The 98101-nt window shown below is 36.5% G+C and carries 103 protein-coding genes, 12 tRNA genes and 1 other annotated feature; of the genes, 34 read left to right on the top strand and 81 right to left on the bottom strand.

Features of this window, described 5'->3' with window-relative positions:
- Positions 1-217 precede the first annotated feature (217 nt).
- From BN999_RS08590 to BN999_RS08530, 14 genes are all read right to left on the bottom strand, one after another.
- Positions 218-291: transfer RNA gene (locus tag BN999_RS08590), tRNA-Ile, on the bottom strand.
- A 9-nt stretch (positions 292-300) separates the two neighbouring features.
- A tRNA-Gly gene (locus BN999_RS08585) sits at positions 301-374 on the bottom strand.
- 49 nt (positions 375-423) lie between these two features.
- Positions 424-497, bottom strand: a tRNA-Pro gene (locus BN999_RS08580).
- 7 nt (positions 498-504) lie between these two features.
- Positions 505-581: transfer RNA gene (locus tag BN999_RS08575), tRNA-Arg, on the bottom strand.
- A gap of 76 nt (positions 582-657) precedes the next feature.
- Positions 658-741, bottom strand: a tRNA-Leu gene (locus BN999_RS08570).
- Positions 742-762: 21 nt separating this feature from the next.
- Positions 763-847: transfer RNA gene (locus BN999_RS08565), tRNA-Leu, on the bottom strand.
- A gap of 10 nt (positions 848-857) precedes the next feature.
- Positions 858-933: transfer RNA gene (locus BN999_RS08560), tRNA-Lys, on the bottom strand.
- A 93-nt stretch (positions 934-1026) separates the two neighbouring features.
- A tRNA-Gln gene (locus BN999_RS08555) sits at positions 1027-1101 on the bottom strand.
- 10 nt (positions 1102-1111) lie between these two features.
- Positions 1112-1188 (bottom strand) — tRNA-Asp (locus BN999_RS08550).
- 23 nt (positions 1189-1211) lie between these two features.
- A tRNA-Glu gene (locus BN999_RS08545) sits at positions 1212-1283 on the bottom strand.
- 9 nt (positions 1284-1292) lie between these two features.
- Positions 1293-1383 (bottom strand) — tRNA-Ser (locus BN999_RS08540).
- Between the two features lie 3 nt (positions 1384-1386).
- Positions 1387-1461, bottom strand: a tRNA-Asn gene (locus BN999_RS08535).
- A gap of 29 nt (positions 1462-1490) precedes the next feature.
- The gene (locus BN999_RS20295; RefSeq protein ID WP_176481918.1) at positions 1491-1658 is read right to left on the bottom strand and encodes a hypothetical protein; all 168 of its coding nucleotides are present in this window, start codon (positions 1656-1658) and stop codon (positions 1491-1493) included.
- 185 nt (positions 1659-1843) lie between these two features.
- Positions 1844-2299 (bottom strand): SprT family protein, encoded by a 456-nt coding sequence (locus tag BN999_RS08530; protein ID WP_096270965.1) that lies wholly within the window; start codon positions 2297-2299, stop codon positions 1844-1846.
- 281 nt (positions 2300-2580) lie between these two features.
- On the opposite strand from BN999_RS08530, the gene BN999_RS08525 reads away from it, so the two are divergent.
- Complete coding sequence (locus tag BN999_RS08525; protein ID WP_096270964.1) at positions 2581-4062, top strand: catalase; 1482 nt, start codon at positions 2581-2583, stop codon at positions 4060-4062.
- Between the two features lie 98 nt (positions 4063-4160).
- On the opposite strand, the gene BN999_RS08520 is transcribed toward BN999_RS08525, so the two are convergent.
- From BN999_RS08520 to acpS, 14 genes are all read right to left on the bottom strand, one after another.
- On the bottom strand, positions 4161-6329 hold the full coding sequence (locus tag BN999_RS08520) for a Tex family protein (protein ID WP_096270963.1): 2169 nt from the start codon (positions 6327-6329) through the stop codon (positions 4161-4163).
- A gap of 118 nt (positions 6330-6447) precedes the next feature.
- Positions 6448-7038, bottom strand: a complete 591-nt coding sequence (locus tag BN999_RS08515; RefSeq protein ID WP_096270962.1) for a SpoIIE family protein phosphatase — start codon at positions 7036-7038, stop codon at positions 6448-6450.
- Between the two features lie 5 nt (positions 7039-7043).
- On the bottom strand, positions 7044-7832 hold the full coding sequence (sigB, locus tag BN999_RS08510; protein WP_096270961.1) for an RNA polymerase sigma factor SigB: 789 nt from the start codon (positions 7830-7832) through the stop codon (positions 7044-7046).
- On the bottom strand, positions 7804-8280 hold the full coding sequence (rsbW, locus tag BN999_RS08505) for an anti-sigma B factor RsbW (protein ID WP_096270960.1): 477 nt from the start codon (positions 8278-8280) through the stop codon (positions 7804-7806). The genes sigB and rsbW overlap by 29 nt, the downstream gene beginning before the upstream one ends.
- Positions 8281-8613: an anti-sigma factor antagonist gene (locus BN999_RS08500; protein WP_096270959.1), complete on the bottom strand. Its 333-nt coding sequence runs from the start codon at positions 8611-8613 to the stop codon at positions 8281-8283.
- Between the two features lie 80 nt (positions 8614-8693).
- Complete coding sequence (locus BN999_RS08495; RefSeq protein WP_096270958.1) at positions 8694-9704, bottom strand: PP2C family protein-serine/threonine phosphatase; 1011 nt, start codon at positions 9702-9704, stop codon at positions 8694-8696.
- Between the two features lie 96 nt (positions 9705-9800).
- Positions 9801-10202: an anti-sigma regulatory factor gene (locus BN999_RS08490; protein ID WP_096270957.1), complete on the bottom strand. Its 402-nt coding sequence runs from the start codon at positions 10200-10202 to the stop codon at positions 9801-9803.
- A 3-nt stretch (positions 10203-10205) separates the two neighbouring features.
- Entirely contained in the window at positions 10206-10562 is a 357-nt protein-coding gene (locus tag BN999_RS08485; protein ID WP_096270956.1) for an STAS domain-containing protein, read from the bottom strand.
- Positions 10534-11439, bottom strand: a complete 906-nt coding sequence (locus BN999_RS08480; RefSeq protein WP_096270955.1) for an RsbT co-antagonist protein RsbRA — start codon at positions 11437-11439, stop codon at positions 10534-10536. Before BN999_RS08480 ends, BN999_RS08485 begins: the two co-directional genes overlap by 29 nt.
- A 181-nt stretch (positions 11440-11620) precedes the next feature.
- On the bottom strand, positions 11621-11980 hold the full coding sequence (locus BN999_RS08475; RefSeq protein WP_096270954.1) for a type II toxin-antitoxin system PemK/MazF family toxin: 360 nt from the start codon (positions 11978-11980) through the stop codon (positions 11621-11623).
- Positions 11981-11983: 3 nt separating this feature from the next.
- The gene (locus tag BN999_RS08470; protein WP_026908574.1) at positions 11984-12268 is read right to left on the bottom strand and encodes a CopG family ribbon-helix-helix protein; all 285 of its coding nucleotides are present in this window, start codon (positions 12266-12268) and stop codon (positions 11984-11986) included.
- 131 nt (positions 12269-12399) lie between these two features.
- Positions 12400-13563 (bottom strand): alanine racemase, encoded by a 1164-nt coding sequence (gene alr / locus BN999_RS08465; protein ID WP_096270953.1) that lies wholly within the window; start codon positions 13561-13563, stop codon positions 12400-12402.
- Positions 13564-14220: 657 nt separating this feature from the next.
- Positions 14221-15246, bottom strand: coding sequence for a LolA family protein (locus BN999_RS08460; RefSeq protein ID WP_096270952.1), 1026 nt, complete (start codon positions 15244-15246; stop codon positions 14221-14223).
- Between the two features lie 344 nt (positions 15247-15590).
- A complete protein-coding gene (gene acpS / locus BN999_RS08455) occupies positions 15591-15944 on the bottom strand; it encodes a holo-ACP synthase (RefSeq protein WP_096270951.1) in 354 nt (117 codons plus the stop codon).
- A 383-nt stretch (positions 15945-16327) separates the two neighbouring features.
- Between acpS and BN999_RS08450 the strand changes: the two genes are divergently transcribed.
- On the top strand, positions 16328-17092 hold the full coding sequence (locus BN999_RS08450) for a rhomboid family intramembrane serine protease (RefSeq protein ID WP_096270950.1): 765 nt from the start codon (positions 16328-16330) through the stop codon (positions 17090-17092).
- A gap of 14 nt (positions 17093-17106) precedes the next feature.
- On the opposite strand, the gene BN999_RS08445 is transcribed toward BN999_RS08450, so the two are convergent.
- From BN999_RS08445 to BN999_RS08435, 3 genes are all read right to left on the bottom strand, one after another.
- Complete coding sequence (locus BN999_RS08445) at positions 17107-18540, bottom strand: PH domain-containing protein (RefSeq protein WP_096270949.1); 1434 nt, start codon at positions 18538-18540, stop codon at positions 17107-17109.
- Positions 18533-19012, bottom strand: a complete 480-nt coding sequence (locus BN999_RS08440) for a PH domain-containing protein (protein WP_096270948.1) — start codon at positions 19010-19012, stop codon at positions 18533-18535. Before BN999_RS08440 ends, BN999_RS08445 begins: the two co-directional genes overlap by 8 nt.
- A gap of 137 nt (positions 19013-19149) precedes the next feature.
- Complete coding sequence (locus BN999_RS08435) at positions 19150-20625, bottom strand: DEAD/DEAH box helicase (protein ID WP_096270947.1); 1476 nt, start codon at positions 20623-20625, stop codon at positions 19150-19152.
- Between the two features lie 433 nt (positions 20626-21058).
- On the opposite strand from BN999_RS08435, the gene BN999_RS08430 reads away from it, so the two are divergent.
- Positions 21059-21967 (top strand): DMT family transporter, encoded by a 909-nt coding sequence (locus tag BN999_RS08430; protein ID WP_096270946.1) that lies wholly within the window; start codon positions 21059-21061, stop codon positions 21965-21967.
- Between the two features lie 106 nt (positions 21968-22073).
- Entirely contained in the window at positions 22074-22931 is an 858-nt protein-coding gene (locus tag BN999_RS08425) for a DegV family protein (RefSeq protein WP_096270945.1), read from the top strand.
- A 64-nt stretch (positions 22932-22995) separates the two neighbouring features.
- Here the strand turns inward: BN999_RS08425 and BN999_RS08420 are convergent, their stop codons facing one another.
- The 4 genes from BN999_RS08420 to BN999_RS08405 form a co-directional block, all read right to left on the bottom strand.
- Positions 22996-23721, bottom strand: a complete 726-nt coding sequence (locus tag BN999_RS08420) for an alpha/beta hydrolase (protein WP_096270944.1) — start codon at positions 23719-23721, stop codon at positions 22996-22998.
- A gap of 131 nt (positions 23722-23852) precedes the next feature.
- Positions 23853-24230, bottom strand: a complete 378-nt coding sequence (locus BN999_RS08415; protein ID WP_096270943.1) for a YppG family protein — start codon at positions 24228-24230, stop codon at positions 23853-23855.
- A gap of 174 nt (positions 24231-24404) precedes the next feature.
- The gene (locus tag BN999_RS08410) at positions 24405-25811 is read right to left on the bottom strand and encodes a hypothetical protein (protein ID WP_096270942.1); all 1407 of its coding nucleotides are present in this window, start codon (positions 25809-25811) and stop codon (positions 24405-24407) included.
- Positions 25808-26506 carry an ABC transporter ATP-binding protein gene (locus BN999_RS08405; protein ID WP_096270941.1) on the bottom strand — a complete coding sequence of 233 codons (699 nt, stop codon included), beginning with the start codon at positions 26504-26506 and terminating at the stop codon, positions 25808-25810. The genes BN999_RS08410 and BN999_RS08405 overlap by 4 nt, the downstream gene beginning before the upstream one ends.
- A 234-nt stretch (positions 26507-26740) precedes the next feature.
- Here BN999_RS08405 and phnD point away from each other — a divergent pair, with 234 nt between their 5' ends.
- The 5 genes from phnD (at position 26741) to BN999_RS08380 (ending at position 31846) form a co-directional block, all read left to right on the top strand.
- Positions 26741-27694, top strand: a complete 954-nt coding sequence (gene phnD, locus BN999_RS08400; protein WP_096270940.1) for a phosphate/phosphite/phosphonate ABC transporter substrate-binding protein — start codon at positions 26741-26743, stop codon at positions 27692-27694.
- A gap of 126 nt (positions 27695-27820) precedes the next feature.
- Positions 27821-28594, top strand: a complete 774-nt coding sequence (phnC, locus tag BN999_RS08395; protein ID WP_096270939.1) for a phosphonate ABC transporter ATP-binding protein — start codon at positions 27821-27823, stop codon at positions 28592-28594.
- Between the two features lie 32 nt (positions 28595-28626).
- Entirely contained in the window at positions 28627-29403 is a 777-nt protein-coding gene (phnE, locus tag BN999_RS08390) for a phosphonate ABC transporter, permease protein PhnE (protein ID WP_373453627.1), read from the top strand.
- Entirely contained in the window at positions 29403-30203 is an 801-nt protein-coding gene (gene phnE, locus BN999_RS08385; protein WP_096270937.1) for a phosphonate ABC transporter, permease protein PhnE, read from the top strand. Before phnE (BN999_RS08390) ends, phnE (BN999_RS08385) begins: the two co-directional genes overlap by 1 nt.
- Before the next feature lie 68 nt (positions 30204-30271).
- Entirely contained in the window at positions 30272-31846 is a 1575-nt protein-coding gene (locus BN999_RS08380; protein WP_096270936.1) for a bifunctional metallophosphatase/5'-nucleotidase, read from the top strand.
- A gap of 53 nt (positions 31847-31899) precedes the next feature.
- Here BN999_RS08380 and BN999_RS08375 read toward each other — a convergent pair whose 3' ends face one another.
- From BN999_RS08375 to BN999_RS08365, 3 genes are all read right to left on the bottom strand, one after another.
- Entirely contained in the window at positions 31900-32700 is an 801-nt protein-coding gene (locus tag BN999_RS08375) for a PepSY domain-containing protein (RefSeq protein ID WP_096270935.1), read from the bottom strand.
- A 100-nt stretch (positions 32701-32800) separates the two neighbouring features.
- Positions 32801-34141 (bottom strand): HAMP domain-containing sensor histidine kinase, encoded by a 1341-nt coding sequence (locus tag BN999_RS08370; protein ID WP_096270934.1) that lies wholly within the window; start codon positions 34139-34141, stop codon positions 32801-32803.
- Positions 34142-34146: 5 nt separating this feature from the next.
- Complete coding sequence (locus tag BN999_RS08365) at positions 34147-34830, bottom strand: response regulator transcription factor (protein ID WP_096270933.1); 684 nt, start codon at positions 34828-34830, stop codon at positions 34147-34149.
- 137 nt (positions 34831-34967) lie between these two features.
- Here BN999_RS08365 and BN999_RS08360 point away from each other — a divergent pair, with 137 nt between their 5' ends.
- The gene (locus BN999_RS08360; RefSeq protein WP_176481917.1) at positions 34968-35615 is read left to right on the top strand and encodes a VOC family protein; all 648 of its coding nucleotides are present in this window, start codon (positions 34968-34970) and stop codon (positions 35613-35615) included.
- 38 nt (positions 35616-35653) lie between these two features.
- Here the strand turns inward: BN999_RS08360 and BN999_RS08355 are convergent, their stop codons facing one another.
- Entirely contained in the window at positions 35654-35974 is a 321-nt protein-coding gene (locus BN999_RS08355; RefSeq protein WP_096270931.1) for a thioredoxin family protein, read from the bottom strand.
- A gap of 69 nt (positions 35975-36043) precedes the next feature.
- Complete coding sequence (locus BN999_RS08350) at positions 36044-36859, bottom strand: DUF368 domain-containing protein (protein ID WP_096270930.1); 816 nt, start codon at positions 36857-36859, stop codon at positions 36044-36046.
- Between the two features lie 153 nt (positions 36860-37012).
- Here BN999_RS08350 and BN999_RS08345 point away from each other — a divergent pair, with 153 nt between their 5' ends.
- Both BN999_RS08345 and BN999_RS08340 read left to right on the top strand, forming a co-directional pair.
- The gene (locus tag BN999_RS08345; protein WP_096270929.1) at positions 37013-37348 is read left to right on the top strand and encodes a PadR family transcriptional regulator; all 336 of its coding nucleotides are present in this window, start codon (positions 37013-37015) and stop codon (positions 37346-37348) included.
- Positions 37345-38037 (top strand): DUF1129 family protein, encoded by a 693-nt coding sequence (locus tag BN999_RS08340; protein ID WP_096270928.1) that lies wholly within the window; start codon positions 37345-37347, stop codon positions 38035-38037. Before BN999_RS08345 ends, BN999_RS08340 begins: the two co-directional genes overlap by 4 nt.
- A 197-nt stretch (positions 38038-38234) precedes the next feature.
- Here the strand turns inward: BN999_RS08340 and BN999_RS08335 are convergent, their stop codons facing one another.
- Positions 38235-39413 (bottom strand): CapA family protein, encoded by a 1179-nt coding sequence (locus tag BN999_RS08335; RefSeq protein WP_096270927.1) that lies wholly within the window; start codon positions 39411-39413, stop codon positions 38235-38237.
- A 228-nt stretch (positions 39414-39641) separates the two neighbouring features.
- Positions 39642-40793: a thiolase family protein gene (locus BN999_RS08330; protein WP_096270926.1), complete on the bottom strand. Its 1152-nt coding sequence runs from the start codon at positions 40791-40793 to the stop codon at positions 39642-39644.
- A 150-nt stretch (positions 40794-40943) separates the two neighbouring features.
- On the opposite strand from BN999_RS08330, the gene BN999_RS08325 reads away from it, so the two are divergent.
- Together BN999_RS08325 and BN999_RS08320 are read left to right on the top strand one after the other, a co-directional pair.
- Positions 40944-41378, top strand: a complete 435-nt coding sequence (locus BN999_RS08325) for a DUF4064 domain-containing protein (protein ID WP_096270925.1) — start codon at positions 40944-40946, stop codon at positions 41376-41378.
- Positions 41379-41495: 117 nt separating this feature from the next.
- Positions 41496-41678 (top strand): hypothetical protein, encoded by a 183-nt coding sequence (locus BN999_RS08320; protein WP_096270924.1) that lies wholly within the window; start codon positions 41496-41498, stop codon positions 41676-41678.
- A gap of 40 nt (positions 41679-41718) precedes the next feature.
- Here the strand turns inward: BN999_RS08320 and BN999_RS08315 are convergent, their stop codons facing one another.
- From BN999_RS08315 to BN999_RS08300, 4 genes are all read right to left on the bottom strand, one after another.
- Entirely contained in the window at positions 41719-42735 is a 1017-nt protein-coding gene (locus tag BN999_RS08315) for a PQQ-dependent sugar dehydrogenase (protein ID WP_096270976.1), read from the bottom strand.
- 673 nt (positions 42736-43408) lie between these two features.
- A complete protein-coding gene (typA, locus tag BN999_RS08310; protein ID WP_096270923.1) occupies positions 43409-45238 on the bottom strand; it encodes a translational GTPase TypA in 1830 nt (609 codons plus the stop codon).
- Positions 45239-45372: 134 nt separating this feature from the next.
- Complete coding sequence (locus BN999_RS08305; protein ID WP_096270922.1) at positions 45373-46713, bottom strand: sensor histidine kinase; 1341 nt, start codon at positions 46711-46713, stop codon at positions 45373-45375.
- Positions 46714-46716: 3 nt separating this feature from the next.
- Positions 46717-47403 (bottom strand): response regulator transcription factor, encoded by a 687-nt coding sequence (locus tag BN999_RS08300; RefSeq protein WP_096270921.1) that lies wholly within the window; start codon positions 47401-47403, stop codon positions 46717-46719.
- Between the two features lie 162 nt (positions 47404-47565).
- Here BN999_RS08300 and BN999_RS08295 point away from each other — a divergent pair, with 162 nt between their 5' ends.
- The gene (locus BN999_RS08295) at positions 47566-48891 is read left to right on the top strand and encodes a S1C family serine protease (RefSeq protein WP_255247423.1); all 1326 of its coding nucleotides are present in this window, start codon (positions 47566-47568) and stop codon (positions 48889-48891) included.
- 111 nt (positions 48892-49002) lie between these two features.
- Here BN999_RS08295 and BN999_RS08290 read toward each other — a convergent pair whose 3' ends face one another.
- The 3 genes from BN999_RS08290 to BN999_RS08280 all read right to left on the bottom strand — a co-directional run bounded on the left by BN999_RS08290 (position 49003) and on the right by BN999_RS08280 (position 50515).
- Positions 49003-49209 carry a zinc ribbon domain-containing protein gene (locus BN999_RS08290; protein ID WP_096270920.1) on the bottom strand — a complete coding sequence of 69 codons (207 nt, stop codon included), beginning with the start codon at positions 49207-49209 and terminating at the stop codon, positions 49003-49005.
- Positions 49210-49302: 93 nt separating this feature from the next.
- Positions 49303-49977 carry a TraR/DksA C4-type zinc finger protein gene (locus BN999_RS08285; RefSeq protein ID WP_096270919.1) on the bottom strand — a complete coding sequence of 225 codons (675 nt, stop codon included), beginning with the start codon at positions 49975-49977 and terminating at the stop codon, positions 49303-49305.
- A 94-nt stretch (positions 49978-50071) separates the two neighbouring features.
- Complete coding sequence (locus BN999_RS08280; protein ID WP_096270918.1) at positions 50072-50515, bottom strand: GNAT family N-acetyltransferase; 444 nt, start codon at positions 50513-50515, stop codon at positions 50072-50074.
- Between the two features lie 80 nt (positions 50516-50595).
- Between BN999_RS08280 and BN999_RS08275 the strand changes: the two genes are divergently transcribed.
- On the top strand, positions 50596-51468 hold the full coding sequence (locus BN999_RS08275) for an NAD(P)-dependent oxidoreductase (protein WP_096270917.1): 873 nt from the start codon (positions 50596-50598) through the stop codon (positions 51466-51468).
- Here BN999_RS08275 and BN999_RS08270 read toward each other — a convergent pair.
- The 3 genes from BN999_RS08270 to cspD form a co-directional block, all read right to left on the bottom strand.
- Positions 51465-51764 carry a hypothetical protein gene (locus BN999_RS08270; protein ID WP_096270916.1) on the bottom strand — a complete coding sequence of 100 codons (300 nt, stop codon included), beginning with the start codon at positions 51762-51764 and terminating at the stop codon, positions 51465-51467. The genes BN999_RS08275 and BN999_RS08270 overlap by 4 nt on opposite strands.
- A gap of 1 nt (position 51765) precedes the next feature.
- Positions 51766-52446, bottom strand: coding sequence for a class I SAM-dependent methyltransferase (locus BN999_RS08265; protein ID WP_096270915.1), 681 nt, complete (start codon positions 52444-52446; stop codon positions 51766-51768).
- Between the two features lie 75 nt (positions 52447-52521).
- The gene (gene cspD, locus BN999_RS08260; RefSeq protein ID WP_026908612.1) at positions 52522-52719 is read right to left on the bottom strand and encodes a cold-shock protein CspD; all 198 of its coding nucleotides are present in this window, start codon (positions 52717-52719) and stop codon (positions 52522-52524) included.
- Between the two features lie 317 nt (positions 52720-53036).
- Between cspD and BN999_RS08255 the strand changes: the two genes are divergently transcribed.
- Together BN999_RS08255 and trhO are read left to right on the top strand one after the other, a co-directional pair.
- The gene (locus BN999_RS08255) at positions 53037-53822 is read left to right on the top strand and encodes an ABC transporter substrate-binding protein (RefSeq protein ID WP_096270914.1); all 786 of its coding nucleotides are present in this window, start codon (positions 53037-53039) and stop codon (positions 53820-53822) included.
- Positions 53823-53984: 162 nt separating this feature from the next.
- Complete coding sequence (gene trhO / locus BN999_RS08250; protein ID WP_096270913.1) at positions 53985-54959, top strand: oxygen-dependent tRNA uridine(34) hydroxylase TrhO; 975 nt, start codon at positions 53985-53987, stop codon at positions 54957-54959.
- Between the two features lie 309 nt (positions 54960-55268).
- On the opposite strand, the gene BN999_RS08245 is transcribed toward trhO, so the two are convergent.
- From BN999_RS08245 to BN999_RS08210, 8 genes are all read right to left on the bottom strand, one after another.
- Entirely contained in the window at positions 55269-55991 is a 723-nt protein-coding gene (locus tag BN999_RS08245; protein WP_096270912.1) for an amino acid ABC transporter ATP-binding protein, read from the bottom strand.
- Positions 55984-56643, bottom strand: a complete 660-nt coding sequence (locus BN999_RS08240; protein WP_096270911.1) for an amino acid ABC transporter permease — start codon at positions 56641-56643, stop codon at positions 55984-55986. Before BN999_RS08240 ends, BN999_RS08245 begins: the two co-directional genes overlap by 8 nt.
- A gap of 30 nt (positions 56644-56673) precedes the next feature.
- Positions 56674-57441, bottom strand: a complete 768-nt coding sequence (locus BN999_RS08235; RefSeq protein WP_096270910.1) for a transporter substrate-binding domain-containing protein — start codon at positions 57439-57441, stop codon at positions 56674-56676.
- A 62-nt stretch (positions 57442-57503) separates the two neighbouring features.
- Positions 57504-58661 (bottom strand): M20 family metallopeptidase, encoded by a 1158-nt coding sequence (locus tag BN999_RS08230; RefSeq protein ID WP_096270909.1) that lies wholly within the window; start codon positions 58659-58661, stop codon positions 57504-57506.
- Positions 58662-58852: 191 nt separating this feature from the next.
- A complete protein-coding gene (gene proS, locus BN999_RS08225) occupies positions 58853-60292 on the bottom strand; it encodes a proline--tRNA ligase (protein ID WP_096270908.1) in 1440 nt (479 codons plus the stop codon).
- Between the two features lie 69 nt (positions 60293-60361).
- Positions 60362-60587: a binding site (T-box leader), on the bottom strand.
- A 52-nt stretch (positions 60588-60639) separates the two neighbouring features.
- Positions 60640-61167, bottom strand: coding sequence for a GNAT family N-acetyltransferase (locus BN999_RS08220; protein WP_096270907.1), 528 nt, complete (start codon positions 61165-61167; stop codon positions 60640-60642).
- 92 nt (positions 61168-61259) lie between these two features.
- Positions 61260-61745 carry a DUF456 domain-containing protein gene (locus BN999_RS08215; protein WP_096270906.1) on the bottom strand — a complete coding sequence of 162 codons (486 nt, stop codon included), beginning with the start codon at positions 61743-61745 and terminating at the stop codon, positions 61260-61262.
- A gap of 16 nt (positions 61746-61761) precedes the next feature.
- Positions 61762-62385: a glycerol-3-phosphate acyltransferase gene (locus BN999_RS08210; protein WP_096270905.1), complete on the bottom strand. Its 624-nt coding sequence runs from the start codon at positions 62383-62385 to the stop codon at positions 61762-61764.
- Positions 62386-62555: 170 nt separating this feature from the next.
- Between BN999_RS08210 and BN999_RS08205 the strand changes: the two genes are divergently transcribed.
- On the top strand, positions 62556-63527 hold the full coding sequence (locus tag BN999_RS08205) for a ring-cleaving dioxygenase (protein WP_096270904.1): 972 nt from the start codon (positions 62556-62558) through the stop codon (positions 63525-63527).
- Positions 63528-63584: 57 nt separating this feature from the next.
- On the opposite strand, the gene ytzI is transcribed toward BN999_RS08205, so the two are convergent.
- Positions 63585-63764 carry a YtzI protein gene (ytzI, locus tag BN999_RS08200; RefSeq protein ID WP_096270903.1) on the bottom strand — a complete coding sequence of 60 codons (180 nt, stop codon included), beginning with the start codon at positions 63762-63764 and terminating at the stop codon, positions 63585-63587.
- A gap of 410 nt (positions 63765-64174) precedes the next feature.
- Here ytzI and ehuB point away from each other — a divergent pair, with 410 nt between their 5' ends.
- The 4 genes from ehuB (at position 64175) to ehuA (ending at position 68015) form a co-directional block, all read left to right on the top strand.
- The gene (ehuB, locus tag BN999_RS08195) at positions 64175-65035 is read left to right on the top strand and encodes an ectoine/hydroxyectoine ABC transporter substrate-binding protein EhuB (protein WP_096270902.1); all 861 of its coding nucleotides are present in this window, start codon (positions 64175-64177) and stop codon (positions 65033-65035) included.
- A gap of 786 nt (positions 65036-65821) precedes the next feature.
- Positions 65822-66484 carry an amino acid ABC transporter permease gene (locus tag BN999_RS08190; RefSeq protein ID WP_255247422.1) on the top strand — a complete coding sequence of 221 codons (663 nt, stop codon included), beginning with the start codon at positions 65822-65824 and terminating at the stop codon, positions 66482-66484.
- Entirely contained in the window at positions 66484-67197 is a 714-nt protein-coding gene (ehuD, locus tag BN999_RS08185) for an ectoine/hydroxyectoine ABC transporter permease subunit EhuD (RefSeq protein ID WP_096270901.1), read from the top strand. The genes BN999_RS08190 and ehuD overlap by 1 nt, the downstream gene beginning before the upstream one ends.
- The gene (gene ehuA, locus BN999_RS08180; protein WP_096270900.1) at positions 67197-68015 is read left to right on the top strand and encodes an ectoine/hydroxyectoine ABC transporter ATP-binding protein EhuA; all 819 of its coding nucleotides are present in this window, start codon (positions 67197-67199) and stop codon (positions 68013-68015) included. The genes ehuD and ehuA overlap by 1 nt, the downstream gene beginning before the upstream one ends.
- 111 nt (positions 68016-68126) lie before the next feature.
- Here the strand turns inward: ehuA and murB are convergent, their stop codons facing one another.
- The 11 genes from murB to BN999_RS08125 all read right to left on the bottom strand — a co-directional run bounded on the left by murB (position 68127) and on the right by BN999_RS08125 (position 78203).
- Positions 68127-69044 (bottom strand): UDP-N-acetylmuramate dehydrogenase, encoded by a 918-nt coding sequence (gene murB, locus BN999_RS08175; RefSeq protein ID WP_255247421.1) that lies wholly within the window; start codon positions 69042-69044, stop codon positions 68127-68129.
- 133 nt (positions 69045-69177) lie between these two features.
- The gene (locus tag BN999_RS08170) at positions 69178-69558 is read right to left on the bottom strand and encodes a YbaN family protein (protein WP_096270899.1); all 381 of its coding nucleotides are present in this window, start codon (positions 69556-69558) and stop codon (positions 69178-69180) included.
- Between the two features lie 313 nt (positions 69559-69871).
- Complete coding sequence (locus BN999_RS08165; RefSeq protein ID WP_176481916.1) at positions 69872-70567, bottom strand: SurA N-terminal domain-containing protein; 696 nt, start codon at positions 70565-70567, stop codon at positions 69872-69874.
- Positions 70568-70778: 211 nt separating this feature from the next.
- Complete coding sequence (gene tnpA, locus BN999_RS08160) at positions 70779-71249, bottom strand: IS200/IS605 family transposase (RefSeq protein WP_096270897.1); 471 nt, start codon at positions 71247-71249, stop codon at positions 70779-70781.
- A gap of 186 nt (positions 71250-71435) precedes the next feature.
- On the bottom strand, positions 71436-72377 hold the full coding sequence (locus BN999_RS08155; protein WP_096270896.1) for a siderophore ABC transporter substrate-binding protein: 942 nt from the start codon (positions 72375-72377) through the stop codon (positions 71436-71438).
- 385 nt (positions 72378-72762) lie between these two features.
- Positions 72763-73518, bottom strand: coding sequence for an iron ABC transporter ATP-binding protein (locus BN999_RS08150; RefSeq protein ID WP_096270895.1), 756 nt, complete (start codon positions 73516-73518; stop codon positions 72763-72765).
- Entirely contained in the window at positions 73512-74462 is a 951-nt protein-coding gene (locus tag BN999_RS08145) for an iron chelate uptake ABC transporter family permease subunit (protein WP_096270894.1), read from the bottom strand. The genes BN999_RS08150 and BN999_RS08145 overlap by 7 nt, the downstream gene beginning before the upstream one ends.
- Entirely contained in the window at positions 74452-75405 is a 954-nt protein-coding gene (locus BN999_RS08140) for an ABC transporter permease (RefSeq protein ID WP_096270893.1), read from the bottom strand. The genes BN999_RS08145 and BN999_RS08140 overlap by 11 nt, the downstream gene beginning before the upstream one ends.
- 226 nt (positions 75406-75631) lie before the next feature.
- Positions 75632-76351 carry a DsbA family oxidoreductase gene (locus BN999_RS08135; protein WP_096270892.1) on the bottom strand — a complete coding sequence of 240 codons (720 nt, stop codon included), beginning with the start codon at positions 76349-76351 and terminating at the stop codon, positions 75632-75634.
- Positions 76352-76525: 174 nt separating this feature from the next.
- A complete protein-coding gene (gene fni / locus BN999_RS08130) occupies positions 76526-77578 on the bottom strand; it encodes a type 2 isopentenyl-diphosphate Delta-isomerase (RefSeq protein WP_096270891.1) in 1053 nt (350 codons plus the stop codon).
- Between the two features lie 88 nt (positions 77579-77666).
- A complete protein-coding gene (locus tag BN999_RS08125; RefSeq protein ID WP_096270890.1) occupies positions 77667-78203 on the bottom strand; it encodes a hypothetical protein in 537 nt (178 codons plus the stop codon).
- Between the two features lie 82 nt (positions 78204-78285).
- Between BN999_RS08125 and BN999_RS08120 the strand changes: the two genes are divergently transcribed.
- From BN999_RS08120 to BN999_RS08110, 3 genes are all read left to right on the top strand, one after another.
- Positions 78286-78882, top strand: coding sequence for a TetR/AcrR family transcriptional regulator (locus tag BN999_RS08120; RefSeq protein WP_096270889.1), 597 nt, complete (start codon positions 78286-78288; stop codon positions 78880-78882).
- Between the two features lie 17 nt (positions 78883-78899).
- Positions 78900-79439: an HD domain-containing protein gene (locus BN999_RS08115; protein WP_096270888.1), complete on the top strand. Its 540-nt coding sequence runs from the start codon at positions 78900-78902 to the stop codon at positions 79437-79439.
- A gap of 120 nt (positions 79440-79559) precedes the next feature.
- On the top strand, positions 79560-80171 hold the full coding sequence (locus BN999_RS08110; RefSeq protein WP_141249047.1) for a hypothetical protein: 612 nt from the start codon (positions 79560-79562) through the stop codon (positions 80169-80171).
- Between the two features lie 36 nt (positions 80172-80207).
- Here BN999_RS08110 and rsgA read toward each other — a convergent pair whose 3' ends face one another.
- Positions 80208-81266 (bottom strand): ribosome small subunit-dependent GTPase A, encoded by a 1059-nt coding sequence (gene rsgA / locus BN999_RS08105; protein ID WP_096270886.1) that lies wholly within the window; start codon positions 81264-81266, stop codon positions 80208-80210.
- A 261-nt stretch (positions 81267-81527) separates the two neighbouring features.
- Between rsgA and BN999_RS08100 the strand changes: the two genes are divergently transcribed.
- Positions 81528-82013 carry a nucleoside deaminase gene (locus tag BN999_RS08100; RefSeq protein ID WP_176481915.1) on the top strand — a complete coding sequence of 162 codons (486 nt, stop codon included), beginning with the start codon at positions 81528-81530 and terminating at the stop codon, positions 82011-82013.
- Positions 82014-82570: 557 nt separating this feature from the next.
- Here the strand turns inward: BN999_RS08100 and BN999_RS08095 are convergent.
- Entirely contained in the window at positions 82571-83395 is an 825-nt protein-coding gene (locus tag BN999_RS08095; RefSeq protein ID WP_096270884.1) for an aldo/keto reductase, read from the bottom strand.
- Positions 83396-83546: 151 nt separating this feature from the next.
- On the opposite strand from BN999_RS08095, the gene BN999_RS08090 reads away from it, so the two are divergent.
- The 4 genes from BN999_RS08090 to BN999_RS08075 all read left to right on the top strand — a co-directional run bounded on the left by BN999_RS08090 (position 83547) and on the right by BN999_RS08075 (position 88443).
- A complete protein-coding gene (locus BN999_RS08090) occupies positions 83547-83903 on the top strand; it encodes a VOC family protein (RefSeq protein WP_096270883.1) in 357 nt (118 codons plus the stop codon).
- Positions 83904-83914: 11 nt separating this feature from the next.
- A complete protein-coding gene (locus BN999_RS08085; RefSeq protein ID WP_096270882.1) occupies positions 83915-84814 on the top strand; it encodes a DUF899 family protein in 900 nt (299 codons plus the stop codon).
- A 43-nt stretch (positions 84815-84857) separates the two neighbouring features.
- A complete protein-coding gene (locus BN999_RS08080; RefSeq protein ID WP_096270881.1) occupies positions 84858-86297 on the top strand; it encodes an amidase family protein in 1440 nt (479 codons plus the stop codon).
- 364 nt (positions 86298-86661) lie between these two features.
- On the top strand, positions 86662-88443 hold the full coding sequence (locus tag BN999_RS08075; protein ID WP_096270880.1) for a methyl-accepting chemotaxis protein: 1782 nt from the start codon (positions 86662-86664) through the stop codon (positions 88441-88443).
- Between the two features lie 536 nt (positions 88444-88979).
- On the opposite strand, the gene BN999_RS08070 is transcribed toward BN999_RS08075, so the two are convergent.
- The gene (locus BN999_RS08070) at positions 88980-89552 is read right to left on the bottom strand and encodes a DNA-3-methyladenine glycosylase I (RefSeq protein WP_096270879.1); all 573 of its coding nucleotides are present in this window, start codon (positions 89550-89552) and stop codon (positions 88980-88982) included.
- On the bottom strand, positions 89536-90384 hold the full coding sequence (locus tag BN999_RS08065) for a sulfurtransferase (RefSeq protein ID WP_096270878.1): 849 nt from the start codon (positions 90382-90384) through the stop codon (positions 89536-89538). The genes BN999_RS08070 and BN999_RS08065 overlap by 17 nt, the downstream gene beginning before the upstream one ends.
- Before the next feature lie 157 nt (positions 90385-90541).
- Between BN999_RS08065 and pepT the strand changes: the two genes are divergently transcribed.
- A complete protein-coding gene (pepT, locus tag BN999_RS08060; protein ID WP_096270877.1) occupies positions 90542-91771 on the top strand; it encodes a peptidase T in 1230 nt (409 codons plus the stop codon).
- A 25-nt stretch (positions 91772-91796) separates the two neighbouring features.
- Here pepT and BN999_RS08055 read toward each other — a convergent pair whose 3' ends face one another.
- Positions 91797-92993 (bottom strand): MFS transporter, encoded by a 1197-nt coding sequence (locus BN999_RS08055; RefSeq protein ID WP_096270876.1) that lies wholly within the window; start codon positions 92991-92993, stop codon positions 91797-91799.
- 66 nt (positions 92994-93059) lie between these two features.
- On the bottom strand, positions 93060-94076 hold the full coding sequence (locus BN999_RS08050) for a serine hydrolase domain-containing protein (RefSeq protein ID WP_096270875.1): 1017 nt from the start codon (positions 94074-94076) through the stop codon (positions 93060-93062).
- A 179-nt stretch (positions 94077-94255) separates the two neighbouring features.
- Here BN999_RS08050 and BN999_RS08045 point away from each other — a divergent pair, with 179 nt between their 5' ends.
- Complete coding sequence (locus BN999_RS08045; RefSeq protein ID WP_096270874.1) at positions 94256-95323, top strand: D-alanyl-D-alanine carboxypeptidase family protein; 1068 nt, start codon at positions 94256-94258, stop codon at positions 95321-95323.
- 54 nt (positions 95324-95377) lie between these two features.
- On the opposite strand, the gene BN999_RS08040 is transcribed toward BN999_RS08045, so the two are convergent.
- The 3 genes from BN999_RS08040 to BN999_RS08030 form a co-directional block, all read right to left on the bottom strand.
- On the bottom strand, positions 95378-95914 hold the full coding sequence (locus BN999_RS08040) for a histidine phosphatase family protein (protein WP_096270873.1): 537 nt from the start codon (positions 95912-95914) through the stop codon (positions 95378-95380).
- Between the two features lie 18 nt (positions 95915-95932).
- Positions 95933-96397, bottom strand: coding sequence for an SRPBCC family protein (locus tag BN999_RS08035; protein WP_096270872.1), 465 nt, complete (start codon positions 96395-96397; stop codon positions 95933-95935).
- Positions 96398-96520: 123 nt separating this feature from the next.
- On the bottom strand, positions 96521-96973 hold the full coding sequence (locus BN999_RS08030) for a DUF2269 family protein (RefSeq protein ID WP_096270871.1): 453 nt from the start codon (positions 96971-96973) through the stop codon (positions 96521-96523).
- Positions 96974-97190: 217 nt separating this feature from the next.
- Between BN999_RS08030 and BN999_RS08025 the strand changes: the two genes are divergently transcribed.
- Positions 97191-97754, top strand: a complete 564-nt coding sequence (locus BN999_RS08025) for a nitroreductase family protein (RefSeq protein ID WP_096270870.1) — start codon at positions 97191-97193, stop codon at positions 97752-97754.
- Positions 97755-98101 lie beyond the last annotated feature (347 nt).

Genomic DNA, 98101 nt, shown 5'->3' with positions numbered 1-98101 from the left:
CTCTCCAAAAAAGTTTGTGTTTCTTAGCACTAAAAGCACGCTAGCTTTTAGAATTTCTTTTTAATAGAAAAAACAGGGTTGTTTTTTCTTACATACTGGTTGTTTTGTTCAGTTTTCAAGGAGCAAATACTTTTTTGCTGTTTTTTTGTGACAGCTTTTATATATTACCACGTTGACTATCTCATGTCAACAACTTTTTCATTCTTTTTTTGAATGATGGGCCTGAGTGGACTCGAACCACCGACCTCACGCTTATCAGGCGTGCGCTCTAACCAGCTGAGCTACAGGCCCATAATGTTATGGAGCGGGTGATGGGAATCGAACCCACGACATCAGCTTGGAAGGCTGGAGTTTTACCATTAAACTACACCCGCATATTTAATATAGAGAGGATTGCTAAATTTGATAAGAAACACTCTCGGATCGGGAAGACAGGATTCGAACCTGCGACCCCATGGTCCCAAACCATGTGCTCTACCAAGCTGAGCTACTTCCCGATTAAAATGGCGCGCCCGAGAGGAGTCGAACCCCTAACCTCTTGATCCGTAGTCAAACGCTCTATCCAATTGAGCTACGGGCGCATAAAAGCAACGTATTTAAATATAACATATCAAGCATGCAATTACAAGGAGTAATTAATGCATTTACTAGAACAAGTGCGGTCGAGAAGACTCGAACTTCCACGGGATTACCTCCCACTAGGCCCTCAACCTAGCGCGTCTGCCATTCCGCCACGACCGCATACGAAACAGAGTAACAATATGGTGCGGGTGAAGGGAGTCGAACCCCCACATCCGAAGATACTAGATCCTAAGTCTAGCGCGTCTGCCAATTCCGCCACACCCGCACATAAAAAATGGTGAGCCATGTAGGATTCGAACCTACGACCCTCTGATTAAAAGTCAGATGCTCTACCGACTGAGCTAATGGCTCATTTAGTTTAAAAATTCTAATGATGATTAAGCATCCGATTAGCCAAATTACTTTCCGACTTAAAGTTTGTTAAGCATCTCACAAACACAAAATTGGCTGGGCTACCAGGATTCGAACCTGGGAATGACGGGACCAAAACCCGTTGCCTTACCGCTTGGCTATAGCCCAACAAATTATATGGCGGTCCGGACGGGACTCGAACCCGCGACCTCCTGCGTGACAGGCAGGCATTCTAACCAACTGAACTACCGGACCTTTAAAGTTTTATTTGAAAAAAATGACCCGTACGGGATTCGAACCCGTGTTACCGCCGTGAAAGGGCGGTGTCTTAACCGCTTGACCAACGGGCCATATTAGAATGGCGGAGAAGGAGGGATTTGAACCCTCGCGCCGGTTACCCGACCTACACCCTTAGCAGGGGCGCCTCTTCAGCCACTTGAGTACTTCTCCATATGGCTCCACAGGTAGGATTCGAACCTACGACCGATCGGTTAACAGCCGATTGCTCTACCACTGAGCTACTGTGGAATAATAAAATTAGAAAACCAATCTTGCTTTTAAAAGCTAGTTCCACGATGTCGGACACCTGCATCTTCTAGCACATTCATGGATGTGTATGCTTCGGTGTTACTCGTAGCTGATTCGGTAGAAGTTATGCTCGTCTCTACCACTGAGCTACTGTGGAATAATAATTCAATTAAAAAATCAGCGACGAAAAATATCATACAATATATATTTTTCATTGTCAAGAGTTTTAATCTCTTTTTTAATCTAATTAAAATCGTCTTGTGTTTCATAAGACTTAATATAATTTAACACGGCATGTCCTATTTCGTCAATCTATTTTTTGCGTCAGAATTTATAAACTTTTCATCTCCCTATATTCTTCCTATATACTAGTCAAACAAGATTATGATACTTTCACCAATTTACCTCTACACTTACCACAACGATACCGTTTCAAGTCTACCCTTCTTTGACGCTTGTACACATAATTACAATTAATACATTTATATTGGTGCTTCTGTTTATCCATATTCGAGGAGAGGGGTTTACAGTGTCTAGGTGAACCCGTTAACCGTAATAATGCTTTAAATTCCGGATCCCCATGCTTATAACCTTTACCATCTATATGTAAATGATAATGACACAGTTCATGTTTAATAATCCCAACAAACTCATCTTCATCCGCTTCAACATAATATTTAGGATTCAGTTCAATCAATCTCTTAGATGGAAGATAACGTCCTCCTGTAGTACGAAGACGACTATTAAAAATAACTTCATCTATAAAAGCTTTCCCAAAGTATTCAATAGATATCTTATTAACTAGTTGGAACAGTTCTTTCTCACTTAACAATTTCATTTGCGAAAACTTCCTTTTGTTTTTTCTATTCATGTCTATTCTATAGTATATATAATCATCACAATAAAGTTATTTAAAATGATTATAATTAAAAATTGATTTTTATCTATAATCATTTATAATGTAGTTTAGGTATTGAAATAAAGTCCATTGAAAGGAGGATAGTCTAGCATACTTTTATCCTCATGATAGGATTTTTTTCCAAACTATCTATTTAGTATTCTTATAATTACTATGATACTATATTACATGTATTTTATATTACAGGAGGGACATATTCAATGAGTGAAAACAAGAAAAAACTTACTACTGCATTTGGTGCACCAGTACCAAATGATGATGATGTAAAAACTGCTGGTCCTAGAGGTCCACTATTAATGGAAGACTTCTGGTTCCTAGAAAAATTAGCACACTTCGATCGTGAAGTAATTCCTGAGCGTCGTATGCACGCTAAAGGTTCAGGTGCTTATGGTACATTTACTGTAACTCATGACATTACTAAATATACAAAGGCTGCTATGTTCTCCGAAGTAGGTAAGAAAACAGATATGTTCTTACGTTTCTCTACTGTTGCTGGTGAGCGTGGTGCTGCTGATGCTGAGCGTGATATTCGTGGTACAGCGTTAAAATTCTATACAGAAGAAGGCAACTGGGATTTAGTTGGTAATAACACACCGGTATTCTTCTTTAGAGACCCTAAACGTTTCCCTGATTTAAACCACGTTGTTAAGCGTGATCCTAGAACAAATATGCATAGTGCACAAGCTAACTGGGATTTCTGGACAGGTTTACCTGAAGCACTTCACCAAGTAACAATTGTAATGAGTGACCGTGGAATTCCTGCAACATATAGAAATATGCATTTATTCGGAAGTCATACTTATAGCTTAATTAATGCTGATAATGAGCGTGTATGGGTCAAATTCCACTTCCGTACACAACAAGGAATTAAGAATTTAACTGAGCAAGAAGCTGAAGCATTGATCGGTAAAGACCGTGAAAGTCACCAAAAAGATTTATATGAATCAATTGAAAATGGAGACTTCCCTAAGTGGACTCTTTACATTCAAGTAATGACAGAAGATGAAGCTAAAGAAGTACCATACAACCCATTCGACTTAACAAAAGTATGGCCTAAGGGAGACTTCCCTCTTATCGAAGTTGGGGAGCTAGAACTTAACCGTAACCCTGATAACTACTTTGAAGAAGTTGAGCAAGCAGCATTTGCTCCAACAAATATTGTTCCTGGTATTGGATTCTCACCAGATAAGATGCTTCAAGGACGTCTATTCTCTTATGGAGATACACAACGTTATCGTTTAGGTGTTAACCATTGGCAAATTCCTGTTAACTACCCTAAAAATGCGAAAAACTTCAACCCTTACCATCGTGATGGTGCAATGCGCGTTATTCCACATGGTAAAAATGTAACATATAGCCCGAATAGCTATGGTGAGTGGGAAGATAGTAAAGAGCATCAAGATCCACGTCAGCAACTAGCTGCAGATGTTGATTACTTTGATTTCCGTCAAGATGATGACAATTACTTCGAACAACCAGGTAACTTGTTCCGTCTTATGACTGCAGAAGAACAACAAAGATTGTTCCAAAACACTGCTAGCAACATGCAAGGTACAACGAAAGAAGTACAACTAAGACATATCAACCATTGCTACAAAGCTGACCCTGCTTATGGTGAAGGTGTAGCAAACGCTCTTGGAATCTCCATGAGTGAAGTTGAAGCTGCTAGTGACGTTGAGTAATCTCAAAATTATAACGTAACCACCTGCTTGGCATTCAGGGCAAGATGTGGTTATTCTAAAAAAAGCGCCGCAGGAAAAATCTCCTGCGGCGCTTTTTCTTAGTTATCATTCACCATCGATAATGCAACTCTACCTTTATTCACATCAACACTTTCCACCCAAACTGTTACAACATCACCAACTGATGCAATATCCATTGGATGTTTAACAAAGGAGTTCGACATTTTTGAGATATGAACTAGTCCATCCTGTTTTACACCAACATCTACAAAAACTCCAAAATCGACAACATTACGTACAGTACCTTGTAATTCCATTCCTGGTTTTAGGTCCTCTAAAGACAACACATTCTTTTTAAGTAACGGTTGTGGGAATTCATCACGCGGATCACGTTCTGGCTTACTTAACGCTTCAATGATATCTTCTAAAGTCGGTTCCCCGATTCCGAGTTGAGTAGCCATATCTTTTTTATCCAATGTATTTAACTTCCCTCTTAATTTATCAGAACCGATGTCGTCTATTTTACAGTCAAGCATAGCTAACAATTGCTCTGTATGGCTATAACTCTCCGGATGAATTGGTGTACGGTCAAGCGGGTTATCTCCATCAATTATACGCAAGAACCCTATAGCTTGTTCGTATGTTTTAGCACCAAGTCTAGGAATCTTTTTTAATTGTTTTCGGTTAGAAAACTTACCATTCTCATTTCTTAACTTTACAATATTTCCAGCTACAGTCTTACTCAGACCTGAAACATATTGAAGTAATGATCTTGAAGCTGTGTTAACATTAACACCAACCTGGTTAACTGCTGTCTCAACTACAAAGGTTAATGATTCATTTAATGCCTTTTGTCCAACATCATGCTGGTATTGTCCAACACCAATTGATTTAGGATCAATTTTCACTAATTCAGCTAGTGGGTCTTGTACACGTCTAGCAATGGAGGCTGCACTTCTTTCCTCTACTTGCAAATCAGGGAATTCTTCTCTTGCAAGTTCAGATGCAGAATAAACACTTGCTCCGGCCTCATTTACGATAATATATGGAAGATCCAAGTCATTCTTCGTGATGACATCTGAAATAAACTGCTCTGTTTCTCTTGAAGCTGTACCATTTCCAATAGCAATTAATTCCACTGAATACTTCTTTAAAAACCCTAATACTATTTTTTCAGCACCCACTATATCGTTTCTTGGTGCAGTTGGATACATTACTCCTACATCATGCAATTTACCCGTTTCATCAATAACAGCTAATTTACATCCTGTTCGGAATGCTGGGTCTACTCCAAGTACTGTTCTTCCTTTAAGCGGAGGTTGCAATAATAAGTTCTTTAGATTGGTTGCAAAGACAGAAATAGCTTGTTCTTCTGCCTTCTCAGTTAATGATGTTCTAATTTCACGCTCAATGGAAGGTTCAATCAAACGTTTGTAAGAATCTTCTATTGCCGCCCTTAACAATTCCATTATTTCGTTAGTTGTTCGTTGTTTAATAACTTTTCTTTGCAAGTACTCCACTATCGATTCCACAGGTGGAACAACAGAAACTTTTAATACTTCTTCTTTCTCCCCACGGTTTAACGCAAGTATTCGGTGTGCAACAATGGACCTGACCGCTTCACTATAGTCATAGTACATTTCATATACACTTTTCTCATCTTTCTCTTGTTTCTTAACTTCAGATTGAATTAATCCTCGTTTAAAAGTCTGATTACGAATGTACTCTCGATATTCTGGTTCATCTGATATCTTTTCTGCGATAATATCATTTACTCCAGCTAACACTTCTTCGGTGGTGTTTAATTCATGTTCTTCGGATAAATATTTCTCTGCTTCTTTTTTGATATCTATATTTTCCTGTTTCCAGATTAACTCTGCCAAAGGTTCTAATCCCTTTTCCTTAGCAATTGTCGCCTTTGTTCTTCTTTTTTGTTTATATGGTCTGTACAAGTCTTCAACTCGTTGAAGCTGAGTTGCCTTTCTAATTTCACTTTCTAATTCCGGCACAAGCTTTCCTTGTTCATCAATTAGACGAATTACTTCCTCTTTTCTCTGAGCTAAGTTGGAAGCATACTGCCATTTATCCTGTACAGCTTTTATTTGTACCTCATCAAGTCCACCCGTTACCTCTTTACGGTAACGAGCAATAAATGGTACCGTATTTCCTTCTTCTAATAAGTTAATTACCTTATGTACAATATTCGTTTGAATGGATGTTTCTTTTGAAACCCACTGAGCCAATTCTTGATTTAATGTTTCTGACATCGAGCGTTCCTCCTTTACACAAGTTCTATTCTACCAAAAAAGCAACTTAAATCCCACATTAGTAGGAAAGGAAGCCTTTCGGGACGCAATAACACGTTCCCTCAGGCTTCCTTTCGCTTTAATTATGCTTATATTGTATGGCAATTAATGTTGTATCATCTTTCCGTTTTTCTTTACTCTTTAATGCAAAATTTTTAGTGATTCTCTCAACATCTTTTTCATAAAAATATCTCTCAGTGAGTTCTTTACTCGTTACGCCATCTGTATACATGACGAAATTCATCTCATTTTCCAGTGGCTCTTGAACCACTTTAAACTTTCTATTAAATCCAGCTAAGTAGCCAGCGTTCGGAACACTTCGCTTCCTAGTATTTCCACCAGTAATGGTCATAACACCAACATTACCAATAGATGAGATGGAGTAATTATTTGACCGATAATCAATCTTCAAAATAGCGAGGACCGTACCACGCTTACCAATTAGTTTTTCATTGCATTTCTTCACTAGTTCTTCCACAGGAGAATGATAATTTTCCTTAATGATATCAATCACAATCTTGGAAGATTCTTTAGCAAACTCTCCACTTCCCAATCCATCCGCTAATGCACAGATAAATTCATTCTCGGTCTCTCTATAGAAGTAACTATCACCACACTCATTATTACCATTTTTAGCTTCCTGAAATACTGCTACTTTAACTCGATTCATAGATTTTATAATACCTCCGCACTGTCTGAATTTATTGCTTCACGGAGTTTCTTTAACGATCTACGTTGTAAACGTGAAACATGCATCTGTGATATTCCTAATAGTTCTCCAGTTTCTTTTTGACTCATATTTTGAAAATAAGTACAGCGGATAATTTCTTGCTCTCGTTCAGTTAATAGTGGAAGAATTTTTTCTAAGAGCATTTTGAGGTCAATTTGCGAATATCCATCATCATTAGAGCCAATCATATCTAACAAAGCAATGGTACTGCCATCTGAGGTACCTTCAATACTTCGATCAACGGACAGAGCTTTATAGCTTTTATTCATTTCCATTGTTTCTAATATTTCTTCCTCAGAGACAGATAAGTATTCTGCAATTTCTGTTACAGTCGGTGACTTTTGGTTTTTGGTGGTTAATTCATCTATTGCCTTTTTAATCTTAGGTCCTAATTCTTTAATTCTTCTCGGTACGTGAACACTCCAAGTCTTATCACGAATAAATCTCTTTATTTCTCCAACGATAGTAGGGATGGCAAATGATTCGAATGTCTTACCATACGTAGGATCAAATCTCTTTATAGCCGCTAATAGACCAATCATTCCGACTTGAACTAGATCTTCATGAATCATACTATTTTTAGAATACTTTCTGGCAATGGACTCGACTAAATCTTTGTAGGTTAGGATTATTTTCTGTTGAACTTCTTCATTTAAAGGGTCCTGTTGAAGTTGTTCAATCCACTGGTAAACCTCATCTCTTCCCTTATTGTCCGGTTGAGACGTGGTCGTCATTTAACTCCACCCCTAGTTTTTCAAGGTACTTTGTCATAAGGACAATTACACCTGAATTATTATTTATTTCAACCTTATCCATTAATGTATTAATTAAAAATAATCCAAAACCTCCCTCACGAAGGTTTTCCACTGATTCATTACTATCGTATGGTCCAATTTTCGCCTTTACTTCATTTAAATTAAAACTACCACCATGGTCTGCTACCATTATCTCTAATCGTTCCTCATACACTCCAAAACCTATGGTAACAACCCCATTTTCCTTTTCACTGTATGCATGATTAACAACATTAGTAACTGCTTCAGAAATAGAAATCTTCAAATCTTCAATTTCTTCATAAGAAAAACCCATGCGGTTAGCTATACCTGAAACACTTAATCTAATGACCCCAACATATTCAGGCTTTGCAGGAAAACTCATCTCAATAAAATCAAACGATTCCATTTATTCATTCACACCTCGAATCGTAGTGTTTAGATCAATAATCTTGTGTAATCCGGTTATTTGAAACAAACGAAGGACTCTTTCATGCAGATTAACGAGCAATAATTTACTTTCATGCTCTTTGGATAATTTCAAGGCATTTACAAATACTCCCAGGCCTGTAGAATCCATATAATTTACATGTTCTAAATCAACTTCAATTATTCTTCCCTTTATTTCTGTAATTGGGAGCAAAGCATCCTTTAACTTTGGCGCTGTATAAACATCAATTTCTCCTGATAAATGAACAATAGACTTATTGGTCTTCTCATCTATTTGGATTTGTAGATTCATAGTTATCCCCCCAAAACACCCATTATAAAGAATCACAGATTTTTAATGCGTATTTGTCTTGTTCCCGATATCAGTAAACATTAAACCACTTTTTTTAAAATTACTAATGTAAAATCATCTCGTAATTGAAAGTTTTGGATTCGTTCAAAATATCGATAAACATGATTAACAATATCTTGGGCAGGTAAATGCATATACGTCTTAATAACTTCTAGTAACTCATCTCGTTCGATGAATGTATCACCCTTACGGCATTCTGTTACACCGTCTGTTAACAAAATAACCATATCGTCTTTTTCAATATCTATTTCAGACTGTACATAGGTTGTATCTGGGTCAACTCCTAGCACTAATCCTTTTGCTTCAAATTCATGAAAACTTTTCGTCTTATTACTATAGTAGAATCCTGGTTCATGTCCTGCGGAAGAGTAGTATAATTTACCAGTATCGGGTTTATATTGTGCATAGAACATAGTAATGAACATACTCGGATCGACATTTCTTTCTACGACTCTATTAAGACTCGCTAAAATAGCATTCGTAGACATTTCGCTCTCAGGAAAACTATCCATTGCATATTTAATCATTGACATAGATAGCGCCGCTGGGATTCCCTTTCCAATAATATCAGCAATTGCAATACTAATAGCCCCATCTTTTCCTTTAACAAAATGATGGTAGTCACCATTCATTTGATTCGCAGGGACACTAATTACACCAATATCTAATTCATCCGTATTTGGTACTTCGGATTGCATAAGCATACTTTGCATTCCGGCAGCGACATCAATCTCTGACTTAATCCTAAGTTGCTTTTCTCGAAGTAGTTGATACTCTTGGTGTGCCAAACCATACGCAATCATTGCCTCTAATAGAAAGTTCATAGAAAGCTGAATTTGGTCCTGTATTTCAGGATATATTTCTAACAGAGATTGAATATGCAAGTGAACGATCTCTTCTGGTGAAATTTGATTCTTAATAAAAGATTTAGAAACTTGTTCTGCACCATAAAGAGCTTGCTCATCCCTTGTTTCTATATATCTCTTTAAGAAGTCAGTATAGCTTTTAGCATCTAAATCCTTCGTATCCATAGTGGCCTCTCCTATTCTTTTATAAGGAACTTCATGTAAAGTTTTTATACGTTGTTAAACAATGATGAATCAAGAAGCATATTAATTCAGATGATTTTATCTAACCCATTTGGTTGTGACAATCCTGGTTCCGTGGCCCACCTCAGATTCCATATCGAAGTCATCCATTAATCTTCTAACACCAGGAAGACCTGCACCAAGACCTCCAGATGTCGTATATCCGTCTTGCATAACCAAACTTAAATCTTCAATTCCTGGTCCGGAATCTGTTGCGACTATAGTCATCCCTTTTTGTTCTAATGTTTCAACTATTTCAAAACATATCTGGCCTTCACCAGCATAGAGATATATATTTCTAGCAAGTTCAGATATAGCTGTTGTAATACGTGCTTGGTCAACAGTTCCAAAGCCTAACTGTTTTGCAATTTCACGTCCCATTTGGCGGGCAGCAACAATATCCCACTCTTTTTGAATCGATACACAGGATTGGGAGTTCATCGACTATTCCCCCAATTCCTGATGTAGTTTAATCAAGCCTTGTTCGAGATCCAAAGCAGTTGGAACATTTCGCATATGAATTCCTAGTTCAATTAAGGTCATGGCAACTGCTGGCTGAATTCCAGTCAATACAACTTTAGCCCCCATAAGGTCTGACATCGAAACTACGTCACCTAACACCTTTGCTATAAAAGAGTCTATTACTTCAACTGAGGTTAAATCGATTACTACACCGGTAGCTTCAGTCCGATGGATTTGCTTTAATAAATCCTCTTGAAATTGTATCGCTGTTTGGTCATCTAACTCAGTTTGAATGGATATCAATAAATAGTTATGTAGTTTTAGGATTGGTATTCTCAAGACCCTCGTTCACCCCTTTATCTATGCCTAACAAATCCTCAATACTCTCAGATTTGTTATCTGTTTCTATAATGGACTTATTCGTTATTTCAAGTGCTAGCATAAATCCTTTTTTTAGTGTACTTTTGGTTGGTAAGTTGGAGAAATTTATTCCTAAATTAACAATTGTTTGTGCTATCTCAGGACGGATTCCAACGAGTATACATTTTGCTCCCAATAAACGTACGGCTTCAGTTGCTTGAAATAAGTGATGTGCTACCATCGTATCTACAACTGGTACACCCGTAATATCAATTAATACAACTTCTGCATTATGACGCATGACACCTTCAAGCAGATTTTCCATGATGAATTTAGCACGCTCTGTGTCAATCGTTCCAATCAATGGCATAATGGTGATATTATCCATCACCGGTATTAGTGGCGCAGATAATTCCTGCAAAGCAATTCGTTGCAGGGAAACAACTTGCTCCCAACTTACGGAGTATTCATTAACTAATTGTCTAATGATTGGTTCCACCCAAGAATCAACATTACTAATTATTTCTGTCGCAATGTCTCCATCTACATCTTCTAGTTTCGCAAGGATGGTATTAACGCTAACTTTACGGAACACTAATAAGCCATCAATAATATAGCTTAATGGCCATCCTAATTGAATGATTCGATCTGAAAAGTCTTTAATTACTTTCGTAGAGCCATTCCCTCTGATACTTTGAATAATAACATTAACAAATTCATGGTTATTACTATCATACAACTCAGTTGAAATCTCTTCTGTATAGTTTACACTTTTTAGCAGATTTATCTCTTTCAACCATTCTTGAATTATTTCATCACTATTTTCAATAGCGATGTCTCGTAAATCCCTTTTCATGAGAAACCTCCGATTAAAAATATTATAAATATTGTCACATGATATGTATATTATTGCAAACAAATTCTAATACAAAAGTTTGATTGTTATGAATATATAAGATTACTTAAATACTTGAATCGTTACTCACGCATTTATTAGACATCAAAAAACTCATAGCTTATTTATAAACTATGAGTTCTTAATGTCCATACATATCCTTAAGCCCGAGACTTATTTCTAATGCATGATTTATTTTTTGCATCATGACGTCATCTAACTTTGTAATTTTATCTGTTAGTCGCTGTTTATCTAATGTTCGAATCTGCTCTAAAAGTATCACAGAATCTCTATCGAACCCATATCGCTTTGCATTTATCTCCACGTGAGTAGGTAATTTTGCTTTTTGGATTTGGGCGGTGATTGCAGCAACAATTACAGTTGGGCTGAATCGATTTCCAATATCATTTTGGAGGATCAATACTGGACGAACGCCCCCTTGTTCTGAACCGACCACAGGGGATAAGTCAGCGAAATACACTTCGCCTCTTTGAACAATCAAATTCTACACCCCGATCACAGAGCGCTCTAGAGTAATTTCAGCCTCCTCTTCAGCCTGAAATGCTTCTGAAGCAATAGAGAGATTGATTCGTGCCATTTCTTGATAGCCTTTTTGCATGGATTTATAAAAGTTTTGGATATACTCTTCTTTTTTAGATTCTAGATAAGTCCTAGTAGCCTGACAAATGATATCACTTAGATCCTTGTTTTCTTTTTTCACTAATCCATCCACCTCATTTAGTAGGTTTTTCGGTAGCCGTACCATAACTTCTTGTAAGCTCTCTGACAAAACCAAGCACCTCCGCCAACTGCTGAACGATCGTTACTTTTCTGCATTTAATCAAATTTAATAATATCATTGTCTACCTCTAATTGCAAAGGCTTATCAGCAATTTCCCTGAAAAAAATTAGGTTATCAGCCTATAATTTTGGATTCTTGATTTCGCCCCTGCTATTTTTTCCATTTTCTACATATATTCTTGGCACTCTTTCATTAATCATACAAGGTACTTCATAATTGATGGTATCCAAGTAATCTGCTACTTCGTCCATTTCTATTATCTCGTTTCCTTGTTCACCGATTAACGTTACTTTTGTGCCAATCACTATTTCTTCATCCAATCTAATCATCAATTGATCCATGCATATCCGGCCAACAATTGGCATTCTCCTACCATTTACCAGAACACTCATACCCTGTAAATGTCTACTCCAACCATCTCCATATCCAATTGGAACTGTCCCTATCCATTCATCCTTTTCAGCGATGTAGGTTCTTCCGTAGCTAATAGAATCACCTTTTGCAATTTTTTTCACATGAACCAACCGGCTGTGTAAAGAAAATGCAGGTAGTAATTCTACTCGGTTTTCAGCCCTAACATCGTTTGAAGGATACAACCCATACATGGATATGCCAAATCTAATGGAATTATGCATGCTTTCTGGAAAGCGTAAGGATGCAGCACTATTGCCGATATGAACCGTTACGTCTTTCGTATAATGTTGTTTAAAGATAGATAACAATTCTTCCAGTCTTTTGATTTGCTCTTCATAAAATACTAATTCCTTTTCGTCAGCTGTTGCAAAATGGGTAAAAATACCGGTTAACTGGATATTCTTATTGTTATCTATTTCCTTTATAAGGTTTATTAATTCATCTGTGGAACGTATTCCTATTCTCCCCATGCCTGTATCTAACTTAATATGAGTATTAAGGGGATGTTCAAACTGATATTGGTTTAGTTCTTCTAGCCATTTTTTTTGGAAAATGGGTAAAGTAATGTTATGTCGAGCGGCTAATGGTGCATGCTTTGCTGGGACATAGCCTAAAACTAGGATTGGTGCATTAATGGACGCTTCTCTAAGAATCATAGCTTCTTCTAAAATAGCTACTGCTAATGCAGTTGCTCCTGATTCTAGTGCTTTTTTTGCTACTGAAACCATTCCGTGTCCATAAGCGTTTGCTTTTACGACGGCAATGATATTTGTCTCTTGCGGTAGTATTTCCTTTATTTGCGTAATATTATGTTTGATAGCGTCTAGATTTATTTCTACCCAAGTTTCTCGGTACATTTCACCTACCACAAGCTATTACTCCCTTCAAATTTCCCTATAATTTTATATAGATTCTCTAACCATACTCGTAGTACGAATAACAATGCATTTAGATAGCGCACCATACCCGCTACGGAAACACACTCCGCTTTTACTGCCAGCACAGGGGCGACATCTGTTCGAAAGTACCTCACAGTGTCTACCTTGCCGCGGGCGGCTGGTGAGCCTCGGGCCAACAGGATGTTGGTCACAAAGGCGTTGCCTCAGGATGAGGCGTTCCTAGCCTTTGAACCCCTATTTCTCCCGCAGGACAATGGTTTTCGGTGGGGCGAGTAATCGCAGTCCCAAGGAACGCTACGAAAGCGATACATCGCACGCAGAAAAAGTGATTTTCTTTTTCAAGGAGTCTCCGTGTATTTCCTTCGCTGGGATAGAGTTTGAAAAATAAAAGCACAATTTAAAACCAAAACATCATTTAAATGCCAACTGAAGCTAAAAAAATAAACTGGCGCTGACAGTGAAAGCAGAGTATTCTCCCGGAGCGGTGTTTTACCGCTAAACTAATTGATTATCGGATAACATACAGTAGTTACTGCATAGTTTTTATCAATAGCAACAAATTATATTGATATCAATATTATAAAACAAAAAGCAGACTCTATCTATGAGCCTGCCCAATTTTGGGTTTTATTTTACTTCTTGTCCTTGTACGGATTGTGCTACTTCGATTAATTCTTCTCTTGTTAATTCATCACTTGCTAAGTAGAAGTTCATGCCGTTGTAGTCCCACTCTACCGAGTTATCCGATAATGCTCCGACAGCTCCAAATCCTAGGTTGACAATATCACCATTTACTTCCACAGGGGAAGATAATGTTTCTACTACATTCATTTTCTCCTGAACAAGAGTGAAGTTCTTTTCACCTGTAAACGTAGAAATAATACGTTTACCATTTTCTAAGTCAACTTCCATACGATCTGTTAATTCAGCACCTATTGTTTCAATTGGTACCATTACTTGCAGTTCATCAGTCACACCATCACCGGAAGTTGGTACATCTTCTGGTGTTGTTGAGCTTGCCATATTTTGATCAATCTCAAAATCTTTATCTTTGAAGCTTGGATCTAACTCAAAGCTATTAAATTTCACTTCAACAACGGTATTTCCATCTGTATCTAAAATCTTAACTAAGGTAGGGGTGTACTTTTCCTTATCAAAATATATTTCCTGATAAGGCAAACTGTTGTTACTTTGATAATTTGTTCTCGCCTTAAAGATGTAGTGATTATCATCTGTAGTGAATTCTGCTTCTTCATCTCCAGAGATATCTTCTACTAGAGATTGATATAAGTACGGTTGACTGCTATTTTCTGGCCATTCTGATTGGAATTTAAAGCTCTTTTTTAATTCTGGTGTTAAAACAAATACACCATCTTTGTTTTTAAGAATGATTTGTCCACCTTTATCATCCTTGTTACTAGAGAGTGACACTCGATAGAAGTCTTCTTTCTTATGCCATACATCAATTTTAAACAATTGTTCTTCTTGTCCAGTATTCATTTTCATTTCTACATTTGCTTTATAGCCTGTTAAATCTTCTACGTTTTCGCCTAGCTTTTTAACAACATCTTCCTGTGACTTTTCACCACAAGCTGCTAATACTAACACGATACCAAATACAAATATCATCCATAAACGTGATTTTTTTATCATGGACATATCTCCCTTGTCTAAAATTACAAACCTAACTGATTAGGTTTTTTACGATTTATACAAAGGGAACTTCACCGAAAGAATTTACGTTAGACCATTTTTCCCAATAGCTAAGACAATAATATCATCCTTTATATATTCCACCCTCTCCTTTGTTTTCTGCTTTTTTGGTAATAATCGTTCCTTAATCCTCTTGATTAATCAGTATTGTCTAATTGGTTCATGGTCTAAATTTTGATTCTTATTTTGCGGTGAAATAACTATAGCTTGTTCCCTCCTGCCCGCAATAAAATATATGAGACAACCTTGTTATTTATGCAGAAGATAAGCTATTAACTATTAAATTAGATTTCCAGTATTACTTGTGCGACTGCATATTCTCTACTATGGGTAATGGAGACAAAAATATTCATGTCCTCTGTTATATTGGCTTCGATAAATGGAGCACCGTGTTCATCGTTAAGAATCGTAATGTCTTGAAAGCTTAAGCTCCCTATTCCTGTTCCCATAGCTTTTGAAAAAGCTTCCTTGGCAGCGAATCTCCCTGCAACAAATTCTACTTTTCTAGTATCATGCTGTAAATTAGCATAGTTCTTTTTTTCCTTATCTGTTAATATTCGATTGATAAAGCGATCGTTTTCCATGCTTTTCTTTATTCTTTCTAGCTCGATAATATCGATACCAATTCCTTTAATCATGATGCATTTCCCCTTACAATTAAATTTAACGCGAATATATTTTCAGTAATATAACTATTATAGTAATCTGATAGTGAACATACTATTTATCATAACCTAATTACTTTTTACAATAAGTTATTTTCTAAAAGATTGTTGTTATTCCATAAGTTTTATCTAACAAATAGTAGATAGAAACTGCGCGGTAACTTAGGATTTTGAGTGAGCATCATACCGCTACGGAAAGCGGAGTATTCTGCCGGAACGGTATCGTTCCACTATCCCCCTTTAATTATGAGGGTTAATAGTATATTACCGCGCAGTTTCTAATCTAAATAACAACAAACTATACAAAACAACCTTACAATACTTTGATAATACCCTATTAGAAAGTGGGAATAAAAATGTTTATTCGTAATGAAAGAAGTGTTAAGGAGTTTATTCAATATTATCCCGTCGTTTCAACTATTGTCATCATTCATATTGCTATTTGGTTTCTATATGATGTTTTGCCAATTGGAATAATGGACCGTTTATATAGTCTAGGTGTGGGATACCATTATGAAATTCATAATGGGGAATACTGGCGATTTATCACTCCAATTATCCTACACGGCGGAACCATGCATATGTTGTTTAATTCATTTTCACTGGTCCTTTTCGGTCCTGCTCTAGAGAAAATGTTAGGTAAATTTAAATTTATCTTGGCTTACCTTGGTGCTGGGACATTAGCAAACATCGCAACGTTTTTCATTAATCCATCAAATGCATTCGCTCACGTTGGAGCCTCTGGGGCGATATTTGGGTTGTTTGGAATATATGTGTTTATGGTAGTTTTTCGGAAGCAATTAATTGATGCGGGGAGCGCTCATATAATCAAGGTTATTTTAATTATCGGTCTTATCATGACCTTCATCCGACCAGGGATTAACATCTATGCTCATGTACTCGGATTTGCTGCAGGTTTTTTGATAGCCCCTCTTGTTCTTGGTAATGCTCGTCCTTATTATCCAGGGCAATACCAGCGGAGATATGAAGACGATGGAGAAATACACTTTGATCCTAACCGTTGGAAGAAAAGAAGGTCTTTTAGAAGAGGAAAGATAAATCCACTGTGGGTCATTATAGTGGTACTTGTAGTAATTGGGCTTTTAAACTATCTTTTGTAAAACACGAGGGGGGGTTAACCCCCTCGATAAGAATACCAACTTTCCAATTCTTCGACAGTTTGTTCATCTAGCTCTTTGATATGATAATGCTTACCTGTTCCCATCTTCCCAATAATTGATAACTGTACTGTTGCTAGATGTTCTTTTCGATGAAGGAAATGTTGTTTTTTGTTAAATGCTTGTATTCGTTTATGATTTATAATCATGGTCACTTTACTAAAAATTCTGTAGGAAAGAGATATTCTTTTCCCATCAATAAAAATACCTGAATCCTTATATTGTAGATAGCCTAACAAAATACTTAAGACCACTAATACAACCGGAATCCAAGCGAACTGCGGAATAATTATCATTACAGCAATTAACAGCAATAAGGTTGGTAAAGTAGAACGAACAAGATAATACTTCATAGATCGTTTTGGCAATCGGGTTATCTCACTTTGATTCGTTACGTACTCTGGTAGAAACTTCTCTAAGAAAGCATCCACTTCTCCTATTTCCATTAAAGGAAACAATACAGTTGAAAACTGTTCTCCTTTTTCATTGGATCCTCCGGCAATTTCTGCAATAACCGTTGTAAATCCAAGTGGTTGCCTGACTATGTTTTCAACATGCCCAACTGCTTGGATACGTTTTAAAGGTATTGTGATATGTTTCTTTTCTAGCAGTCCACAGGTAATCACAATATCCTCATTGACCTTTGAAATGTTGAAGTTCCAGTATTTAATCATGGTTCCTGCAATACCAATTATCCATAGTAAGAATAAGATAGCTACAATCATTACCGCTAAAATTATTAACCCTAGCCCAACAACCCAACTGTATGCCTGATTATAAAAATCCGTTGGTATAAATCGCTCTAATTCCGAGAACGCAGCACCACCTAATGCAAGAAGTACTCCAATTCTCCCTGATGTTGCACCTGCGATTAATAATCGCTTCCTGGAAATAGATTCTGATGGTGTTCTTACTTCAATTTCTTCTTCATTTTCCGCAAGTTCTACTTTTACTACTGTTTTAAGTTCTTTCCGTAACGCTTCTCCCTGAACTAGTGTAACAGCATTTAATGATGCTTCCGCTTCTGCACCAGTTCCAGCTGTTTCAATTTCTACTTTAACCAATTTGAAGATACGGTGTAGAATATTTTGGGTTAAGTCAATTGATTGGATTCTATTCTTGGAAATGTATCTTTTTTTTCGAACTAATATTCCATACTCGAGTCGTAACTCATCCTCTTCAATTCGATAGGTATAGGTAAATCTACGCCAAGAAAGAAAACTTGCAATAAACAGGATGGTAAATAGAGCAATTTCACCTAGAATAGCGTATATAAGATGAATATCGTTTAACGTAACAAAAATTATTACAATGAAAAACACGGAATACCTTATTCCATTTAGTAAATTAAAAATCACTGTGGCAGGATGTAGTCTTTTCGGTTCAGACATCGTCTTCATCCACCCTTGCTAATGCAGAAATCTTATCCCTTAAATCAGATGCCACCTCATTAGAGAGCGCTGGTATTTGATGTGTTGTTGCAGCTGTTGAAATGGAGACACTGGCCAAATCAAACTTTTTCAAAATGGGACCTTGCTCTGTTTCTACATGTTGTACACGGATCATTGGAATTAACGTACGTGATACGATTAGAATGCCATGTTGAATATAAATTTCTTGTTCAAACACCTCATAACGCCATCTCTTCCAACGAAGCTTTGGGAATAAGAATACAAAAAAGTATGTACTAACAACACTTATTGCAAGTAGAATCCAAACGATCCATATGGGAAAATCAATAACGAAATGCAATACTAGTCCCACAATCGTAATAATCCATAGAATTGCCTCGTAAAGTACAGCTGTAATACGCCATGCCTTTATAGCATCATGTGATATGGTATGTATTGGTGGCTTTCTCACTTTTCTTCCCCCTAAAATTTGCTAAAGAAAAAGCTCCTTTATGATGAGGAGCTTTTCTTAATTGTTTAATAAAATTATAAGGCTTTTCGAAACTTACGTAAATTATCTTACCAAAGACTAGTATAGCTTAGTTTGAGTTAGTCTCTGTTTCTTCTTTTTTGGAAGTTCCCTTTACGGTTACGACCACCTTGGCCTCTTCCTCCACCTTGTGGCTTGCCACTACCTTGATTACGTTTGCCGCCATAATAACGTTTGTTATTGGAACGGCCTTTGTCGGCATGTGCTTTTTTAACACTAATTGGTGCAACTCCAGAGATTTGAACTGGAACATCTCTTCTCTCTTTTGTTAGCATTTTTAATGCTGCAGCAACAACTGTAACAGAGTCATGTTCTTCTAATAACTCATTCGCTGTTTGATGATAAGCATCAAGTTCATTCTTTTCAATTGTTTTTACAATTTTTTCAACCGTTAGTTGCTGTTGTCCAAGACGAGCTTCTTTATTAGTTGGTGGAACCATCCGCTTCATTTTGCTCTTTGTTACTTTTTCGATTAAACGTAGGTGGGCAATTTCTCTAGGCGTTATAAATGAGATAGCTTCACCTGTACGTCCTGCACGACCAGTACGACCAATACGGTGTACATAGCTTTCAGGATCTTGTGGAATGTCGAAGTTGTATACATGTGTTACGCCAGAGATATCTAGACCACGTGCCGCTACGTCTGTAGCAACAAGTATATCTACACGTCCGTTTTTAAACTTATTTAGAACAGACATACGTTTTCCTTGTGTTAAATCACCATGTATTCCTTCAGAACGAAAACCTCTAGCTTGCAGACCTTCAGCAACCTCGTCAACACGTTTCTTCGTTCTACTGAATATAATAGCTAGTTCAGGATTTTGCATATCCAAGAGATTGGTTAACGTATCAAATTTATACTTTTCAGGGATTTCCACGAACTGTTGGGAGATATTCTCAACAGTCATTTCCTTCGCTTTAACCTTAACCTCTTTTGGACTATTCATCAGGTTCGTCGCAATATCACGAATTTCCTTTGGCATCGTTGCTGAGAATAGCAATGTTTGTCTTTCACTTGGAACTTGTTTTAGGATTTCACGGATATCATCAATAAAACCCATGTTTAACATTTCATCAGCTTCATCTAGAACAACGGTGTTCACAATATTAGCACGAATAGTTTTTCTTCTGAAGTGATCAAGTAGTCTTCCTGGTGTCGCTACTACAATTTGTGGACCGTCCTTTAACGAACGAATTTGTCTGTCCATTGGAGCTCCACCATAAACAGATAGAACACGAACACCTTTAAATTTACCTAGTCGGTTTAACTCTTCTGCAACTTGAATTGCAAGCTCTCTAGTGGGAGCAACAACTAGCCCCTGTACTTTTCTTTCTGTTGTATCAATTTTCTCTAGCATTGGGATTCCAAAAGCCGCAGTCTTTCCCGTCCCTGTCTGTGCTTGCCCGATTACGTCATTCCCTGCTAATGCTAGTGGAATAGTTTCTGCTTGTATTGGTGTTGCTTCTTCAAAACCCATTTTTTCTAAAGATTTCATTATTGGGTTTGAAATACCTAATTCATTAAATGTTGTCACGCTATTTTCTCCTTTGTGAAAATTTATCTATTGTTTTTGCGCTTGACTTGCCGTGATGCTTGTTCCGAGTATCACATCACTCATTTATCTTATTTTATCCATTTTAATAGAAATTTACATGTTCTTCGTGAGAAAGGAACACCTATATAGATAATGTACAGAGTAGCATGAATTTTTCCACCGCAAATATTCATGTGGAAAAAGCTTAACCTATGAGGAAGAACCTAAGAATTTTCCTTTAGGGGGGCATTCCCCTCTTATGAAACGTCTGATTTCCTTCAGACGATAAGCACCGTGGCAAATTAACCGTCATATTATGATAACATATGAGGAATAGTACAAGCTAGCCTGCAAATGATATTTCCTATAGAACATGCTAAAATAGTTATTTAAATAAAAATAAAAATACTAACTAACAGTAGGAGGAATTAAAATGAGAGTACCTCCATTTAATCCATACATAGCAATCGTTATTGGGGTTTTATCCGTTTCGACATCGGCAGTTTTAGTTAAATTAGCTGGTAATGCACCAGCAGCAATTATTGCAAATTATCGATTACTACTTGCAGTATTACTGATGACACCGATCATGTTATGGAAATATCGCCATGAGTTTAAACTAATAACAAAAAAAGATTGGTTTCTATCTTCATTAGCTGGGATATTCCTAGCCTTTCATTTTATTCTCTGGTTCGAATCACTAAATTATACATCTGTAGCAAGCTCTGTGGTGTTGGTCACACTTCAACCGATCTTCGCCTTTCTCGGTACATATCTATTCTTCAAAGAAAGATTTTCTGCCGGGGCTATAATTAGTATGGTGATTGCTCTTTTCGGGAGTGTCATTATAAGTTGGGGCGATTTCCAAGTTAGTGGTATGGCATTATTTGGAGATATCTTGGCTTTTATTGCAGCTATTGCAGTGACAGCCTATTTTCTGTTAGGACAAAATGCACGAAAACGATTATCCTTGATGACATATACTTATGTAGTTTATGGAGTAAGTTCTATTACGCTAATACTTTATAATTTATTATTACAAAACCCGTTTTTCGGGTATTCAACCGATTATTGGCTTGTTTTCTTAGCACTTGCTGTCATCCCAACTTTCTTTGGTCATACACTATTTAATTGGGCATTAAAATGGTTAAGTACTTCAACCATCAGCATGGCCATTGTATTTGAACCTATTGGCGCATCAGTACTAGCATATTTTATTCTAGGAGAGAAGATTACTTGGTCCCAGTGGTTAGGGGGTACTATCGTCATATTTGGTTTGTTTTTGTTTATCATGAGTACTACAAGAAAAGCAAATGTAACCTTGCATAAAAGGACACGTTGACTATTTAAGTTGGTTTTATGTACTTGATTTCGGTATGTTGTAACTATATTTATTTACATAAAAACGGTATAATAAATCTAACAAATCTAGAAAAATAGGTGATTCTATGTCTATTCAGTTAATGACTGATGGCGGCGCCGATATCCCAAAGGAATTAATGGACGCTATCAATATAAAGGTCATTCCATTATATTTAAATTTTAAAGATGAGCAATTTAAAAGTGGTGTTGAACTCGACCTTCAAAGTTTTTATAAAAAAATAGAGGAAACTAAAGAATTACCTCGTTCCGCTGCTCCAAGCCCGAATGACTTTTATGAAGGTTATAAGCAGGTTGATCCAACGAAATCAATATTGATGATTAGCTTATCTGGCGGATTAAGTAGTACTTACGAAAATGCTATCGCAGGTAAAGAATTACTATTAGAAGAAGATCCAACTCGCAAAATTGAAGTCATTAATGCTAAAACAGCTTCTGGCGGACAGGCTTTGTTACTAGCTGAGGCACATGAAAAAATCCAAGAGAATTATTCTTTAGAACAATTAGTTGCTCATTTGAATGAAAAAGTGAAGCATACTGCCACATTGTTTGTACTCAAAACATTAGAAAATTTGGTTCTAGGTGGTAGAATCGATAAGGTAAAAGGAACATTTGCTAAAACATTAAATATCAAACTGTTAATGAAAGCTAGCGACGAAGGAACAATTGAAGTTGTTGAGAAAGTACGCGGAGACAAAAAGTCTATTCGACGATTTGTTGACCAAATTGGTGAGTATGTAAAAACAGTCGAAGACAAGGTGTTAATTATGACACATTGTAATGCAGCAGAAAGAGCAAAATCAGTACTTGCTGAAATAAAAGAAAAATACAACTTTAAAGAAACATATTTAACCGAAATGGGACCGTTAATCTCTACGTATGGTGGGGAAGGTGCTTTGGTTATTTCTTTCTTCAAAGATAGATAAGATAGTAAAAAACACGGAGGTCTGTTTCTATCACCTAACATAAATTGTGATAGAACAGACCTTTTTAGTTTACTAAATCTGCCGGAACCTCTTTCGTTTCTACCTGCCTCTCTAGAAACTCATGGACCATTCTATTTAACGTATCCTTGTCATTACCAAGACAAATTAAATGTCTAGATCGTTCAAAAAATACTACTTCCTTACGCTTTGAAGGTATTTCCTTATCCAGATAGTATGCAGTCTTATATGGTACCATGTTATCCATTTGACCTTGGGCAATTAAAACCGGAGCTTTCACTTCTCTTAGTGATTTTCTCGTTAGCCGAACCAGCTTTAAAAATTCAAGATTTGCTTTCAAAGGAACACTTCCGAGTTTTCGCTTGTAATGGAGATAGAGTTTGTTTTGTGGTAACTTCCCTGTTACGCCATCTCTTACAATTTCTCCAATATCGAAACTTATTTGCTTGAATGATAAGTATTTTCCAGCAGTAGCTAGTAGCACTAGCTTATCAACCTTATATTTCGCTGCCAGATAAGCGGCAATCATCCCACCCATAGAAAATCCTATCACGTATATCTCGTCATACTTTTCCTTTAATTGCTTTAAGGATGCTTCCGCTGTTTCTATCCAACTCTTATAGTTCACATTTTCTAGAGCAAGTTTTCTTCCGTGACCTGGTAAAGTAGGAACCACTATATGCCAATCTGTACGTTCTTTAAGATATTCTGTTAGAGGTTCCAATTCATGTGGACCACCTGTAAACCCATGGATGATTAAGCAACCAATCATGATTAATTCTCCTTTATGAAGATCTCAGTTAAGAGAGTTAAATATTAACGTTCTTTTTACTTTTACCCTAATTCATTTAAAATAATGCAGTTCTTTCTTGTTAATGTTTTCTAACTCCCCTTTAGTATGTGTTACCGAAATGTTTTCATAAAGTCGCCAAATTGTTTAATAATAGGGGAAACTTGATGGTATGTGTTTGCCATTTGACTGACTGTGGATAACACTTTATCCAGATTTAACTGACTTTGTTGATTTTGAAATTGTGATGCCATTCCGCTTTGTTGTTGTTGTTGGGCTTGTTGATAATTTCCTTGTAGTTGTTGATTAGTAGTGTACCAATCCTGTGGTTGCTTTGGTTTTGCAAATTGTTCAAATGGTGTTTGGGGTTGTTGATAAATGTTTTGATGATACTGCATATATTGTGATGGATGGAAAGGTTGATGGATTGGCTGGTTATAAGGTTGTTGGTAGCTATTTCGCATATGTGGAGTTTGCCAGTAATTCATCATTTGATACACCCTTCCTCATTAGCTTTTACTATAAGTTATGCAGGAGTGGGGTTGGGTGTGTTTGTGCACTGTCCAAGAACAGATTGTTTAAGCCTCCGGTTAGAGAAGTATCTCTAGTCCTCAGTCAATGGAGACGGGCATGGCTATTTACTACCAAAAGAAAGAAACGCGTCATTAACCAACGTGTTTCTTTCTTTTAGAATTATAATTTTGAAATACTATGTAGGCTAATAATAAAATGGAGACAAGTGAAATATACGGTTGAAATTCACATAGCACTATAAGAAATAGACTTAAAAAGGCTACTACCCCTTTTAAAGAGAAATCGGTAATTTTTTTGTCTAATAAGGCTTCTGCATTATCCATTTTTGCAGTTAAATTCATTATAAATAGCGTAATGATTAATAATAGAAAACTTATGCTCCACCACGAAAATTGGATGATGGCATAAATAATAATAGGAATCATGATTGGGATAAACCCCAATACTGACCAGTGTTTCATGGTGTTACGAAAACTTTTTACATCCCAAGGCAGTACTTGGACAATTCCTGAATGAAATCGGTCCCTGAACATACTAGCCGCAAATAATGTGTACACATGAATACTTATGGCAATGCCAAAAAGTGCAATCAGATCTTTAACAAATGGTAATATAACAATAGCAAGAAATAACCCACCAATCACCTGGATAATGAACTCAATGTTTTCTCTAAAATGCTGTAACCATAATCTTTTATGAATAGCTATATTAGTATAGGCGAATGGTCTTTTTCTCGAGGCCATATTCTGAAAGATATTATACTTTCTTTCTCTTCTAAACTTTATTTTCGTAGCTCTTGAGATTAGAGGCATATTCCAAACCAAGTAGTTATTTACCTCGGTTACCCTCCCCCAATGTATTTGGGAAAATAGTTTCTTACGTAATAGAAAATTAGAGACTAGAACAGTAAGTAATATTGCAATACTAATTAATTTTGATTGATGTATGATGGTTCCAACTATATCGACCAAAAGTAGTGAAAGGAATATAACAAGTTTCACCATGAAATGAGCTTGAAACAACTTCCATTGTGGAATAGTCATGAGTACTTCAATTGTCCAGAATAATAAGAAGTAAATCCAAATTAAAAAGGCATCTATCGGAGTTATCAGAATAATGAAGGTACCTATAATCACATACCTTACTAATTGCATGATCCACTTCTCTATCGCAACATAGTACGCAATTTTTTTAATTGAATGTGGGAGCACCCCTAATTGATATTCTGAACTCGTAATTAATACACCTGGATTGCGAAAAGATTGAAATACATATCTAATAGGAACTAAGGTTAAGATTAGCCAAAAACGTTCTCCCATTTGTTGTTCTATAATTAAGAAATAATCATCAAACTGTTGCATGAAATCATTAAAAATAAATATGCTAGCAAATACATAACCACCGACAATTAGCGAATAAAAGGCAGTGGTCTTATCCAAAGAAAGCATAACAAGTTGTTTTTTTATTGCTCTCTTCTTTCGGAATCGGTTACTGCGTATTAACCAATATGATTGCCATGAAGAAAGTTGATTCATCATTCTTCCCTTCTCCTTTTAATCGTTTCAAATTCAGCAATCTTTCCTTTATGTATTATTTCTCCTTCTTGCAGAAGAATAAAATGATCCGCTAAATCTTTTACACGCTTTATCTGGTGTGTTGTTAATAGAATACTCGTGCCGCAAGCTACTTTTTCTCTTAATATTTCTTCGAAGTAATCAACAGCATAGATATCCAGACCCATAAATGGTTCATCTATTAGCAGTAAGGGTACATCTGGCAGCATTGCACAGATTGTCTGTACTTTCTGCCTCATTCCTTTTGATAATGATTCTGGGTATTCGTTTAGTTTCCCCTGTAGCTCAAATCCCTCTACATACCGTTCAATGCGTCTCTTTAATTCATCTTCTTCCATCTGATAGCTTTTTCCGTACAACTGAAAATGTTGCATTGCTGTCAATTCAGACATTAGGAGTGGTTCTTCCGGGATAAAAGCAATCTTCTTTTTATAATCGAGATAATTAGTATCTTGGTTATACTTTTCATCTATAATTATTTCTCCATCATTCTTTTCTTGAATTCCCATAATGGTTTTCATTAGAGTCGACTTGCCTGCACCATTATGGCCTACTAATGCTACTACTGAACCTTCGGATAATGTAAATGATATATTATCCAGCAGCTTATTCTCCTTAATTGCAACTTCTAGATTCTTAACAATTAATAAATTATTCACGTTGACCACCACCTGTCTATTTTACGTGATTTAAGTTAAAAAGGTTTCATTATTGTAAAAATAACACACTAATAATAGCAAAATCCGAATGTTACATATCGAATCTTGGTGATTTTTCGTTAATTTTATGTAAAAAAGGTGTAAATTCATGAAAAAAATGCTAGCTTTTTTCGGAGATTTAGTATTTAATAAAATAGTAAGATAAATACATATATATTTCTTAGGAGGGTCACAATGAAGAAACTTTATGGTCTAGTGCTTATTTTAGGTTTAGCACTTGTACTAGCAGCATGTGGAGGTTCTGATGATGATAAAAACGCATCAGACAAGTCAAACGAAGACAAGAACGGTGAAGCAACTGAAGGAATGATTCCTGAAACACTAGTTATCGGGTTCGTACCATCACAAGATTCAGATACAATTGCAGATACTGTTAAACCTTTAGCTGACCGTTTAGGTGAAGAGCTAGGAATCCCTGTAGAAGGTAAAGTTATGACTGACTATAACGCATTAGTTGAAGCAATGGGTGCTAACCAAGTTCAAGTTGGTTTCATTCCTGCATTCGGATATGTACTTGCTAATGAGCAATATGGTGTTGAAGTTATTCTTAAATCTATCCGTTACGGATCTGGTACTTACAAAGCACAATACCTTGTTCGTGCTGACTCTGGTATTGAAAGCTTTGAAGACTTAAGAGATAAAGTTTGGGCATATGGTGACCAAGGTTCTACTTCAGGATACTTATTCCCTGCAAACCAATTGATGACAGAGTTCGATATTGCTACTGCAGCTGAATTAGAAACTGAATTCTTCAGTGATACTATTGCATCTGGTGGTCACGATAACTCTGCGATCCTTGTTTACGAAGGTGACGCTGACGTTGCAACTACTTTTGATGATGTTCGTACAGAACTTGAAGAAGAATATCCAGATGTAATGGATAAACTAAAAGTTCTAGATTACACAGAAGATATTCCTAACGATACAATTTCTGTAACAAAAGAACTAGACAAAGAATTCGTTCAAAAAATTAAAGACATCTTCTTATCATTCAATGATGATGAAGATATGATTAAGATCATGAATGAAGTATACAACTGGGATGCTATTGATGAAGCAACTGACGAAGAATACCAAGTAGTTAAAGATACTTACGCTAAATTCAAAGATACAGTTGGTCTAGATTAATAGAAAAAATAGTTAAATAATATACAAGAGGGAAGGGTAATTAACTTCCCTTTTGTTATGTTAAATTTTGTAGAACAATGGTACAATAAGTGAGAAAAACTAACCTTTATTGGGGGATTTAAAATAATGATAGAATTTAAAAACGTTGGTCTTGTCTATCCAAACGGAACAGAGGGTTTAAAAAACATCAATGTAACAATCAATGAGGGTGAATTCGTTGTTATTGTTGGATTGTCAGGTGCCGGAAAGTCTACATTTATCCGTAGTATTAATCGTTTGGTTACTCCTACATCTGGATCTCTTCTAGTAGATAATGAAGATATATTGAAGTATAAAGGTAAAAATCTTCGTAAACTCCGCACGAAAGTCGGTATGATTTTCCAAAACTATAATCTAGTAAAACGTACCAATGTATTTAAGAATGTACTAGCTGGTAGATTAGGACATACAGGTACATTGCGTTCTATCTTTAATCTATATTCTAAAGAAGATAAAGCATTAGCTTATAACAACCTAAATCGCGTGAATATTGCTGAAAAACTATACAATCGTGCTGATGAATTAAGTGGTGGTCAACAACAACGCGTTAGTATTGCTCGTGTGTTAACACAAAAACCGAAATACATATTAGCCGATGAGCCTGTTGCATCACTTGATCCGCCAACCTCTCATCAGGTTATGACATATTTAAAGAAGATAAATAAAGAAGACAACATCACAACAATCGTTAACTTACACTTTATTGATATGGCCATGGAATATGCAGATCGTATTATCGGAATGCGAGCAGGTGAAGTAGTATTTGACGGACCAGTATCAGAAGTAACAGAGAAGACATTCGAAGAAATTTATGGCCGTTCTATTCGCGAGGATGACTTGCGTGGGGGTGCACAAGAATAGTGACTACTAAAAACTCTTTAACGCAAAAATCCATGCCGCTTTATCCAGCTAAAACCAAAATTCAAGTAACCATTATCTTTTTTGTTGTATTAGGCATTTATACCTTTAGTATGATAAAGACTCAAGAAGATATGGTTGGAGGATTTGGTGGAGCTCTTGGTAATATGTATACCGTAATAGAAAAGTTCTTCCCACCAAACTTTGCAATATTATCTGCCATATGGGATTCGATGATGCAGACGATTCAAATGGCTATTATCGCAACAACCATTGCAGCCATTTTAACGGTTCCATTAGCGGTATTGTCTGCTCAAAACATTACGACATTTAAACCATTGTATTATGTTACTAGAACGTTCTTAAACCTATTACGTACGATTCCAGATTTAGTTCTAGCTGTTATTTTTGTAGGATTATTTGGTGTAGGTGTATTCCCTGGTATCCTAGCATTAACCGTTTTCTCTCTCGGTATTCTAGCAAAATTAATTAGTGAAACCATAGAATCTGTTGATATGAACCCTTTAGAAGCAATGCGAGCTTCTGGCGGTAATGTATTTCAAGTAATCTGGTATTCTTTAGTACCACAGGTGGCACCACAATTTACGTCACTTGTATTATATGTATTTGAAATCAATATTCGTGCTTCAGTAGTTCTAGGTATGGTAGGTGCTGGTGGTATTGGTTTAGTATTGAATCAGCAATTGAAATTCTATAATTATCCAAACGCTATGACGATTATTATTGTTATTTTTGCAACAGTACTTATTATTGAGTTTATTAGTAATAAGCTAAGGGAGGCATTGTTATAATGGAAAATCTTCAATTACCTCCAAAGCCGGAAAGATCGTTATTTAAGAAAATTCGTACCATCATCATATTATTATTAGTGGTAGCTTTATATGTTTGGACATTCACGACAATTGATATTGATTGGGGTCGTGCAATTGAACGAGCAATAAGTAACTTCCATCGTGTTATTCCAAAACTATTTAGCCCTGATTGGGCGGCAGCTGGTGAAGTTGGCGCTGCAATGTTAGAAACAGTATTTATTGCATTTGCCGGTTCCCTAATGGCTGCGGTTCTAGCAGTACCATTATCATTCATGGCTGCGCAAAACATGATGGGTGGTAAAATTGTATCAACTATTGGAAAATGGATCCTATCTGCTGTCCGTGCTTTCCCAGATTTGATCTTAGCTATTCTTTTCGTAGTAGCAGTTGGACCAAATGCTTTTGCTGGGGTACTGGCAATCGCCATTGGATCAACAGGTATGTTAGGAAAAATGTTCTCCGAAATCATTGAATCTATTGATATGGAAGTCGTCCAAGCAATGGAAGCAAACGGAGCAAACAAAATCCAAATCTTATTCTATGGTGTTATTCCACAAATCACACCTGAATTCCTATCTTATGCGATTTATCGCTTCGAAGTAGACATTCGTGCTTCTTCTATCTTAGGTATTGTTGGTGCAGGTGGTATCGGTACGATGATTATCTTTGCATCAAGTAACCGTAACTGGAATGAAATGGGAATGATTCTATTCTCCATCATTATAGTTGTAACCGTGATTGACTTTGCATCAGCAAGGATTAGACGTAAAATAGTATAAGATGATTAGTAGAAACGGAATTGGAGAATATCTTCTTCATTTCGTTTCTTTTATTAGAAAGGATGTAAATGTTGTCAGAGATAACGAATATAAAGATATTGTATACAAGTGATGTGCACGGAAATGCAATGCCCATTTTATATGGAACTAACGAACCAGCAAATCTTGGTTTGGCAAAATACGCCTCTATTGTAAAGAAGGCTCGTAGAGAAAATGAAAATGTACTTGTACTCGATAATGGAGACTTAATTCAAGGTACACCGTTAATGACTCATTATGTAAAAGAACATTCCGATAAAGAAAATCCAATGATAGGAATTATGAACCGAATCGGAATAGATGCAGGTGTTATTGGGAATCATGAGTTTAATTTCGGTAAGGATGTGCTTCATGATGCTATTCATCAGTCAAACTTCCCATGGCTTTCTGCAAATCTTGTAAACGAAAAAGGTGAACCTTATTTCGGAAAGCCTTATATCATCAAGTCATTAAGCAATGGAGTTAAGATTGCAATTGTAGGTGTCACGACTCATTATATTCCAAACTGGGAGTCTCCTAACCATATAGAGGGTATACGATTTAGAGATGCAGCCAATACTTTAAAACATTGGGTAGATTACATTCGTGAAACGGAAAAACCAGACTTAGTTATTGCATCATACCATGGTGGCTTTGAACGTGATCTTGAAACTGGGGAACCAACGGAAGCACAAACTGGAGAAAATCAAGGTTATGCCATGTGTCAAGAAATCGAAGGAATTGATATTCTGTTAACCGGACATCAGCATCGAATATTATCTGGCGAGGTCAACGGAGTACTGATTGCCCAACCTGGTAATAACGGGAAAATGTACGGTTCCATCGATATTGAAATGAAACAAGTAGAGAAAAAATGGCAGGTCATTCGAAAAGAAGCTGAAGTTATACCAGTAGGCACTATTGAGCCAGATAAGGATATTCTCAACTTTATGGAAGAAATAGAAACCTCAAATCAACAATGGCTGGATATGCCAACAGGATATATCAATGGAGATATGACGATTGAGGATCCTTTTAATGCCCGAGTAAGTAAACATCCCTTTATTCAATTTATTCAGAACGTACAACTAGAGGCAAGTGGAGTTGATATTTCCGTTACTGCTTTATTAACGAATGAATCAAAGGGATTCCAGAGCACTGTCACCATGAGGGATATCGTTTCAAATTATATGTATCCAAATACCCTCGTTGTTCTAGAATTAACAGGTAAGGATATTAAACTGGCATTAGAGAAAACTGCCGAGTACTTTGCCCTGGATTCTAATCAAACCATTACAGTGAATCCTACTTATATTACTCCAAAGCCACAACATTACAATTACGATATGTGGGAAGGTATTGACTATACTATCCGCGTTGCTAACCCAATCGGTTCTCGAGTAGAAGACATTCACTATAAAGGTGAACCTCTACAAGAAGATAAACGTTATCATGTTGTGATGAATAATTACCGTGCTACCGGTGGCGGTAATTATGATATGTTTAAAGATAAACCTGTTGTTAAGGAAATTCAAAAAGACATGGTTGAATTGATACATGAATACTTTGAGAAGTATAGATCTGTAGTGGCTGAGATAAATTCGAATTTTACTGTATTACCATAGAAAAAGCAAATGGAGCCACTATATAAGTAGCTCCATTTTGTTATATGTTGTGATTAATCGTCATCGCCATCATCGTCGTCATCATCATCATTGTCGTCATCATCATCGTCATCATCGTCGTCATAACGATCATCATCGTCATTGCTTTTAGCAGGCTTACTTGTAGCTGGTTTTTTGTCTGCTGGCTTTTTAGTAGCTGGCTGTTCAGTAGTTGTATTCTTCTCTATTGTTTTAGTAATCACTCGATCAATTGATATAGAAATTATTTCACCAGTATAAGCATCTATTTCCATTTCTGCTTCACCATTTTTACTTTTAACTTCTACTTCATAAATTAAACGGTCATCATCTTCATCAAGTTCAAGTTCTTTAATCGTACCATCAAACTCTGCTAAGGCAATTTTCTTCGCCTCTTCGTAGCTAATCGCTACTTTTTTCTTGTCTTTAGACTTATCTGCTTTTACATCTTCTTTTTTCTTGTCATCGGCATTATCGTCTTTTGTTTTGTCATCTTGCTTCTCTTTTTCTTTAATCGTTAGTTCAGATGAATTGTTTTTATTACGAACTTCTTTTTCTTCTAATTTAAGCACTTCGCCAGTATTACCATCTAGTTTGATTTCGAATTCCTTACCATCGCTTTCCACTTCAACTTCGTATACAACTTTGTTAAATCCTTTGTCTATGTCGACTTCTGTAATCGTCCCAGGATATTGTTCAGAGACAAGTGCTCTTATATCCTCTTCTGATAACTCTGGATGTGCTTGAGCTGCGTTTGAATGGTAAATTCCAAAACCTAATACAGATGCAATTGCTACACTGGAAAGGGTGATCATTAATTTTTTATTCATTTTCATTTTTTTGTTTCCTCCTCGTTCTTGTTGTCTTAATCATAAACCCCAAGAATGAAATAGCTCTGAGAGAAAGATTAGAATTTGATGAGAAAATAAATAGACTTTATTCATTTACTTGCAGTATCACTTTAAAGGTTGTTCCTACTCCAATTTCACTATCTACTTCAATCGTACCACCATGTGAATTGATAATTGTTTTGGCAATAGCAAGGCCCAATCCTGTTCCACCGGTATTCCGACTTCTCGCTTTGTCTACACGGTAAAACCTTTCAAAAAGCCGACTTATTTCTTCTTTAGGTATACCGGCGCCATAATCAGTCACAGAAATGATAACTTGGTTATCTTGTTTTTCTATTGAGACATTTACAGTGCTGTCGCTATACTTAAGCGCATTATCAACCAAGATATAGAATACTTGTTTTAGTTGATCACGATTTCCTTGGACAAAGATTGGTGTTTCATCTAATTCAAGTTTAATTTCTCTTCCATATGCCCCAATGAACGTTTCCATTGTCTCTTCTAGAACTTGTTGTAAGTTTACACTCTCAACACCTTGAACTTCTTTATTTTTAGCTAGGGCTAGCATTTGTTCAACTAGTTTTTGCATCCGGTTTGCCTCTGAGTGAATTGCTTCAAGCGATTCTTTCACAAGCTCGGGATTATCTTTCCCTCTTCTCTCTAATAATTGAGCATAGCTTTTTACAATTGAGATAGGTGTTTTCAATTCATGCGAGGCATCGGATACAAAGATTTCCTGCATGTCATAGTTTTCTTTAAGTGAGTCAATCATTTCATTAAACGTTTTTTCCATCTCATACAACTCATCTTTGGATCGATTATTAAGCTCAATTTTTTTCCACTTCATATTTTTCATATTTTCTCTCATTGTACTAATAAGGGCCTTTATTGGTTGAAGTAAAAACCGTGCTAACAAGTTCCCTGCAATAATAATTGGGACAATTATTAAGAAAGAGGCTAATATTAGTACATATAGGAGGTTTTTCATATTCTCTTTAAGGTTAATTAACTTCTTCACTATTTGTAGTGTTACAATTTCACCAGTACTCCAAATAATTGGTCTTGATACTGTAGCATACCGATTTCCTTCATAGACTACTACTTCTCTGATTTCCTGATTAGAATACTCCCCTGGAAACTTCTCATAATCAATTAGTGGCTTTGAACGCACAAGAGGTTTTCCTGTTTCTGGATAAACTCGTATCATCCCATCCGCAGGTATGAAAGCTTTTAAAAGATCTCCAGGAGGTATTTCTTGGTTTTCTTTCATACTAGATATAATGGTAGTAGTTTGATCAGTTAATTCATCTAGCTCACTTTCAACCGAGTTTTGATAAAACAAAAAATAAATCGAAGCATTGACAATAAGTATTAACACGAGCATAAAAATACTGGTAAACAGTTGTATATTAGTTCGTAATTTCATATCGTTTAATCCTTTATCGTATATCCGACACCACGTACGGTTTGAATGTAAGCGACCGGGTATTCTTTATCAATTTTTTGTCGTAAATATCGAACATACACATCTACAACATTTGTCTCACCAAAATAGTCGTAACCCCAAACCTGCTCAATCAATTGATCACGGGTCAGTACTAAATTCTTATTTTTTAATAAACAAACTAGTAAGTCGTACTCTCTAGGTGTTAGGTCTATATTATTTCCATCACGTGATACTTCGTGAGCACCAATATCCACTATCAAATCACCAACAGAAAGTACATCCTTCTTAACCTTCTTCTCAATTGGTTTTCGTAAATGCACTCGAATTCGTGCAAGCAATTCCTCAATTTGAAAAGGTTTTGTGACATAATCATTTGCACCTATATCTAGTCCGCTAACTTTATCATGTACAGCATCTCTAGCTGTTAATAGAATGATCGGCGTGTCTTCATCGGTACGTCTTATTCTTCTAAGAACTTCCAAGCCACTCAGTTCAGGAATCATGATATCCAATAACACCAGATCCCACTCACGCTCCTGCATTAGACGAAGCGCATCTTTCCCATTTTCCGCTATTTGGGTTCGGTAATTCTCATATTCTAATTCAAGCTGTAGTACTCTACTTAATTTTGCTTCATCTTCTACTATCAATATAATTGGTTGTTCCACTAGATCACCTACTTATTTGGTTCTTTTTGTTTACTATACCAAATAAAGATTAGAAAGTGATGAGAAAACAGATTTTAGATTTGATTTTTAAGGAAAATAAATAAATAATGGAAGCAAGAAAACGGGGAGGAATCGAAATGCTTGCACTTGATCATATTGTTATAGCTGGTCGAAATGCTGAAGATGATAGTATTGCTTATAATAGACAATTCGCAGTTAAAGCCGTCAAAGGTGGGGAACATGACAATTGGGGAACTTATAATTATCTCGCGTATTTCTCCAATCAAGCTTATATTGAGTGGCTTGGGGTAAAGGATTTTGATAAAGCATCCAAGAGTGATAATCCATTAATAAAACATCTAGTATATATGCTAAACCAAAATGAAACTGGTCCCTTTCAGTTTGCTCTGCGTACGGATAGAATGGATGATTATGTTCAACATTTTAAAGACAATGACATTCCATTTGATGGTCCCTATTCCGGTAATCGAGAGCGACCAGACGGAACACACTTATCTTGGAGAATGCTTTTTCCAAAATATGAAATATCTGAAGGGATGCTACCCTTCCTAATAGAATGGAATAATCCAACAGGAGGGCCATATGGACAAAGCATCGCCAATCCTCAAGTGATTACCAAAGTTAATTACAGTGGTGTTGACAAAGACACATTTTCTGCTATTTATCAATTAAAAAATAAACTAAGCATCAAAAATCAATTCACATTACAAAACTCAAAAATATCGTTTAATAAAAGCGGGAAATTAAGCTTCTCATTAATATGATAAAAGAGAATGTGCATATGCACATTCTCTTTATTAAGTTACCCTAATTGTTGATGTAGAAATTCTGTAACTTCCTCAGGTGTTTTTGTATAAGCACTATGTTGGTGTGCTAATTTTTCACCATTTTGGAAGATAAGAATACTTGGAATACCCATTACTTCATATTTACCAGCAATTCCTTCTATCTCGTCTGTATTGACCTCATACCATTCATAATTATTAAATTCCTCTAGAATTCCATCAATAAACATGTCCATTCTTTTACAATCCGGACACCAATCGGCAAAGAACTTTATAATCACTGGTTTATCGTTTTGAATAACTTCATTGAATCTATCCATTGTTTGAATGTGTTCCATTAATCATCTCTCCTTTAGGAATCTTATCCCCATTGTATCGATTAAACAAACGTTTGTCTCACAGTTTGCCTACTCTTTATATTCCACTTTTCCTAAGATGTATGCGACAAATAAACCAGCGGCAAAGGTAACGACACTTAATAATAATGAATTAGTAGATTCTGGCCATCCTGGAAATACAACAAAGATTGATCCGATAACTAAACCGATGATTAAGGCAAACGTGGCATTTCGGTAGTTAACTAAGAAGAAATTGATTATTTTACTCATCGTAATGATACCGAGAAGAATCCCGAAACCAACAACAGCGATAATATCCAATTGAATATTACTTATCGCACTAATAACCGTTGAATATACTCCAATAACTAGCAAGATGAATGAACCACTTATACCTGGCAATATCATAGCAGCACTAGCAATAAATCCAGAGAAAAACAGCAAGATATATGTTGAAAGAGTAAGATTCTCTATCACCATCCCATCGCTTTCATGAAGAAACATCATGGAACCTACAGCCAAGGCACCAAAAATCAAGAACAGATAATGGTTTACTTTAAAATTCACTTTGACTTCTGCTTGATTAAATAGATAAGGCAAAATACCAATAATAAGTCCCAAAAAGAAGAACTGGGTTGGACCTGGATGGCGTTCAAACAACCACTCAATTAAGTGGCTTAATAAAAGAATTGCAGATACAACTCCTATTCCTAACGGTATAAGGAAGCCTAATTGTTTTTTCCAATCCTTGCTTACTAAACCATTTATAGCAGCTATCAAGCGGTCATAAATTCCAAGCAAAACAGCAATAGTTCCACCACTAACACCCGGAATCACATCACTCGCTCCCATAATTAAACCACGGTAAATATTCTTCCATTCCATTAAATAATCCCCTTTATTTAAAATCTATTTATTATCATACCAAATAATGGTTGCTTTTTATAGAATTTGCCGTATACTATAATTAAGCTACTTTGTTATGCAAGGTAGCATCTTTTAAAAAGGGTATCTTGTTATACAAGGTAGGTGAAGTACATGTCATTAAGAAGCCAATTATTAAAAGGTGTATTGGAAGGATGTATTTTATCCATCATTAACAGGCAATCCACTTATGGTTACGAGCTATCGGTGCGTTTGCAAGAGTTTGGTTTATCAGATGTTAGTGAAGGTTCCATTTATCCAATCTTGTTACGACTTCAAAAAGAAAAGCTAATCGAAGGTACCATGCAAAAATCTGATTTAGGTCCTAAGCGAAAATACTATCATCTAACAGAAGATGGCCAGCATGCATTACGTGAGTTTATGGAGCAATGGGAAAATATTAAGCTTCCTGTTGATAACATTTTAAATAAAGGAGGAGAAACGGATTGAATTCTAAAGATTTCATTAAACTAAACAATGATATGCGTGAAAAGTTATCCGAGGAGAACAAAGAGATCTATGAAGACATGCTCGTTTATATCCGGTTAAGTGGTAACAAATCAGAGCAGCAGACAGAAGAAGTATTATTTGAACTGTTGGAACACTTACTCGAAGCACAAAAAGAGGGTAAAAGTGCTCGCGATGTATTTGGTAATGATTTCAAAAAATACTGTGATGATTTGATTGCGGAGATTCCTGGTGAGGAACGCTCATTTGCTCTTGTTTTTGGAGGCTATATCGTATTGTACTTTCTTGGAATCCTTAGCACATTTTATGGACTAGGAAATTTCCTAATACATCAATTCTTTGATGTTGGATCTAGTGATTATACTTTTTCAATTGGTAGTGGAATTACGGTTGTCATATTAGACTTACTTATCTTATCTGGATTTATCATATTCGTTTTGAGATGGCTTAAAAACTCCACTTTTAAAGTGAAGAAGCCTAATAAGTGGGTCGAGTTTTTACGACTATGGTTAATTAGTATGATTTTTATTGGAGCTACTGTTGGTAGTCCAATCATCATGCCAAGCTTCGGTTCGGAGATAACAATTCCTGTTCTATCATTTGCCATAGTTGGCATTATCTTCTTCATTATTTCGTTTATCTTAAATAAGAAGTTTAGAATAACTAAATAAGGGAGGGTTTTGTGAATGCATTTTTCACTTATATTAACTACTACTTTTTTCATCATTACTTTACTATGTTTCCTGTTTGTCAGAATAACGATGCTTTACTTTAACAGGAAAGAGAAGCGAAATGCTAAAGGTTAACCGACTAATACAAAAAAGCCTAGCTCACTTTCGTAGCTAGGCTTTAATTCTGTCATCTATCATTATTCTTCCATAAACTTTAAATCCGGTACCCAGGTTGACATATGTTCCTTTATTTCTTCATAGTGTTTTTGTGCATTTGGCAATTCTTGATTGGTCAATTGATACATTGGAATAACCTCGTAATCTCGCCAATTTGAATATTTCACATACGTCGGTAGAAACTCTGGTGAGTGAACCTTCACTTCTTGTTCTCCACCCTTACTGGTTTTTGAAATATAGAATTTAAAAACGCCACCTATTTGTCTATAAAATTCATCTTGACCAGATAGAAAATTCCCTAAGGAGTATACAACTAATGTACGATTGCCATTCTCACCTGTCACCCAGTCAATTGGCTGCAAGACATGTGGATGGTGTCCAAGAACAACATCTGCTCCCTGGTCGGCAACAAACTGAACAAGGTCCTTTTGTAGTTGATTCGGCATCCGCTCGTATTCATTTCCAAAGTGGAGGCTTAAAATAACTACATCGGCTTTTTCCTTTGCATTTTGTATATCTTGTGCCATGAGCTCTTGGTCAATTAAATTAACTAAGTAATCCCTTCCAACTGGTACTGGGATTCCATTAGTACCATATGTATAAGATAAAAAGGCAACAGATATTCCTTCTTCCGTCTCATATATCCTTAATTGGTCACGATCTTGGCTATCCTTATATGATCCTGTATACATCATATCGATAGTTTCCCAATGTTTTATAGCACGCTGTATTGCTTCTTCACCACGATCTAATGTGTGATTATTAGCTAATGAAACAACGTCAATTCCCGCCCATTTTAGGGCGTCACCAACTTCTGTCGGACTGTTGAATGTAGGATAAGATGATAATCCTAATTCTACTCCACCAATCATGGTTTCTTGATTTGCAATGGAAATAGTAGCGTCACTCAAAAAAGGTTTAACTCTTTCTAGCATCGGTTTAAAATCATAGCCTTGATTAACTTTGGCATCATTATAAACACTATTATGGATGAGCATATCCCCAATTGCAGATATCGATATTTCTTTTGTTACTTCAATCGGTTCTTTTAGCTCTCTTGAATCCGTTGTTTTACCACTATGTGAACCAGCTGTTCGATCTTGGTTAAGAGTTCCTTCAGAAATATCTTTTCCACAAGAAACTAATAATACTAACATAAGCAATAATAATACTGCCTTGATAAATTTCCCCCTAATCATAGACCATTACTCCTCATACCTTTTTACTAATTATACCATGAAAGCAGGAAAAAAATTCCTTATTGTAAAAATATTCTACAAATAACGATAGTTTGTCCAACATGGTTGTTCTTAATATGACAAAAAGTAGGTCGGAACATACAGGATTAATGAATATGGTCTATAAATAGGGTGATTTTCTCAAATAAAAAAACAACTGCCTATCTAAAGCAGTTGTTCTACAAATGTCTATTCAACTCGTTCGATTATGGTTGCATTAGCCATTCCCATACCTTCGCAAATAGCAAGTAACCCGTAGCGCCCATTAATTCGTTCTAATTCATATAATAATGATGTCATTAGCTTCGTTCCTGTTGCCCCCAATGGGTGCCCAAGTGCAATTGCCCCTCCATTTACATTTAACTTAGAAGGGTCCGCACCTGTATCTGCTAACCATGCAAGTGGTACTGGTGCAAAGGCTTCGTTTACCTCATAGCGATCCATATCCTCAATGGAAAGCCCCGACTTCTCCAGTACTCGTTTAGTTGCTTCAATAGGTCCTGTTAGCATTAAAGTTGGATCTGAACCTACTACTACTCGAGCTACTATTTTCGCCCTTGGTTTCAAGCCTAGTTCTAACGCTTTTTCTTTAGACATTAGCAATACAGCACTCGCACCATCACTCATTTGACTAGCGTTTCCGGCTGTTATCTTACCATCTGCTTGAAAGACCGATTTTAGTGAAGATAGTGCTTCTATAGATGTATCTTTTCTTGGGCCCTCATCACGATTAATAATTTGTTTTTTTCCTTCATGATTTTCAACCTCAACTGGGAGGATTTCCGCTTCAAATTTTCCCTTTTCTATTGCATGCAATGCCTTTTTATGACTTTCAAGTGAATATGTATCTAATTGTTCTCTTGTGAATCCCCATTGGTCTGCAATCTTTTCAGATGAAACTCCTTGATTTACAATCTCGTATCTCTCTTGAAGTTTTTTACTAGGTCTGGTTTTCCCTATGTTCGAAAACATTGGTGCACGAGACATGCTTTCTACTCCACCCGCAATCACAATATCCATATCTCCTGAAGCAATTGCTTGTGCAGCAAAATGAATTGCTTGTTGGCTTGAACCACACTGACGATCAATGGTTACCCCAGGTACTTGTATCGGAAATCCTGCAATAAGTGCTGCAGTTCGTGCAATATTTCCACCTTGCTCGTTAACCTGTGTCACACAACCCAAAATAACATCTTCCACACTACTCTTATCCACAGATGATCGTTCTACCAAATCATCCAATACTAGAGCAGCCAATTCATCTGGACGATAATTTGTAAATGCTCCACCTTTTCTGCCGACTGCTGTACGAACCCCATCAATAATTACTACTTCCCGCACATTTTTCCCCTCCTATACTTACCTTTTATGATATTTGATTTTTTAAAATAATTCTACATTTCTTTTTTTAAACTTTTTTAGTAATAAATGAAACAATTATCAGGTAAAATCGTATAAGATAGCAATATACATATTAAGGGAGGAAATATTGTGAAACGTACAGCAGAAATAACACTGGGAATTATTGGTGCAGTTTTCTATGTATTCTCAGTAGCATTTGGAATACTTAGACTTTGGATGGAAAATAACAAGGGATATCTAGAAGAGTATATGACGGAAAACCAATCCGAATTTGATTTAACTTCATCAGACATCTCTACAATTGAAGAAATGTTTAGTATGAACCTTGCACAAGGTGGAATATTAATTGTAATCTTACCAATCGTTGCAATCATTTTAGGTATTGTCGCTATGGTTCTTCTAAAAGGAAATAAACGTCCCGTTGCTGCAGGGATAATCTTCCTTGTAACTGGAGTTGGTTATGCTATTATAACCCTTGGTGGAGGTATCCTAAGTGGAATACTGTACTTAATAGCAGGAATTCTTTGTTTAGCTCGTAAACCTAAGACAATTATTGAAGAATAGTAAGTCAAGTTGTAAAAACTATGTAAAATAGGAGAAAAGACTTACATTCTTCTTATACTGTGTTATATAATTAACTATAAATGTTAAAAGTAATCACCATATTAGAGGTGTTCTAAAATGAAACGCTATTTAACCGCAATATTTCTTGCATTAAGTGCGTTGATATTGGTATTCGGTTTGCGAATTGATCTACAATGGACTGGAATAGTTACATGGGGATTGACCCTTATTTGTTTAATTTTTGCAGCATATTATACAAAGTATATTCCAGATGAAAAAAGCAAGAAAAAAAGGGAGTAAACAAACATTTGTTTACTCCCTTTTTCCTGTTCAAAAAGACCTATTGTAACATATGAATTGGAATAAATATTAATTGGTCATCATTTTCACGCGGGTTTCCTCTTCCATCTGTATTATTCGTAACCACATATAGTCCTTGACTTGTCGCTAATACATCACGCACTCGCCCTAACTCGGGTAAGATTTCATCCAATTCATTTGTTTGAGGGTCATATTCTCGAATACCCTCTCCTCTTAAGGAAGCAAAGTATAATTTACCATCTAAATAAGCCAATCCAGATGGTGCCCATGTATTCTCATGTGAATGAATAATAGGTTTTACCATTCCTTCTCTTTCCTCATCCCCTTGTATAACCGGCCATCCATAGTTCTTTCCTTTTTGGATATAATTTAGTTCATCGTATGCATTTGAGCCATGTTCTGATGCATATAGATTACCTGCACTATCCCAGGCTAGCCCTTGTGGATTCCGATGTCCGTAGGAATAAACATAACTGTTTGGAAAAGGATTATCAGATGGTATTGTACCATCAACATTCATACGGAGAATCTTTCCAGCTAAACTCTCTAAATTCTGTGCTAATTCAGGTACTGTTGCATCACCAGTAGTAATATATAACTTTTGATCTGGTCCAATTTCAATTCTCCCACCCTGATGGTATTTTCCTCCAGGTATCTTATCTAATAAAACATCCGTTTCCTGCCAGTGATTAACAGCTAGCTCTATCTTAACAACGCGTTGATAATAGTTATTGCCTTCAACATACGAATAATATGCAAAAGCTTCACCAGTAGACCCTCGTGGAAAAGCAATTCCCAATAATCCTGCTTCTGGTTGGTTAGACAATTCCTGAGTGAAATTGACAGGTTGACGAATATAGTCTTTACCCTCTACTTTAACGATAGATCCCGTTCTTTCACTTATATAAATGGTATTATCCAACTTAACAATTTCCCAAGGTATATCTAAGTTTGAAGCAATTACTTCATATTCATTTTGATTTATTGTTGGCTCAGTCTGACTAGGGGAAGGATTTTCTTTAGAACAGCCTATCATGAATACCAATAGAAATACTGGCAAAAGTGTACGAATGGTGGTTCACTCCTTTAGCATTGATAGCTACATTTTAGATTAATTTACAGAAATTTATAAGTAGAATATAAAATATATTAAAAAGGCTTTTCGTACAGTTTGGTTGCTATAGTTTGAATTTGTGCGGTAAAAAATATTAGATCTGGTGAAGCTTAATTCTGCCGCTCCGGCAGAACACTCCGCTTTCCGCGGGCCCGGCCTCAGCCTCCTCGAGGAAAGTTCGCCTCTGCGGGGTCTTCGGACACGTGCTATTCCCGCAGGAGTCTACGTATTCTGCCTGCGCTAATTTAAGTATTCTAATTTTAGATAGTAAATGATTTTGATTTTTGTGTGTGTTTTAAGTCCTTTTAATTTCCAATCAATACTAGCGTAGGAAATACACGGAGACTCCTGCGGGAGGATAGGCATCGGTGAGACCCCGCAGTGCGATAGCACGAGGAGGCTCACCAGCCGCCCGCGGAAAGCGGAGTGTATTTCCGAAGCGGGTATGTTGCGCTATCAAAAACTATTAGTTACCGCACAGTTTCTATCCACTATTTGTTAAAGAAAACACAGCAAATGGAATATTTTTATAAAGTGCACATTTAAAAAGAGGATATCTTTAGGGGTGTATTCCCTATAGATATCCTCTTATGCATTATACTAATTTTGCACGTTTTGCAGCTTTTTCACGTTCGTTTTTATTTAGAATTTTCTTACGTAGACGAATAGATTCTGGAGTTACTTCACAGTACTCATCATCATTTAAATATTCTAATGCTTCTTCCAGTGACATGTTTCTAGTTTTACGAATTACCGAAGTTTGATCCTTTGTTGCAGAACGAACGTTTGTTAGATGTTTTTCTTTCGTGATATTAACGGTTAAGTCGTTTTCACGGTTATGCTCCCCAACAATCATTCCTGCATATACTTCTGTACCTGGATCAACAAAGATAATACCACGGTCTTCTAGTCCCATGATTCCATAAGTTGAAGCTTTACCATTTTCTAATGCAACAAGAACACCTTGGCGTCTTCCACCTACTTGACCTTTAATTACTGGTTCATAAGCTTCAAACGTATGATTTAAGATCCCGTAACCACGTGTTTGGGACATAAACTCAGTTGAGTACCCGATTAGTCCACGAGATGGCACCTTAAACTCAAGACGAACTTGACCATTACCAAAGTTCACCATGTCGAGCATTTCACCTTTACGTGCACCAAGAGACTCCATAATGGCTCCGGTATGTTCTTCTGGAACATCTACTTGTACTCGCTCAACAGGTTCTGATAGTACACCATCAATTTCTTTCATGATTACTTTTGGCTTCGATAGTTGTAGCTCAAAACCTTCACGACGTAAATTCTCAATTAGAATAGATAAGTGTAGTTCCCCACGGCCTGATACAATCCAAGCATCTGGAGATTCGGTTGGATCTACACGTAAACTTACATCTGTTTCTAGCTGTTTCAATAAACGTTCTTCAATCTTACGAGAAGTTATATACTTCCCTTCACGCCCTGCAAATGGACTGTTGTTAGTAACAAATGTCATTTGAAGAGTAGGCTCATCAATGTGTAGTACTGGAAGTGCATCTGGATGATCTTGTGGACAAATTGTTTCCCCAACGTTTAAATCATCTAGACCTGAGATTGCTACAATCTCACCAGCACCAGCTTCCTCAATCTCTAATCGCTTTAGACCAAAGAAACCGAATAGCTTACTAATACGGAAAGACTTTTGTGTGCCATCCTTTTTCATCACGACAACCTGTTGGCCAACATGAATTTTACCACGAGCAATACGCCCAATACCAATACGTCCAACATAATCGTTATAATCTAATAAAGTTACTTGGAATTGTAATGGATCTTCACGATTATCAATTGGTGCTGGAATATGTTCCAGAATCGTTTGATAAATTGGTTCCATTGTTTCTTGTTGGTCTTCCGGTTCAAGACCTGAAGTTCCATTTAAAGCAGAGGCATATACAACCGGGAATTCTAATTGGTCATCGTCTGCACCTAGTTCAATGAATAAATCTAATACTTCATCCACTACTTCTGCTGGTCTTGCGTTAGGACGGTCAATCTTATTTAATACAACGATTGGCGTTAATTTTTGTTCAAGTGCCTTTTTTAACACAAATCGTGTTTGCGGCATTGTACCTTCATAGGCGTCTACTACTAAAGCAACACCATCAACCATTTTCAAGATACGTTCAACTTCACCACCGAAGTCTGCGTGTCCTGGTGTATCTAAGATGTTAATTCTTGTATCGTTATAGCTAATTGCTGTATTTTTCGCTAAAATTGTGATTCCACGTTCCCGTTCAATATCATTGGAATCCATCATGCGCTCATCAACTTGCTCATTTTCACGAAAAGTACCAGAATATTTTAGTAACTGGTCTACCAATGTTGTTTTACCATGGTCAACGTGAGCAATAATTGCGATATTACGAATATCTTGTCTTAATTGCATAAAGTACGCTCCTCTTATTTCCGAGTAGAATGAAACTAGACAATTATATCATATATGTCGATTGTTGTCTTTATTTTTTTCATTGCACTAGCCATCCACGTGGAGTTCACTCAATATTCTAGGAGAATAGGCTCTTAATTCAGCACATTTGGGAAGGTGAGGGTAAATTTAGCTCCACCTAGTTGGGATTTACCTGCTTGGATTTTCCCGCCCGATTGTTCGATGATGGCTCTCGAGATGGCGAGACCTAGGCCAGTCTCTCCATTCTTACCTTTAACAAATCGGTGAAAAATATGTGGCATTAATTCCTCAGAAATACCTTCTCCGTCATCTTCAATAGTTATCTGTATTTCACCATTTTGCATTGATGAAGAAATAAGGAGCGTACTATTACCATGTCGGATTCCATTAACTGTCAAGTTAAGTAAGGCACGTAATAATCGTTCTTCATCACCTAAAAGATACAGATTGTCTGCCTCTTGTTTCCGAAGCTCTACATTCTGTTCTGTTGCTAAAGGCAAAGCTCGCTCTACCACCTTATCCAATAAAACAGATAATGGAAACTTCTCATTCTGATAGGAAAGTTCTTCACTTTCCAATTTTGCGAGTAGAATCATTTCGTTAATAATTTTCTTAAGTCGATTAACCTCTGAAACGATTACTTCCAGACCTTTTTCTTCTTCTTGTTCATCAAACACTTTTTCTTTTATTCCCTCCGCATAGCCCTGAGTTGTCATTAGTGGCGTTTTCAGTTCATGACTAGCATTTTGGAAGAATGTCTGCTGAGTATTTATATATCGTTGCAACTCGCTTGCCATATCATAAACACTTTGTGCTACCTCTTTTATTTCTCCAGATGCACTAATTGGTTTAATCTCATCAAACTCACGCTTTTCCACTTTTTTAAGCTGGTGCTTAAGCCGTGTTAACGGTGTAACGAGTTTCCTAGTAAGAAAGTAACTTAGTCCAATGGCTGCTATTGCTCCGAAGATAAACACGAGTAACATTCGCATAATAAAATCTTGCTGGACTATTCGAAGGTCTTGTAAAGGTGTGAGTAAAATTAGTTCTAATCCAAGACTTTTCGGAACAAACAAGATTCGCGATGTAACGTATTTTTCATTACCAAATGCCCAAAGCTCTTCTTCTGAGTTCTTAAAGTCATTATTCATAAATAATCCGGTCACTATTGGTGTCGGCAAAGTGGAATATAGGACAGAATTTTGTTCCCTGTCATACAAGAATAGCTGTAAATCCTGTTCTTTTAGAAATTCATTAAACCCAATGAGATTCTCCCTTGAGATAAAGGCCTCATCTAATACGTTTACTAAAATCTCACCTTTTTGCTCTAACTGTCTTTGTTCATCTTGAATTAGTAAATTCAGTATCAAAGAGTAGATAACATATCCCGTTATAGCCATGATTATTAGAAGTAAAGCAGTAAATGCAGCATTTAATTGATATTGCAATTTCATCTTTTAGTCCTCATTATCCCGGAGTCTATAGCCAAAGCCCCAAACAGTCTCAAGTGGTATGTCCTTAATCTTCTTGCGGAGCCTTTTCACCAAATCATCTACTGCTCTGTCACTTCCAAAGTAATCGTCTCCCCACACGCGCAAAAGAAGCTCTTCACGCGAGAATGCCCGATTGACATTTTCCGCAAACAAAAGCAACATATCAAATTCCTTTGTAGTAACTTCCTGTTCCTCGCCATCCCAAAACACACGGCGATCACTTTTATTTATTACTAACCCTTCCACTTCTATTCGGTCATTGTCCTCACTCTGATTCTTTTCCACTGGTCGATATCGTTTAAAAAGACGCTTAACTCTAGCCATTAATTCTCTTGGGCTAAATGGTTTAGTTAAGTAGTCATCCCCACCAAGCTCAAGGCCTAGGATTTTATCAATTTCCTCATCTTTAGCAGAAACTATAATGATTGGGACATCACTTTCATTACGAATGGTCTTACAAAATTCGTACCCATCCATTCCCGGCAACATAATATCAACAATCCACATATCTGGAGGATTAGACTTCCAGAGCCCTAAGCCCTTTTCAGCAGAATCCATCACAGAAACCTGATATCCTTCTTTTTTTAAGAAGGCTGAGACGATATTTTGTATATTGGGATCATCTTCTATAACAGCAATATGATAATTCATTTTTCCTCACCACTTTTAACTGTTTTTCTTTTATTTTTACATTATTAATTAGAGGAAACAATATATTTTGCTTATTTCCACATTTATTCCACAATTATCCCAAAGCTATTCCATTGCTTCTGGATATGCTATATCTATAGTCTTTAAGGAGGATGAATGGTCATGGAACATAATGAAAGTGAAAGACAATCCATAGATTCAACTAATGAAGGTCAACCGCATCATCATTCTGAGGAATCCACTCCTGCTACCTATCAAACAGACCAGATAAAAATTGATAATTCGGGAATGACCAAACCGAAATCAGGGTCTGAGAAGGAAAAAGGAAAGTCAAAAGGACCTACTACGATTAAATCTTTCTTTTCTGGTATGATTGGTGGATTCATTCCAGTTATCGTGTTACTTTTACTTTTCTCAAACAATGTTATCTCTTTTGAAAATACAAACAGCACGGAAATAGCTGCACAAAGTACATCAAAGTCAAATCCTGAAATTATTACCACTATGGCAACAGAGGACGCAAAAAGTTCGACAAACCTTGCAGAAGTCGCTGAGGCTGTAGTTGGTGTTACAAATCTGCAACAACAAAGTATTTGGACTAATAGCCAAGAAGCCGGTACAGGGTCTGGTATTATTTATAAAAAAGAAGATGGAAAAGCATATGTAGTCACAAACCACCATGTAGTGGATGGGGCACAACAAGTTGAAGTTGTATTATCCAATGACGAAAGAGTTCCCGCTAAAGTTCTTGGAACAGATGAATTAACAGACTTAGCCGTTCTAGAAATTGATGGAAAAAGTGTTAACCGGGTAGCCAAACTAGGGACAGCTGATGGTAAACAAGTTGGTGAAACCGTATATGCAATTGGAAACCCACTTGGAATAGAATTCGCCAATTCGTTAACGAAAGGAATAATTAGTGGACTTGAACGGTCTGTCTCAGTTGATACAAATGGAGATCAAGTAGCAGATTGGATTACAGAAGTTATTCAAACAGATGCTGCCATTAACCCTGGTAATAGTGGTGGTGCACTAGTTGATTCAAATGGTGAAGTTATTGGTATCAACTCTATGAAGATTGCCAGTACACAAGTTGAGGGTATCGGTTTCGCAATTCCAATAGAATCCGCCCTACCAATTATGGAGCAATTAGAGACAACCGGTAAGGTACAACGGCCATTTATCGGCATTAGCATGGCCCCATTAAATCAAGTACCTATGCAATATCGCCATAATGTTGTTCTTCCAGAAGATGTGGAAGAAGGTATGGTTATTGCAAGTGTAGAGCCAGGTTCTCCTGCAGCTGATGCAGGCTTACAACAATTCGATGTTATCACAAAGATTAATGGTCATGAAACACCAACTGCTTTAGAGCTTAGAAAATATATGTATACCGAAACACAGGTTGGTGACTCTGTTGAGCTTGAGATTTATCGAAACGGCAAAAAACAGGTTGTTGAGTTAAAACTAACAGAACGATATGAATAAGTTGCCAAAGAAGGGTACCTCCCCCCTTCTTTTTTTATTGGCTTTTTACCTATCCATTAAATAAAAAAGGGTCTATCACCAAATTCTCATTTAGTGTTAGACCTTTTTATCTTAACCAAAGAACAAATCGATGATATTCGACCCAGTTGAACTTCGTTTATTGTAGAATTCAGAGTAACCACAATCTTTACAGTAAACCACGATAAATTGATTGTGTTGCATATCAAACATCTTTGATAAACCTGTACCTGTCATCGCCACTTCCTTCTTATCCGCATCCATACTGCCACATTTAATACAACCTTTATTATCACTCATTAACCATCACTCCTTTTACCTTTATTACGGCTTTATACGGGAAAAAGTTTCAAGAAAAAGCACAGCACATCCATTCGGACTGCTGCGCATTTCCTAATCCATATCTAATTCATCTTTGTATTTATTATGATTTGGGGTTACACCTGTAAAATTCCCATGTTGATCAGCTGCAACAAACCCCTCTATATCCTCAACACTACCAACATTTTCATCACTATTGGGATACATTTCATCAAAATTTTCTCTGTCACCGTAAAAATCAGAAGCTGTTTCAGAGGTTCCATAACGACTTACATCTTGCCAAGTATCTTCTGCATCATAGCCAACTTGTTCTTCATCTGTAACCTCGTCAGGGTTTATATTCGGGCTAAACACTTCTTCTTCTACAGGCCTATTCCGTTCAAACGTATCACTACTTGCATGGTTAACACAACGGTCCGCAGTTGGTACTGCCTGTAAGCGTTCAAATGGGATGTCCGCACCGCATTCTGTACATAATCCATATGTCCCCTCTTCAATTGCATGTAGCGCCTCGTTAATCTCTTCTAGTTCTTTCTCCGCATGCTCATTTAATGCAATATCCTTTTGTCTTTCAAATAATTCCGTTCCATGATCTGCTGGATGGTTATCATAATTAGAGAGCTCACTCATGGACTCCTTTAGTAATTCTAATGATAAACCATAATGGTCTTGAACATGATTAATCAATTCATTCTGCCGAGCTAATAATGCTTCTTTACATTGACCTAACTGTTCACCTGAAATCATGTAATAGCCTCCTTATAAAGCAATAATCCGTGATTATTTGAAAAAGGTTGCTAATCATACTATATGTAAAAGCAATAGATTGATTCTTTATTACCTATCCAATCTTCATGTCAATATGTGGTATCCCATCCTCTAAATAATCTTCTGAGATTTGTATAAAACCAAGAGATCGATAAAAGTTTTTTAAATAAGACTGTGCCTGTATTTTTATAGAACTTACTTCCCACTCATTCCTGATAATATCTATTGCCTTTTTCATAATTTCTTCAGCATAACCATTTGACCTGAATTTTTTAACAACCAGGACTCTTCCAATGGCTGCCGAATCTTCATACTTCAGTCCTTTCGGTAATATCCTAACATAAGATACAATTTCATTATTTAATGTTGCAAAGTAGTGAATTGATTCCTGATCAAGATCATCTAATTCTGGATAGACACAATTCTGTTCCACGACAAAAACATCCGTTCTTGCTTTTAAAATTGCATATAATTCATGATTGGTTAATTCATCAAATTTTTTACAATACCACTTCATCTACATCATCCCTTAATTAATTTTCCTTTTACAATATTGAAAATAATTATATAGTAAAAGTATGGAAGGAGTGGTATATCATGCTTAAAAATATCGGATTTATTGGAACTGGTGTGATGGGAAGTAGTATGGCCGAAAACCTTTTAAAGGCTGGTTATAACGTATCCCTGTATACTCGTACAAAAACAAAAGCCCAACCACTACTAAATCAAGGCGCTACTTGGAAAGAATCTGTTTCAGAATTGGCATCTACAGTGGATGTTGTTATAACGATTGTAGGATATCCACAAGATGTAGAGGAAGTATATTTTGGTGAAAACGGCATTATTGAGAACGCAAATAAAGGTACATACGTCATTGATATGACGACATCTAAACCATCATTAGCTATTGATATTTATCGAAGAGCTCAAGAAAAAGGAATCTTTGCTCTAGATGCACCAGTTTCTGGTGGAGATATTGGCGCTAAAAATGGAACACTCGCTATCATGGTTGGTGGGGATCAGGAGGCATTTGATTCCGTACTACCGGTACTTAGTGTGATGGGAGAAAATATTATCTTGCAAGGACAAGCTGGTTCTGGCCAGCATACTAAATTGAGCAATCAAATCGCCATCGCAACCAATATGATCGGGGTTTGTGAGGCAATTGTGTATGCCAAAAAGGCAGGACTCAATCCTGCTCGGGTTCTGGATAGTATTTCAACTGGTGCAGCTGGAAGTTTTTCTTTATCAAAGCTTGCCCCACGGATGATTGAAGGAGACTTTGCCCCTGGTTTCTATGTGAAGCATTTTATAAAAGATATGACCATTGCCATTGAGTCCGCAGAAGAATTAGGACTATCCACTCCAGGTTTGGCATTATCTCTAGAGTTATATAAAGAGTTAGCAGAAAAAGGTGAAGCTGATAGCGGCACACAAAGCTTAATTAAGTTATTCAGTTCATCCTTCTAGATCTTTTTCTGGTCAACATTGAACTGAACAACACTTGCTAAATCATCGTTCCCAAAAAGTTGTAAGACATGTATGACAGTTTGCACTGAAATTTCGTCGGATTCTTCTTTGGGAACGGTTAATTCTATTGCTTCTTTTAGTGCCTCGTTTTTAACTTGGTACGGATATGCTGTTTTATATAGTTCTTCCGGATCCAAATCGTTGTTTACACACCACTGAGCAAAAATTAACACCATCATCTTTTCGTCATTTTGATATTTTTTTATAATATGTTCTTCAATTTGCTTGTTATCCAATTTATTCACCTACTTTTCGGAGCAAAAATACCCACATAAAACTCAATGCTTGCTTTAAATCTACTGGTAAATTTTGATGATGTTCTACTTTTACGCCATCTTTATAAACGCCTAACTCATCCAATAATGTAAATCCCAATTCTTTCGCCAGTTTAAAAAACTCCCAAGGCATCATCGTATTATTGATTGTCTTTTCCCCAAAAACCTTTGGGTAGCTACTGGATCTTGGACCTGCAGTTGGGCCCAAAATACCCACACAAAGAATTCCATCTGGTCGCAAAACCCTATGTAATTCTTCCACAGCTTTGGCAGGAACTTCAACCCACTCTAGAACATTTACACATAAAATAGCATCCACAGATTCATTTGTGAGTGGTAATTGGTTCACATCCGCAACTTGAAAGGCAAGATCAGGAAGACGTGTTTTCGCTTTTTTAATCATCTCTTCTGAAATATCAAGACCCATGACCTCATGACCCAATAGCTTCAGTTTATAGGTACCGTAACCATCACCACAACCTACATCGACAATTGATGCCCGATGGTTTAGATGTTTAGATAGAAGCGGGATGATATCTCTTCGACTGCCATGGTCCCACATATGTTGACTGCGTGCATTCCAAAAGTTAGCGCGATCATTCCATTCTTTCTTTGACCTTTCTTCCCAATTAAAAGAATCCATTTAAGTCACCACTCCCATTCCAATATATAAAAAGGCTTATCTCAAACAGAGATAAGCCTTGTGGGTTTGTGTTAATTATAGTTTAGTTACGTTAGCTGCTTGTGGGCCACGGTTACCTTCAACGATTTCAAATTCAACATCTTGACCTTCTTCAAGAGTTTTGAAACCATCAGTTTGGATAGCTGAGAAGTGTACGAATACATCGTCACCGTCTTCGCGTTCGATGAAACCGAAACCTTTTTCTGCGTTAAACCATTTTACTTTACCAGTCATTTGTATGACCTCCTTATCGAATAGCTTGCAAAGTACAATTGAACCTTTAATACTTTTACACCTACTCTGATAAAGAGAACGTAAAGTATTACCAATTTCAATTTCCTTTTGCTACTAATAACTTTACCCTTTTGAGTAGAAAAATGCAAGTAAATCCGGATTTTTTAAGAAAAAAAATTCTAATTTAGTCTTTACTACCTAATTATCTTATGATAAAATCTGTCGGTTTTTGTAGAACGCACCAAATACTCAGTGACTTTACGTTTATTCTGTTCTAGACTAAGAATAGAAACTATTGTTTTTAGGGAGGTTTTCTTATGCTCACCATAACGGACCACCTCGGGAGAACAGTTACATTCTCACACCCACCCCAACGAATTATTTCTCTTGTACCAGCAATAACAGAAACAATGTATCACCTTGATTTAGAAAATACTATTGTTGGCCGAACTAGGTTTTGCAAATTTCCACAGGAAAAAGTTCAGAAGGCTAAAAATATTGGTGGAACAAAAGAGATAAAGTTAGACCGCATAAACCAATTAAAACCAGACCTCATTATTGTCGAAAAAGAAGAAAACACAAAAGAGATCGTGGAAACACTGGAGAAATATTATCCTGTGTTCGTCTTCGAAGTACAAAAGGAACAAGATGTATATCGTATGATTCACGATCTTGGGCGTTTAACTGATCGTAAAAATGAATCCAATCAATTGGTAAGGGAAATTCAACATAGATTCGATTCTCTCCCCAAAGTTAATGGTAAAAGTGCAGCATATGTTATCTGGAAAAACCCCTACATGGTTGTTGGTAAAGACACCTATATTCAATCCATTTTAACAAAGTTGGGATACATTAATCCGTTTCTTTCATTGAGTGGTCGATACCCTGTTATATCAGAAGAGGACTTTCAACATGCTAACCTAGACTATATATTCCTAGCGACAGAGCCCTATCCATTCAGGGAAAAACACAAAAAAGAATTTCAAGCAATCGTACCACAGGCAAAAACGATTATAATGGATGGTGAAATGTTCTGGTATGGAGCTAAGATGTTACAAGCAGCGGATTATTTTAAGAAGACTATAGAGTCATTAAATAGTTAATCAGAACAAATTATTTTAACATCCTGGCAATACATTCCTTAGAAACCTTACTTGAAATTTTTGGTGAAAGTTGTTAAACTATAGTCTTGCAAGATAATAAAAAGTAAATAAACACTACCAACATTTATATCTTGCAAATATGAATGATAGGTGGTAAATAAAATGGAAAACTATCGAGTATTATTGTACTACAAGTATGTAGACATCGAAGACCCTGAAACTTTTGCAAAAGAGCATCTAGCCTTTTGTAAGGAGAATGATTTAAAGGGTAGAATTTTAGTAGCAAGCGAGGGAATAAACGGGACTGTATCTGGTACTGTTGAAGCAACAAACAACTATATGGAAATGATGCACAATGACCCTCGATTTAGTGATTTGACCTTTAAGGTTGATGAGCATGATGGTCATGCATTCAAAAAAATGCATGTTCGTCCACGTAAAGAGTTAGTTACACTACGACTGGATGAAGAAGAAAATCCTGATCCAAAAGAATTAACAGGTGAATTCCTTTCACCAAAAGAGTGGCGTGAAGCAATGGAACGTGATGACGTTGTTATTTTTGACACTCGTAATGACTATGAGTATGAATTAGGTCACTTCCGCGGTGCATTAAATCCAGATATTGATAATTTCCGTGAATTACCGGAATGGGTACGTAAAAACAAACATTTGATTGAAGGTAAAAAGATTCTTATGTATTGTACTGGTGGTATCCGTTGTGAGAAGTTCACTGGTTGGATGATTAAAGAAGGATTTGAAGATGTAGCTCAACTTCACGGTGGAATCGTAACGTACGGGAAAGACCCTGAAGTACAAGGCGAACTATGGGATGGACAATGCTATGTATTCGATGAGCGTATATCTGTTCCAATCAACCGTAAAGAACATGTAGTTGTAGCAAAAGATTACTTTGACAACGAACCATGTGAGCGTTATGTAAATTGTGCAAACCCTGAATGTAATAAACAAATTATCTGCTCAGAAGAAAATGAGCATAAATATATGCGAGGATGTACACATGAATGTCGCGTACACCCACGAAGCCTTTATGTTAAAGAGCATAACCTTTCTCAAGAAGAAATTCAGAATAGATTAGACATTATTGCTGCAGAAGAGAAGGTAACACAAGAAGCTTAAGCCGAAGACGACCATTAGGTCGTCTTCTTTTGTTTGTATTTATTTCTTACATTATTTTTTGCTAGGTATAGTGGTCAAATGATGTATGAGAGGGGATCGTACTTCATTCCATCTAAGTCTTGGGTAGCAAATGATGTGCGAAGAAACGCTATTCTTCTTTTCACACTTAATCCAAGAGCAATATGATGTGCGATAGTAACCCATTCTTCTTTTCACACTTAACCCAAGAGCAATATGATGTGCGATAGTAACCCATTCTTCTTTTCACACTTAACCCAAGAGAAAAATGATGTAATGGAAGATTTCATATTAAAGTACTTTTGCTAAAAAGTCACTTGCTCGTTTTGTTTTTGGATGAGTGAAAAATTCCTGCGGTTCCCCCTCCTCCATTATCTTCCCATCATCCATAAAGATAATTCTGTCCGCTACCTCTTTTGCAAAGTTCATCTCATGTGTAACAACCACCATTGTCATTCCGGTTGTTGCTAGATACTTCATTACATCCAGAACTTCTTTAACCATTTCTGGATCCAGTGCTGATGTTGGTTCATCAAATAACATGATTTCAGGATCCATTGCCAATGCTCTAGCGATAGCAACACGTTGCTTTTGTCCACCTGATAATCGACTTGGATAGGCATCCACTTTATCGTTTAACCCAACTCTTTGTAGTAATTCTTTTGCGATTTTTTCAGCTAGCTCCTTTTTTATATGTTTTACTTTCATTGGTGCATACGTAACATTTTCCAGTACCGTCATATGGGGAAACAAATGAAAATGTTGAAATACCATTCCAATGTTTTTTCTCACCTGAAGTTTATTTACTTTAGGACCTGTAATCTCCTTATCATTAATCCAAATATGTCCACTAGAAGGGTTTTCTAATAAGTTTATGCAGCGTAGAAACGTTGATTTACCTGAACCAGATGGACCAATAACCGCTACTACTTCCCCTTGTTCAATTGTTGTTGATATATTTTTCAAAACATTAAGTTCTCCAAAGCTTTTTGAAAGATTCATGGTCTTAATCACTCTGTCTCATCCTCCGTTCCACCCAACTACCGATATTGGTAAGAATAAAAATCATCACCCAATAAATAATTCCAGCAAATAATAACGGCTCAAAATTCCGGTATAATTGGGCACCAACAATTTCTGCTCTTCGCATTAAATCCATATATCCAATTGTTGACACCAGTGCTGATTCCTTTGTTAAAGTAATAAACTCATTCATCATGGCAGGTAAGATATTTTTCAATGCTTGCGGTAATATGATATTCACCATCATGGACGGATATGGTACACCTAGAGCTTCCGCCGCTTCTACTTGTCCTTTATCCACAGCCATAATACCAGCCCGAATAATTTCTGATACATATGCAGCTGAATTTAGTCCGAATGCAAGAACAGCACTTAAAAATACTGGTATATCATACAGAAATAATTGCGGTATAGCGTAATGAATAATCATCAATTGCAAGATTAGGGGGGTACCACGGAATATTGATGTATAAATATCCGCAGGCCATTTGAACCACTTTTTATTACTTATTTTGCATAGTGCTAAGATCGTTCCTAATAGTAAGCCGAAAAGAATCGATACACTGACAAATTTTAACGTTGCTCCAATTCCTTCTAATATAAAAGGAATTGAAGGCACGATTTGGCTAAAGTCCAAATTCATGCCTTCACACCTCACTTTCTTGCTGTATTATTACTCATATTCTGATAACCATTTTTCTTTTAGCTTATCAAGAGTTCCATCTTCTTTTAATTTCTTTAAAGCCTCATTTACTTCTTCTGTTTTGTCACTTCCCTTAGGTAAAGCAATTGCCATCCCAGGTGAACTTGTCGTCGGATCATCGAAACCTACAAATCCTTGTGAATTGATATAACCAGCAGCCACTGTCTTATCCATATAAGCGACATCAATACGATTAGAGTTTAATTCTTGAATTAAAATACTTGCATCATCTACTTTTTTCACCTCAAAACCATACTCATCTGCTAAGTTCTGTGCCCCTTCTTCTTGAATAGTTCCTAACTGCACACCAACAACTTTTCCTTTTAATTCTTCGAGATTTTTAAAATCATCTTCAACTTTTGAGATAAACATTTCTCCAGAGCGATGATATTCATTTGAGAAGTCTACATTTTCACTTCTTTCTTCTGTCGCGCTCATTCCAGCAAGAACTATGTCAACACGCTTTGCTTGCAGAGAGCCAATAAGACCATCAAAGTCCATATCTTCTATTTTTAATTCATACCCCAACTCATCTGCTATTGCCTGTGCTAATTCCACGTCAAACCCAATAAAGTTTCCCTCTTCATCATAAGATTCAAATGGTGGAAAATCAGCGGATGTAGCCATCTTTAAGACGTTTTCCCCTTTCTTCCCAGCTGTACTCGCTTCACCTGAACCACATGCAGCCAACAAACTAACTAATATCAAAATCAAAATCCCAAGTATTGCTTTTTTCATCATTAACTCTCCCTTTTAATTATTAATAAATTTGTTTATTTATTCATTTTGTTGCATGGAAATCACTTGTTGTTGAACTCTGTTGTAATGGATGTCATTAACTTGGTATCTGTAATTACATCTAATCCAGTGTAAGCTAATGCCAATGCACCAGATTGGAGTGCGGTAAATCCATCTTTCGTAATCGTTTGATTAGCAAATTCCTCCGTATGAGCAACCAAGCCTGGCTTATTCAACCCAATGTATGGATGTATAGCTGGAACTACTTGACTAACATTGCCCATATCAATCGAACCATATGAAGATTTCGCTGGATAGATTGGTAGTTCACTAGTTTTTTTCAAGTTTTCAGTAAAGGCATCTGATAATGTTTGATTCGTATTCATATCATCATAGCTAAGCTCGTAGTTGGATATTTCTAAGGTTGCCCCCGTCATTAGCGCAGCACCATTTGCTATATTTTTCACCTTACCAACTACTTCGTTTAGATAAGATCGCTCTTTTGCTCTAATATAAAATTGAGCAACTGCATAATCTGGAACAACATTCGCTGCTACTCCACCATCCGAAATAATTCCGTGAATTCTCACATCGGTGGGGAGATGCTCTCTTAACGCATTAATTCCATTAAATAGTTGAATGACACTATCAAGGGCATTGATTCCTTTTTCCGGTGAAGCTGCAGCATGAGAGGCTTTCCCTTTATAAGCAAATTGAATGGCATCCATTGCCAAGGATTCTCCACTAATAAAGGATTCATCACTCGGATGTAAAATCATTGCCACATCGATATCATCGAAAATCCCCTGTGCACTCATCGGGACCTTGGCACCATTGGTTTCCTCAGCTGGCGTTCCAAGAACAACGACACTTCCACCTATTTCTTGAATCACTTTACTCAAAGTTATACCAGCTCCAACACTCATCGTTCCTATTAAGTTATGACCACATCCATGTCCAACTCCCGGTAATGCATCATACTCCGCTAGATATGCAATTTTCGGTCCTGTTTTTCCACTATTAAATTCTGCTTTAAATGCTGTTGGACGGTTCACGATACCTGTTTCTATTTCAAATCCATGGGCCTCTAGCATGTTCGTTAGGAGCTTCATAGATTCAAATTCTTGATCTCCTAATTCAGGATTTTCGTAAAGCTTGCAACAAATATCCCATAGTTCTTGCTCGACATTATGTAGTTCATTAATCAATTTGTTTTTCATAGTTACAATCACCTTTTTGTATATTTATTAAGTGTACTGTATATTTATACCACTATTATTATAAAAATACAATACTTTTTTAGTTAGGATTACCAAAAAAGATAAATGGTGCAGAATTATAGGTAATCTGTAATAACGAATTTTATTTCATAAAAATAAAATGGAGCCTGCAATCCAGGCTCCATTTCCTATTAATATGCTTTTGCCCAATAAACTAATTCCTTCGCTTCTTTACCACAGCATACACATGTATCGGCAACTTTTTCTTGTTCAAATGGGATACAACGGGAAGTTGCTGTTGTATCTTCTTTAATTTTTTCCTCACAAGCCGCATCGCCACACCACATTGCTTTTATGAATCCACCTTTTTCATCAAGCGTTTGTTTGAATTCATCCATGTTTGTAGCAACAAAAGTCTTTTCATTACGATGTGCTAGTGCTTTATCATAAAGATTCTGTTGAACTTCTTCAAGTAGTACAGGTAAACGATCATTCAACTCACTTAATGCAACAAATTCTTTTTCTCCTGTATCACGACGAACTAGTACAACCTGCTCTTTCTCAATATCCTTAGGTCCCATTTCAATTCGAACTGGAATACCCTTCATTTCGTATTCATTGAACTTCCAACCAGGCATTTTATCACTAGCATCTATATCGACACGGACTAATGATTTCAATTGGTCACGAAGCTCATATGCCTTATCCAGTACGCCCTCTTTATGTTGCGCAATTGGAACAATCATCGCTTGAGTTGGAGCAATTCTTGGTGGTACTACTAATCCACGGTTATCTCCATGAACCATGATTAATGCACCCATGATTCGAGTTGATAGTCCCCAAGAAGTTTGATGTACAAATTGACTTTTACCATTTTCATCTAAATACGTAATATTGAAAGCTTCAGCAAATCCAGAGCCAAAGTGGTGAGAAGTTCCAGATTGCAGTGCCTTCCCATCATGCATGAGCGCTTCTATAGTTAATGTATATTTTGCGCCAGCGAATTTTTCTTTCTCCGTTTTACGACCACGATAAACTGGTACTGCCAAATAATTTTCCACTAAATCTGCGTAAACTTCTAGCATACGATCTGTCTCATTTGCTGCATCTTCATCTGTCGCATGAGCAGTATGACCTTCTTGCCAATGGAATTCTGATGAACGCAGGAATGGACGTGTTGTCTTTTCCCAACGTACAACATTCCCCCATTGATTATAAAGCTTTGGTAAATCACGGTATGAATGAATGTTTTTAGAATAGTAATCACAGAATAATACTTCTGATGTAGGGCGAACTGCAATCCTCTCTACTAGTTCTTCATCTCCCCCATGTGTTACCCAGGCAACTTCAGGTGCAAAGCCCTCCACATGATCCGCTTCCTTTTGTAACAAGCTCTCAGGGATAAAAATTGGAAATTGTACATTGGAATGCCCTGTTTCTTTAATCATTCGATCTAATTCGTCTTTAATATTCTCCCAAATAGCATAGCCATATGGCTTGATGATCATGGTTCCACGAACTTGACCATATTCAACTAATTCAGCTTGTTTGACAACATCTGTATACCACTGTGCGAAGTCGTCTTCCATGGCTGTGATTTTTTCTACAAAATCTTTGTTTTTCTTACCCATCATTAGCACCTCTTTTATATTTTTTATACTTTATAAAACTTTGTTGAACACAAAAAAGCCTCCATCCGCATAAGGGACCGAGGATTGGTGGTACCACCCTTGTTTACTGCTGTAAGTATCAAGCAGTACACTTCATTTGATAACGGTCAGGGACCGCGCGCAAGTTCATGGGTATGACCCAATCCAATGGCGAACTCCAAGGCAGGTTCCAATGAATGTCTATGGAAATTCTCACCAACCATTTCCTCTCTGAATAGACAAATCAAATTGTACTAATCCTTTTCAATGTTTCATTATAGTTATTATGTTTAATATAATAATCTACCGAGTGAAAGTCAAGCTTAGCACTAGAAAGCTTTTTCATAAAGAGAAAATTTATCATTTCCTTCCCCAATGTGACCGATAAATCGAAATCCCGCTTCCAAGTAAAATTGATTTAATGCTTGATTGTTTCCTACACAATCAAGTCGAATAAAGCCATCTTTAATCAAGTGATTTTCATCAATCCATGCTAGCAATCTCTTCCCTATTTGTTGATTGTGATACTGCTGACTTACTGCAAGTCGATGAATGTAGTATGCATTATCATTCCGCTTCCCCCACATATCCACATCCCATTCGTTTTGTTCATTAGAAAAATTAAAAGTTGCTACTATCTCTTTATTTTCATTTTCCATAATATATGTATTTCCAGCTAAAATGTCCGCTTCAATCTCTTGATCCTCTCCACCTTCTAGTAAATAGCCCCATTGGTCAATACCTTTATCCTGTACCCATCTTGCAGCAGATTTAAGTACATCTAAGATTGACTCTAAATCTGTTCGATCTGCTTTTCTAACTATAAACCCCTCTAAATTATTTGTCTTAAAAACCATATCAATCATCCCCTATTAATTTAGTTATTAGATTTTAAAGAAAATACAGCAGCCCTTGTTGTATCCCATTTACCAAAGCTGCTGTATCAGAATTAGAATATTACATTAAGCACAAACAGTATAATCATCACAATTTGAATAAATACCTTTGCAAAGGTTCCACTTAGAAAGCCTAATAATGAACCAATAGACGCCTTAAACGCTTCTTGGATGGTCCTTTTCTGTACCATTTCGATGATAAGTACTGTAATAAATGGAATTATGATAATACCAAATGGCGGAATAATAAAGGAACCAATGATTACAGCGATTGCAGCACCTCGTTCTCCCCATTTACTTCCACCAAACTTTTTAACGAAGAAACTATTAGCGATTATGTCCGCTGCAAATAATATGACAGTAAATACAACCATTATGATCCAGAATATGATTCCTAATTCATCACCATTAATACCAAACTGGAACAATAAGAAGCCGATCCATATTAAGAGCACAGAAGGTATTATCGGATAGATAACCCCGATAAAACTTAGTATAAAAAGTGCAACAATAATAATCCAAATAATAATATCGACCATTTGTTACCCCCAACTATTATTTTGTCTTTTTCTGAAACATGCTAGATAACTTTTTCTCTTCCTTACTGATAATACGTTTATAATTCTCCAAATGTTTCACAACACTTAGTAAGGACAGAAAGACCACTATCATTGTTGGCTCAATTCCATAGAAATAATACGTGGTAACTAAAAATGAGATATACATCATAAGTACACCGATAACCAAATAGTCTGTTGCGAATGTGAAGATTAATAGTATTCCTATACCTAACAATGCAATCTTCCAGTCAATAGCGAGTAATATCCCCACAAGTGATGCTGTACCTTTTCCACCACTAAATTTCATGGTTACTGGAAAGTTATGCCCTACAATAACAGCCAAGGCTGCAATATAAACTAAAAGGATTTGAGCGTCTCCTGATATGCCCTGTTCATTTAAGATATAGAGCATTAACAAAACAGCAAGTGTACCTTTAAATATATCTATTAGTGCGACTAGAATGCCATATTTCCAACCTAACAGAATAGTAGTATTAGATGCGCCAGCGTTCTTAACTCCAGATTTTTTTATATCAATCTTTTTATATTTTCCAACCAATTGAGAGCCATGAATACAACCGAAAACATAACCAATTAGAATACTCATTAAGACATACATCATGTTTTCCCCCTTTGTTTTGTTAACCATGTGCTAGTATTATTTTAATATACTTGATCAGAAATGGATACAATCTTTTTAAGGGATAGGTATGTAGACATTCGGTTATTACTTGAGGTAAAATATAGTTATCTCGAATTAGAGATATTTTAATTAAGGGAGTGGCTAAATTGTATCTAAAAGGTATTCATCACGTCTCTGCTATAACCGCAAATGCAAAAAATAACTATGAATTTTATACCAAAGTACTGGGTATGCGCTTAGTAAAGAAATCGATAAATCAAGACGACCCCTCTGTCTATCATTTATTTTACGCTGATGAAATCGGGAATCCAGGAACGGACCTTACATTCTTTGAAATTCCAAACGCTGGAAGGACACACACTGGGAATAATAGCATCTCAGGAACCTCCTTGCGTGTACCAAATGATAAAGCATTAGAATATTGGATTGAGCGTTTTGATAAATTCAATGTGAAACATGAGGGAATAACGGAACAAGGTACAAGAAAAGTAATACATTTTCGTGATCCAGAAAATCAACGTTTAACATTAATTTCCGATGAGCATAATCAAGGGGTCGCTGGTGGGAAACCTTGGGAACATAGTAGTGCATCCATCGAAAATGGTATTATCGGGTTAGGTCCTGTAAAACTTACGGTTCCGGATGCTAAACCAACGATTTCTGTATTAACAGAGGTCCTATCTTTTAAGCAAGTTGATAGTTATCCATCCAACATCCAAGGGGAAAAAGATATCCTTGTCTTTTCTACTGGTGAGGGTGGAACGGGAGCTGAAGTTCATGTGGAAGAACAGAGAGATTTACCAAGAGAAAGACCCGGCAGAGGAAGTGTTCACCACGTTGCTTTTCGTGTAGAGAATGATGAAGAACTAGAAAAGTGGAGACAACGCTTATTAGAAGCACGCCTACCAAACTCTGGTATCGTAGACCGATATTATTTTAAGGCACTATATTTTAGAGAGTGGAACCGAATTCTTTTTGAATTATCTACAGATGGACCTGGATTTGCAACAGACGAAGAAGTCGAACATCTGGGAGAAAAATTAGCATTACCGCCATTCTTCGAGGATAGAAGAGAAGAAATTGAATCAAAGTTAGAGCCGTTAGATACAAGTAATTAGTTTAAAGCTCAGAGTAATCCATACTCTGAGCTTTATCATGTTAAGTTACGTCTTTATTCATTTATTTGTAGGACCTGATGGCGAGTCCTCATTACTGTTCTTCTTGTCTTCTTCCACATCCGTTGGTAGTGGATCAACGGTATGTTTATATCCATACCCTTTATCTAAGGTTAGTATAGATAAATAGACCACAATTACTGTAATCACGATACAAATGACTGCAACTACCCAAATCATGACTATTTCCCCCTTTTTGACTAAATTCTTTATGTACTATTCTAACACGATTCCGAAATATTACGATTAAATTATCTTGACCTTACTGTCGAATCTTGAGGATTTAAGAGCATAGATAACAATAAACTAGTATCTTTAAGAACAATAGAGCTCTTCCGGTTACATCCTTGTCTATCCAAAATAATTTAAAATTATCTAAAAATAACGAGTTTGAATACTCTTTTGGAACCCGATACCATTATATTTGTAGCTGTTTACAACTAAACATACTATTTACCTACTCCTTAATTTGGGTTTCTCGTACATACTACCCCATTCAGTTACTTTCCTTTAACAATTTTCATCAAGTTAACAATACATCTAACTTAGGAGTTAGAGTATTTAAATATTTTAGGAGGTCTTTATACTTTATGAAGAAATTATTATTAGCTCTGATCTTGAGTTTAACAGTTGCTTTTGTTGCAGCATGTGGATCAGGGGACGAAAGCAAATTGTCCAAACTTCAAGAAGAAGGTAAGGTCACCATTGGGTTTGCCAATGAAAAGCCTTATGCATATGAGGAAAACGGAGAATTGAAAGGTGCTGCAGTAGATATTGCGAAAGCAGTCTTTGCAGAACTCGGCGTAGAGGAAGTAGAATCAGAATTACTAGAATTTGGTCAGCTTATTTCCGGACTAAATGCTGGGCAATTCGATGTTATAACTGCTGGCATGGCAATTAAGCCTGATCGTTGTGAGAACGCAGCATTTGGTGAACCAGAAATGATGTACGGAGAAGGATTAGTTGTACAAAGTGGTAACCCTCTTAATCTAGAAAGCTATGAAGATATTGCTAACAACCCGGAAGTAACTGTAGCTGTCATGCAAGGGGCTACAGAAAATGATTTCTTAAAAGATGCTGGTGTAGATCCAGATCAAATTCTTTCAGTTCCAGATATACCAGCTTCTATTGCGGCAGTTCAATCTGGTCGTGCAGATGCAACAACAGCAACACAATTTACTCTTCAAGATGCATTTGAATCTGCAGGCACAGATGAATTAGAGTTCGTAGAGTCTTTCCAACAACCAGATGTAGATGGCGTACCTAGTTACGGTGCAGCAGCATTTAATTTAGACGATACAGAATTACTAGATGCATATAACGAAGCGCTTGCTGATTTAAAAGCCGATGGTACAGTAGCAGAGTTATTAGAACAGAATGGTTTCAGTGCACAAATGAATGTTGTTCCTGATGAAATTACAACTGAAAAAATCTGCAACGGTGAGATTTAATTCATGATTCAACAAGACTCCATAGGGTTCCTCCCCAACCGGGGGTCAGTCCCTGTGGAGTTTTTTAATGTCTGTTTTTCCGGTTAGTTTAATCTAACAAATAGTAGATAGAAACTGCGCGGTTACGACTGTCATTAATGGGCGTATTGGTAACATACCGCTCCGGCAGAATACTCCGCTTTTACTGCCAGCACAGGGGCGACATCTGCTCGAAAAGACCATCGCAGTGTCTACCTTGCCGCGGGCACGGCCTCAGCCTCCTCGCGGAAAGTTCACCGCTGCGGGGTCTTCGGACACGTGCTTTTCCCGCAGGACAATGGTTTTCGGTGGGGCGAGTAATCGCAGTCCCAAGGAAGGCTTCGGCAGCATAATCATCGCACGAAGAAAATTGCTCTTTATTTTCGAGAAGTCTTCGTATTCTGCCTGCGCTGGTTTAGTTTTCTAATTATTGTTAGTTATTGATCATGTTTTGGATTTAAGTGATTCTATTGCCCTTAATCACTTATTACTAGCGAAGGAAATACACGGAGACTCCTGCGGGAGGATAGGCATCGGTGAGACCCCGCAGTGCGTAAGCGCGAGGAGGCTCACCAGCCGCCCGCGGAAAGCGGAGTGTATTTCCGTAGCGGGTATGGTGCTCCCAAAAAGAATACTAGCCGCACAGTTTCTAATAAAATAGTTTCAAACTGTATGATTACAATCAAATAGATGCTTATTAGTGATCTCAAGTTTTCTAGCTCATGCTCTTCATTGCAAGAGCAGCAGAGCTTTTCAAAAGGAGTGATTATGATTAATGCAATAATAGAAGTTTTCCCCGTGTTAATGAGGGGGATTAATATTACGATAACCGTGTTTATATTTTCTGCTATATTTAGCTATCTGTTCGCTTTCATTGCAGGTCTTTGTCGAGTATCCAATAACAAATTCGTTAGAGGGGGAACCGGTGTTTATGTTGAAATATTTAGGGGTACCTCTCTAATTGTTCAATTATTTTGGCTCTACTATGCCATTCCGATGCTATTTGATGTTGGTATTGATAATCGACTCATGGCAGGTGTATTAGCCATTTCACTAAATTACGGAGCATATATGTCTGAGATTGTTCGTGGATCCATTCTGGCAGTAGAAAAAGGACAAACAGAGGCATCCATTGCATTAAACCTTTCACGAGCACAACGCATGAGAATTGTTATCTTCCCGCAAGCTCTTCGCATGATGTTACCTGAGTTTGGAAATTATCTCATTCAAATACTTAAAGCAACATCACTCGTTTCATTGATTGGAATGACAGATATTTTATATCATGGAAACATTTTAAGAAGTACTAATTTATCGGCTGCGCCTACTGTGTATTTACTATTACTAATCTTCTACTTTATTATGGCATTGCCACTAATCTTCCTTACTCGTAAAGGGGAGCAGATTTCGAAGAGAGGAGTGGCTAGTTAATGAATATAAACTGGAAATGGGATATGTTCTTTGAAGCCTTTCCCTATATATTACAAGGTATTTGGGTTACAGTCGGACTAACATTTGCATGTTTTTTATTTGCTTTGCTATTTGGATTTGTTTGGGTCTTTTTGAGAAGAATTAAGTTTAAACCCGTCAACTGGCTAGTAACATGGGTAATGGAATTTATTCGCTCCACACCGCCATTAATTCAATTATTCTTTATTTATTATGCTTGGCCAATGATACCAGGAATCGGTGTGTCCCTCACTTCTTTTGAAAGTGCTATTCTAGGACTTGGTATACACTTTAGTACGTATATTGGTGAAGTGTATCGTTCGGGGATAGAGGGTGTTGATAAGGGACAGTGGGAAGCTTCTACTGCATTAAACTTTTCAACTAGACAAAAGTGGACTAAAATCATATTACCACAAGCAATTCCACCAACAATTCCAATGCTTGGGAATTACTTAATCATTATGTTTAAAGAAGTGCCTCTTGCATCCACAATTGGGGTCGTAGGTATCTTAGCTCTAGCACAAACATATGGAACGGATAACTTCCGCATGCTAGAATCCTATACGATCGTGGCGCTAATCTTCTTACTGTTAAGTTATCCTTCAGCAATCTTAATTAATAAATTGGAAAAGAAATTGAACCGCCGCTTTGATAAAAAAGCAGCGATTCAGGAGAATAAAGGAGCGGTAGTATAATGGTTGACTCAGTGAAAGAAAAAAATAGTTCAGGTTCTTACTCATCCAATACGGGTCCTATTGTAGAATACAAGAATGTCCACAAATCATTTGGGGATGTGGAAGTTCTAAAAGGGCTTGATTTAGATATTTACCCAGGTGAGAAAGTGGCGTTGATTGGTCCAAGTGGATCTGGTAAAACAACCATCATTCGAATGCTGATGACCTTAGAACAACCCACTTCAGGTGAAATTATTGTGGATGGTAAAAATCTTTGTCATATGGAAAAAAATGGGAAACTTGTTCCCGCAAATGAGAAACATCTACGTGAAGTTCGTGGCGAGATAGGAATGGTGTTCCAGCACTTTAACCTTTTTCCACATATGACTATTCTACAAAATTGTATGACCGCACCCATACAAGTGCAAAAAGAAGATAAAGAAAGTGCCAAGCGCCGTTCAATTGAGATGCTTGAAAAGGTTGGACTAGGGGATAAGCTAGATAATTATCCAAGCCAATTATCAGGAGGACAAAAGCAACGTGTTGCAATGGCTCGTGCCTTAGTAATGAGACCCAAAATCATGCTATTTGACGAAGTTACCTCAGCACTTGATCCAGAGTTAGTTGGTGAAGTTCTAGAGGTTATTCGTGACATTGCTGAAGAAGGTGAAATGGCAATGGTACTGGTTACACATGAAATGGATTTTGCATTGGAAGTAGCAGATCGAGTTATTTTCTTAGATGATGGTGTAATTGCAGAAGAAGGAACGCCAAGCGAGGTTCTTGAGGAATCGGATAATGAGCGATTACAGCAGTTCTTATATCGTTTTAGAAGTTAATCTAGTATTTTTTAGGTTTAATATAAACCATTTTTGGTAATAGTAATAAAGTAAATATCTTCCCCTTGATATTAAAAGAAGCTGTGCGTCTATCGCACAGCTTCACTTTTTTTATTCTAAATCTTCACCGATAATTCGAACTTCACGTTCAAGCGTAACCCCAAATTTATCTTTTACAGTAGATTGAACATGACGAATCAATCGAATATATTCATCTGCTGTTGCATTATCCTTATTTACAATAAATCCTGCATGTTTTAATGATACTTGTGCTCCACCGATCTGTTTGCCTTGAAGTCCACTATCTTGAATTAACTTACCGGCAAAATAGCCTGGAGGACGTTTAAACACACTTCCACAGGAAGGATATTCAAGTGGCTGTTTTGACTCACGTTTGAAAGTTAAATCATCCATAATCGCCTTTATTTCCTCATAATTACCTTCTTCTAGAGCGAATGTACCTTCTAACACAATATATCCTTTGTCAGGTATATTACTTCGACGATACTCCAAATCTAACTCATCCGCATTCAGTGATAGTAAATCACCATTTCTATCGATCACAATTGCGCTTTCTAAACAATCCTTTACCTCTCCACCATAGGCGCCAGCATTCATATACAGGGCCCCGCCAACAGAACCAGGTATACCACAAGCAAATTCTAAACCAGTTAGATGTTGCTTTAATGCCTCGCGAGATGTGTCAATTATTCTTGCACCACTTTGGGCAATCACTTTAGTCCCATCGGTTTTAATTTCGTTTAATTTATTTAAATTCATTACAATACCACGAATACCACCATCTTTAACAATCAAGTTCGAGCCATTTCCAAGTAATGTAAATGGTACTCCCTCTTCGTTAGCAAGCTTTACTATCTCTCTAACTTGCTCATATGTTTCTGGTGTTACCAGTAAATCGGCTCTTCCGCCAAGTCGTGTATACGTATGATTCTTTAAAGGCTCATTAACCATCACATTTTGCTCTGATGTAATGTTAATCAGTTTTTCATAGACATGATGATTGTTCACTAAAAATCATTCCTTTGTAAAATTGCTTATATTAACCATCTGTACTATTGTAGGTTATTTTTTGTTTTCATGCCACCTTTTAATTACACACTACCGTATTTATATGCCAGTATTACGAATGCATACCTAGTAATTAATGATGGACTTTTATTAAGGTTTTTTGTTTTAAAATAAACCATGTGAAATAGCCAGCAATTCCAGCGAGTAGTAGTTTTACAGCAACTAACGGAACTACAAAAAAGATGGTAAAGAGCATAGATATCCATAATAAGGATACACCGACAATTTTTGCGCTTAATGGAATCCCTTTACCTTCTCGATAATTTTTAATATATGGGCCTAGGTACTTATTTGTGATTAACCACTGGTATAATCTATCTGAGCTTCTTATGAAGCAGGCAGCTGAGAGTAATAATAATGGCGTTGTTGGTATTAATGGTAAGAAGATTCCTATGACGGCAAGTCCCAAGGATAGTAGCCCTGAGATTACTAATAATAGTCTTTTTATATACATATCAACACCAGCTTTTTATGATTTTGTTACATCCTTATTATATCACTCGGGATTTTTTACTCTGGCTGAAAAAAGTAACTTTTTATGAAAACTTCTTGGTAAGTCCACTTCTATCATTTAGATTGAACTCGAACCCGGTTGAAATGAGTTTAGAAGTCTTCCATTCCTTATTTCAGTGGTAATCTCATCTCATTGCTAAATGGATGTATAGCGGCCTTCTTTTCTTCATCTTAATCCCAGTACCCTGTCAAAAAGATATATGTCACTTCAAAAAATAAAGAACACATGACATATGCATGTGTCCCCAATTTAATTAGATATGTTTTTCGATTTCTGATTGTTTCATTAGATCTTCTACTTTTTGTTGAAGTGCATCTGCTTTTCTTTGGGATGTTAACTGATTTTTGATAATCGGTTCTGCTTCTTCAAAAGTCATGATATCATCCATATCTTTCTTTAATTGCTCGTATGTTTCTTTAATGTCTTCATCTGTCACTTCTTCTACTTTTATTTCTTGATCCATGTAATTACTTAATGTTTGCGAAAAACGAATTTGATCTTTTAACGATTCCTCTGTTAGCTTAAATTTCTCCAGATACTCATTAAAGTTATCCTCGTTTTGAGATTTTAATTCTTCAAATTCTTTTTGAACATCTTCATCAGAGACTTCAATTCCACTCTTTGTTGCTTCCTGTTTAATTAACTCCTGAGCAATTAGCTCATTCATTGTTACTTCTTTAATATTTTCTTTATCTCCTGTATCTTGTCCAAATTGCGCTACTCGCATTTTTGTTTGTAAATAGACTGCATTATAGCGGTCTCCTTTTACTTCTGTATCATTTATCTCAATTACAACTTTGTCATCAGCAACTATCTCGTCTTTTTCCATTTTGACTTCCTGTGGATTTGTATTAGCTTCTTTACTAGCGTTATCTTCCTTTTCATCGTCACCACAAGCGGCTAATAAAAATATTAACCCAATTACAAGTATGCTAAGAATCTTTTTCATGATATACCTCATTTCCTAAAGTTGTATTTCTATTCAAACATAGTTGGTATGTAAAATGCAAGGAAGGGCTTTATTCCATAATCAAAACCACCAGTGTGAACTGGTGGTTTGCTCTGCGGCTTGAAGCCTCTGTTACCGGCCTTGGCCTTAAAGGCCCACTGAACGGCTTCCCCTTACGCACCACATCCACGCACTGATTCTAAAGAATCTCTTATATCTTTCTATTTTTTTCTCCCGTGAATGGATCAAAATCTTCGAATAACGTTAATTGATCTGCCATATAATCTTCTCGGAGCTGATTCCTAATATATTCTTCTATTTGCTTCTTATTTCGGCCCACTGTATCGACGTAGAATCCTCGACACCAGAATTTTCGATTGCCATATTTATATTTTAAATTTGCATGTCGGTCGAATATCATTAAACTGCTTTTCCCTTTTAAATATCCCATAAACTGAGATACACTCAACTTTGGTGGGATACTTACTAACATATGGATATGATCTCGACATGCATTTGCCTCGTGAATGGTTACACCTTTTCTCTCGCATAATTCTCTTATTATTTTTCCTATACTTTGTTTGTATTTTCCATATATAATTTGTCTTCTGTATTTCGGTGCAAACACTATGTGATACTTACAATTCCATGTGGTATGTGCTAAACTATTCTTGTCCTTCATTGGGACATGCCTCCTTCGTTTATTTGATATAGTGGTCGGGAAACCAACTATATCTTATCACGAAGAGAGGCCTTTTTTAATTTTAATACCACGCTATAAGCTCTCCGGAACCCCCGGCATAGCCAGGGGTTTTCAAATGACATAATAAAAAAGAGCATCCCACATGTGTGGAACGCTCCTTGGATGCTATTTTAAGCTTGCATCAATTTCATTAACCATTTCTTGAACAGAGACTAATCCGCCACCTGATAAATACCAATAATCAGGGTTTAGATATACGATATTATCATTCTGGTATGCTTTCGTATTTTCAACAAGTTTATTTTCGACTAACTGTTTCGCCGAAGAACTTCCACCCTCGACTACTGCACTACGATCAATAACATATAACATATCAGGATCATTCTCTACAACATATTCAAATGTTACATTCATACCATGTGTAGAAGCCTCAATCCCCTTGTCTACTGGTTCAACACCAAACACATCATGGATTAATCCAAACCTCGAATTTGGACCATAAGCACTAATCTTGTCATCATTTGCTAAGATAATAAGGGAGTTCATCCCGCTACCCTCAGCTTTTTCCTTTAAGCCAGCAATAGACTCCTCTATTGCTGCTAACTCCGTTTGGACCTCATCATCTTTATTGAAAATCTTTCCAATTGCATCTAAGTTTTCCTTAAATGAGTCCATGTAACGAGTAGTATCTACACCAAGGTGAACGGTTGGTGCTAATTCTGATAGTTGATCATAAAGTGAAGCCTGTCTACCAGAAATAATAATTAAATCTGGATCTATTTCAGCAAGTTTATCGAAGTCAGGTTCTTTTAAAGATCCTACATTTTCATATTCATCACTTTCAAATTTTTCCAGATAACTTGGGATATTCCCTTGTGGTACAGCTGTAACATTAACACCAAGTTTGTCTAATGTATCTAATGTACCAAAATCAAATACAACCACTTTCTCTGGATTAGCCGGAACAACTGTAGTCCCTAGTTCATGCTCAATTGATATTTTTTCCGAAGAATCGGATGAATTATTATTATTATCTTCTGTATTCCCGCATGCTGCAAGAATAAGAAGTAATAGGCTAATGCTGATAAGTAGAAGATTTTTCTTCATAAGTAGAACTCCTTTTGTTATATATATTTTTAAGCTAATGTTGTACTACTCTAAATAAAAGGGAATTTTCAAATCCGAAAAGGGAATATTTTATCTATGTATTCCCGCTTCAATATGGTAATCGCATCTATCCAGCGAACAGCAAATGGGCTAAAACCTTGAGAAATCCTGAGCGCTCAAAAGGATTTCCAGATTTCAATTCGCCTGAAACCAGATACGAAATATGGGCATAAGCATTTACCAAACCAACAATATAGGGTATGATAATGGTGTGAGGTCCCTTTGTAATGGTCCGGTAATGTTTATTGCCCCCATTATGAAGGGCTTTTTTTCATGGAGTAACAATCTCCATTTATTTTTTTATACAACATTAGATCTTAAACAATTAATAATAGACACAGATACGCTTATCTCCAACTTGTTGGATTTCAATATCCATGTCATAAAGCTCTTTCAAGACACATGCATCGATAACATCACATGCACGACCCTGTTTCACAATCTTCCCATCCTTAAGTGCTACAATATTATCAGAGTAACAAGATGCGAAGTTGATATCATGAATAACAATTAGGATCGTTTTTCCTAATTCATCCACTAATCTTCTTAATATCTTCATAATTTGCGTAGAATGACGCATATCTAAGTTATTAAGCGGTTCATCTAGAAAAATATATTCAGTATCTTGAGCAATAACCATAGCAATATGTGCTCGCTGTCTTTGCCCACCACTAAGCTCATCAAGGAACTTATTCTCCATATCTGTTAATTCCATATATTCAAGAGCTTCATCAATTTGCTTTTCATCTTCCTTCGTTAGCTTTCCTTTAGAATATGGAAATCTCCCGAATGAAACCAGCTCTCGAACAGTTAACTTAAGGTTAATGGAATTCGATTGTTTCAGAACAGATATCTTCTTAGCTAGTTCATTACTATCTGTTTTCAGAACATCTTTTCCATCAATTTGGATATCACCAGAATCTTTTGCTATTAATCGAGTGATTATGGAGATTAGCGTACTTTTCCCAGCACCATTAGGTCCAATAAATGATGTCATGGTACCTTTTTCTATTTTCAAGGTAACATCATCAACGACCGTTTTATGGTTGTAAGTCTTCAATAGGTTTTTTACCTCTACCATGATCGATTCTCCTTTAACAAAAGATAGATAAAGTACACGCCACCAATAAAGTTAATGATTACACTTATGGTCGTTTGGAAAGTAAAGATGTTTTCTACAATAAACTGTCCACCAACAAGTGCAATTATTCCAATAAACACAGAGGCTAGAATAATATAAAAGTGACGATATGTCTTTAGGAATTCATACGTAATATTTACTACCAATAACCCCAAAAATGTTATCGGACCTACTAATGCTGTTGCAACAGCTGTTAACACTGCAACAATGATAAGAAGTCGCTTGACCACATAATCATAACTTACTCCTAAATTAACAGCATCATCTTTTCCCAAAGCTAGAACATCCAAATATTTGTAGAAACGCCAGAAATAAAGTAAGGCAAGAATGATAATTCCTATAGAAAGATAGACTAAATCTTTATGGACATTATTGATACTAGCAAATCCTCTATCCTGCGCAACCATAAATTCATTTGGATCGATAAGTACTTCCATAAATGAAGTGAAGCTATTGAAAAATGTTCCTAAAATCATACCTATGAGGAGCAGGAAGTAAATATTATTTTTCTCTCCTTTGAAGAGAAATCGATATAGCACCAATGAAAATAAAATCATGATGAGAATCGACATTAGATAGTTAATACTACTATTCATCATTACAATGGAGTTAGATCCAAAAACAAAGATAATAAAGGTTTGAATTAACATATATAATGAATCAAGTCCTAGTACACTAGGTGTTAGAATCCGGTTGTTTGTTATCGTCATAAACACAGTAGTTGCAAATGCAATAGCTCCTCCGGTTAACACTATTGCCAAGACCTTAATAATTCTCCTCGGCAATATATAACCTATGTTACCTTTTAAATCGAAAAGAATATACAACAAGGTAAGTGCTAATGCAATACCTGCTAAAATGACTGTTTTTTTCTTATAATCCATATTTCTTTCTCCTTAACAATAGGTAGATAAAAATTGCACTACCTATTACACCAACCGTTAGGCTAATTGGAATTTCATATGGGTAGATAATTGTTCTTCCAATGATATCACATAACAGAACAAAATTTGCGCCTAGTAAGGCTGTGTGTAGGAGTGTTTTTCGTAAATGATCTCCTTGATAGATCGTAACAATGTTCGGTATGATTAATCCCAAAAATGGTATTATTCCAACTGTTAAGACGACGGAAGCTGTGACAAGCGCAACAATTACTAGCCCGATATTTACTACTTGTCGGTAGTTAAGACCAAGGTTCTTGGAGAAGTCCTCTCCCATACCTGCAATTGTAAACTTGTTAGCATAAAAGAATGCTATAGCCATGATTGGTAGACTGATATAAATCACTTCATAATTTCCACCCATAATCATGGAGAAATCGCCCTGCATAAAGGAGGACATATTTTGAATTAAATCATTCTTATACGCAATAAAAGTTGCCATGGAACTAATAATATTACCAAACATTAGACCAACGAGTGGAATAAAGATAGCATCTTTAAACTTAATTCGGTCTAGTACTTTCATAAAAATAAAGGTTCCAACTAATGCAAATGCAAAGGAAATCGTTATTCTCTGTAATGGACTTGCTGCCGTGAAGATCATTAGTGATACTAGAACACCTAATCTAGCAGAGTCTAAAGTCCCTGCAGTTGTAGGGGAAACAAATTTGTTTCTACTAAGTTGTTGCATAATTAAACCTGCAACAGCCATACTCATACCTGCAATTAGAATACTTACAAGTCTTGGTATTCTACTAATCAATAAGATTTGTATTTGTTCCTCAGTTAAATGAAATAAATCCAAAGGTGATACATTTGATACCCCAATGAAAACCGATACAAAAGATAATATCACCAGTACTATAATTAGGTAACGTAATTTCATATGAAAAGTCCCTTTTCATCTATTAATAATGATTATTATATTTAATTGATTCTAATTAAGAATGAGATTCATTATCAATTAGTTTCTCTAAATTGAGTATAGCATATATGCCCTATCCGTCAACCAAAAAAGGTAAACAAATTTCTACAAAAGACGAAATAGTTGTACATTAATTGAGAAATTCAAAAAGCCTGCATAGGAAATTCCTAGCAAGCTACTTAAGCTATTATTCGTCTACGTCGCATTCTTCTCCTGTACAATAAGAAGTCTTTGAATCTTTTTTATAAAGCGATTTTAATGAGGGATCATTTACTTCTTCTTCCCAAACCTTTGCAAGTACTTGGGAGAATACATCTTGTGACTGAGCACCTGAGATAGCATACTTCTCATTAAACACAAAGAAAGGTACACCTTGTACGCCAATTTGTCTTGCAAGTTCCTGGTCTTCCCGAACTCGATTACCATAACGTCCCGTCTCTAACAAACAGTCTACATCATCTCCATTAAGTCCTACTTCCATAGCAAGCCCTTTTAATGTTCCAGGGTCACTTATTAAATCCGAATTAGTAAAGTATGCATGTAATAGCTTCTCAGTTAATTCATTGCCAAGTTTTTTAGTTTCTGCATATTTTACAAGGCGATGTGCATCAAAAGTGTTTGTGTGTTGCATCGTATCAAAATTATATGTTAACCCAACTGTTGCAGCTTGTTTTCCTACATTCTCATTCATCTGTATTGCATGTTCTAAAGACATTCCTTTTCTGGATGCAAGATACTCATGAATATTTTGATTCGGCTTGCTTTTAGCATTTGGATCCAGCTCATAGCTTTTAAATTCAATTTTTACATGGTCTCGGTGTTCAAACTTATCCAATGCTAGTTCAAGCCTTCGTTTCCCAATATAGCAAAATGGGCATACGAAGTCAGACCAAATCTCGATTTTCATTTACCGCACCTCTCTCTTTTGCTTATGGTTATTTTAGCATATCCTTCTTTAGTCATAATAATGTTGTGCTTACTAGGGATACTCAAATGTAACAACTATCAATAAAATGAACGCTATATAAGCATTAAAAAGGAGAAAAGATGATATATCTTCTCTCCTTTTTATAGTTATATATTATTCGTCTAAGAGGGATCTACCCATAATAGTAACTCGATTCGTATTCTTTAGTTCACTCAAATCTCTTACGCCTATTCCAAACATGGCAATCTTTAATTCAAATTCAATTTGCTCCATTACCTTCACAACAGCCTCAACTGATTCTGTTGCCGCTTGGAGTAGTGATCTTGCAAAACCAATAACGTCCGCTCCAATTGTAATAGCTTTTGCAGCATCTAGACCAGTCTTCATCCCACCACTTGCAACTAACGGAACATCCTCTAATTTGCTACGAACGGAAACAATACAATCTTTTGTAGGAATTCCCCAACTATTAAAGGCTTCCGCTGCAGCTTTTCGTAATGGGTCTTGTGACCTCAATTTTTCTACTTGGCTCCAGGATGTACCTCCAGCGCCGGCCACATCTATGAATGATACACCCACGTCTCGGAGTTGCTTGGCAATGATGCCATCAATTCCAAATCCAACTTCTTTTACACCAACCGGAACGGATAACGACTTACACACTGCCTCAATTTTAGGAAGTAGGTTATCAAAGTTTAGATCCCCTTCATCCTGAATCACTTCTTGTAACGTATTTAAATGAAGATACAGTGCATCCGCTTCGGTTAAGTCTACAATCTTTTGTGCATGCTCTACACCATACCCGTAATTCAGTTGTACAGCACCAAGGTTTGCTATTAATGGAACAGAAGGAGCTTGTTTTCGTATTAAAAAGGAATCTTGATGTTTATCACTCTCAAGTAATGCTCTTGTGGAGCCTAATGCAATGGCCCATCCTCTTTGTTCCGCTGCCAACGCAAGGTTCTGATTTATCTCTGTCGCTAGCTCTGACCCACCTGTCATCGAACTAACTAAGAAAGGAGCCTGAAGTTCTTTATTTAAAAAGGTAGTCTTTATATTAATATCATTAAAATTAATTTCTGGTAATGCATTATGGATGAATGATATTCCTTCTAATCCAGTTGATTTATTCACACCTTCTACCTGATCAGTAAGGCATAATCGAATGTGCTCTGTTTTACGTTTATTAATTCCTTGTTCAGCCATATTCACACTTCCAATCCAAATTATCTACCTACAGTTTACTTGTTTCTCCAAGGGATTGAAAGTAAAGTGATGAAATCCCTGAGCTTACTTAGCTCGGAGCCTTCCTTGGAAAAATGGTATAACTAAAGCTAATAAGAAAGTCGACAACTAACACGATTGACCATAGCTTAAGTGTACCAATAAGTGCTTCAGTTTGAGCTGTATTATTAATAAGCATGATAATACCAAACAATATTAGACTACCCAAACACCATGCTAAAAAATGCCTAAACCATCCTACAAGTTCATGTTTTGCATGTTCAGCTCCATACTTTTTCCCTCTAATTGGCTTCTCTCCCCCGGCAAAGTAATAAGAGAATTGTTTATCAGCCCAAGCTATCATTTGATGTCCAAATGCAACACTCACTCCAATATATATAGCCGCGATACCATGAACGGTAGTCGCTACTGCACCATTCTTTAAATCGATAAAAGTCACGATTAAGAGTACTAAATCTACAATTGGTGTACATATTAGAAGAAAGTTGCTAAGCCGCTTCTTTTTTAGAATATATCTGGAAAATAATCCGGCAATAACGAATACCCAAAATCCAATTTCACAGGCAATAATTAACCATCCTAACAATTTTCACATCCCCTTTTTAATACAACTGTACTAATACTATATCAAGATATTTTATTTAATACAACTGTGCTATACTTTAATTATGCCAAAGATTGTAGATCATAATGAAAGAAAAATAAAAATCGCAGAAGCTACTTGGAATGTCATTGTACGTGAAGGGCTAGAAAATGCATCCGTACGTAAAATTGCTTCTGAAGCAAATTTATCGGTGGGTTCACTACGTCACTATTTTCCATCACAATCTGATTTATTCTTGTTTTCCATGGAACTTGTATCAGAAAGGGTTAGAAAAAGGATTGAAAACAAAAATGATGACAAACCGCCACTCGAGTTGTTTCAGGAAGCATTATTAGAGGTACTTCCAATTGATGAAGATCGAAAAATTGAAATGGAGGTTTGGTTAGTCTTCTCAGCAAAGACTCTTGTTGATCGGAGATTGGAAGAATTAAGTAAGAATGTTTTTATTCAGATGAGAACAGGTATTGAAAAGATAATTAACAGCCTTGATTCTCTCCAATTACTTAAAGAGGATGTTGATTTACATGTAGAAGCAATTCGATTGCATGCTCTTATTGATGGATTAGCGACACATCATATCCTACATCCAAATACATTGACCAATGAAGAAATGATTCTCACACTAAGGTACCATTTACAATCCCTTTGTAAGGAAGTGTAAATAAGGAGTGGTAAATAATGAAAGAGAAAGCAAAGAATTTTGCAACTAAAGCACATGCTGGACAAAAAAGAAAAAACTCAAATGCAGACTATATTACCCACCCTATACGGGTAGCTGAACGTTTAGAGCAAGAAGGGTTCTCAGAAGAACTAGTCTGTGCAGGCTATCTTCATGATGTAGTAGAAGATACTGTTTACGAGATTGAAGACATTGAGAGACATTTTGGGAATAGAGTGGCTCGTATCGTTTTAGCCCATACAGAGGATAAATCAAAATCGTGGAAAGAACGTAAACAACATACGATTGATACCATCAAACTTGCCGATAAAGAAATTAAGTACTTAATCGTTGCGGATAAGCTAGATAATTTATTAGGACTAGAAAAGGACCTTCACTTACAAGGACCGATTGTTTGGGACAAGTTTAATGCAGGTTTTGAAGAACAGAAGTGGTACAATGAGTCCATTATAGAGCATATGTATTCAGGATTATCTACCCATGAAATACCAGATTACTTTAGTGAGTATGAGCAAGTGGTATCTCGCGTTTTTAGATGACACCTACTTTATACCTACACACTGGAAAACTATGGTACTTATGAATCATTCTTCTATTAAGCTATACAATTTCTCCTCAAACTTATATATCATAGGAGATAAGTATTTTGTATTGGAGGAATGAATAGAAATATGGACAATCAAAATAATGTATTAGCAGAAAAACCGGAAGAACCTAAAAGTAAAGGGCAACTAGATAATTACTTCCAATATGTCATGCAAACCATCAAAGAACCAGGTCATCTATTATCAGGTGAAGCAAAAGGAAAACATCAATTTGGACTCATAACAATAATTGCCTTTCTTGGTCTCATTTTATTAAGTAATGTAGTTGGTATTTTTCGATATCTAGATGGACTGAGGTATTTTGGTTTTGGTGACTATTTCGACTACTTTGAAAGTACTATTTCCTACGGAGTAGCACTAGCATTATTAATGCTAGTCTTCCAGAACATGGCTTCTAAGAACGGCAATAACTATGACTATAACTTTTTCTTTGAAAAGTTTGGATCATTACTGGTAATCCCTAGTTTATTATTAGTTATTTCCATTCCTTTAGAATTATTAGATGTAACCATTCATTCATGGTTTAGTTCACTAGCTTATACACTACTAGAACTAGCTGTCTTTTTAACTTCATATCTTTTCATAGCAAAAAACAATATCAAGACGGCCATCTTATTTGTTGCTGGTTTCTATTTTGTTTATCGAATTATCTACTTAATTCTATAAGCCAAAAGGCATTTGTCCATGCGGACAAATGCCTTTTTATCTACTTTTGCGTTTATAATTTTCTCTTTGGGTTTTGCTAATTTTCTTCCATTTGCTTTTTTCTTCAAGCTTAGCTTTTTGGTCTTGCTTTCGTTTTTCATAGGCAATTTCACGTTGTAATTTCACATAACTTTTATAGCGTTCATCAGATAGTTCCCCATTTTCTAATGCCTCCTGAACGCGGCAGCCAGGTTCACTATTATGGCTACAATCTGCAAATCGACATTCCTGCTCAAAAGCTTCAATATCTCGGAATGTGGTTTCCACACCTACTTCTCCATCCCACAGCTGGATTTCCCGCATTCCTGGTGTATCAATAAGCATTGCTCCATTTGGAAGCATAAACATTTCTCGATGTGTCGTCGTATGACGCCCTTTACTATCATCTGCCCGTATATCTTTTGTTTCTTGTACCTTTTCACCGAATAGTGCATTGATTAAGGTTGATTTACCAACACCAGATGAACCTAAAAGGGCTCCAGTCTTTCCAGCTGGTAATTGATTTATGAACTCTTCTATGCCATCACCATTCAAACTGCTGATTGTTAGAATAGGGACACCAATTGCAACCTCACTTACCATTGCAATAGCCTGTTGTACTTCCTCTTCCGTAACCTGATCCTTCTTTGTTAATAATACAATTGGTGTTGCTCCACTTTCATAAGCTAACAACATATATCGTTCAATTCTTCGCATATTAAGATCATGATTAAGGGAATTAACAATAAACACCAAATCAATATTGGCAGCCACAACTTGTGGATCGGTTCTGTATCCAGCTGCCTGTCTAATGAATTGACTTTTTCGCGGAAGAACCTGTTTGATAACTGCCTTCATCTCTTCTTTTAACTTCTGTACTTCTACCCAATCACCTACCGAAGGGAAATCTAACGGACTATCCACCTCATTCATGAACTTTCCACTTAAATGAGCTAGATATTCTATTTCACCATCAGAAATACGATAACTATTCTTCTGTACCGTAATCACACGGGCAATATGTTCTTCATTGATATCTTGTTCTGATTTCCAACCTATTTTAACTAAATTATGCAAGTAGTTTTTCCTCCTTGGATTTCATGGAGGATACGTTCTTATGCCGACCGTTCCTCCACCTTAAAAGTTTTATTCTGTTTTATTCTCATTTTTTTCATTGCGCTCATAAAACATCACTCCTTTTAATAATGGATGAACCATTTATTTACATTAATAGTCTACTATATTTTTTCAAAAAAGCTACTATTTTCTAAAAATATTCTTGCCTGTATTCCATGGTTATTAGATAATAGTCCTATTACTTTCGTTTGGAGGATCCTTATGTTAGGTAACTTTCATGGTTTAGATCATGCTCGTTTCATGGTTGAAGCTTTAATTGAAGCAGAAAAAGCGGGTAAACGAGGTGATAGAGCAATTGGGGCTGTTATTGTTCATCAGAATGAAATTGTCGCTAGAGGCTCTAACCAAATTGAATCTGCAGACAGTAACCTTATCCATGCAGAAATTGATGCTATGAATAAATGTGCATCTTTTCTTAGGAAACACGCAAGGGAATGTGTCATTTATACAACAGTAGAGCCATGTGTAATGTGTTTATCTACTATTGTCATGGCCAATATTCGTCATGTTGTATTTGCCACAGAGGATAGGTACATGAATATGAAACCATTTATTCAGTCTAATCCTTATATTGCAAAACGCATACATCAGTATTTAGGTGGAATACAGGAAGAGCGCTCTATCGAACTGTTGAAAAAGTATTCACCTGAAACGGCAGAAGTAATATTACATGGTCATAGAATATAAAAGAGATGCAAAGGAAAAATATCCTCTGCATCTCTCTTTTTTTCTTTAGGCTGTTTTCTAAAATATTATTGTTATTTCGGTTCGTTTAATCTAACAAATAGTATAATAGAAACTGTGCGGTAGATCCACCATATTTAAAGTGGGATAGTGGTCCGATACCGCTCCGGCAGAATACTCCGCTTTCCGCGGGCCCGGCCTCAGCCTCCTCGAGGAAAGTTCGCCTCTGCGGGGTCTTCGGACACGTGCTATTCCCGCAGGAGTCTCCGTATTCTGCCTGCGCTAGTTTAGTTTTCTAATTATTGTTAGAGGTTATTACGTATTTTAATAATTAGATGCCATTAAATTTATTTATTTACTTCTTACTAGCGTAGGAAATACACGGAGACTCCTGCGGGAGGATAGGCATCGGTGAGACCCCGCAGTGCTTTAGCACGAGGAGGCTCACCAGCCGCCCGCGGAAAGCGGAGTGTATTTCCGTAGCGGGTACGGTGCTGTGACAAGCATCGTAAGTACCGCACAATTTCTATCAATAGCAACAATCTTTGCTAATACAGCCTTTACTTATTATAAAACTCAGCTGGGTCTGGACCGTTTCGATGATTACGATTTAATCCAGCAATCTTTTTCATTTCTTCATCAGTTAATTGGAAATCAAACACATGGAAGTTTTCCTCAATTCTAGATGGTGTTACCGATTTAGGAATGACAATGTTGTCATATTGTAGATGCCATCGTAATATAACTTGTGCAGGTGTTTTACCATGTACTTCTGCAATTCCAATGATGACTTCATCATTCAATACATCTTTACCATTCATTAACGGACTCCAAGCTTCTAGATAAATATCATGCTCTTTACAGAAAGCCTTTAGTTCTGCCTGTTGAAGATATGGATGACACTCCACTTGGTTCAGTACTGGAACAACATCACATTCATCTAAAAGACGTTGTAGGTGTTCGATATGGAAATTACATACTCCAATTGCTTTTACTTTTCCGTCATGATATAACTTCTCTAACGCTTTATAGGTATCGACATATTTATCTTCTTTTGGCATCGGCCAGTGGATTAAGTAAAGATCAACATAATCAAGTCCTAACCTCTCCAAACTTTCATCAAAAGCCTTTAACGTTTCTTCATAACCTTGATCAGAATTCCATAGTTTTGTTGTTATAAACAATTCTTCTCGTGGTACATCGGATGTAGCAATTGCTCTACCTACACCTTCTTCATTTTTATATACCATCGCCGTATCTATAGAACGATAACCCACTTCGATTGCATTCTTTACAGCCGTTTCCGCTTCATCATCCGGAACCAACCAAACACCAAAGCCTAATTTTGGCATTTCCAGACCATTATTTAATGTTACATATTCCATACCAACACTTCCTTCTATGTAAAATCAATTTCCATTTTAACATAACCCGTTTTCAAGAAAAAATTTCAGTATAAGATGTTGCTTAATAAAGGAATTTCATTAGTCTTGTCGAATAATTACAACAAGACTATTTATGTGATGGGGGATATGTATGCTTAACCAAGTATGTGTGTTGACGATTAAAGTACGCGATATGGAAAAAGATGTTCAGTTTTATACTGAAAAGCTTGATTTTAAAGTATCTAAAAAGTATGGGGAAAACATTATTAGCTTAGAACATAACGGTCTCCCTTTAATTCTAGAAAAGGCGGAAATAGAAAATGCACCAACCTCTTCCAACGTATTACTAGCCATTCAGTCAAGTAATATACAAGAAGATTTCAAGAAACTTCATGACAAAGGTGTAAAAATAATTTCTGAAGAACCAATGCCTTGCCCTCCAGGATATTTCTTTGTAATTGAAGATAACTCTGGGAATCAATTAGAGATTGTTGAATTTGTAAATTAGGAGATGTTGAAGTGGAAACGAAAGAATTATTAGTTGAAATAGAAGCTCTTGAAAAGGAGATTCAAGAAAAGAAAAGTAAACTAGTGGAACTGAGAAAATCAGTTCCTCGTGCTGAGGTTGAGAATTATATTTTTAAAGACCCTTCAGGTAGAGAAGTAAGTTTACTAGAATTATTCGCTAACAAGGATGAATTAATTGTAATTCAAAATATGGGTAAATCTTGTTCTTACTGCACTATGTGGGCAGATGGCTTTAATGGTATATATCATCATATTGTGGATAAGGCTGCGTTTGTGGTAGCTACACCGGATTCACCGGAAATACAAGATGCTTTTTCAGCAGAACGCAGATGGCAATTTCCAATGGTTTCTACACAAGGAACAACCTTCAAAGAAGATCTAGGATTTGAGAAAAATGGATACCAACATCCAGGGGTTTCCACTTTTCAAAAGAATGAAGATGGCCTAATTTTTCATATAGCAGATGCACCTTTTGGTCCTGGAGATGATTACTGTTCAGTTTGGCCTCTATTTGACCTCCTTCCATCTGGTCAAAAAGGCTATCATCCTAAACGGAAAATTAATAAAGAGTCCGATTTTGATTTGACCAATAATATAGCCATCCAAGTCAATCATCAGCATGAAGCAGTGAAATTCTATACCGAAGTACTTGGCATGAAAGAAGATTGGTCGAATGCGTTGGAGTCAAAATTAACATTTGGCGGACAGAATTTTTATGTTGAACAAAGTGAAGATAAGAAAGTCTTTTTTGAATTAGCTGTAAAAGATATCCATAGCATTAAGGAAAAATTACTTAATCATGGTTGTATTGTAACGAAGGAATATCACGAAAAAAGTCTGATGATCGCTGATCCATATGGTATGAATTTTCATTTATTTGAGAGGGCATAACCGAATCGGGACCGCTTATCTGCTTACATAAGGAGAGAATGTAATGACAAATGTATATCTAGAAGCCAGTGTAGTCGAATTACAAGAAGCTATGGAGTCAGGTAAATTAACTGCTAAAGAGTTAGTCCTCACATTCCTTGAGCAAATTGCAGCCTATAACCAAAACGGTCCAAAGCTAAATGCCATCCTAGAAATTAATCCAGATGCTCTATTCCTTGCCGAGTCATTGGATAATGAACGAACTGAAAAAGGTGCTAGAGGACTACTTCATGGTATCCCTGTCTTAATCAAGGATAATATTAATACAGGCGACAAAATGCATACCACTGCGGGTTCTGTGGCTTTAGCTAACCATTACGCTAAGGAGGACGCATTCCTAGTTAAGAAATTGCGAGAAGCTGGTGCTGTCATTCTTGGTAAGACTAATTTAACCGAATGGGCAAACTTCATCGCAATGGACATGCCGAATGGTTTCAGTTCACTAGGAGGTCAAGTACTGAATCCTTATGGCCCTGGAAAATTTGATGTCGGTGGTTCAAGTGCAGGAACTGGCGCAGCAATTGCAGCAAGTTTTGCTCCTTTAGGTATAGGAACGGAAACAAGTGGATCAATTTTGAGTCCTGCTAGTAGTAACTCCCTTGTCGGAATAAAACCTACTGTAGGGTTAATTAGTCGTACTGGTGTGATTCCTATTTCAAGTTCACAAGATACAGCTGGACCGATGACAAGAACGGTAGCTGACGCAGCTATCTTACTTGGTGCACTCACTGCTGAGGACATTAATGATCCGGCAACTACCATTAACCCTAATAGACTGGCCAATTATATGGAATATTTGAATACGGATGGCTTAAAGGGCAAAAAAATCGGAGTGTCTCGCACCTATTTAGAGGGCGTATCGGAAGAAGAACTTCAGTTAATAGAATCGGCTCTGGAAGTGATGAAAAAGCTTGGTGCAACGATAGTAGAAGATATTGATTTACCAACAAAATTCAAAGGATTAACCGTGATGGTTCATGAATTCAAAAATGGATTGAATGCCTACTTGAAGAATGTGGATTCTAACCTTTCTGCCCACTCCCTATTAGAGCTCATTCAATATAATCAGAATCATGCGGATACTGCGCTAAAGTACGGGCAGAAAATATTCTTAGAATCGGAGTCTAAGAGTGGAAGATTAACAGAGTCCGAATATATTGAGGCTAGATTAGAGGATATAAGACTCTCACAAACAGAGGGAATTGACAAAGCTATAAATGAAAATAACCTTGATGCACTATTATTTATTAACAATTATGGTGCTGGAATCGCTGCAAAAGCTGGTTATCCATCTATTACTGTACCTGCTGGATATACAGAAGAAGGCAAACCAGTAGGGGTCACATTTACTGGTCTTGCCTTTTCTGAACCTAATCTTATTGAATTAGCTTATGCTTATGAACAGGCAACAAACCATCGCAGAGCACCACAACTAGATTTATAGACGAGAAGCAATCCTATTTGGGTTGCTTTTTATTTTGGCTTCCTTGTTAGGACAGTTACTTAGAATCTTGCTCATGCACAAATATTATTCTGCATACGATAAAGTTGTATTTCTAAATCATTGAGTCTTCCTTTAATTCATCCTTGCTTTTTTCTTCTTGTAAGAATGCAGATTTGGTCATATTATTCCCCTTCACTCACCTCTCACTTTAAAGAAACATATAGTTTGCTAATGTGCTAGATAATTAGTTAAAAATGCAAGTACCTAAATAAGTTGTCGATTATTTTCAAATAATACTTTAAAATTCGACAAAATAACCGATATAATAGAGACAAATGTTATCTATACAATCGGGGGATAAGAAATGAAGAAGAATAAAAAGGTAAAAGTTATTAAGGGTAACAAAGAGAAAAAACAAAAGAGCCCTAAAGCTAAGAAAAATCTCTTTAACTGGCAAAATGTAAAACTTAGTCGTAAATATCTTTATGTGTTTTTAGTTTCAGCTGCGCTTTTTCTACTTTCAGGAGCATTTGTTTATTACCAATTAAATAAAGGGCAGCAGGATGTAGAAGCTATTGACCAGTATAGTGCTCGTGTTAATGACATGTCTAATCTGGCTTCATTGATTCAAGTTAAGGATGTTCAAATCTCTGATTATCTATTATCTAAGAAAACTCGTTTTGTTGACGCCTATGAAGAATATCAGATACAATTCGATGAATTAAAAGCTAAAATAGAGCCATCTTTAGAAACGGAAGAACAGAAAGCAATATTTAGCCAAATTGTAGCGAATGATAGTGAAATGAACGAATTATTCTATGGTGAGATTAGTGAAGCTGTAGACATTAACCAAGATTATCTTGCTGCATTAACTAGAGCTCAAACACAGGAGCTCCGTGAAGAAACAGTTGGCCTTGTCAATCAATTAATGGAGATTGTAAAAGCAGATCAAATGGATGTTGTTACAAGATCTAAGGATAGTTTACAAACAGGCATTACCTCTTTATCTATTGCAAATACCCTTGCTATTGTTCTAGGTATCGTTCTATTACTACTAGTAAGTAGGGGAATCACTAAAAACTTACAAAAGGTTGTTCACACAACAAATGAGATTGCTAATGGGAACCTAGTAGCTAAGCCTGTGGATTACAATGGAAAAGATGAAATCGGCCAGCTTGCTAATGCGGTAAATCTTATGAAAAACAATATACAAGATATACTGTTCAAAGTGGCTACAGCTGCAAACACTGTATCCACTAGAAGTGGAGAACTTTCCCAATCAGCTGATGAAGTTAGTGAAGGAAGTGAGCAAATCGCTTCTACCATGGAAGAATTATCATCAGGATCTGAGAATCAGGCTAATAGCGCATCTAGCCTGGCAGAAAGTATGAGTGATTTTGTTCAGAAAGTACGTCTATCAGAAGAGAACGGACTTGAGGTTGCCAATACTTCCGAACAGGTATTAGCTTTAACCAATGAAGGACAGGAATTAATGAAATCATCTGTTGTACAAATGAATCAAATTGATCAGATTGTATCAAGTGCTGTTGAAAAAGTTCGTGGCTTAGATAAACAATCCACAGAGATTTCTAAGCTAGTTTCTGTTATAAAGGACATCGCTGATCAAACAAATCTCCTTTCTTTAAATGCAGCTATTGAAGCAGCTAGAGCTGGAGAGCATGGTAAAGGCTTTGCAGTAGTTGCTGAAGAAGTTAGAAAGCTTTCTGAGCAAGTAGCAACTTCTGTCGGAGAAATTACAACAATCGTTACAAGTATCCAGAAAGAAACCGGTAGTGTTGTAGCATCACTAAATGACGGATACACAGAAGTAAAAGAAGGTACTGCACAGGTTCAAGAAACTGGTAAGAACTTTGCTAGTATCCATGAGTCAGTGACTTCCATGACAACAAAGATTTCAGCAATATCATCAAACTTAAGAGAAATTGCTGGGAATAGTAATGATATGAATAATTTAATTGAGGAAATTGCTGCTGTATCGGAAGAATCCGCTGCAGGTGTAGAACAAGCAGCAGCATCTGCACAACAAACATTCAGCTCTATGGAAGAAGTATCTAATAGCGCTGAGGAATTAGAAAAATTAGCTGAACATCTGAATGAAGAGCTAAAGGTGTTTAAGTTAGTATAGTTGAATATTAGCTACGAGAAAAAGTGGCCAAAATAAATCCGAACTAATTAGAATTCACCAATCTGAATACTAATAGTTCGGATTTTTTAGCTGTTCAGCAGATTTTAATAGAAAATAGATTTGGTGAAGCTGGATGCTACCGCTCCGGCAGAATACTCCGCTTTCCGCGGGCGGCTGGTGAGCCTCCTCGTGCTTTCTTCTTTAGGGGTCTCACCTATGCCTATCCTCCCGCAGGAGTCTCCGTATTCTGCCTACGCTAGTGATTTCTTCCATTCAATCGTGTCTGCTATTAGTTTATTATCCAATAATTATTTGGAATAATAAATTGACAAACATTCTAGCGAAGGAAATACACGGAGACTCCTACGGGAATAGCACGTGTCCGAAGACCCCGCAGAGGTGGTCTTTCCTCGAGGAGGCTGAGGCCGGGCCCGTGGAAAGCGGAGTGTATTTCCGTAGCGGGTATGATGCACCCAAAATAAATTATTAGCCGCGAGTTTCTATCTAATACGAATTAATCGGCAACTCATGTAATGCTATTTTACGGAAAGGTAGCATTCTTCTGTATGGTCATTTACCATTCCAGTTGCTTGCATGTAAGCATAGCAAATGGTTGGTCCAACAAAGTTAAAGCCGCGTTTTTTTAAATCCTTACTCATTGCTTGTGATCGCTCGGTTTGAGCTGGTACTTCCCCACTACTCTTCCAGTGATTGATAATTGGCTTTCCACCAACAAAACTCCATATATATGTATCAAAGCTTCCGAATTCTTCTTTTATCTTTAGAAAAGCTTTTGCATTTGCAACGACAGAGCGAATCTTTCTCTCATTACGAATAATTCCTTCATTATTTTTAAGAGATTGTATATCATCTTCATCATAGTTTGAGATAATAATTGGGTCAAATTGATCAAATGCCTCTCGGTAATTTTCTCGCCTTCTGAGTATGGTAATCCAGCTAAGTCCAGCCTGGGCACCTTCTAAGATTAACATTTCGAATAATTGTTGATCATCGTGAACTGGCCTACCCCATTCATTATCATGGTAATCCCTGTATAATAAATCATCTTCAGGTACCCATTCACATCTTTTTTTAGTCATTTGTTTCATCCTTTGTCTCTACTTCATTTTCTTCGTAAGAAATCCAATCACTATAACTACCTGGATATAGCTTAACATTTTGAAATCCAGCCATTTTTAGAGCAATGATATTTGGTGTTGCAGAAACACCAGAACCACAAGAAACAATAATTTCCTTTGTTTTATCTAGTTTAGAAAAATGTTTATCTAATTCTTCTTTTCGCTTCCAATTCCCATTCTGATCTAGTACATCCGACCAAAAGTAGTTTTTTGCTCCCGGGATATGCCCTGCCTTTTTATATAATGGCTCCGTTTGACCAAGATATCGATCATAGCTTCTGGAGTCGACTAAAATTGCTGTCTTACTTTGTATATTTTCTTTAATTCTTTCTATATCTACTATTTCATCTAAACGCGGTTTTGGTTTGAATGCTCTGGTTTTCTTGTGTGGCACTTCTTTCGTTACTGAAAGGCCTTCTTCCATCCAAGCATCAAATCCACCTTCCAGGATATACACCTGGTTATGGCCCATAAAATACAAATTCCACCAGAATCTAGGTGCAAACATATCATTTCCTTTATCATAAACAATTACTGGTGTATCTTGATCAATCCCCGCTTTCCCTAGTTTCTCTGCAAATACTTCTACATTTGGTAATGGATGGTTTCCACCATGCTCACCTGGTGTACCAGACAAATCTTGTTCTAAATCAAAATATACTGCCCCAGGGAGGTGCGATTGATCGTATGCTTCCCTACCAGCTTCTGGATTATTTAATTGATATCTAGCATCAACGATTACTATTTCAGGATTGTTTGATAACTTTTCCACCAGTTCCTCTATACTGATTAGATATGACATGAAAAAATTCCTCCTTGTGTGGACTACTGTTTATAATTAATTCGCCATTAATCTATTATTTTCCTCTTCTATTCTAATTTTTAAGTTTCCTAAATATTTCGGAATACGGTATAATATTTCCATATTAAAACAATATTCCAATAAGGAGCGAATACCATTGAAGGAAGAAATAATCCAACGTTTTACTACATATGTAAAAGTAGATACACAATCAAATGAAGACAATAACACTACCCCATCTACACCAGGTCAACTTGAATTAGCGAATCTACTAGTTAATGAGTTGAATGAAATCGGTATGCAAGAAGTTACCATTGATGAGAACGGATATGTCTTTGCAACCTTACCTTCAAACACGGATAAAGAAGTACCAACGATTGGGTTTCTAGCTCACGTTGATACTGCTACTGATTTTACTGGAAAAAATGTTAAGCCACAAATCGTGGAAGACTTTGATGGAAATGACATCGTGTTAAATGAGGAACTAAATGTAGTATTATCTTCAAAAGAATTTCCAGAACTCCCTAGCTATAAGGGGCACACATTAATCACGACAGACGGTACAACACTACTTGGCGCCGATAACAAAGCAGGTATTGCTGAAATCATGACAGCAATGGACTATTTAATTAAGCATCCAGAAATTAAACATGGTAGAATTCGTGTTGCTTTCACACCTGATGAGGAGATAGGTCGTGGACCACATAAATTTGATGTGGAACGCTTTAATGCTGATTTCGCTTATACGGTTGATGGTGGCCCTCTTGGGGAATTACAATATGAAAGCTTTAATGCGGCAGCAGCTAAAGTTTCCTTTAAAGGAAATAGTGTACACCCTGGAACTGCCAAAAATAAAATGGTGAATGCAGGTAAAATGGCTGCAGAATTTGTAAGTAAATTCCCAGAACAAGAGTCCCCAGAACAAACAGAAGGATATGAAGGATTCTATCACCTAATTTCCATTAATGGTGACGTTGAAAACACTCGGGTATATTACATTATTCGTGATCATGATCGAGAAAAGTTTGAAAGTAAAAAAGCGACATTATCAGGTTTTGTTGAAGAAATGCAAGCAAAGTACGGAGAAGCAAGTGTGGAACTTGAGATGAATGATCAATACTATAATATGCGAGAAAAAATTGAACCTGTTATGGAAATTGTAGAGGTTGCGAAAGAAGCAATGCAAAACCTAGGCATTGAGCCTATTATTGAACCAGTTCGTGGTGGAACTGATGGTTCTCAATTATCTTATATGGGATTACCAACACCTAATATTTTCACAGGTGGAGAGAACTTCCACGGAAAGTTTGAATATATCTCTGTAGATAATATGTTGAAATCAACCGAAGTTATCGTTGAAATTTGTAAGTTGTTTGAGGCAAAATAAATGAAATAAAGCTATCCTTGGAATCTTAGGATAGCTTTATTTTTATAAATAGTGATAGGATAAATCCAATTACCAACATGAATGAAAGAATCAAAAATGTGCTTAAATAACTTCCTATACCTAGTAAGTAAATAGCTACAATTGGTCCGAGCATCGCACCCAAAAACAAAATAAAGGCGTAATACGCATTCGCAAGTGCTCTTCTCTCTCCACCTAGTTCACCTATTAGCACCATAATTGCTGGGAATATTAAAGATATCCCAAATACAAATATGATACTCATCAAGGTTAGAAATACTACATTATCTCCGGTCCCAATGAGTAATAGACCAATAGCCGAAAATACAAGACCAGTCCTTAGAGTTGTGAGTACCCCTATTCTTTTGACAACCTTGCCAACAAACGGGGATATCAACATACCTATAATACCAATTGCCCTTATACCTAATATTTCTTTTTCATTCATATGAAATGGCTCTCCGCCTAGGAAACTCCCTAGCAACGTGTACATGCCCATGAAAGTCAACAAAAGCATGATTGTAATGGCATAGATTAATACGAAATTCCTCTGTTTGAAGATTAACTTACTGTGGTAAATATAAAACTTAATTCCTTCTTTATGATTTGGCTTGTTAGGTGTTGGCAAAAGGATTAACACGGCTAAAAATGTAATGAAATAAAGAGCTCCAAATACGTAAAAGACCACTTCCCAACTTCCCCACTGATATAAAACATCAGCAAGCACTTGACCTATTATGCCAGATGTTACATAACCAAAACTGATAAATCCAATCGTAGTAACAATTCTTTTAGATGGAATCACATCGAAAGCATATGCCAAAGCAGATGGAGCAAAGGTTGATGCAATAAAACCCTGCAGACCTCGAAGTGCTACAAGCCCTCCAAAACTATTGGATAAACCAATGAGCGGAGTGACGACTGCTAAGGAAACTAACCCAAATAAAATTACTGGTTTCCTTCCAATTCGATCTGCAAGTGGCCCAAATAATAAGAACCCTACTGCATAAAAAAAAGAAAACGAGCTGCTAGTCCAAGCAGACATCGTTTTCGATACTTGAAAGGTACTTTCAAAGACAGTAAAGAGTGGTGTCGTTACATAAGCACTTGAAACCACAATTAAAGCACACCAAAATAAGATAAACGTAATTAATCCCGTAGAATTCTTATCAGATGCTTGACGTAATGCGACTAACTCAGCCATTTCCCCCACTCCTCTACGTATATCTTCTTTAAAGATATGTAAAAGAGGTGGGATATGTGCAAATTTTTAAGAGATGACTTCTTCTATAGCTAGCATGATAGCATAGGCACCACTACTCTTATTTGAAGTAATTACCACCCGATGACCATCTGGATATACAGCAGCGTGAAAACTAACACCAGGATCATATCCCATTACATGTTGTTTGGTTATTTTTCCGTTCTGCATATCAATCCAAATTCCATAGCCATAGTACTCGTCTTCATCACTTTCAGCATATGGTGTTAGAAGCTTGTCCGTTGTTTCTTTGGATAAAAGTTTATTACCAAATAATGCATCCCAGAACTTCATCATATCGCTCGCTGTAATAAACGCACCACCATCAGCTCCACCTTTTATCGGAATGGAGTAGATATTGCTTTTCCAAGTTCCATTCTCTTCATCATCAATATAACCAATTGCAGTATCACGAGGTAATTGATCTAAAGAGAAGTAGCCTGAATCGTTCATTTCAGCTTTTGAGAAAACATTTGTTTCTATAAAATCAGTAAAGCTCATTCCAGATACTTGTTCAATGATTAGTCCTAATACAATAAAAGCTGCATTATTGTAGTGGAACCGTTCACCTGGTTGGTAAAGCATTTCCCGATTTTGAAACATTGGCAAAAAGTCTTTCAGATTTTGCATTAAGTACATTGGCCGTTCTAACCAAAGCTCAGCAAAATCTTCCATAACAGACTCATCAAAGTAATCCGGTATACCAGAAGTATGTGTCAGTAAATGATGGATCGTGACACTCCTCGAGAAATAAGGAAAGTCTATATCCAAGCAATCTTTCAATCTAGTTTGGAAGGATATTTTCCCCTCGTCTACTAATTTACCAATACCAACCGCAGTGAATATCTTACAACCTGATGCAATTCCAAATCGTGTATTCAATGTGTTTTTTAATTGATCTGAACGATTAGAATAACCATGAGCAGATTCATGCAATAATCCACCATTACGGTACACCTGTATTACCCCTGAGAATCCTACTTCTTTAACGATTTCTTCTACTTTACTATCTAATAAATTGTTCATTCTGCTTCTCCCCTTCAGAAAAAGCACAATTAATAATCCCTGCTCCTACATTTTAAATTATTTTCCCAATAATATCCACCTTTGCCAAAATAGTCTTTTTACAAATTTTAACCTTATAACGAGCACGAAGTAGTATAATAGTTATGATATTTATGGTTCCAAAAGGGAGAGAAACCTCTATGTTGAATAGAAATGTTCTTACTATATTGTTAATTAGCAGCTTTATCGTGTTATTAGCTGCTTGTAGTCAAAATACCGACGTTAGTGTAGATAATAATCCACCTAATACAATTACTGATAATGAGTCAGCAAAAGAGCAAGATGATGAAGAACCTGAGGAAGATTCTGTAGTGGAAGAAGAGGAGTTAGTTCTACCATCCCAAGAGCTACAAAAGGGCGACCAAGGTGAAGAAATACTACTATTACAAAAGGCATTAATAAAACTAGGTTACGAGATTAGTCCTTCTAATGTTTATGACTCTGAAACGGTGTGGGCAATTACCGACTTTCAAATCCAAACAGAGAAGCTTTTCATAACCGGAATTTATGATGAACCAACAAGAACTGCATTGGAAGAACTTCTAGAGAAAGAAAAAACTATTACACCTGGTGAGGGATTGCCATTAATAGAGGAAGAAAATCTAGATGAGGATACAGTTGTCATTGCTAATCCGTATGAAGTACTTTCATTAGTAAATAAACAACATGCATTACCAAAAGATTATGTCCCAAGTGATCTAGTATACCCTGAAGTGCGCTTTCCATTTGTCGAAGAATTACCTAAGAGGCAAATGCGTAAAATTGCAGCCGAAGCTTTAGAAAAAATGTTTGCAGATGCAGATTTAGAAAGTCTCGACTTATTTGCGCAATCTGGTTATCGTTCATATGAAAGACAAGATGTTCTATTTGCATCTTATGTTAGTAATCATGGAGAAGAGGAAGCAAATACCTTTAGTGCAAGACCTGGGGAGAGTGAACACCAATCTGGATTAACTATGGATGTAACCAGTCCACATGTAAATTATGCATTAGTCGTAGAATTTGGTGAAACGGAAGAAGGAATCTGGCTGGAGGAACATGCTGCGGAGTATGGCTTTATTATCCGTTATCCAAAAGGAAAGGAAGCAATTACCGGTTATCAATATGAGCCATGGCACCTGCGTTATGTAGGAGTTAAGGCTGCAAAAGAAATCATGGAACGTGGCATCACATTAGAAGAATATTTAGAAGAACTATTAGAAATTTAGAATATAGGATATCTCGTTAAGGAACACGCCCTTTTGTACGAGATATCCTTAAATTTATTTCCATAGTCTTTTAACAGATGACGTCTCCGGTTCTAAAAGATATACATCTGGATTACTTAACTTTTTCCAATCGTTAAAACCAAAACCAGGTTGAAATTCTTTTATTAATAAGGACATTAGATTTCCGTGAGTCGTAATAAGAATATTCTCTTCTTTTTCATTAATGAGTTCATCCACGACTTCCATCCCACGGTTCATTGCTGTCCTACTAGATTCTCCACCGTGATAAAAAATATCTAAATCATCAAAACTCTTCGCTAGCTTCTCCTGCCAATCTACTAGATTTTCCGTGCTCAAGATTCGCTCTGACAAACGGTTATCCGTTTCTATGGGGATATTTCTTGCTTTAGAAAGCGGTAAAGTTGATTCGATAGCTCTTGTGAATGGACTAGTAATGATCCGGTCTATTGTAAACTCTGAGAAGAAATCTACTAATACTTGTGCCTGATTCATACCCTCTTCTGTAAGCTTGGCTTCCTTAGATTGACCTTCCGCTTTACAATGCCTGACAAGGTATATACTTTTGCCCATTTATAGACCTCCAAATAATTACTCTTTCACTGCTGCTTCTCTTTCCGATACCTCTTTCACACGTTCCACAAATTGCACCACCACTTTGTCACTACCTGCTAATTTAACTAGTATTTTAACAAACCACTTCAAAGGATTATTTGTTGTTGTATAACGGAAATAGGTTGTATTGTCATCAATCTTTTTCAAATGATATGCTGCTGTAATTTCAAATACATTAGCTAAATTGAATCCAACTTTTACTCTCTTATAGTCTTCTTCATTCTGATATTCTAGAGTTTCTACATCATATTCTTGAACTCTTTTTCCTTCACGATATTTCTGACGATAAATCGTCCCAACTTTGTCCTCTGTTTCTTTTACAAGGTTATTTTCTATTACATTAGGCATAATTTTTTGCATGTCTTCAAGGTTACCATCAAATAGCTTCCACACCTGATCAATGGGTGCATTAATTTCTATATCCTTCGTCCACTCTTTCATCCCTTTTCCTCCTACAAATTAGTTGTTTGTCCTATTTTACCATATATTGATTAGAGGAGTATTTGCTGGATTCTTAAACTGTTTTAAATACATGAAGAGCGCACCAAGTTTGGTACGCTCTTCTCAAAATGGCTTTAAAATCATTAATGCAATAATAACTAAAAAGATAACATTCTCCATTCTTTCCACAAGAAATAACTTCTTAGCCATTACTTCATATTCTGACGGGATTTCTTCTCCTTGTGCTTCTTTTAATAACTTTTTAATTGGCTTTGATCTCGGTGAAAGTAATAATGGCCCAAACGCAAGAGCAACTAGGAACAGCACTAAACTAGTTACATACCATCCTTGTTGAAATAGGCTTGTGTTAATTGCTCCCATTAAAAGTCCTGAGATTAATAACAAGGTGCCTCCAACCATTGTAAAAATATGAAGTCGATTTCGAATAACATAAGAATGTCTTAGTTCCGTTAAATTAGATGATTTTTGGACAATAAGGATCATCATAAATCCTGGACCCATTCCTAATATAGCTGAAAAAATATGAATAAAGACTAGAACCTCATAAAATGACATAGTAGAACCTCCAATATCATTCTTCTGATTCTATCATACACCTTTTTTTGTAAACTGTACGTGATATCCATCACATAAGAAAATCCTTTCACTATTAATAAATATTTCCAGATGGATTTGCTTTTCTATGCTAAATCGTATACTATGTTGATTGAAAATGATTATCAGTCGCAAAAACGAACGTACTACATTACAACAGCACAAAGAGGTGTTAGACATGCAAGTACTAAAGAAGAAAGCAGATTTAGCTGAAATAATCAGAGAACGCCGTTCCATTAAAAAAGGTTATAACAATAAAATTGTTAGTGAAGAAACCATTACTGAGCTATTAGAAGATGCTATCTGGGCTCCGACTCACGGAATGAGACAACCCTGGAGATTTATATTTGTTGGTGAAAACCAAAAGCAGGACTTTGCTAAGAAGATTGCAAGTACTTACCCAGAAGATAGACAAGAAAACCGTGAAAACTATTTAAATGAACCCAGTGCCATTCTTGTTGTCATCATGGAGAAAGGTGACAATCAGAAGAAACAGGATGAAAACTTTGGAGCAACTGCTTGTATGATTCAAAACTTTCAACTTCTAGCTTGGGAGCAAGAGCTTGGCGTAGTTTGGAAAACAAACCCACATATTTATGATCCAAAAGTGGAAGAAATTCTTCATGTGAAGGAAGATGAGAGAATTATTGGCTTCTTGCATATGGGATATTTTGATGAACTACCCGAGAAGAAAGATCGAATTGCAGTGAGGGACAAATTTAGTACTTTCCAAGTTGGCTAACAATCAGTATAACCCCGTCCTAGTTAGAACGGGGTTATACTGATTGGCCCTTTTATTGTCATTTACATTGGCTTTCAAATTGATTGTTGTTTTTCGGTTAGTTTTATCTGACAAACAGTAGATTAGAAACTGCGCGGTAACATTATTTAGATTTGGTGAAGCTCGATGCTACCGCTCCGGCAGAATACTCCGCTTTCCGCGGGCACGGCCTCAGCCTCCTCGAGGAAAGTTCGCCTCTCTAGGGGTCTTCGGACACGTGCTTTTCCCGCAGGAGTCTCCGTATTCTGCCTGCGCTAGTTTGAGTTTTCTAACTTTAGATTAGCAAATAATTATTGTGTTGGTTTTTA

This window comes from Paucisalibacillus globulus (genome assembly GCF_900184735.1).
GTDB lineage: Bacteria > Bacillota > Bacilli > Bacillales > Amphibacillaceae > Ornithinibacillus > Ornithinibacillus globulus_B.
The sequence above is the reverse complement of the archived record's forward strand: the minus strand, read 5'-3'. Positions and strand labels throughout refer to the sequence as shown.

Coding starts and splice junctions, on each gene's coding strand:
- BN999_RS08280 (WP_096270918.1), bottom strand. CDS start 50,515: ATGAAGTGGTATTGTAAAAAATTTGATGAATTAACCAATCATGAATTA.
- BN999_RS08155 (WP_096270896.1), bottom strand. CDS start 72,377: ATGAAGAAAAATCTTCTACTTATCAGCATTAGCCTATTACTTCTTATT.
- BN999_RS08235 (WP_096270910.1), bottom strand. CDS start 57,441: ATGAAAAAAGCAATACTTGGGATTTTGATTTTGATATTAGTTAGTTTG.
- fni (WP_096270891.1), bottom strand. CDS start 77,578: ATGGCTGAACAAGGAATTAATAAACGTAAAACAGAGCACATTCGATTA.
- phnE (WP_373453627.1), top strand. CDS start 28,627: ATGCCGCTTTATCCAGCTAAAACCAAAATTCAAGTAACCATTATCTTT.
- ehuA (WP_096270900.1), top strand. CDS start 67,197: ATGGTTGACTCAGTGAAAGAAAAAAATAGTTCAGGTTCTTACTCATCC.
- BN999_RS08445 (WP_096270949.1), bottom strand. CDS start 18,540: ATGTCTGAACCGAAAAGACTACATCCTGCCACAGTGATTTTTAATTTA.
- BN999_RS08075 (WP_096270880.1), top strand. CDS start 86,662: ATGAAGAAGAATAAAAAGGTAAAAGTTATTAAGGGTAACAAAGAGAAA.
- BN999_RS08490 (WP_096270957.1), bottom strand. CDS start 10,202: ATGAACTCCCAATCCTGTGTATCGATTCAAAAAGAGTGGGATATTGTT.
- BN999_RS08360 (WP_176481917.1), top strand. CDS start 34,968: ATGCTTGCACTTGATCATATTGTTATAGCTGGTCGAAATGCTGAAGAT.
- BN999_RS08050 (WP_096270875.1), bottom strand. CDS start 94,076: ATGAACAATTTATTAGATAGTAAAGTAGAAGAAATCGTTAAAGAAGTA.
- BN999_RS08480 (WP_096270955.1), bottom strand. CDS start 11,439: ATGAAAAGGGATTTACGAGACATCGCTATTGAAAATAGTGATGAAATA.
- BN999_RS08530 (WP_096270965.1), bottom strand. CDS start 2,299: ATGAAATTGTTAAGTGAGAAAGAACTGTTCCAACTAGTTAATAAGATA.
- BN999_RS08370 (WP_096270934.1), bottom strand. CDS start 34,141: ATGAAATTACGAACTAATATACAACTGTTTACCAGTATTTTTATGCTC.
- BN999_RS08300 (WP_096270921.1), bottom strand. CDS start 47,403: ATGAATTATCATATTGCTGTTATAGAAGATGATCCCAATATACAAAAT.
- BN999_RS08495 (WP_096270958.1), bottom strand. CDS start 9,704: ATGGATACGAAGGATTTAGATGCTAAAAGCTATACTGACTTCTTAAAG.
- BN999_RS08345 (WP_096270929.1), top strand. CDS start 37,013: ATGTCATTAAGAAGCCAATTATTAAAAGGTGTATTGGAAGGATGTATT.
- BN999_RS08525 (WP_096270964.1), top strand. CDS start 2,581: ATGAGTGAAAACAAGAAAAAACTTACTACTGCATTTGGTGCACCAGTA.
- BN999_RS08320 (WP_096270924.1), top strand. CDS start 41,496: ATGAAACGCTATTTAACCGCAATATTTCTTGCATTAAGTGCGTTGATA.
- BN999_RS08040 (WP_096270873.1), bottom strand. CDS start 95,914: ATGGGCAAAAGTATATACCTTGTCAGGCATTGTAAAGCGGAAGGTCAA.
- BN999_RS08335 (WP_096270927.1), bottom strand. CDS start 39,413: ATGATTAGGGGGAAATTTATCAAGGCAGTATTATTATTGCTTATGTTA.
- BN999_RS08210 (WP_096270905.1), bottom strand. CDS start 62,385: ATGTATGTCTTAATGAGTATTCTAATTGGTTATGTTTTCGGTTGTATT.
- BN999_RS08165 (WP_176481916.1), bottom strand. CDS start 70,567: ATGAAAAAGATTCTTAGCATACTTGTAATTGGGTTAATATTTTTATTA.
- BN999_RS08090 (WP_096270883.1), top strand. CDS start 83,547: ATGCTTAACCAAGTATGTGTGTTGACGATTAAAGTACGCGATATGGAA.
- BN999_RS08080 (WP_096270881.1), top strand. CDS start 84,858: ATGACAAATGTATATCTAGAAGCCAGTGTAGTCGAATTACAAGAAGCT.
- BN999_RS08035 (WP_096270872.1), bottom strand. CDS start 96,397: ATGAAAGAGTGGACGAAGGATATAGAAATTAATGCACCCATTGATCAG.
- BN999_RS08355 (WP_096270931.1), bottom strand. CDS start 35,974: ATGGAACACATTCAAACAATGGATAGATTCAATGAAGTTATTCAAAAC.
- BN999_RS08115 (WP_096270888.1), top strand. CDS start 78,900: ATGAAAGAGAAAGCAAAGAATTTTGCAACTAAAGCACATGCTGGACAA.
- BN999_RS08070 (WP_096270879.1), bottom strand. CDS start 89,552: ATGAAACAAATGACTAAAAAAAGATGTGAATGGGTACCTGAAGATGAT.
- BN999_RS08220 (WP_096270907.1), bottom strand. CDS start 61,167: ATGGTTTTTAAGACAAATAATTTAGAGGGGTTTATAGTTAGAAAAGCA.
- BN999_RS08425 (WP_096270945.1), top strand. CDS start 22,074: ATGTCTATTCAGTTAATGACTGATGGCGGCGCCGATATCCCAAAGGAA.
- BN999_RS08100 (WP_176481915.1), top strand. CDS start 81,528: ATGTTAGGTAACTTTCATGGTTTAGATCATGCTCGTTTCATGGTTGAA.
- BN999_RS08295 (WP_255247423.1), top strand. CDS start 47,566: ATGGAACATAATGAAAGTGAAAGACAATCCATAGATTCAACTAATGAA.
- BN999_RS08065 (WP_096270878.1), bottom strand. CDS start 90,384: ATGTCATATCTAATCAGTATAGAGGAACTGGTGGAAAAGTTATCAAAC.
- BN999_RS08315 (WP_096270976.1), bottom strand. CDS start 42,735: ATGATAGGCTGTTCTAAAGAAAATCCTTCCCCTAGTCAGACTGAGCCA.
- BN999_RS08380 (WP_096270936.1), top strand. CDS start 30,272: ATGTTGTCAGAGATAACGAATATAAAGATATTGTATACAAGTGATGTG.
- BN999_RS08055 (WP_096270876.1), bottom strand. CDS start 92,993: ATGGCTGAGTTAGTCGCATTACGTCAAGCATCTGATAAGAATTCTACG.
- BN999_RS08500 (WP_096270959.1), bottom strand. CDS start 8,613: ATGAATCTACAAATCCAAATAGATGAGAAGACCAATAAGTCTATTGTT.
- tnpA (WP_096270897.1), bottom strand. CDS start 71,249: ATGAAGGACAAGAATAGTTTAGCACATACCACATGGAATTGTAAGTAT.
- BN999_RS08215 (WP_096270906.1), bottom strand. CDS start 61,745: ATGGTCGATATTATTATTTGGATTATTATTGTTGCACTTTTTATACTA.
- acpS (WP_096270951.1), bottom strand. CDS start 15,944: ATGATTAAAGGAATTGGTATCGATATTATCGAGCTAGAAAGAATAAAG.
- phnE (WP_096270937.1), top strand. CDS start 29,403: ATGGAAAATCTTCAATTACCTCCAAAGCCGGAAAGATCGTTATTTAAG.
- BN999_RS08135 (WP_096270892.1), bottom strand. CDS start 76,351: ATGAAAATCGAGATTTGGTCTGACTTCGTATGCCCATTTTGCTATATT.
- BN999_RS08240 (WP_096270911.1), bottom strand. CDS start 56,643: ATGAATTTGGACTTTAGCCAAATCGTGCCTTCAATTCCTTTTATATTA.
- BN999_RS08375 (WP_096270935.1), bottom strand. CDS start 32,700: ATGAAAATGAATAAAAAATTAATGATCACCCTTTCCAGTGTAGCAATT.
- BN999_RS08415 (WP_096270943.1), bottom strand. CDS start 24,230: ATGATGAATTACTGGCAAACTCCACATATGCGAAATAGCTACCAACAA.
- BN999_RS08150 (WP_096270895.1), bottom strand. CDS start 73,518: ATGGTAGAGGTAAAAAACCTATTGAAGACTTACAACCATAAAACGGTC.
- BN999_RS08170 (WP_096270899.1), bottom strand. CDS start 69,558: ATGTATATAAAAAGACTATTATTAGTAATCTCAGGGCTACTATCCTTG.
- rsbW (WP_096270960.1), bottom strand. CDS start 8,280: ATGGAATCGTTTGATTTTATTGAGATGAGTTTTCCTGCAAAGCCTGAA.
- ehuB (WP_096270902.1), top strand. CDS start 64,175: ATGAAGAAATTATTATTAGCTCTGATCTTGAGTTTAACAGTTGCTTTT.
- BN999_RS08145 (WP_096270894.1), bottom strand. CDS start 74,462: ATGGATTATAAGAAAAAAACAGTCATTTTAGCAGGTATTGCATTAGCA.
- BN999_RS08430 (WP_096270946.1), top strand. CDS start 21,059: ATGAGAGTACCTCCATTTAATCCATACATAGCAATCGTTATTGGGGTT.
- BN999_RS08030 (WP_096270871.1), bottom strand. CDS start 96,973: ATGTCATTTTATGAGGTTCTAGTCTTTATTCATATTTTTTCAGCTATA.
- BN999_RS08265 (WP_096270915.1), bottom strand. CDS start 52,446: ATGGATTCTTTTAATTGGGAAGAAAGGTCAAAGAAAGAATGGAATGAT.
- BN999_RS20295 (WP_176481918.1), bottom strand. CDS start 1,658: ATGATATTTTTCGTCGCTGATTTTTTAATTGAATTATTATTCCACAGT.
- BN999_RS08285 (WP_096270919.1), bottom strand. CDS start 49,977: ATGATTTCAGGTGAACAGTTAGGTCAATGTAAAGAAGCATTATTAGCT.
- BN999_RS08045 (WP_096270874.1), top strand. CDS start 94,256: ATGTTGAATAGAAATGTTCTTACTATATTGTTAATTAGCAGCTTTATC.
- phnD (WP_096270940.1), top strand. CDS start 26,741: ATGAAGAAACTTTATGGTCTAGTGCTTATTTTAGGTTTAGCACTTGTA.
- BN999_RS08515 (WP_096270962.1), bottom strand. CDS start 7,038: ATGAATCGAGTTAAAGTAGCAGTATTTCAGGAAGCTAAAAATGGTAAT.
- BN999_RS08255 (WP_096270914.1), top strand. CDS start 53,037: ATGCTCACCATAACGGACCACCTCGGGAGAACAGTTACATTCTCACAC.
- cspD (WP_026908612.1), bottom strand. CDS start 52,719: ATGACTGGTAAAGTAAAATGGTTTAACGCAGAAAAAGGTTTCGGTTTC.
- BN999_RS08305 (WP_096270922.1), bottom strand. CDS start 46,713: ATGAAATTGCAATATCAATTAAATGCTGCATTTACTGCTTTACTTCTA.
- BN999_RS08290 (WP_096270920.1), bottom strand. CDS start 49,209: ATGAGTGATAATAAAGGTTGTATTAAATGTGGCAGTATGGATGCGGAT.
- BN999_RS08110 (WP_141249047.1), top strand. CDS start 79,560: ATGAATAGAAATATGGACAATCAAAATAATGTATTAGCAGAAAAACCG.
- BN999_RS08520 (WP_096270963.1), bottom strand. CDS start 6,329: ATGTCAGAAACATTAAATCAAGAATTGGCTCAGTGGGTTTCAAAAGAA.
- sigB (WP_096270961.1), bottom strand. CDS start 7,832: ATGACGACCACGTCTCAACCGGACAATAAGGGAAGAGATGAGGTTTAC.
- BN999_RS08095 (WP_096270884.1), bottom strand. CDS start 83,395: ATGGAATATGTAACATTAAATAATGGTCTGGAAATGCCAAAATTAGGC.
- BN999_RS08120 (WP_096270889.1), top strand. CDS start 78,286: ATGCCAAAGATTGTAGATCATAATGAAAGAAAAATAAAAATCGCAGAA.
- phnC (WP_096270939.1), top strand. CDS start 27,821: ATGATAGAATTTAAAAACGTTGGTCTTGTCTATCCAAACGGAACAGAG.
- trhO (WP_096270913.1), top strand. CDS start 53,985: ATGGAAAACTATCGAGTATTATTGTACTACAAGTATGTAGACATCGAA.
- BN999_RS08140 (WP_096270893.1), bottom strand. CDS start 75,405: ATGAAATTACGTTACCTAATTATAGTACTGGTGATATTATCTTTTGTA.
- BN999_RS08350 (WP_096270930.1), bottom strand. CDS start 36,859: ATGGAATGGAAGAATATTTACCGTGGTTTAATTATGGGAGCGAGTGAT.
- BN999_RS08230 (WP_096270909.1), bottom strand. CDS start 58,661: ATGAAAAACAAATTGATTAATGAACTACATAATGTCGAGCAAGAACTA.
- BN999_RS08025 (WP_096270870.1), top strand. CDS start 97,191: ATGCAAGTACTAAAGAAGAAAGCAGATTTAGCTGAAATAATCAGAGAA.
- BN999_RS08460 (WP_096270952.1), bottom strand. CDS start 15,246: ATGATAAAAAAATCACGTTTATGGATGATATTTGTATTTGGTATCGTG.
- ytzI (WP_096270903.1), bottom strand. CDS start 63,764: ATGATTTGGGTAGTTGCAGTCATTTGTATCGTGATTACAGTAATTGTG.
- typA (WP_096270923.1), bottom strand. CDS start 45,238: ATGCAATTAAGACAAGATATTCGTAATATCGCAATTATTGCTCACGTT.
- BN999_RS08190 (WP_255247422.1), top strand. CDS start 65,822: ATGATTAATGCAATAATAGAAGTTTTCCCCGTGTTAATGAGGGGGATT.
- BN999_RS08275 (WP_096270917.1), top strand. CDS start 50,596: ATGCTTAAAAATATCGGATTTATTGGAACTGGTGTGATGGGAAGTAGT.
- BN999_RS08410 (WP_096270942.1), bottom strand. CDS start 25,811: ATGATGAATCAACTTTCTTCATGGCAATCATATTGGTTAATACGCAGT.
- BN999_RS08450 (WP_096270950.1), top strand. CDS start 16,328: ATGTTTATTCGTAATGAAAGAAGTGTTAAGGAGTTTATTCAATATTAT.
- proS (WP_096270908.1), bottom strand. CDS start 60,292: ATGGGTAAGAAAAACAAAGATTTTGTAGAAAAAATCACAGCCATGGAA.
- ehuD (WP_096270901.1), top strand. CDS start 66,484: ATGAATATAAACTGGAAATGGGATATGTTCTTTGAAGCCTTTCCCTAT.
- BN999_RS08420 (WP_096270944.1), bottom strand. CDS start 23,721: ATGATTGGTTGCTTAATCATCCATGGGTTTACAGGTGGTCCACATGAA.